Source organism: Streptomyces xingningensis (assembly GCF_054957865.1).
This window is the reverse complement of record NZ_JBDJPF010000011.1, coordinates 1-112881: the sequence shown is the minus strand read 5'-3', so window position 1 is coordinate 112881 and position 112881 is coordinate 1. Positions and strand designations below refer to the sequence as shown.

General features: G+C 70.8%; 102 protein-coding genes, 1 pseudogene and 2 riboswitches (1 of these 105 only partly in view). Of the genes and pseudogenes, 54 read left to right on the top strand and 49 right to left on the bottom strand.

From position 1 onward, the window contains the following. The 3 genes from ABCR83_RS08835 to ABCR83_RS08825 all read left to right on the top strand — a co-directional run. On the top strand, positions 1–1822 hold the 3' portion of the coding sequence (locus ABCR83_RS08835) for a flotillin family protein (protein WP_462694303.1). It extends 215 nt beyond the left edge of the window; 1822 of the gene's 2037 nt are visible here — the last part of the coding sequence; the start codon falls outside the window, past its left edge; the stop codon is at positions 1820–1822. A gap of 241 nt (positions 1823–2063) precedes the next feature. Next, positions 2064–6878: a DNA repair ATPase gene (locus tag ABCR83_RS08830; RefSeq protein ID WP_462694302.1), complete on the top strand. Its 4815-nt coding sequence runs from the start codon at positions 2064–2066 to the stop codon at positions 6876–6878. Between the two features lie 18 nt (positions 6879–6896). After that, positions 6897–9359 carry a sensor histidine kinase gene (locus ABCR83_RS08825; protein WP_462694301.1) on the top strand — a complete coding sequence of 821 codons (2463 nt, stop codon included), beginning with the start codon at positions 6897–6899 and terminating at the stop codon, positions 9357–9359. A gap of 27 nt (positions 9360–9386) precedes the next feature. Here ABCR83_RS08825 and ABCR83_RS08820 read toward each other — a convergent pair whose 3' ends face one another. Further along, positions 9387–11930: a sensor histidine kinase gene (locus ABCR83_RS08820; RefSeq protein WP_462694300.1), complete on the bottom strand. Its 2544-nt coding sequence runs from the start codon at positions 11928–11930 to the stop codon at positions 9387–9389. 207 nt (positions 11931–12137) lie between these two features. Between ABCR83_RS08820 and ABCR83_RS08815 the strand changes: the two genes are divergently transcribed. The 7 genes and pseudogenes from ABCR83_RS08815 (at position 12138) to serC (ending at position 19423) form a co-directional block, all read left to right on the top strand. Continuing rightward, positions 12138–12896, top strand: a complete 759-nt coding sequence (locus ABCR83_RS08815; RefSeq protein ID WP_462694299.1) for a polysaccharide deacetylase family protein — start codon at positions 12138–12140, stop codon at positions 12894–12896. Positions 12897–12956: 60 nt separating this feature from the next. Beyond that, positions 12957–13949: a helix-turn-helix domain-containing protein gene (locus ABCR83_RS08810; RefSeq protein ID WP_462694298.1), complete on the top strand. Its 993-nt coding sequence runs from the start codon at positions 12957–12959 to the stop codon at positions 13947–13949. A 126-nt stretch (positions 13950–14075) separates the two neighbouring features. Continuing rightward, positions 14076–14843: pseudogene (locus ABCR83_RS08805) on the top strand (serine hydrolase); the annotation flags it as partial. A 191-nt stretch (positions 14844–15034) separates the two neighbouring features. After that, on the top strand, positions 15035–16198 hold the full coding sequence (locus ABCR83_RS08800) for an amidohydrolase family protein (protein ID WP_462694297.1): 1164 nt from the start codon (positions 15035–15037) through the stop codon (positions 16196–16198). Continuing rightward, complete coding sequence (locus tag ABCR83_RS08795; RefSeq protein WP_462694296.1) at positions 16198–16845, top strand: O-methyltransferase; 648 nt, start codon at positions 16198–16200, stop codon at positions 16843–16845. Before ABCR83_RS08800 ends, ABCR83_RS08795 begins: the two co-directional genes overlap by 1 nt. Before the next feature lie 84 nt (positions 16846–16929). Further along, positions 16930–18315: a glutamate-cysteine ligase family protein gene (locus ABCR83_RS08790; RefSeq protein WP_462694295.1), complete on the top strand. Its 1386-nt coding sequence runs from the start codon at positions 16930–16932 to the stop codon at positions 18313–18315. Between the two features lies 1 nt (position 18316). Beyond that, complete coding sequence (gene serC / locus ABCR83_RS08785) at positions 18317–19423, top strand: 3-phosphoserine/phosphohydroxythreonine transaminase (protein ID WP_462694294.1); 1107 nt, start codon at positions 18317–18319, stop codon at positions 19421–19423. A gap of 123 nt (positions 19424–19546) precedes the next feature. Here serC and ABCR83_RS08780 read toward each other — a convergent pair whose 3' ends face one another. The 4 genes from ABCR83_RS08780 to ABCR83_RS08765 all read right to left on the bottom strand — a co-directional run bounded on the left by ABCR83_RS08780 (position 19547) and on the right by ABCR83_RS08765 (position 22879). Beyond that, positions 19547–20338 (bottom strand): methyltransferase domain-containing protein, encoded by a 792-nt coding sequence (locus tag ABCR83_RS08780; protein ID WP_462694293.1) that lies wholly within the window; start codon positions 20336–20338, stop codon positions 19547–19549. Beyond that, positions 20335–21783: a class-II fumarase/aspartase family protein gene (locus ABCR83_RS08775; RefSeq protein ID WP_462694292.1), complete on the bottom strand. Its 1449-nt coding sequence runs from the start codon at positions 21781–21783 to the stop codon at positions 20335–20337. The genes ABCR83_RS08780 and ABCR83_RS08775 overlap by 4 nt, the downstream gene beginning before the upstream one ends. 86 nt (positions 21784–21869) lie before the next feature. Beyond that, complete coding sequence (locus ABCR83_RS08770) at positions 21870–22184, bottom strand: AzlD domain-containing protein (RefSeq protein ID WP_462694291.1); 315 nt, start codon at positions 22182–22184, stop codon at positions 21870–21872. Then, positions 22181–22879 carry an AzlC family ABC transporter permease gene (locus ABCR83_RS08765; RefSeq protein ID WP_462694290.1) on the bottom strand — a complete coding sequence of 233 codons (699 nt, stop codon included), beginning with the start codon at positions 22877–22879 and terminating at the stop codon, positions 22181–22183. Before ABCR83_RS08765 ends, ABCR83_RS08770 begins: the two co-directional genes overlap by 4 nt. Before the next feature lie 353 nt (positions 22880–23232). Here ABCR83_RS08765 and ABCR83_RS08760 point away from each other — a divergent pair, with 353 nt between their 5' ends. Continuing rightward, positions 23233–24021, top strand: a complete 789-nt coding sequence (locus ABCR83_RS08760; protein ID WP_462694289.1) for a hypothetical protein — start codon at positions 23233–23235, stop codon at positions 24019–24021. Here ABCR83_RS08760 and ABCR83_RS08755 read toward each other — a convergent pair. Continuing rightward, positions 23963–24316, bottom strand: coding sequence for a helix-turn-helix domain-containing protein (locus ABCR83_RS08755; RefSeq protein ID WP_462694288.1), 354 nt, complete (start codon positions 24314–24316; stop codon positions 23963–23965). The two genes, ABCR83_RS08760 and ABCR83_RS08755, sit on opposite strands and share 59 nt — an antisense overlap. 578 nt (positions 24317–24894) lie before the next feature. Here ABCR83_RS08755 and ABCR83_RS08750 point away from each other — a divergent pair. The 3 genes from ABCR83_RS08750 to ABCR83_RS08740 all read left to right on the top strand — a co-directional run bounded on the left by ABCR83_RS08750 (position 24895) and on the right by ABCR83_RS08740 (position 28666). Then, a complete protein-coding gene (locus tag ABCR83_RS08750; protein ID WP_462694287.1) occupies positions 24895–25548 on the top strand; it encodes a DUF4360 domain-containing protein in 654 nt (217 codons plus the stop codon). A gap of 422 nt (positions 25549–25970) precedes the next feature. Continuing rightward, positions 25971–26408 (top strand): ATP-binding protein, encoded by a 438-nt coding sequence (locus tag ABCR83_RS08745; protein ID WP_462694286.1) that lies wholly within the window; start codon positions 25971–25973, stop codon positions 26406–26408. Positions 26409–26572: 164 nt separating this feature from the next. Next, on the top strand, positions 26573–28666 hold the full coding sequence (locus ABCR83_RS08740; RefSeq protein ID WP_462694285.1) for a SpoIIE family protein phosphatase: 2094 nt from the start codon (positions 26573–26575) through the stop codon (positions 28664–28666). Here the strand turns inward: ABCR83_RS08740 and ABCR83_RS08735 are convergent. The 13 genes from ABCR83_RS08735 to ABCR83_RS08675 all read right to left on the bottom strand — a co-directional run bounded on the left by ABCR83_RS08735 (position 28652) and on the right by ABCR83_RS08675 (position 41740). Beyond that, positions 28652–29086 (bottom strand): helix-turn-helix domain-containing protein, encoded by a 435-nt coding sequence (locus ABCR83_RS08735; RefSeq protein WP_462694284.1) that lies wholly within the window; start codon positions 29084–29086, stop codon positions 28652–28654. The genes ABCR83_RS08740 and ABCR83_RS08735 overlap by 15 nt on opposite strands. Positions 29087–29332: 246 nt before the next feature. After that, the gene (locus tag ABCR83_RS08730; protein ID WP_462694283.1) at positions 29333–30334 is read right to left on the bottom strand and encodes a beta-ketoacyl-ACP synthase III; all 1002 of its coding nucleotides are present in this window, start codon (positions 30332–30334) and stop codon (positions 29333–29335) included. Positions 30335–30407: 73 nt separating this feature from the next. Next, positions 30408–31070 (bottom strand): DUF6875 domain-containing protein, encoded by a 663-nt coding sequence (locus ABCR83_RS08725; protein ID WP_462694282.1) that lies wholly within the window; start codon positions 31068–31070, stop codon positions 30408–30410. Positions 31071–31230: 160 nt separating this feature from the next. Then, positions 31231–31872, bottom strand: a complete 642-nt coding sequence (locus tag ABCR83_RS08720) for a hemerythrin domain-containing protein (protein WP_462694281.1) — start codon at positions 31870–31872, stop codon at positions 31231–31233. Between the two features lie 60 nt (positions 31873–31932). After that, positions 31933–33033 (bottom strand): pyridoxal phosphate-dependent aminotransferase, encoded by a 1101-nt coding sequence (locus ABCR83_RS08715; RefSeq protein ID WP_462694280.1) that lies wholly within the window; start codon positions 33031–33033, stop codon positions 31933–31935. 36 nt (positions 33034–33069) lie between these two features. Then, positions 33070–34716, bottom strand: a complete 1647-nt coding sequence (locus tag ABCR83_RS08710) for an AMP-binding protein (RefSeq protein WP_462694279.1) — start codon at positions 34714–34716, stop codon at positions 33070–33072. A gap of 2 nt (positions 34717–34718) precedes the next feature. Next, positions 34719–35729 carry an acyl-CoA desaturase gene (locus ABCR83_RS08705; protein WP_462694278.1) on the bottom strand — a complete coding sequence of 337 codons (1011 nt, stop codon included), beginning with the start codon at positions 35727–35729 and terminating at the stop codon, positions 34719–34721. A 50-nt stretch (positions 35730–35779) separates the two neighbouring features. Next, the gene (locus tag ABCR83_RS08700) at positions 35780–37252 is read right to left on the bottom strand and encodes an MFS transporter (protein ID WP_462694277.1); all 1473 of its coding nucleotides are present in this window, start codon (positions 37250–37252) and stop codon (positions 35780–35782) included. Between the two features lie 71 nt (positions 37253–37323). Beyond that, positions 37324–38238, bottom strand: coding sequence for an SDR family NAD(P)-dependent oxidoreductase (locus ABCR83_RS08695; RefSeq protein WP_462694276.1), 915 nt, complete (start codon positions 38236–38238; stop codon positions 37324–37326). 21 nt (positions 38239–38259) lie between these two features. After that, positions 38260–39276, bottom strand: a complete 1017-nt coding sequence (locus tag ABCR83_RS08690; protein WP_462694275.1) for an SDR family oxidoreductase — start codon at positions 39274–39276, stop codon at positions 38260–38262. Beyond that, entirely contained in the window at positions 39273–40598 is a 1326-nt protein-coding gene (locus ABCR83_RS08685) for an NAD(P)/FAD-dependent oxidoreductase (RefSeq protein WP_462694274.1), read from the bottom strand. Before ABCR83_RS08685 ends, ABCR83_RS08690 begins: the two co-directional genes overlap by 4 nt. Further along, a complete protein-coding gene (locus tag ABCR83_RS08680) occupies positions 40599–41492 on the bottom strand; it encodes a class I SAM-dependent methyltransferase (RefSeq protein ID WP_462694273.1) in 894 nt (297 codons plus the stop codon). After that, positions 41489–41740, bottom strand: coding sequence for an acyl carrier protein (locus tag ABCR83_RS08675; RefSeq protein ID WP_462694272.1), 252 nt, complete (start codon positions 41738–41740; stop codon positions 41489–41491). The genes ABCR83_RS08680 and ABCR83_RS08675 overlap by 4 nt, the downstream gene beginning before the upstream one ends. Before the next feature lie 192 nt (positions 41741–41932). On the opposite strand from ABCR83_RS08675, the gene ABCR83_RS08670 reads away from it, so the two are divergent. The 5 genes from ABCR83_RS08670 (at position 41933) to ABCR83_RS08650 (ending at position 47541) form a co-directional block, all read left to right on the top strand. Next, positions 41933–43666, top strand: a complete 1734-nt coding sequence (locus ABCR83_RS08670; RefSeq protein WP_462694271.1) for a thiamine pyrophosphate-binding protein — start codon at positions 41933–41935, stop codon at positions 43664–43666. Positions 43667–43997: 331 nt separating this feature from the next. Further along, positions 43998–44669 carry an SRPBCC family protein gene (locus ABCR83_RS08665; RefSeq protein WP_462694270.1) on the top strand — a complete coding sequence of 224 codons (672 nt, stop codon included), beginning with the start codon at positions 43998–44000 and terminating at the stop codon, positions 44667–44669. Then, entirely contained in the window at positions 44666–45691 is a 1026-nt protein-coding gene (locus ABCR83_RS08660; RefSeq protein WP_462694269.1) for a 3-oxoacyl-ACP synthase III family protein, read from the top strand. Before ABCR83_RS08665 ends, ABCR83_RS08660 begins: the two co-directional genes overlap by 4 nt. A gap of 84 nt (positions 45692–45775) precedes the next feature. Next, complete coding sequence (locus ABCR83_RS08655) at positions 45776–46984, top strand: FAD-dependent oxidoreductase (protein ID WP_462694268.1); 1209 nt, start codon at positions 45776–45778, stop codon at positions 46982–46984. Between the two features lie 62 nt (positions 46985–47046). Then, a complete protein-coding gene (locus ABCR83_RS08650) occupies positions 47047–47541 on the top strand; it encodes a hypothetical protein (protein ID WP_462694267.1) in 495 nt (164 codons plus the stop codon). 73 nt (positions 47542–47614) lie between these two features. Here ABCR83_RS08650 and ABCR83_RS08645 read toward each other — a convergent pair whose 3' ends face one another. Beyond that, complete coding sequence (locus ABCR83_RS08645; protein WP_462694266.1) at positions 47615–49984, bottom strand: helix-turn-helix transcriptional regulator; 2370 nt, start codon at positions 49982–49984, stop codon at positions 47615–47617. 63 nt (positions 49985–50047) lie between these two features. Beyond that, positions 50048–50806, bottom strand: a complete 759-nt coding sequence (locus ABCR83_RS08640) for a thioesterase II family protein (protein WP_462694265.1) — start codon at positions 50804–50806, stop codon at positions 50048–50050. 414 nt (positions 50807–51220) lie between these two features. Between ABCR83_RS08640 and ABCR83_RS08635 the strand changes: the two genes are divergently transcribed. The 5 genes from ABCR83_RS08635 (at position 51221) to panD (ending at position 56408) form a co-directional block, all read left to right on the top strand. Continuing rightward, positions 51221–51391 (top strand): hypothetical protein, encoded by a 171-nt coding sequence (locus ABCR83_RS08635; RefSeq protein WP_462694264.1) that lies wholly within the window; start codon positions 51221–51223, stop codon positions 51389–51391. Continuing rightward, a complete protein-coding gene (locus tag ABCR83_RS08630) occupies positions 51388–53679 on the top strand; it encodes a TOMM precursor leader peptide-binding protein (RefSeq protein WP_462694263.1) in 2292 nt (763 codons plus the stop codon). The genes ABCR83_RS08635 and ABCR83_RS08630 overlap by 4 nt, the downstream gene beginning before the upstream one ends. Positions 53680–53993: 314 nt before the next feature. After that, positions 53994–55154 carry a sensor histidine kinase gene (locus ABCR83_RS08625; protein ID WP_462694262.1) on the top strand — a complete coding sequence of 387 codons (1161 nt, stop codon included), beginning with the start codon at positions 53994–53996 and terminating at the stop codon, positions 55152–55154. An 83-nt stretch (positions 55155–55237) separates the two neighbouring features. Beyond that, positions 55238–55843 carry a response regulator gene (locus ABCR83_RS08620; protein WP_462694261.1) on the top strand — a complete coding sequence of 202 codons (606 nt, stop codon included), beginning with the start codon at positions 55238–55240 and terminating at the stop codon, positions 55841–55843. A 148-nt stretch (positions 55844–55991) separates the two neighbouring features. Further along, positions 55992–56408 (top strand): aspartate 1-decarboxylase, encoded by a 417-nt coding sequence (gene panD, locus ABCR83_RS08615; RefSeq protein WP_462694260.1) that lies wholly within the window; start codon positions 55992–55994, stop codon positions 56406–56408. Positions 56409–56477: 69 nt separating this feature from the next. Here panD and ABCR83_RS08610 read toward each other — a convergent pair whose 3' ends face one another. The 3 genes from ABCR83_RS08610 to ABCR83_RS08600 all read right to left on the bottom strand — a co-directional run bounded on the left by ABCR83_RS08610 (position 56478) and on the right by ABCR83_RS08600 (position 59886). Then, positions 56478–57209 (bottom strand): alpha/beta hydrolase family protein, encoded by a 732-nt coding sequence (locus ABCR83_RS08610; protein ID WP_462694259.1) that lies wholly within the window; start codon positions 57207–57209, stop codon positions 56478–56480. Positions 57210–57312: 103 nt separating this feature from the next. Further along, positions 57313–58788, bottom strand: coding sequence for an MFS transporter (locus ABCR83_RS08605; RefSeq protein WP_462694258.1), 1476 nt, complete (start codon positions 58786–58788; stop codon positions 57313–57315). A gap of 117 nt (positions 58789–58905) precedes the next feature. Then, positions 58906–59886 carry an Lrp/AsnC family transcriptional regulator gene (locus ABCR83_RS08600; RefSeq protein WP_462694257.1) on the bottom strand — a complete coding sequence of 327 codons (981 nt, stop codon included), beginning with the start codon at positions 59884–59886 and terminating at the stop codon, positions 58906–58908. A 208-nt stretch (positions 59887–60094) separates the two neighbouring features. Between ABCR83_RS08600 and ABCR83_RS08595 the strand changes: the two genes are divergently transcribed. Next, positions 60095–60970 carry a sigma-70 family RNA polymerase sigma factor gene (locus ABCR83_RS08595; protein WP_462694256.1) on the top strand — a complete coding sequence of 292 codons (876 nt, stop codon included), beginning with the start codon at positions 60095–60097 and terminating at the stop codon, positions 60968–60970. 36 nt (positions 60971–61006) lie between these two features. Next, a complete protein-coding gene (locus ABCR83_RS08590) occupies positions 61007–61180 on the top strand; it encodes a hypothetical protein (protein WP_462694255.1) in 174 nt (57 codons plus the stop codon). A 33-nt stretch (positions 61181–61213) separates the two neighbouring features. Here ABCR83_RS08590 and ABCR83_RS08585 read toward each other — a convergent pair whose 3' ends face one another. After that, on the bottom strand, positions 61214–61453 hold the full coding sequence (locus tag ABCR83_RS08585; protein WP_462694254.1) for a chaplin: 240 nt from the start codon (positions 61451–61453) through the stop codon (positions 61214–61216). Between the two features lie 302 nt (positions 61454–61755). On the opposite strand from ABCR83_RS08585, the gene ABCR83_RS08580 reads away from it, so the two are divergent. Beyond that, on the top strand, positions 61756–63204 hold the full coding sequence (locus tag ABCR83_RS08580) for an SDR family NAD(P)-dependent oxidoreductase (RefSeq protein ID WP_462694253.1): 1449 nt from the start codon (positions 61756–61758) through the stop codon (positions 63202–63204). Here the strand turns inward: ABCR83_RS08580 and tsaD are convergent. Further along, on the bottom strand, positions 63183–64238 hold the full coding sequence (gene tsaD, locus ABCR83_RS08575) for a tRNA (adenosine(37)-N6)-threonylcarbamoyltransferase complex transferase subunit TsaD (RefSeq protein WP_462694308.1): 1056 nt from the start codon (positions 64236–64238) through the stop codon (positions 63183–63185). The genes ABCR83_RS08580 and tsaD overlap by 22 nt on opposite strands. A gap of 153 nt (positions 64239–64391) precedes the next feature. On the opposite strand from tsaD, the gene cbiE reads away from it, so the two are divergent. Then, positions 64392–65627, top strand: coding sequence for a precorrin-6y C5,15-methyltransferase (decarboxylating) subunit CbiE (gene cbiE / locus ABCR83_RS08570; protein ID WP_462694252.1), 1236 nt, complete (start codon positions 64392–64394; stop codon positions 65625–65627). Beyond that, positions 65624–66403, top strand: a complete 780-nt coding sequence (cobM, locus tag ABCR83_RS08565; RefSeq protein ID WP_462694251.1) for a precorrin-4 C(11)-methyltransferase — start codon at positions 65624–65626, stop codon at positions 66401–66403. Before cbiE ends, cobM begins: the two co-directional genes overlap by 4 nt. Here cobM and ABCR83_RS08560 read toward each other — a convergent pair. Then, entirely contained in the window at positions 66372–66635 is a 264-nt protein-coding gene (locus ABCR83_RS08560; protein WP_462694250.1) for a dsRBD fold-containing protein, read from the bottom strand. The genes cobM and ABCR83_RS08560 overlap by 32 nt on opposite strands. Positions 66636–66819: 184 nt before the next feature. Here ABCR83_RS08560 and ABCR83_RS08555 point away from each other — a divergent pair, with 184 nt between their 5' ends. After that, complete coding sequence (locus tag ABCR83_RS08555) at positions 66820–67644, top strand: MerR family transcriptional regulator (protein ID WP_462694249.1); 825 nt, start codon at positions 66820–66822, stop codon at positions 67642–67644. Between the two features lie 53 nt (positions 67645–67697). Here the strand turns inward: ABCR83_RS08555 and ABCR83_RS08550 are convergent, their stop codons facing one another. Next, positions 67698–68372 carry a hypothetical protein gene (locus ABCR83_RS08550; RefSeq protein WP_462694248.1) on the bottom strand — a complete coding sequence of 225 codons (675 nt, stop codon included), beginning with the start codon at positions 68370–68372 and terminating at the stop codon, positions 67698–67700. A gap of 299 nt (positions 68373–68671) precedes the next feature. Here ABCR83_RS08550 and ABCR83_RS08545 point away from each other — a divergent pair, with 299 nt between their 5' ends. Genes ABCR83_RS08545 through ABCR83_RS08535 form a run of 3 tightly spaced genes read left to right on the top strand, consistent with a single transcriptional unit; the run spans position 68672 to position 72016 of the window. Further along, on the top strand, positions 68672–69076 hold the full coding sequence (locus tag ABCR83_RS08545; RefSeq protein ID WP_462694247.1) for a hypothetical protein: 405 nt from the start codon (positions 68672–68674) through the stop codon (positions 69074–69076). Beyond that, positions 69073–71358 carry a hypothetical protein gene (locus ABCR83_RS08540; protein WP_462694246.1) on the top strand — a complete coding sequence of 762 codons (2286 nt, stop codon included), beginning with the start codon at positions 69073–69075 and terminating at the stop codon, positions 71356–71358. The genes ABCR83_RS08545 and ABCR83_RS08540 overlap by 4 nt, the downstream gene beginning before the upstream one ends. After that, complete coding sequence (locus ABCR83_RS08535) at positions 71333–72016, top strand: hypothetical protein (RefSeq protein ID WP_462694245.1); 684 nt, start codon at positions 71333–71335, stop codon at positions 72014–72016. The genes ABCR83_RS08540 and ABCR83_RS08535 overlap by 26 nt, the downstream gene beginning before the upstream one ends. A 9-nt stretch (positions 72017–72025) precedes the next feature. On the opposite strand, the gene ABCR83_RS08530 is transcribed toward ABCR83_RS08535, so the two are convergent. Continuing rightward, on the bottom strand, positions 72026–73168 hold the full coding sequence (locus ABCR83_RS08530) for a cobalt-precorrin-5B (C(1))-methyltransferase (protein WP_462694307.1): 1143 nt from the start codon (positions 73166–73168) through the stop codon (positions 72026–72028). A 26-nt stretch (positions 73169–73194) separates the two neighbouring features. On the opposite strand from ABCR83_RS08530, the gene ABCR83_RS08525 reads away from it, so the two are divergent. From ABCR83_RS08525 to ABCR83_RS08515, 3 genes are read left to right on the top strand one after another with little or no spacing between them, the layout of a single operon-like run. Next, the gene (locus ABCR83_RS08525) at positions 73195–73986 is read left to right on the top strand and encodes a cobalt-precorrin-6A reductase (RefSeq protein ID WP_462694244.1); all 792 of its coding nucleotides are present in this window, start codon (positions 73195–73197) and stop codon (positions 73984–73986) included. A 40-nt stretch (positions 73987–74026) separates the two neighbouring features. Then, positions 74027–74386 carry a hypothetical protein gene (locus ABCR83_RS08520; RefSeq protein ID WP_462694243.1) on the top strand — a complete coding sequence of 120 codons (360 nt, stop codon included), beginning with the start codon at positions 74027–74029 and terminating at the stop codon, positions 74384–74386. Beyond that, positions 74379–74642: a hypothetical protein gene (locus ABCR83_RS08515; protein ID WP_462694242.1), complete on the top strand. Its 264-nt coding sequence runs from the start codon at positions 74379–74381 to the stop codon at positions 74640–74642. The genes ABCR83_RS08520 and ABCR83_RS08515 overlap by 8 nt, the downstream gene beginning before the upstream one ends. Before the next feature lie 15 nt (positions 74643–74657). On the opposite strand, the gene ABCR83_RS08510 is transcribed toward ABCR83_RS08515, so the two are convergent. Next, positions 74658–76022 carry an MFS transporter gene (locus tag ABCR83_RS08510; protein WP_462694240.1) on the bottom strand — a complete coding sequence of 455 codons (1365 nt, stop codon included), beginning with the start codon at positions 76020–76022 and terminating at the stop codon, positions 74658–74660. 96 nt (positions 76023–76118) lie between these two features. Here ABCR83_RS08510 and ABCR83_RS08505 point away from each other — a divergent pair, with 96 nt between their 5' ends. Continuing rightward, entirely contained in the window at positions 76119–77021 is a 903-nt protein-coding gene (locus ABCR83_RS08505) for a LysR family transcriptional regulator (protein WP_462694239.1), read from the top strand. A gap of 15 nt (positions 77022–77036) precedes the next feature. On the opposite strand, the gene ABCR83_RS08500 is transcribed toward ABCR83_RS08505, so the two are convergent. The 3 genes from ABCR83_RS08500 to ABCR83_RS08490 form a co-directional block, all read right to left on the bottom strand. Continuing rightward, positions 77037–77258 (bottom strand): DUF397 domain-containing protein, encoded by a 222-nt coding sequence (locus ABCR83_RS08500; protein WP_462694238.1) that lies wholly within the window; start codon positions 77256–77258, stop codon positions 77037–77039. Between the two features lie 62 nt (positions 77259–77320). Next, entirely contained in the window at positions 77321–77530 is a 210-nt protein-coding gene (locus ABCR83_RS08495; protein ID WP_462694237.1) for a DUF397 domain-containing protein, read from the bottom strand. Beyond that, positions 77527–78357, bottom strand: a complete 831-nt coding sequence (locus ABCR83_RS08490; protein WP_462694236.1) for a helix-turn-helix domain-containing protein — start codon at positions 78355–78357, stop codon at positions 77527–77529. The genes ABCR83_RS08495 and ABCR83_RS08490 overlap by 4 nt, the downstream gene beginning before the upstream one ends. A 162-nt stretch (positions 78358–78519) precedes the next feature. Between ABCR83_RS08490 and ABCR83_RS08485 the strand changes: the two genes are divergently transcribed. From ABCR83_RS08485 to ABCR83_RS08470, 4 genes are all read left to right on the top strand, one after another. Further along, entirely contained in the window at positions 78520–78834 is a 315-nt protein-coding gene (locus ABCR83_RS08485) for a hypothetical protein (RefSeq protein ID WP_462694235.1), read from the top strand. Positions 78835–78987: 153 nt separating this feature from the next. After that, positions 78988–79551 carry a cysteine hydrolase family protein gene (locus tag ABCR83_RS08480; RefSeq protein WP_462694234.1) on the top strand — a complete coding sequence of 188 codons (564 nt, stop codon included), beginning with the start codon at positions 78988–78990 and terminating at the stop codon, positions 79549–79551. Between the two features lie 11 nt (positions 79552–79562). Then, positions 79563–80087, top strand: a complete 525-nt coding sequence (locus ABCR83_RS08475; RefSeq protein ID WP_462694233.1) for an ATP-binding protein — start codon at positions 79563–79565, stop codon at positions 80085–80087. A gap of 174 nt (positions 80088–80261) precedes the next feature. Continuing rightward, positions 80262–81350 (top strand): amidohydrolase family protein, encoded by a 1089-nt coding sequence (locus ABCR83_RS08470; RefSeq protein WP_462694232.1) that lies wholly within the window; start codon positions 80262–80264, stop codon positions 81348–81350. Between the two features lie 26 nt (positions 81351–81376). Here ABCR83_RS08470 and ABCR83_RS08465 read toward each other — a convergent pair whose 3' ends face one another. Beyond that, positions 81377–81868, bottom strand: coding sequence for a MarR family winged helix-turn-helix transcriptional regulator (locus ABCR83_RS08465; protein ID WP_462694231.1), 492 nt, complete (start codon positions 81866–81868; stop codon positions 81377–81379). 94 nt (positions 81869–81962) lie between these two features. Here ABCR83_RS08465 and ABCR83_RS08460 point away from each other — a divergent pair, with 94 nt between their 5' ends. Then, positions 81963–83582, top strand: coding sequence for an MFS transporter (locus tag ABCR83_RS08460; protein WP_462694230.1), 1620 nt, complete (start codon positions 81963–81965; stop codon positions 83580–83582). 268 nt (positions 83583–83850) lie between these two features. Next, the gene (locus tag ABCR83_RS08455) at positions 83851–84834 is read left to right on the top strand and encodes a terpene synthase family protein (protein ID WP_462694229.1); all 984 of its coding nucleotides are present in this window, start codon (positions 83851–83853) and stop codon (positions 84832–84834) included. A gap of 77 nt (positions 84835–84911) precedes the next feature. On the opposite strand, the gene ABCR83_RS08450 is transcribed toward ABCR83_RS08455, so the two are convergent. The 3 genes from ABCR83_RS08450 to ABCR83_RS08440 are packed head-to-tail and all read right to left on the bottom strand — an operon-like array spanning position 84912 to position 88350. After that, positions 84912–86414, bottom strand: a complete 1503-nt coding sequence (locus ABCR83_RS08450) for a precorrin-2 C(20)-methyltransferase (protein ID WP_462694228.1) — start codon at positions 86412–86414, stop codon at positions 84912–84914. Beyond that, positions 86411–87067, bottom strand: coding sequence for a precorrin-8X methylmutase (locus ABCR83_RS08445; protein WP_462694227.1), 657 nt, complete (start codon positions 87065–87067; stop codon positions 86411–86413). Before ABCR83_RS08445 ends, ABCR83_RS08450 begins: the two co-directional genes overlap by 4 nt. Next, positions 87064–88350, bottom strand: a complete 1287-nt coding sequence (locus tag ABCR83_RS08440; protein ID WP_462694226.1) for a cobalamin biosynthesis protein CobG — start codon at positions 88348–88350, stop codon at positions 87064–87066. Before ABCR83_RS08440 ends, ABCR83_RS08445 begins: the two co-directional genes overlap by 4 nt. Positions 88351–88397: 47 nt before the next feature. Continuing rightward, a riboswitch (cobalamin riboswitch) is annotated at positions 88398–88537 on the top strand. A 93-nt stretch (positions 88538–88630) separates the two neighbouring features. Here ABCR83_RS08440 and cobN point away from each other — a divergent pair. The 4 genes from cobN (at position 88631) to ABCR83_RS08420 (ending at position 95255) form a co-directional block, all read left to right on the top strand. Further along, a complete protein-coding gene (cobN, locus tag ABCR83_RS08435) occupies positions 88631–92251 on the top strand; it encodes a cobaltochelatase subunit CobN (RefSeq protein WP_462694225.1) in 3621 nt (1206 codons plus the stop codon). Between the two features lie 146 nt (positions 92252–92397). After that, entirely contained in the window at positions 92398–93174 is a 777-nt protein-coding gene (locus tag ABCR83_RS08430; RefSeq protein ID WP_462694224.1) for a hypothetical protein, read from the top strand. A gap of 93 nt (positions 93175–93267) precedes the next feature. After that, positions 93268–94527, top strand: coding sequence for a VWA domain-containing protein (locus ABCR83_RS08425; RefSeq protein WP_462694223.1), 1260 nt, complete (start codon positions 93268–93270; stop codon positions 94525–94527). After that, entirely contained in the window at positions 94527–95255 is a 729-nt protein-coding gene (locus ABCR83_RS08420; RefSeq protein WP_462694222.1) for a hypothetical protein, read from the top strand. The genes ABCR83_RS08425 and ABCR83_RS08420 overlap by 1 nt, the downstream gene beginning before the upstream one ends. Positions 95256–95307: 52 nt before the next feature. On the opposite strand, the gene ABCR83_RS08415 is transcribed toward ABCR83_RS08420, so the two are convergent. Next, on the bottom strand, positions 95308–96228 hold the full coding sequence (locus ABCR83_RS08415; RefSeq protein ID WP_462694221.1) for a trypsin-like serine peptidase: 921 nt from the start codon (positions 96226–96228) through the stop codon (positions 95308–95310). 290 nt (positions 96229–96518) lie between these two features. Between ABCR83_RS08415 and ABCR83_RS08410 the strand changes: the two genes are divergently transcribed. From ABCR83_RS08410 to ABCR83_RS08395, 4 genes are all read left to right on the top strand, one after another. Then, positions 96519–97004, top strand: coding sequence for a helix-turn-helix domain-containing protein (locus ABCR83_RS08410; protein ID WP_462694220.1), 486 nt, complete (start codon positions 96519–96521; stop codon positions 97002–97004). Further along, a complete protein-coding gene (locus ABCR83_RS08405) occupies positions 97001–97654 on the top strand; it encodes a hypothetical protein (RefSeq protein WP_462694219.1) in 654 nt (217 codons plus the stop codon). The genes ABCR83_RS08410 and ABCR83_RS08405 overlap by 4 nt, the downstream gene beginning before the upstream one ends. Further along, positions 97647–98858 (top strand): MAB_1171c family putative transporter, encoded by a 1212-nt coding sequence (locus ABCR83_RS08400; protein WP_462694218.1) that lies wholly within the window; start codon positions 97647–97649, stop codon positions 98856–98858. Before ABCR83_RS08405 ends, ABCR83_RS08400 begins: the two co-directional genes overlap by 8 nt. A gap of 161 nt (positions 98859–99019) precedes the next feature. Continuing rightward, entirely contained in the window at positions 99020–100225 is a 1206-nt protein-coding gene (locus ABCR83_RS08395) for a cytochrome P450 family protein (protein WP_462694217.1), read from the top strand. A 109-nt stretch (positions 100226–100334) separates the two neighbouring features. Here ABCR83_RS08395 and ABCR83_RS08390 read toward each other — a convergent pair whose 3' ends face one another. Beyond that, positions 100335–100925 carry a YIP1 family protein gene (locus tag ABCR83_RS08390; RefSeq protein ID WP_462694216.1) on the bottom strand — a complete coding sequence of 197 codons (591 nt, stop codon included), beginning with the start codon at positions 100923–100925 and terminating at the stop codon, positions 100335–100337. A gap of 62 nt (positions 100926–100987) precedes the next feature. Continuing rightward, positions 100988–102478: an APC family permease gene (locus tag ABCR83_RS08385; RefSeq protein ID WP_462694215.1), complete on the bottom strand. Its 1491-nt coding sequence runs from the start codon at positions 102476–102478 to the stop codon at positions 100988–100990. 272 nt (positions 102479–102750) lie between these two features. Continuing rightward, positions 102751–102965: riboswitch (cobalamin riboswitch) on the top strand. A gap of 29 nt (positions 102966–102994) precedes the next feature. On the opposite strand from ABCR83_RS08385, the gene nicT reads away from it, so the two are divergent. Beyond that, a complete protein-coding gene (gene nicT / locus ABCR83_RS08380; protein ID WP_462694214.1) occupies positions 102995–104098 on the top strand; it encodes a Nickel transporter NicT in 1104 nt (367 codons plus the stop codon). 84 nt (positions 104099–104182) lie between these two features. Then, on the top strand, positions 104183–105241 hold the full coding sequence (locus ABCR83_RS08375; protein WP_462694213.1) for an NAD-dependent epimerase/dehydratase family protein: 1059 nt from the start codon (positions 104183–104185) through the stop codon (positions 105239–105241). 9 nt (positions 105242–105250) lie between these two features. Here ABCR83_RS08375 and ABCR83_RS08370 read toward each other — a convergent pair whose 3' ends face one another. The 8 genes from ABCR83_RS08370 to ABCR83_RS08335 all read right to left on the bottom strand — a co-directional run bounded on the left by ABCR83_RS08370 (position 105251) and on the right by ABCR83_RS08335 (position 110859). Next, positions 105251–105910: a zinc ribbon domain-containing protein gene (locus ABCR83_RS08370; protein ID WP_462694212.1), complete on the bottom strand. Its 660-nt coding sequence runs from the start codon at positions 105908–105910 to the stop codon at positions 105251–105253. 120 nt (positions 105911–106030) lie between these two features. Then, positions 106031–106960, bottom strand: coding sequence for a sporulation protein (locus tag ABCR83_RS08365; protein ID WP_462694211.1), 930 nt, complete (start codon positions 106958–106960; stop codon positions 106031–106033). 197 nt (positions 106961–107157) lie between these two features. Further along, positions 107158–107592, bottom strand: coding sequence for an NUDIX hydrolase (locus ABCR83_RS08360; protein ID WP_462694210.1), 435 nt, complete (start codon positions 107590–107592; stop codon positions 107158–107160). 24 nt (positions 107593–107616) lie between these two features. Beyond that, positions 107617–108408 (bottom strand): STM4013/SEN3800 family hydrolase, encoded by a 792-nt coding sequence (locus ABCR83_RS08355; protein WP_462694209.1) that lies wholly within the window; start codon positions 108406–108408, stop codon positions 107617–107619. Continuing rightward, positions 108405–108905 (bottom strand): hypothetical protein, encoded by a 501-nt coding sequence (locus ABCR83_RS08350; RefSeq protein ID WP_462694208.1) that lies wholly within the window; start codon positions 108903–108905, stop codon positions 108405–108407. The genes ABCR83_RS08355 and ABCR83_RS08350 overlap by 4 nt, the downstream gene beginning before the upstream one ends. Next, positions 108898–109482, bottom strand: a complete 585-nt coding sequence (locus tag ABCR83_RS08345; RefSeq protein WP_462694207.1) for a dTMP kinase — start codon at positions 109480–109482, stop codon at positions 108898–108900. Before ABCR83_RS08345 ends, ABCR83_RS08350 begins: the two co-directional genes overlap by 8 nt. Before the next feature lie 56 nt (positions 109483–109538). Next, positions 109539–110573 carry a radical SAM protein gene (locus tag ABCR83_RS08340; protein ID WP_462694206.1) on the bottom strand — a complete coding sequence of 345 codons (1035 nt, stop codon included), beginning with the start codon at positions 110571–110573 and terminating at the stop codon, positions 109539–109541. 94 nt (positions 110574–110667) lie between these two features. Then, entirely contained in the window at positions 110668–110859 is a 192-nt protein-coding gene (locus ABCR83_RS08335) for a hypothetical protein (RefSeq protein ID WP_462694205.1), read from the bottom strand. Positions 110860–111062: 203 nt separating this feature from the next. Between ABCR83_RS08335 and ABCR83_RS08330 the strand changes: the two genes are divergently transcribed. Next, entirely contained in the window at positions 111063–111785 is a 723-nt protein-coding gene (locus ABCR83_RS08330) for a GntR family transcriptional regulator (RefSeq protein WP_462694204.1), read from the top strand. A gap of 392 nt (positions 111786–112177) precedes the next feature. Here ABCR83_RS08330 and ABCR83_RS08325 read toward each other — a convergent pair whose 3' ends face one another. Beyond that, positions 112178–112327 carry a hypothetical protein gene (locus ABCR83_RS08325; RefSeq protein ID WP_462694203.1) on the bottom strand — a complete coding sequence of 50 codons (150 nt, stop codon included), beginning with the start codon at positions 112325–112327 and terminating at the stop codon, positions 112178–112180. Positions 112328–112881: the final 554 nt, after the last annotated feature.

The window sequence follows — 112881 nt, the reverse complement described above, 5'->3', positions numbered from 1 at the left end:
CGTCGAGATCCGCCGGACCGGCCGCGAGGGCCTGATCTGCCAGGACAACATCCGGGCCGACATCCACATCAACTTCTTCGTGCGGGTCAACAAGACCGTCGAGGACGTCATCAAGGTCGCCCAGGCGATCGGCACCCAGCGGGCCAGCGACCGGAGCGCGATCCAGGACTTCTTCGCCGCGAAGTTCTCCGAGGCGCTCAAGACCGTCGGCAAGCAGCTGGACTTCGTCGACCTCTACACCAAGCGCGAGGAGTTCCGCGACCGCATCATCGCCGTCATCGGCACCGACCTCAACGGCTACCACCTCGACGACGCGGCCATCGACTTCCTCGAGCAGACGCCGATGAGCCAGCTCGACTCCTCCAACATCCTTGACGCCCAGGGCATCCGGAAGATCACCGAGCTGACCGCGATCGAGCATGTGCGCACCAATGAGTACCAGCGCACCGAGGAGAAGGAGATCACCCGGCAGAACGTCGAGGCCCGGGAGGCCGTCCTGGAGCTGGAGCGGCGGCAGGCCGACGCGGAGATCCGGCAGGCCCGCGAGATCGGGATCGTCCGGGCGCGGGAGGAGGCCGAGACGGCCAAGGTGCAGGCCGAGGAGCGGCTGCGGGCCCAGGCGGCGCACCTGAAGACCGAGGAGGCGCTCGGGATCCAGAACGAGAACCGCGAGCGGGAGGTCGCCGTCGCGCAGAAGAACCGCGAGCGGGTGATCGCCGTCGAGAACGAACGCATCGAGAAGGACCGGCTGCTGGAGGTCATCGCGCGCGACCGGGAGACCCAGCTGCGGCGCATCTCGGCCGACAAGGAGGTCGAGGCCGAGAAGCGGGAGATCGCCGACGTCGTCCGGGAGCGGATCGCGGTCGAGAAGACCGTCGCCGCGCAGGAGGAGGAGATCAAGAAGCTGCGCAAGGTCGAGGAGGCCGAGCGCGAGCGTCAGGCGCTGGTCATCCGGGCCGAGGCGGCGGCCCAGGAGCGCCTGGTCAAGGACATCAAGGCGGCCGAGGCGGCCGAGCAGGCCGCCGCGCACCGGGCCGCGGAGCAGCTCACCCTCGCCGAGGCGCGGCGCAAGGCGGCGGAGCTGGACTCCCAGTCGGCCGTCCGGCTCGCCGAGGGCAGGCGGGCGGACGCCGCGGCGGAGGGCCTGGCCCAGGTCGAGGTCCGGGAGCGGAACGCGGAGGCCATCGCCAAGGTCGGCCGGGCCGAGGCCGAGGTGACCAAGGAGAAGGCCTTCGCGGGAGCGGAGGGCCTCAAGCAGAAGCTCAAGGCGGAGGCCGAGGGCCTGACGGAGAAGGCGGCGGCGATGGCCGCACTGGACGCGTCGAGCCGTGGTCACGAAGAGTTCCGGCTGCGGCTGGAGGCCGAGAAGGACATCCGGCTGGCGGGCATCGACGTGCACCGTCAAGTGGCCGAGGCACAGGCCACGGTGCTGGCCACCGGGCTGGAGAACGCGAAGATCGACATCGTCGGCGGGGACAGCGTCTTCTTCGACCGGCTGATGGGCTCCATAGCGCTGGGCAAGGGCATCGATGCCGTCGTCGACCGGTCCGAGACCGTCCGGACCCTGGCCGGTCCCTGGCTCGACCAGGACGGCTCCACCTTCACCGCGGACCTCACCGCCATGGCCTCGGGCCTGGGGGCGGCCGGGCTGCGCGATCTGACGCTCGCGGGTGCGCTGGGCCGGCTGATCGCCGGGGGCGGGCCGCGGGCCGATGGCCTGCGGAAGGTTCTCGACTCCGTACAGGCCAGTGGGCTCGCGGATGCGAAGCTGGCCGATCTGCTGGGCCCGGGCCAGCAGCAGCTCAACGGCGCACGGAAGTAGGGCGCGCCGGGGGGTTGTGCCCCGGCCCCGCCCTTTCACCGTTTCCTCCGGGGGCTCCGCCCCCGGGCCCCGGTGTGGGGGCTGCGCCCCCTGCACCCCGCTTCAGGGCTCCGCCCCGGACCCCGCAGCACGCTGCGCGCGCCGCGCGGCGGAGCCGCATGGCGGCGCAGCCGCGTTGCGGGGGACCGGGGCGAACGCCCCACCCCGCACGGCGAGATGACGAAGGGAAGCTGAGAAAGACGTGAGCACCGAAGGTGCCGAGCCCACGCTGGAAGCCGGGACGTACGAGATACTGCGCGGCAGACTCGCGGACGCGGCCCGCGAGCTGAGGGGCCGGGCCCACAAGCTCAACACCCGCCGCATCGGGGCCTTCGGCGGCCGCGCCCTGGAGCTGCTGCGCACCGACCGCCTGCAGAGCGAACAGGCCGTCACCGCCCGCGACCTCGCACAGGTCGGCGGGCTGCTGCTGACCGGCCGGCACCCGGCGAGTGCCGAGCCGGGACGGGTCGAGGATGTCTTCGCCCTGTACCGGCCCGCCGACGGCCACTTCGTACCGGTGGGCCCGGACGCCCTGCCCGGGCTGCTCGACGACGACCGCTTCCGGCGGGACTTCACCGAACTCCACCGCTACTACCGGGGCGCCCGCCTGCTCCAACTGCGGTGCACCGAAGAGCTGTTGCTCGCCGTCTTCCAGACCGGCGAGCGGCTCACCGACATCCGCGTACTGCGCTGGCGCATCGCATCCGACGGCAGCCCGGCCTACCTGGACGCCGAGGGCGAGCGGGACCACACCCTGCCGCCCTCCCATGACTTCGACTGGACCGCGGCCACCCGGGACGACCAGGTCCTCGGCCGCTTCCCGCACATCGCCGTCCATGACGGCCTGTACCTCTCGACGGCCGACGGCAGCCTCACGGTCAAGACCGAGAACGACACCGAGACCGGCGAGGGCGTCCACCGGGAGCCCGTCGACGAACCGCTGCAGTCGCTCGCCGACGCGGACGTCCAGCACGCCCGCCTCGGCCCGCTGACCGTGCTGCGCGTCCGCCCGTACAAGGAGAACGCCTGGCGGTACCTGGTCTTCAACACCCGCACCCAGGACGTCCGGCGGCTGGACGGCATCGGGCAGGCGTGCCGCCGGCTCCCCGAGGACCAGGGCCTGATCTTCCCCGGCGGCTACTGCCTCGCCACCGGTGAGGTCAAGACCTTCGACCTCGACACCACCGGCTTCGCGTACGAGCGGGTCGTCCGGTCCCCCAACGGCGAGGACCTGCTGTTCGTCTTCCACGCCCGGGACGGGGGCCGCACCCTGCTGCTGCCCTACAACGTCATCCGCGAGGAGGCCGCCGCCCCGATCGACTCGCACGGCTGGGCGCTCTTCGACGACGGGACCCTGGCCGTCCTGCGGGCCCACCCCGACGGCCCCAGCCGCACCCACCCCGTCCAGGTGTGGAGCACCACCTACCTCTCCGACACCTTCGCGGCCGCCCTGCCCACCGGCACCGGCCCGCTGGCCCGCATTGGCAACGCCGATCTGGTGCGCGGCATTTCCGACTGCCTCTCGGTGGCGCGGATGGCCGACGGGATGACGCCCACCGCCGCGGTCTTCGAGGCGATCACGGCCGCCGCGACCCGCCTGGCCGACCTTCACCACTGGCTCGCCGATGCCGAACTCGAGGCGCTTGCCGAGCCGTTGGAGACCGTACGGGCCACCGCGGCCCAGGTCACCGAGGAGTTCGCCCGGGTCACCGCACTGCGGCGGCAGGCCGCCGAAGCGCTCGGCGAGGCGGCGGTACGGATCACCACACTGGTCCGCCGCACCCGCGGCGAGCAGCCGGACACGGCCGGCGGGTGGGTGCGTCAGCTCACCGAACTACGGCGCGCACAGGGGCACTTGGAGACCCTCCGGGACATCCGGTACATCGACCGGGAGCAGCTGGCCACCCTGGCCGAGGGGCTCACCGACGACCTGACCGCCACCGGCCGCCGGGCCGCCGCCTTCCTGGCCGGCGACGATGCCTTCGCCACCACCCACCGCACGGTGGAACGGCTCACCGAGGAGGCCGCGGCCGTGGCGACCGCGGCCGAAGCCGCGCCGCTCGCGGCCCGGATCGACGAACAGGCCGACGGCCTGCGCGTGGTCACCGACATCATCGGCACCCTCGACCTCGCCGACACCACCGTCCGCACCTCCATCCTCACCCGCACCGGGGAGGTCCTGGCCGCCGTCAACCGCGCCCGCGCCACCCTCGACGCCCGCCGCAGGGAACTCCTCGAGGCCGAGGGCCGCGCCGAGTTCGCCGCCGAGTTCGGCCTGCTGGGCCAGTCGGTGGCGGGTGCCCTGGCGGCCGCCGGCACCCCCGAGGAGTGCGACGAGCAGCTCGGCAGACTGCTGCTCCAGGTGGAGAACCTGGAGGCCCGCTTCGGCTCCTTCGACGACCACCTGGAACGGATCGCCGCCGAGCGCGACACCATTCACGAGGCCTTCGCCACCCGCAAACAGGCCCAGCTCGACGAGCGCGCCCGGCGCGCCCAGCGGCTCGCCGACTCCGCACAGCGCACCCTGGCCACCGTCGTCCGCCGGGCCCACGCCCTGCCGGACGCCGACGCGGTGAGCGCCTTCTTCGCCTCCGACCCCCTGGTCGGCAAGGTCCGCGGCACGGCCGAGGAGCTGCGCGCCCTGGGCGATCCGGTGCGCGCGGGCGAACTCGACGGCCGGCTCAAGGCGGCCCGCCAGGAAGCCGCCCGGGCGCTGCGCGACCGGTCCGAGCTCTATGACACCACCGGCACCATCCGGCTCGGCCGTCACCGCTTCGCCGTCAACACCCAGACCATCGACCTCACCCTGGTCCCGCACCAGGGCGCCTTCGCCTTCGCCATCACCGGCACCGACTACCGCGCCCCCGTGCACGACCGGGAGCTCACCGCCCACCGGGAGCTGTGGGAGCAGCCGCTGGTCTCCGAGTCCCCGGAGGTCTACCGCGCCGAGCACCTGGCGGCCCTGCTGCTGGACCGGGCCGAATCCGGCCTGTCGACGGGGGAGTTGGCCGGGCTCGACCGGGCAGGGCTGCTGGCCGAGGTCCGCCGGGCCGCCACCGCCCGGCATGACGAGGGATACGACCGGGGCGTCCACGACCACGACGCCACGGCGATCCTCGCCGTGCTGCTCCGGCTGCTCCCCGGCGCCGGACCGCTGCGGTTCTCCCCCCAGGCGCGGGCCGCGGCCCAGCTGTTCTGGGCGCATGGCACCGACGAACAGGCGCGCGCCCAATGGGCCACCCGCGCCCGGTCACTGGCCCGGGCACGAGACAGCTTCGGCACCGTACCGGCGATCGAGGACCTGTCCGCCGAACTGGCCGCGGCCGCCGCCGGGTTCCTCGCCCGGTCCGTACCACCCCTCGCGGCGGCCACCGGCGACGGCGGGCCGCTCGGCGGCTACCTCTTCGAGGAACTGGCGGCCGGGACACCGCGCTTCGCCACCAGCAGCACCGCCCGCACTCTGCTCACCGGCTTCCATGCCGCACTGGGGCCCGCCGCCCGGGAGTTCACCGAGGACCTGCGCGCCCTGGGCGACGACCTCGCCGCCCGCCACCAGCTGGTGACCGCCTGGCTCGGCGGCTACGCCCAGGGCACCCACGACACCCGCGACATACCGGAGGCCGGCGCCATCGAACTGTGCGGCACCGCACTCGACCGGCGGGACATCGACGCCCCGGTCACCGCGACCGCCGACGGCCTGCTCGGCGCGCACCCCCGCATCACCGGCGGCTCGCTGACCGTCCGGCTGGATGAATTCCTCGCCCGCACCGGCGAGTTCCGCCGCACCCGGGTGCCCGCCCACCGGGCCTTCACCGCGGCCCGCGGCCGACTGCTGGCCGCCGAACGCGAGCGGCTGCGCCTGGACGCCCACCGGCCCCGGATCATGCCCGCCTTCGTCCGCAACCGGCTCCTGGACGAGGTCTACCTCCCGCTGATCGGCGACAACCTCGCCAAGCAGCTCGGCGCCGCCGGCGACGGCCGGCGCACCGACAACCAGGGGCTGCTGCTCCTGCTCTCCCCGCCCGGCTACGGCAAGACCACGCTCATGGAGTATGTGGCCGCCCGCCTCGGCCTGGTCTTCGTCAAGGTCGACGGCCCCGCCCTCGGGCACCGTACGACCTCCCTCGACCCGGCCGCCGCCCCGGACGCCGCCGCCCGACGCGAGGTGGAGAAGATCAACTTCGCGCTGGAGGCGGGCTCCAATGTCTTCCTCCACCTCGACGACATCCAGCACACCTCACCGGAGCTGCTGCAGAAGTTCATCTCCCTGTGCGACGCCCAGCGCCGCATGGAGGGCGTCCGGGACGGCGAGGCCCGCACCCACGACCTGCGGGGCAAGCGCTTCGCCGTGTGCATGGCCGGCAACCCCTACACCGAGTCCGGGCAGGTCTTCCGCATCCCCGACATGCTCGCCAACCGCGCCGACGTCTGGAACCTCGGCGATGTCCTCGGCGGCCGGGAGGAACTCTTCGCGCTCAGCCACATCGAGAACGCGCTCACCTCCAACCCCGTCCTCGCCCCCCTCGCCACCCGCGGCCGCGCCGACCTGGAACTGCTGGTCAGGCTCGCCCAGGGCGACGATTCGGTACGGGCCGACCAGCTGAGCCACCCCTACTCCCCGGCCGAGTCCGAGCAGATCCGGTCGGTGCTCGGCAAACTGCTGCGGGTCCAGCAGACGGTGCTCGCCGTCAACCGCGCCTATATCGCCTCCGCGGCCCAGACCGATGCCTCCCGCACCGAGCCGCCGTTCCGGCTCCAGGGCTCGTACCGCAACACCAACAAGCTCGCCGAGCGCATCCTCCCCGTGATGAACGACGCCGAGCTCGAGGCGCTCATCGACGACCACTACCGCGGCGAGGCCCAGACCCTCACCAGCGACGCCGAGGCCAACCTCCTCAAGCTCGCCGAACTCCGCCACCGGCTGACCCCGGAGCAGGCGGCCCGCTGGGCGGCGGTGAAGAGGGCGTACGCACGCCGCCCGGAGCACCATGGAGAGGAGACCGCCCGGTCCTCATGAGCCACCCGGAGACCGCCGATGGCAGCACGCGGAAGTCTGCGGATCTACCTGGGAGCCGCACCGGGCGTGGGCAAGACCTACGCCATGCTCCAGGAGGGCCGACGGCTGCGCGCCCAGGGCGCCGACGTGGTGGTCGGCCTCGCCGAGCCGCACGGGCGACGGCCGACGGCGGCGCTGCTCGAGGGCCTGGAGACGATCCCCCGGCGCACCCTGGTCCACCGCGGGGCGGCCTTCACCGAGCTGGACCTGGACGCGGTGCTGGCCCGCCGCCCCCAGGCCGCCCTGGTGGACGAACTCGCCCACAGCAATGTGCCCGGCTGCCGCAACGCCAAGCGCTGGCAGGACGTGGAGGAGCTGCTGGACGCGGGCATCGACGTGATCAGCACCCTCAACGTCCAGCACCTGGAATCCCTCAACGACGTGGTCCGGCAGATCACCGGCGTCACCCAGCGCGAGCGGCTGCCCGACGAGGTGGCCCGGCGCGCCGAGCAGATCGAGCTGGTCGACCTCCCGCCCGAGGTGCTGCGCCGCCGCATGGTGCACGGCGACATCTACCCGGCCGACCGGATCGAGGCCGCCCTGACCCACTACTTCCGGGTCGGCAACCTCACCGCGCTCCGTGAACTGGCGCTGCTGTGGCTGGCCGACCGGGTGGAGGAGGGCCTGCAGCGCTACCGCGCCGAACACGGCATCGCCGCTCCCTGGGAGACCCGTGAACGCATCCTGGTCGGCCTCACCGGAGGCCAGGAGGGCGAGACCCTGATCCGCCGGGCCGCCCGGATCACCGCGCGGACCCCGGGCAGCGAGCTGCTGGCCCTCCATGTGGTGCCGGGCGACGCGCCGGCGGTCGGCACCCCGGCGGCCCTGGACGGCCAGCGCGCCCTGGTGGAGTCACTGGGCGGCAGCTACCACCAGACCACCGGCGACGACATCGTCCAGGCGCTGCTGGAGTTCGCCCGGGCGGAGAACATCACCCAGCTCGTGCTGGGCGCCGCCCGCCGCGGCGGGCTCTCCGCCGCACTGCGGCCGGGCGTGGGCCGGCGGACGATCCGGGCCTCCGGGCCCATCGATGTGCACATCGTCACCCATGAGGCGGCAGCGGGCCCCGCCACTCTGATGCGGCTGCCGCGCCCGGGCCGTGGCATGAGCCGCCGGAGGCAACTGTCGGGGCTGGCGGGCGCGGCGGTGCTGCTGCCCCTGCTGACCCTGGTCCTGACGGCCCTGCGCGGACGGCTCGACCTGGCCGCCGACCTCATCCTCTATCTGCTGGTCGTGGTGGTCGTCGCCCTGCTCGGCGGGCTCTGGCCCGCGCTGGCCGCCGCGGTGGCCGCGGCGCTGCTCGCCGACTACTACTTCACTGCGCCACCGCACTCGTTCGACATCCGGCACGGCACCGACATCGTCGCCCTGGTGGTCTTCGCGGCCGTCGCCCTGCTCGTCGGCACGGCGACGGGCACCGCGGCACGGTCGATGTACCGGGCGGCCCGCGCCACCTCCGAGGCCCGGGCGCTGAGCCGGCTGGCGACGGCGATGATGCACGGGCCGGACCTGCCCGCGCTCATCGAGCAGATCCGGGAGAACTTCGGGCTCGCCGCGGTCAGCCTGCTCGAACGCGACCCCGGGGCGGGCACCCTGCCCCGCTGGTACGTCGTCGCCAGTGCCGGGGAGCGGCCGCCCGAGCGGCCCGGTGAGGCGGATGTGGAGAGCCCCGTCGACGACCGCCTCACCCTGGCCGCGCGCGGTCGCGGACTGAGCATCGACGACCAGCGCGTACTGGCCGCCTGCGCCGCGCAGTTGGGGATCGCCCACGCCCAGGGCAGGCTCGCCCGGCGGGCCGCCGAGACGGACACCCTGGCCGCCGCCGAACGCACCCGCACCTCGCTGCTCGCCACGGCCGGCCGGGACCTGCGGGCCTGCCTGGACACCGCCGCGGACGCGCTCGCCCGGCTGCGCACCCCGGCGGGCCCGTCCCCCGAGGAGGCCCGGCTGCTGGGCGCCGCCCGGACGTCCGTACACCGGGCCCGGCAGCTGGTCACCGACCTCGACGACCTCGGACGGCTGCACGCCGGAGCCCTCGACCTCTACCTCCGCCCCGTCGACCTCGGCGAGGTGCTGACCACCGCCCTGGACGACCTCGGCCCCGGCGGCCACACCATCCTGGTCACCCTGCCCGAGGAACTGCCCGATGTCATCGCCGACGCCGCGCTGCTCTCCCGCGCGCTCACCGGCCTCGCCGCCGACGCGCTGCGCCACAGCCCGCCCGGCACCTCACCGGCCCTGGACGCCGAGGTGCTGCCCGGCAGGCTGGCCGTTCGCCTGACGGACGGCGGGGACGGCCCGGGCCCCGACCGCCTCCGGGGCGACAGCCTGGCCCTGCGGCTCTCCCGGGACCTGCTCGAGGCCATGGGCGGCACCCTGGAGTCCGCGGCAGCCGCCGGGTCCCCCTGCACGGTGACGCTCGGCCTGCCGACCCGGCGGTAGCCGGGGAAAACGCTGAAAGGGCGGGGCTCAACCCCGCACCGGCGCGGGCGCCGCGGCCGGCAGGGACACCACCATGGTCAGCCCCCCTCCCGGCGTGTCCTCGGGCACCAGCGTGCCTCCCATCGCCTCGGTCAGCCCCCTGGAGAGCGCCAGCCCCAGCCCCAGCCCGGTGGTGTTGTCCGTGTCCCCCAGGCGCTGGAACGGCGCGAAGGCCCGCTCCCGATGGGCGGGACTGATCCCCGGCCCACGGTCGATCACCCGGAGCTCGACGGTCGCCGCGAGCACGCTCGCGGCGACCGTGACGGGACGACCGGGCGGTGAATGCCGCACCGCGTTGGCCACCAGATTGGCCAGCACCCGCTCCAGCAGCGGCGGATCGGCCAGCACATCCGGCACCGCCTCCAGATCCTGGGTGGCGACCGGCACCTGTGGCGCCTCCGGCAGGGTGTCCACGGCCGGCGGCAGCACCTCGGCGAGCGCGGTCGGCTGCAGATGCAGGGCGAGGGCGCCCGCCTGGATCCGGCTCATGTCCAGGAGGTTGTCGACCAGCCGGTTGAGCTTGGCCAGCGACTCCTCGGCGGTGGCCAGGAGTTCCTCCCGGTCCTCGGCGGAGAAGTCGACATCGCGGCTGCGCAGCGAGCTGACGGCGGCCCAGCCGCTGGCCAGCGGGGTCCGCAGGTCATGGCTGACGGCGGCGAGCAGGGCGGTACGCATCCGGTCGGCGGCCTTGACCGGTTCGACCTCGGCGACCGCCTCGGCGAGCCGGGCGTGCTCGACGGCGGCCGTCAGATGGGCGGCGAAGGCGGTCAGCACCCGGTGCTCGGTGGCGGGCAGACCCCGGCCGCGGAGCACCAGTTCGCTGTCGGCTCCGATGGGCACCGTGATCTCCGGCGGCGCGGTGGCCACCGCCTCGGGCCGCACCGGCTCCGGGTCGCGCTCCCGCGGCCGCAGTTCGGCGGTCTCCATGCCGAAGGTCTCGCGGGTGCGCTCCAGCAGCAGCGGAACGGCCTGTTCGCCGCGGAGGACGCCACCGGCCAGCGAGGACAGCGTCTCGGCCTCGGCCGTGGCACTCGCGGCCCGCCGGCTCAGCCGCAGCGAGCGGTCCACGATGGCCGCGACGATGACGGCGACCACGGCGAAGACACACAGCGCAAGGATGTTGTTCGCCCCGGTGATGGTGAAGCGGTCGGTCGGCGGGATGAAGTAGTAGTTGAGCAGCAGTGAGGCCGTCACGGAGGCGAGCAGCGCCGAGACCACCCCGCCGATGCAGGCCACCCCGACGACGGTGAGCAGGAACAGCAGGGTCTCGCTGGTCAGGTTGAGGCTGAAGGGGCCGGAGACGGCCCGCAGCAGCACGGTGAGCAGCAGGGGCAGCAGACCCCCCGCCACCGGCCCGCCGATCCGGCGGGCGAACGGCAGACGGTTGCCGGAGTCAGCCAACAGCCGTCCCTGCCCGGCCCGTTCATGGGTGACCATGTGCACATCGATGTCCCCCGAGGACTCGATGATCGCCTCACCCACCCCGCGCGAGTTGACCAGGCGGGCCAGCCACCCCCGGCGGCTGACGCCGACGACCAGCTGAGTGGCGTTCTCGGCGCGGGCGAACTCCAGGAGGGCGGTGGGGACATGGTCGCCCACGATGGTGTGGTGGGTGCCGCCCAGCTTCTCGACGAGCTGCCGCTGCCTGGCCAGCGCCGCGGGCGACGCCCCGGCGAGCCCGTCGCTGCGGGCGATGTGCACGGCGAGCAGATCGCCGCCGGAGGACCGGGCGGCGATCCGGGCGGCCCGGCGGATGAGGGTCTCGCCCTCGGGGCCGCCGGTGATGGCGACCACCACGCGTTCGCGGGTCTCCCAGACGCCCCCTATGCCGTGCTCGGCGCGATAGCGCTGCAACGTCTCGTCCACCCGCTCGGCGACCCACAGCAGGGCCAGCTCGCGCAGGGCGGTGAGGTTGCCGATCCGGAAGTAGCGGGAGAGCGCGGCGTCGATCTTCTCCGGCGGGTGGATGTTGCCATGGGCCATCCGGCGGCGCAGCGCCTCGGGAGGCAGATCGACGAGTTCGATCTGGTCGGCGCGGCGCACCACTTCGTCCGGCACGGTCTCCCGCTGCGGCACCCCCGTGATCTTGACCACGACGTCGTTGAGGGATTCCAGGTGCTGGATGTTGACATTGGTGATGACATCGATGCCGGCCGCGAGCAGGTCCTCGATGTCCTGCCAGCGCTTGGTGTGCCGGGCGCCGGGCACATTGGTGTGCGCCAGCTCGTCGATCAGCGCCACCTCGGGGCGGCGCTCGAGCACCGCGTCCAGATCGAGTTCGGTGTGCGTCATGCCCCGGTAGGTGCGCTGCTGCCGGGGCACGCTCTCCAGGCCCTCGAGCATCGCCTCGGTGTGCGGGCGCCGGTGGCACTCGGCGAAGGCCACCACCACATCGGTGCCGCGCACGGCCCGGCGCCTGCCCTCGTCCAGCATCCGGTAGGTCTTGCCGACGCCGGGTGCCGCGCCGAGGTAGACCTTGAGCCTGCCGGGACGCGGCCCCGGCGCGTCGGTCGGAAGGCTGTCCTGCGCCATCGGCCCGCTCCTTCTGTGTTGCCTGTGCACTGCCCATGGTCACTTTCCCCACCGCGGAATCGCGGTTCGGACCCACGACGTTGACGCGTTCCTGATCCGGCCCGGGGGAGGAGCGACAGCTCCCGGCCGTCCGCGACGGAGTGGGATGACCCCCGGGACCGGGACGATTGGGCCATACTTTCCGTGTTCACCACCTCGGGGAGAGACATGAGGCTCGTTCATGCCCTGTCGGCGGTCGCCCTGCTCGGTATCCTCGGCACGACAAGTCCGCCACCACCGGCGGGCGTTGGTCATGCGGAGGCGGCCGCCGTCGCCTCGCCGGGCCCGGTCGGGCGGCTCTACGGCACCGCGGTCCGCACGTTCCCGACCCGGCAGCGCCAGGTCGCGCTCACCTTCAACGCGGCATGGGACGAGGCGGGCATCCCGGAGGTGCTGCGCGAGCTGCGCCGCCGCGGCACACCGGCCACCTTCTTCTTCACCGGCCAGTTCGCCGAACGCCACCCCGGTGCGGTACGGACGATCGCGCGGCGCCATGGCATCGGCAACCACTCCTACAGCCACCCGTCCTTCACCGGGCTGCCCCCGGACCAGGTCGAACAGGAGGTGCGGGCCACCGACGCGGCCCTGCGGAGGGCGGCCCGCACCGCCCCGCTGCCCTTCTTCCGCTTCCCCTACGGGGACACCACGCCGCAGGGGATCGCCCAGGTCAACTCCCTCGGTTTTGCCGACATCGAGTGGACGACGGACACCAAGGGCTATCTCGGCACCGCGCACGGCATGACCGTGGGGGAGGCCGTCAAACGGGTGGCCGAGGTGCTCGCACCGGGGGCGATCGTGCAGATGCACGTCGGTTCCGCCGATGGCTCCGGGGAGGTCCTGGACGCCCGGGCACTGCCGCGCATCATCGATCTGATCGAGGCCCGGGGGTATGAAGTGGTCGATCTGCGCACGCTTTTGGCCCCGTAGGCCGGGATGCGATTGAACGCCGGGCGGATCGCGCGGACCATGGAGCGGGAGGCCTGACCCGTGGCATTGCGCATTCACTTCGGCAGCGACGACTTCGCGCAGACAAGGCTGGCCCAGGGGCCCGACCCCATGTGGGAGGTACTGCTCAGCCTGCACATGCTGCAGACCGACGACGGGCCGCTGGTGTTCGACCGCTGGCGCCGCGCGGTCCGGGCCGGGCTCGACCCGCGGCTGCGCCGGCTGCTCACCCTGGCCCCACCGCGGGGCTACTCACCGGACTTCCTGACCCCCGCGGCGGCCACCGGAGGCATAGAACTCGGCATCAGCGCGCTGCTGTCCACCCCGCGCGCCCGGCTGTGCCACGACATGACGCAACTGGCCGGTTCGCAACGGCGACTGCCCTACCCGGCGGCCCGGGAACTCGCGGCCGGCGAGCCGGATGCGCTCCGCGAGCTGGGGGAGTCGGTCCGCTCGTACCACCGGTTGGCGCTCGCCCCGTACTGGACGCGGATCCGGGCCGAGGTCGATGCCGACCTGCTGCTGCGCGGCCGGGCCATCCCCCATGGACCGGCGAGCCCGTTCGATCATCTGATGCGGACCCTGCACCCGTGCCTGGAGTGGCAGTCGCCGGTACTGACCATGCATGGTCCGCATGTTCAGGGGGATCTGCGGCTGGAAGGCCGGGGGCTGCTGTTGCTGCCGTCGTTCTTCTGCTGGCGGATGCCCACGGTGCTGCGCAATCACGATCTGCTGCCGGTCGTCGTCTTCCCGGTCGAGCACAGCCCGGTCCAGCTGGTCCCCGACCGGGAGCGCGGAGCGGCGGGGCGCGGGCTGGACGCCCTGCTGGGGCGCACCCGGGCGGCCCTGCTGGAGGCGGTCGCGCAGGGCAGCACCACCTCCGAACTCGCCCGGTCCGCCGCGGTCACGGCCGCGACCGCCAGCCACCATGTGTCCGTGCTCAGGGACGCGGGCCTGGTCGTCACCCGGCGGGTGGGCGGCGCGGCACATCACACCCTCACCCCGCTGGGGGCGGACCTGCTCACCAGCCGCTGATCCGCCACCCCGCACTGACCTCCCGGATTAGACCTGGTTCTAATGCACTGGCCCGGTCGCCCGGGATCGGTCAGGCTGGTCGTGAGGAACGGGAGACCGCGGGGCACGGGGGACCGACGGTGGCCCGTGTCGACAGGGCCCGCATGTCCGACTGGAGTTGAGGTGCCAACGGGGGTGACTGCCGGTGCTGCCGTCTTCGACCGGCGGTCGGGCACCTTTACGGAACGGTTCGGATCGGACATGCGGTTCCGGTCGGCTTCGGTGGTGAAGCTGCTGATCGCGCTGGATGTGCTGGGGGAGCGGGGTACCGGGAGCGATCTCCCGGACGCCGACCGGGTCAGGCTGGGCTCCATGCTGCGCAGCAGCGACGACGACGCGGCGAGCCACTACTGGGAGCGGGACGGGGGCTCCGCCATCGTCACCCGCATGATCCGCCGCCTCGGCCTGCGGGACACCTCCGGGCCGCCGGCGGACCACCCGGGGCACTGGGGCTACTCGGCCCTCACCGCCGCCGACACCGTGCGGGTGTACCGGTATCTGCTGGATTCGGCGCCGGGTCCGGTCCGCGACTTCGTCATGGGCAACCTGAGGGAGTGCACCCGCCTCGGCTCCGACGGCTTCGACCAGCACTTCGGCATCCCGGGCGCGTTCGGCCGGCCCTGGGCGGCGAAACAGGGCTGGTCCGGGTTCGGCGCGGGGGGCGGGCCCGCCCCGGCGGGCGGGGTCGATCTGGCCCGTCCCGCGCTGCACACCACCGGAACCGTCGGTGCCGGCGACCGCTCGATCGTGGCCGTCTTCACCCTCCACCCGGTGGGCACCCCGCAGGGCACGGCATACACCCGGATCACCGAGCTCACCCGCTCCCTCGACGTCCCCGGTGCCAACCGCCCGGCCCACGGCTGACCAGGTCACCGACGAGCGGTGCGCTCACCGCGTGCGCCGGGCGTGCTTCGGTGCCCCTCTTGTGACACCGGCCGGTGCTGTATGACGGTGCGCCATGGGCGGGAACCCCGGCGGCCGGGGCCGTACGGTTCCGCCGATGGTCCGTTATCCGGCAGCAGGTGGAGATCGCGAAGGAGTCGTGCATGACCAGCCACGGCGAATACCCCGTCATCGACGCCGACAGCCACATCGTGCTGCCCGACTCCGACGACTGGTGGCGCGGAAGGCTCCCGGAGAAGTACGCCGCCTGGATGCCCAGGTATCAGGACGGCACACTGACCGCGGAGGGGCGGATCATCGAGCAGCCGTCATCGACCTTCCACGGCCGCCCCATCCAGGCCGCCTGGTTCGGCACCACCCAGGGAGCCACCTACACACCGGGCAGCTGGATGCACGACGACCCGGCCGCGGTGGAGGTGCTCGGCGCCCTCCGCCGCGGCGGCCTGGACCCACGCGACCGGCTCGCCGCCATGGACCGGGAAGGGATCACCCTCGCCCAGATCTTCCCGTCCAAGGTGCTCGGACTGCTCCCGGCCCTGCACAGCTCCGCGTTCGCCCACGAAGTCGTCAAGGCCTACAACGACTGGGTGCTCGCCTACTGCGCCGAGGACCGCGCCCGGCTGTTCCCGGTCGCCGCCCTGCCGCAGCACGACCTGGTGCTGGCCGTGGAGGAGGCGCACCGGATGCTGGACCAGGGCGTCCGCGCGGTCATCCTCCGGCCCAACACGGTGGCCGGGACCAATGTCGACGATCCGGTGTACGAGGCCCTCTGGGCATTCTGCGAACGCCATGCGATGGCGGTGTGCTTCCACGAGGGGTTCGGCGTCGCCCGCATTCCCCGGATCGGCACCGAACGCACCCGCGACACCATGCAGGGCCATCTGGTCAGCCACACCTTCGAGCAGATGACAGCGGTGATGCTGCTCATCACCGGCGGCGTCATGGAGCGGTTCCCGCGGCTGAACTTCGCCTTCATGGAGAGCGGTGCCGGGTGGGCGCCGTTCTGGCTGAACCGGATGGACGACCACACCGAGCAATTCGCCAAGGACCGGCCCCCGTTGCCGGAGAAGCCCAGCAGCTACTTCAAGCGCCAGTGCTACCTCGGGATCGAACCGGAGGATCCGCTGCTTCCCATGCTCGTCCAGCAGGGCCTCGAAGAGAATCTGCTGTTCGCCAGCGACTTCCCCCACTTCGACGCCAAGTTTCCCGGCGCGGTCACCGCGCTGACCGAACGGGGCGACCTGACGGAGCCGGTCAAGCGCAAGCTCCTCAGCGACAACGCCCGCCGCTTCTTCGGGATCACCTGATGCGGTCGGCCCTCCCGGGGTCCGACCCCCGCTTCGCCGCAGTGCTGCGTGAACTGGAGGCGCGCTCCCAACGGGAGCAGACCGAACTCGAGGCGCTGCGCGCGGCCGGCGGCAGCGCCCTGCGCGACCGGGCGGGCTCCTTCATGCTCGACATCGGCCCCGAGGCCGGCCTGCTGCTCAACACCCTGGTGCGGGCGATGGGGGCGCGGACGGTCCTGGAGGTCGGCGGCTCGGTGGGCTACTCCACGCTATGGCTCGCCGAGGCGGTGCGGGCGACCGGCGGCCGCCTCCACTCCATCGAGGTCGATGCCGGGAAACAGGCCGAGCAGCGGGCCAATGTGACGGCGGCGGGCCTCGACGCGGTGGTCGAACTGACCTCGGTCGAGGCACCGGAGCTGCTTCCGGGCCTCCCCGGCCCGGTCGACCTGGTGCTGCTGGACCACTGGAAGGAGCTCTACGTCCGGGACTTCGAGGCCTGCTGGCCGGCCCTGCGCAGGGGCGGCCTGGTGGTGGCCGACAACATCCTGGTGCCCCTGAAGAACGCCGAGGTCATCGCCCGTTACCGGCGGCATGTCAGCCGGCTGCCGGATGCCCGGAGCCAGGTGCTGGCAGTGGGCGATGGCATGGAAGTCACTACAAAGTGTTAATCATCTCCCGGCGTCCGGGTGGTGGCCGGTCCCTGCCTCTAGCGTTGCCTCCGTCATCGCCGCCGCACCCGGGGAGACCGTCCCATGAAGATCGGCATTGAATCGGAACTGCCGGTGGTCGACCGGCTGGGCGAGGCGGCCGGCCGGGAGGCGGTGCAGTCGCTGTTCCGGCGGCTCGCCGGACGGGCGGACTTCACCGCCTACCACGACGCCGGCAGCGGGGCGCTCGTCGGCGCCACCTCGGTGCGGAGCAATGGCACCCTGATGGTGGGCAACGACTACGGCATCTGCACGGTGGAGATGGCCCTGCCGCCGGAGGAGGGCTTCGCCTCCGCCAAGGCGGCCTGGAACCAGGCCCTGGACTCGCTGGTCCTCCCCGCCCTGGCCGCCGAGGGCCTGTCCGCCCTGGCCCATGGCTGCCAGCCGCGGACCGAGACGCTCGGCGGCCCCTTCCTGGCGGACAAGGGTCACTACAGACTGTGGCTGGCCCAGGCCGAGCGGTACCCGGGACACTATGCGGCCGACGCCTGGCCCGGTTTCGCGGCCGTCCAGTTCAACATCGATGTGCCCCTGCCGCAGGTGGTCACCTTCTGCAACACGCTGATCAAGATGACGCCGCTGATCTACGCATGGGGCGCCAACTCCGCGGTGTTCGGCTCCCGGGTACAGCCCTGGTACTCCCTGCGTCTGCAGGGATACCTGGAACTGGCCGGCTCCAACCCGTTCTTCGCCCACCGGCTGCACTTCCCCCGCCGGCTCCCTCACGACCTGGCCGCCTATATGCGCGAGGCCTGGGCGCTGCCCGTCTTCGAGATCGACCGGGCCGGCGTGACCCACAGCCCGGTGGACCCGCACCTGACCACCGCACAATTCGCCGCGGCCGGTGACGCCGAGTTCATCGACCTCAACGGGGCCAAGTGCACCCTGAGTTGCACCCCGGCCGACCTGGCCGCCGGGCTGGTCTTCTACTGGCCGGCGGTGCGGGTGCGGATGCGGCTCGACGAATCGTGCACCGTCCCGGAGATCCTCCGCGCCGTGGCCGCCGGCCGCCCCGAGGAGGTGCTCCGCGACGGCGGGCGCGGCACCTTCGCCGAGGTCCGCCACCTGCCGACGATGGACCGGGCGGAAACCTTCTCCTGGCTGGCGATGCTGCTGGGCTGGCTGGGCGACCTCGAACGGTGCCGGGACCTGTTCGACAGCTGGACGCTCGAGGACGCCCGGGCGGCGGCCGCCAGGGTACAGACCCATGGCTGGGCGACGGACGTGGCGGGAGCCCCACTCACCGAGTGGGGCCGCCGGGCCCTCGACCTCGCGGCCGGCTCGCTGCGCCGGAACCCGGTCGCGCCGGTGGCTGAACTGTCCACGCCGGCCCGGCGCCTGAGGGACCGGACGAGCCCGGCGACCGACGCCGTCAGGTGTCTGCGCAACGAGGGAATCGACGCGCTCGTGGAAAGACTGAGGATGTGCTGAGGTGACACCACGGCCCGTTCCCGCGCAGGCCTACAACTTCTCCGCCGGACCCGCCACCCTGCCCCGCCCGGTGGCCCGGCGGGTACGTGAGGAGTTCGCCGCACATGCCCGGGACGGTGCCTCGATCATCGAGATCAGCCACAAGAGCCCCCGGTTCACCGGGCTGCTCGACACCACGGCCGGCCTGTTCCGTCGGCTGTGCGGAGTTCCGGAGGACCATCACCTGCTCTTTGTGCACGGCGGTGCCCGGATGCAGTGCTCCGCCGTCCCGCTCAATCTGATCGGCCGGTCCCCGACCCGCACCGCCGGCTATGTCGAGACGGGCCTCTTCGCCCGGCAGGCCCGCCGGGAGGGAGCCCGCTACGGCACCGCCACGATCGTCGCCACCAGCGAGGACACCGGCTTCGACCGGATACCCGAGCTGCCGCCGGCAGACCGCCCGGAGCGGTTCGCCTACCTCCATCTGACCGGCAACAACACGGTGTACGGCACCCGTTGGAACGCCTTCCCCGAAGACTTCCCGGCGCCGCTGGTGGTGGACGCCACCAGTGACATCCTCTCCCGGCGGCTGGACCACACGCGGTTCGGCATCGTCTACGCCGGATTCCAGAAGAACCTGGGACCGTCGAGCATGGCCCTGGTGACCGTCCGCGACGACCTGCTGGGCCACGCCCTGCCCCGGACTCCCAAGCTGCTGGACTACTCCGTCTACGCCCGGACGGGGTCGCTGGACAACACCCCCAACACCTTTGCCGTGTTCGTACTGTCCCTGGTCCTGGAGTGGGTCCGGGAGCGGGGCGGGCTCGCCGCGGTCGAGAAGACGAACCTGGCGAAGGCACAACTGCTCTACCGGGAGCTCGACCGTTCGGGCTTCTACCGCCCCACGGCACATCCCGGCCACCGCTCGGTCACCAATGTGGTCTTCCGGCTCGCCGAGGAGTCGCTCACCGGCGAGTTCCTGGCCCGGGCGGAGTCGGAAGGCCTCCTCGGCCTGGCCGGGCACCGCCTGGTGGGCGGCGTACGGGCCTCGCTCTACAACGGGATGCCCGAGGAGGGCGCCCGGGCACTGGCAGGCTTCCTGCACGAGTTCGAACGCCGGCATGGCTGACGCGGCACTGAGCGGCCTTGCCGAAGTCCGGTGCGGCACCTGCGCCCCGCAAGGGGCGCGGGGAACTGCGCGACCAGCCCCCACCGGGCCCGCAGCGACCGCACCGCACTTCCAGCGAAGCGCTTAGCCGGGCCGCACCACGGTGAACGCATACCGCCCCAGGCTGAAGAAGTACCGCCCCGCCGCGGCCAGTTCATGCAGCTCCCGGCGCCAGGCCCGGGTCTGCTCCGGGTCGGCCCGCGGATGGCCGGCCAGGAAGGCCTCGATGAAACCGATCTGCCAGTAGCTGTAGGCGCCTTGGTGGCACTCCCGGTTGAGGAAGGTCAGGGTGGTCAGACTCTCCTCATGGAAGCCGGCCTTCCGCAGCAGCGGGCCCAGCCGCTGCGGCAGCCGGGGGTGGGCCACATGGTCGTCCCACAGCTCCAGGATCCGGCGCATCCGGTGCCGGTCGGCCGAGTGCCACACCAGCGAGTCCCAGTCGGTGTCCAGGATCACCGCACGGCCTCCCGGCCGCAGCACCCGGCCGAGTTCCGCCAACGCCCGCTCGATGTCCTCGACATACTCATAGACCTGCACCGAGACCGCCGCGTCGAAGCTCGCGTCCGGGAACGGGAGCTCCTCGCAGCGCCCGGGCCGCAGACTCACCCGCCCGCCGGCCGCCGCACAGCGCGGCCGCGCCAGTGCCAGCATCGACTCGCTGATGTCGATGCCGCACACCTCGCCGTCCGGGCCGGCCCGCCCGGCGAGCTCCGAGGTCAGATAGCCCGGCCCGCAGCCGACGTCCAGCACCCGGTCCCCGGGGGACACCGCGAGCTGCCGGCGCACATGCTCCCGCTGCATCAGCATCTCCGGGGTGTGCGCCTCCACATCGGCCTCGGTGGCCCGTTCGCCGTCGAAGCGCAGCAGGTCCGTCATGGGGATGCCTCCTTCACCGGCGCCCGGGCGGCCGTCAGCCAGCGCCGGGCCCGTCCCACCGAGCGGTCGGTCAGTTCCGGGGACTCGCCCACATAGCGAGCGGGGTCTAGCAGCTCGTCGAGCTCGGCGGCGGAGATCCGGGAGCCGATCTCCTCGTGGGCCAGCAGGCAGGCGCGCAGCGAACGGCCCTCGCTCTGGGCGTGCTGGCTCACCTCGTACACCAGGGTGTGCGCGCTCTGCCGGCCGATCCGCCCGGCGAGGGCCAGCATCACCGCCTCGGTACAGATGAACTCGGCCGATGCACGGGCGTGCTCGGCCATCCGCTCGTGGTGCACCTCCAGATGGGCGAGGACGTCATTGAGGATGCCCAGCGCGGCCAGCGCACAGTGCGAGACATCGGCGACCGAGACCCACTCCATCCGCAGGCCGCGGGAGTCTCGTTCGTGCTCCTGCACCATGCTCTCGATGCCGAGGGCCGCATGGGACCTGGCCAGCCGGGCCAGCAGCACCACCTGTGCGGAACGCTCCGGATTGCGCTTGTGCGGCATGGTGCTGCTGCCCACCCGGCCGTACTCCCAGCCCTCGGCCACCTCGCCGACCTCCGGCCGGGACAGGACGCGGATCTCGTCGGCGATGCGGGCCAGCGTCCCCGCGAGCATGGCCAGGGTGGTGCCGAACTCCGCGACCCGGTCCCGTGCGACATGCCATCCGACCACGGGTACCCCGAGCCCGAGGCGCTCGGCGAAGGTGTCCAGCAACGCACGCCCCCGCCCCCCGAAGCCGGCCATGGTGCCGACCCCGCCGCACAGCTGGGCGACCAGCACCCGCTCCCGCATCTGCGTCAACCGCTCGCCATGGCGCGTCAGTTCGTCCAGCCAGCTCGCCACCTTCAGCCCAAAGGTGAACGGCAGGGCCGGCTGGCCATGAGTGCGGCCCACCATCAGGCTGTCCCGGTGCTGCTCGGCCAGCTCGGCCAGCCGCTCCACCATGGTGGCCAGTTCGGTGTCCACTTCATCCAGGACGTCCCGCATCTCCAGGGACTGTGCGGTGTCCTGTATGTCCTGGGTGGTGGCTCCCAGGTGCACCATCTCTCCCGCGCCACCGTCACAGGCCGCTTCCAGGCCGCGCAGCAGCGGCACCAGCGAGTGCCCGGTGCGCCGGAACTCGGGGGCGAGCGAGAGAAGATCGATTCGGCCCGGCTCACAGGCCCGGGCGACCCGGGCGGCCGTCCCCGGGACGAGCATTCCGAGTTCCTCCTGGCTGGCGGCCAGCGCGGCTTCGACCCACAGCCAGCGCCGCAGCCGGCACAGGTCGCAGAAGATCCGGCGGCTGGCGGCCGTGGCATAACCCCCGCCATGGAAGAGCGAATCGGCCACCTGGCCCCGCTCATGGCTGCACTGCGCCGCCGGGCGGCCGGGCAGGGTTTTGGTGTGGGGACTCTCCATAGGCCTTATGGTCCATGAGTTTCCCGAGCGTTCCCAGGGGAAGTCCTGCCATTCAACCGAATTGACGGTGGGATTCCGCCCCTTGTTCACCATCGTGGCCATAGGTGGTGCGTGGCCACATAGACCAGGCATCCCACGAGCACACTGAACAGCAGAGGCATGCGGCGCACCGCGGCGAATACCACCGCAAGGGTGCCGAATACCACTGCGGGCGAGGGGAGTTCGAGTTCCGTTCCGGCCACCGAGCTGATTGCCAGGACGAGCAGCACGGCCAGCGGGACCTGCCGCATCCAGGCCGTTCCGGTCAGCCGATGGCTCAGTGCGGTCGTGCCGGCCAGCCGCATCAGGCAGGTGCCGAGCCCGGTGAGGACGATCGACAGCACGACCCCGGTCGTGTTCATGCGGCCTCGGTCATGGCCAGGCTCCAGCGCCGGTCCGCCGCGGCCAGCAGCACGGTCAGCGAGGCCATGGCCGCCAAGGCCGCGAACGGCCCGGTCAGCCGGGCGAGGATGACGAGCCCCAGGCCCGCGACGGTCACCCACCACCGGTGTCGGACGCCGATGGAGCCCAGGGCGTCGACCGCGAGCGCGATGAACAGCGCGGGGAGGGCAAAGGCGGTCCAGCTCCCGGGGATGACCGGCCCCACGGCCGCTCCGCCCACCGTGCCCGCCACCCAGGCCAGCCAGCACGACACATGGATTCCGTAGTAGAAGCCGACCGGGGCGTCGGGACGTTGCAGATCCAGCGCGAAGGCCTCGTCGGTGAGGGTCTGGGCCAGTGCCAGCCGGTCCCTGCGGCCGACCCGGTGGAAGACCGGGGCGATCGCGAGACTCATGGGAACGTGCCGCAGATTGACCACCAGCATCCCCAGGGCGACCAGCAGGGGATGCTGCCCCAGGGCCAGGGCCTGGAGCCCGGCCATTTGCGCGGCCCCCGCATAGATCCATGCCGACATCAGCAGGGAAACCCAGCCGGACATGCCTGCCGAAGCGGCAATGGCGCCGAATGCCGCCGCCACCGGCAGATAACCCATGGCCGCGCCGGCCGAATGGCCAAGACCCCGGACGAAAGGGCTCGCCCGCAGCTGGTACGGCAATGGGCTCACTCCTTGGGCAGGCGGTGAATCGGGCGCGGAAATCCTCAACTCCCCATGATTGCCCATGCCGGTGAGCAGCGTGCCGAGTACCGGAAAGACAAAATCCCTGATATTAAAAGCCGGTGCTACTGGTCGGATTGCAGGGGCCCCATAAAGACCCCATCGGGAGGAGGGAGGCCCGTGGGGCGGGGCAAGGTGCCTGACCTGCCTCGCCGTTGGCGTGATCTTTATGGTCGTCGGCGAAGCTTGGCCGGATCGTTGCAGGCGGTAACGGGCCCAGTGGCAACATCATTTGGTGATGGTGACGGCGCGCTGTGTGACAGCGGGTGAACAGGGGCGACTTGGGGGCCTATGTGGCAGGGGACCAGGCGTCCGTCATTTCGGAGTGGGTGCTTCCGGCCGTCGTCTGCGCGCCCGTGACCTGGGTCTGCCTGGTCTTCCGCTTCCGTGAGGAGGGGCGCCTGCTGGGCTCGTTGCGGTCGGTCGGCCTGGCGGTGGGCGTGGTGCTGTGGACCTCCGGCGTGGCCGCCGTGGCCAGTGGGCTGCTGTTGCCGCATGCGTCCAGCGTGCCCCCGATGGCCGTGGGGGCCGTGGCCGGTTCGGGGGTGATACCGCGCGGCCGGGGCGAGCAGGCCGGTGCGCGGGCGACCATGGCCGTGCTGACGCTCGGCGATTCGCTGCTGCTCCATCAGCTGGCCCTGCGGCTGCGGATCGACCGGGCCGACTGGTGCGACCGGATGGCCGAGGGCTTCCGGGACTGCTGGGACCTCGATGCCTTCGCCGGTGCGCTCAGAAGTCACTTGTTGCTGCGGGTGGATGTGCCCGGGCGTACCGGCCGGACGCGCACCGCCCTGCGGCGGGAGATCGTCGAGCGCCATGCGGAGGTGCGCACGGCGGCCCAGAAGTGGATCACCGTGGAGACCCGCGTCGACAAGGTGTGCCAGCAGCAGCGGCGCCGTCCCACCCGGGAGGAGGCGCGGCTGGTCCGGCGGGCGTTCGGGGAGGCCGAGCAGTACCTCAAGTACCTGCTCGAGCTCGAGCACGCTCATGGCAAGCGCAGTGACGGCGGCAAGATCCTGGAACTCAGGAGACGGCACCTGTCCGGTCGGGACGCCGATGCCGTGCGGTCGCCAGTGCCATAGAGGTGTCCGGCGCCGCATCCGGCTCACCGGCCATCGCGGGGTCGAGGAAGGTGATCTCCACCCGGGCGTTGAGCGAGGCGGCGACCGCGGCCAGCGAGCGCAGCGTCAGATTCTCGTCACCGGAGAGGATCTGGCTCACCCGGCCGGGAGAGACCCCCATCCGGTCGGCCAGATCCTTGCGGGACAGGCCGCGTTCCGCCAGCAGTCCGGCGAGCGACGCCGTGGCCTGCCGGGCCAGCCGGGCCCCGGCGGCATCCGTGGTGCGTCCGCTCTCGGCGGGTTCTCTCCAGGCCATGGCCGGCCCCCCTGGTGCGCTGTGGTGGCGATGTCGTCGGTGCGGTGCGGCCGTTCGCCGACCGTTCCCAGCAGCATGCCACCTTTAGGCGTAGCTAAAAGCAGGGTTTCGGGCAAAGAAGCGGTCAGGTGTCGGGGGGTGCTCCTTGGGGGTTGGATGACCAGCGGATACGAGGAGGGCGGCGGTTTTCGGCCAGATTCCGCGATTCGCCCGGGCGGGCCCGTCCAAGGGGTCCGTACCGATCCGTCAGCCACCCCCTAGCCAACCCCCCTGCCGCTCCCTATCATTCGAACGCTCCCGTCTTCCGGGTCCCGGCCGTTGTCATGACCATGCGGCATTTATGCCGCTGAGCGGACTCCGCGGCCGGCCCGGCATCTCGCATCCTCAACGCTCAGGCCGGCAGGCCGACATGCTGTCGGCCCACCCCTTCCGCTTCAGGGGGACCCCGTGTTGACCGGATCGGCAATCCATCCGGCCCTCGCGCATCGGGGGCGGTCACCGGCCGGCCCGCGGCACAGGGTCGAGCCTTCGTCCCCTCGGGCTGCCCCGGCCGCCCGAAGACAACCGATTGGAGAATCATGCCCGGTGGCCTTGTCACAGCCGGTGCGATCACGGCGTTATTCGCTTCGGGGTTCGCCACGCAGAGCCCGTCGTCGGTCATCACCAACCCGCCGCCCGACAAGATCGTGATCGACGTCGCGACCGTCAATGGATCGGGCTGTCGGCCGGGTACCGCCGCGGTCGCGGTCTCGCCCGACAACACCGCCTTCACCGTCACCTACAGCGAGTACCTCGCCCAGGTCGGCGTGGGCTCGAAGCCGACCGACTTCCGCAAGAACTGCCAGCTCAATCTGATCGTGCACGTACCGCAGGGCTACACCTACGCCATCGCCAGCGCCGACTACCGGGGCTATGCGCACCTGGAGAGGGGGGCGAGAGGCGAGGAGAAGGCCTCGTACTACTTCCAGGGGTCGTCCCAGACGGTGCCGAGCAGCCACTACTACGCGGGCCCGTACGGCGACAACTGGCAGGCGAACGACACCGTTCCGGTGGGCGAGCTGGTCTGGGCGCCCTGTGGTGAGCTGCGGAACTTCAACATCAACACCGAGGTGCGGGTGGACGCGGGCACCTCGGACCCGTCGAGGACCACCAGCTTCATGACCATGGACTCGACCGACGGCAGCATCAACACCATCTACCACCTGGCCTGGAAGGAGTGCCCCAAGAGGTAGGCCCGGCCCGCACCCTCGCAGCAACACCTGCCCGGCGGGCCCGGCCGCGATGGCGGGCCCGTTGGGGCGCGTCCGAGGGCTCTCAGCTGAACTTCACCCGGACTTTATGCTGCCTTCAACCGCCGCTGCCTGCGGACATAGCGCTCCGCACGGTCGCGGTGACCGATAGGGTATAGACCTTTGGCGGAAACCGAGCGAATGTGGGGAAGCCACAGCGAAGCCCGTGGCCCGCAAGGGCCGCACGCCACCGGCGCCCTTCGCGCCCCCCGATCGCACAGAGCCAGATGCCTGCATTCAGCCGCGACACCGTGAGTTCCTCGCATACGGCCGACGCCATCACCGACGCCCCGGATCCGCCGGCCGGATGGCCGGTCCACCCCCGGCGACTCCTCGGACAGTGGGGCCGGGGGGTGCCCGTGTGCATGCACAGCCCGCCCGCCCGCCGGGCGGCCCTGCCCACCGCTCCGCCGTCCCGCGCGGTCTCGCTGCCGCCCTCGCTCCGGTCGGTGGCCGCCGCCCGCCGGTTCGCCGAGCGCTGGCTGGCCGAATGGGGGCTGGACGAGCTGGCGCCGGACGCCGCGCTGCTGCTGTCGGAGCTGGTCACCAACGCCATCGTGCACGTCCCCGACGGCTCGGGGGATGTCGAACTCGCCCTCGCCCGCACCCCCGCCCAGCTGATCGCCCAGGTCACCGACGCCGGCGGCAGCCTGCCGCAGTGCGGCCGGGCCGGTCCGGACAGCGAGAACGGGCGCGGCATGTGGCTCGTGGAGCAGATCGCCGACCAATGGGGACACCATGTGTCCGCCGCCGGGAAGACCGTGTGGTTCGCCCTGCCCCTCCCGGCGGCCCCGGCCCGGTGACCGCCGCGGGCTGCGCGGTGCACGGGTTCGGAGGGACGATGGAAGACGTCGCCGCGGCCTACCGCGTCAGGAGGACGCCGGTACTGCGCTTCCCGGGGCCGTGACACAAGCGGCTCCGCCGCGCGGCCCCCGGATCCCCGGCCCGGGCGCAGGGAGGACCTCGCATGGGCGCCACCGAAGCATTCCGGTCGGATCCCGATCCGTCCGGCGACGCCCCGTACGAGCCCGGCGGCCTGCTCGACGTGCTCAGCGTGGCCGCCGTGGTGCTGGACCAGGACGGCCGCATCGTGCTGTGGAGCCCGCAGGCCGAAGACCTCTTCGGCTGGACCACCGACGACGCCCTGGGCCAGTACGCCGCCCGGCTGCTGGTCGCGGAGGAGAACCTCGGAGTGGTCCTGGACCTCTTCGCCACCGTGATGGGCGAGGGCGAGAGCTGGGCCGGTGTCTTCCCCATCCGGCACAAGGACGGCCACACCCGCCAGGTCGAGCTCCGCAACATGCGCCTCGAGGACCAGCACGGCAAGCTCTACGCCCTCGGCATCGCCACCGACCTGGAGCTCCTGCGCGACATCGAACGGGACCTGGCCCTCTCGCTCCAGCTGGTGGCCAAATCGCCCATCGGACTCGCCGTCCTCGACTCCGAGCTGCGGTACGTCATGGTCAACCCGGCCCTCGAACGGATCCACAACCTGCCCGCGGAGAAGCACCTCGGCCGCCGGGTCCGTGACGTCGTGCCGCTCGCGGACGTGGACACGATCGAGACCGCCATGAACGAGGTGCTGGCCACCGGCGTCCCCCTGCTGGACCAGTTCACCGTCGGCCGCACCGGCGACGAGTCCGAGGAACGGGCCCGCCTGGTCTCCTACTACCGGCTGGAGGACCCCGCCCGGCATGTCCTCGGCCTGGCCGCCTCCGTGGTGGACGTCACCGACCGGTACCGCGCCGACCGCGCCGCCGCCGAGGCCCGCCGCAGGCTGAAGCTGATCGCCGACGCCTCGGTGCTCATCGGCACCACGCTCGACCTGGACCAGACCGCCCGGGAGCTCGCCCAGGTCGTGGTGCCCGGCCTGGCCGACGTCGCCGCCGTCGACATCCTCGACACCGTTCTGGAGGGCAACCACGCGCCCGCTCCGTCCACCGGACAGGCCGCCGTGTTCCGGGCGCTCGCCATGGCCTCGGCGGACACCCCCGGCGCCGGCGAAGCGGCCCGGGCCGCCGACTCACCGGGGCAGATAGCCAAATACGACGACGACCGGCTGATCACCCGGTGCGTGAGCACCGGCCGTCCGGTCCATCTGCCCCACGTCAGTGCCCCCGACCTGCCGCGCATCGCCCGCGACCAGGCCGCCGCCACGGTGCTCGCCCGCGCCGGACTGCGCTCCTATGTCGCCGTGCCCCTGATCGCCAGGGGCGAGGTGCTCGGCGCCCTCGACCTCAAGCGCACCGACAACCCGCGGCCCTTCGGCGAGGACGATGTCGTGCTGGCCGGCGAACTCGCCGCCCGGGCCGCCGTCTGCATCGACAACGCCCGCTCCTACCAGCGCGAACGCGCCACCGCCCTCACCCTCCAGCGCAGCCTGCTGCCCCAGCGGCCGGCCGGCTCGGCCGGTCTGCAGGTCGCCTACCGCTACCAGCCCGCCGGTGCCGCCGGACAGGTCGGCGGCGACTGGTTCGATGTCATCCCGCAGTCCGAGGGCAGAAGCGCCCTGGTCGTCGGCGACGTCATGGGCAGCGGCATCCCGGCCGCCGCCGCCATGGGCCAGCTGCGCACCTCCGCCCGTACCCTCTCCGGCCTCGGCCTCGACCCCGCCCGGGTGCTGCACCACCTCGACCGGGCCGCCATCGGTCTGGGCCAGATGATCGCCACCTGCTTCTACGCCGTCTACGACTCCCGCGACGGCAGCTGCCTGGCCGCGAACGCCGGCCATCTGCCGCCGGTCCGACTGCGCCCCGGACAGCGTCCGCTGCTGCTCGAGCTGCCCACCGGAGCGCCCCTCGGGGTGGGCGGCGTCCCCTTTGAGAGCGTCGCCCTGGAACTGGCCGCCGGTGACCGGCTGGTCCTCTACACCGATGGCCTGGTGGAGACCCGGGACCAGGCCATCGACGAGCGCCTGCGGGCGCTCGTCGACCTCCTCGACCGGCCGCCGCTCGCGCTGGAGGAGACCTGTGATCTGCTGCTGTCGACGCTGCGCGCGGGCAATGACCAGGACGATGTCGCCCTGCTGATCGCGGAGGTCGGGTCGTCACAGATCCCGTAATTCGTGCTGTGCCCGAGTGGCCGATTCCAGGATGTCCCCGAGGAGGCAGGACAGCCGGTCCACACCCGGTGCGGGCGCCCGGTCCGTCCCGGCGCTCGGCCGGCCGGCCCCGGCCGCCAGTTCCGCGTTCACCTGGTTGAAGATCTGCTCGTCGAGGAAGTAGGCGTCCCGGGGGATGTCCAGGCTCTGGCAGACCTTGAGCAGTGTCTCCAGGGTGAGGTTCGAGCCGTCGGCGGACTCGGCGTGGGACAGCGTCCGCTTGGACACCCCGGCCCGCGCGGCCAGGCCGTCCAGGGTGAAGGGGCCGTCCGGATGGTGTTGTCGTATGTACCGCAGCCGTCTGGCGATGTCGGACTTCGCCGTGTGGATCCGCTCGTCCAGGGCCCGGGTGCGCGGCTTCGGCCCTGCCGCCTCACTCATCGGCACTCACCGGCCTTTCCCCCCAAGTCACCGCGCGGCCTTGGGCGCGGTCGTGTTCCGACCGGAGGACTCTAGCTTCTTGATCAATGATTGGGCCAGGTCAGGGTCAAGTTTTGGCGCATTGGATTGCACTGGGGTTGCAGCAAGTTGCAATGTGCCCGTGCCCATGGTTAACGTCCGCGGTGGCGCGGGCGGCGGTCGCTCACGGTTACGGGGGTGCTGTGAGTGCCGCTGTCCGGTCCCGCGTCACGGCAGCGTGGCAACGACCGCCGCATACGAGAGCCCCGCCCCATATCCGAGCAGCAGAGCCGTGTCACCCGAACTCGCCTGGCCCGACGAGAGCATCGCATCCATGGCGAGGGGGATGGAAGCTCCCGATGTGTTGCCGGCCGTGACGATGTCCTTGGCCACCGACACCCTCTCCGGCAGGCCGATCCTCTTCACCATCGCATCGATGATGCGGACATTGGCCTGGTGCGGAATGAAGACATCGAGGTCGGCCGGTGACACGCCCGCGGCATCGAGGGCCCGGGCGGCCACTTTGGACATCTCATAGACGGCCCACCGGAAGACCCGCTGGCCCTCTTGCCGCATCCAGGGGAACTCATGGCCGGGCGTCTCCCTGAGCACATCCCAGGGGGCGGTCTGTTCGATCGCGTCCGCCTGCGAGCCGTCCGCTCCCCAGACCGCCGGGCCGATGGCGGGAGTCGCGGAGGGGCCGATCAGCACGGCACCCGCACCATCCCCGAAGATGAAGGCAGTCGAACGGTCCCGGAGATTCAGCAGATCGGTCATGCGCTCCACTCCGACGACCAGGACATGGCCGCCGCGGCTGCGGACCGTGTCCGCCGCGAGCACCACGCCATGCGCGAATCCCGCACAGCCTGCCGACAGGTCGAAGGCCGCCGCGCCCTTTGCACCGATGCGGTGTGCGATCTCCGTGGCGACGGCCGGAGTCTGTTTGAGGTGGGTGAAGGTCGCGGCGATCACACAGGTGACATCGGCCGGAGTGATGCCCGCCGCCGCGACGGCCTTGGCCGCGGCCTCCTCGGCCATCACGGCCAAGGTCTCCTCGGGCCCGGCCCAGCGCCGGGCCACGATCCCCGTTCGCGAGCGGATCCAGTCGTCCGACGAGTCGATGAGACGGCAGGCCTCCTCGTTGTCGACGACCCGGCGGGGCCGGTACGTTCCCAGGCCCGCTATCCGTGCGAACCGGGCACCCTGTGAGGTGATGAGTTCCGGCTTCATCCCCTTCGCCGCCCCGTCCCATCGGTGCGCGGCTGCCGGCCCGGCCGCGGCGTCCCGGCACCGCCGGCGGTGCTCATGCGCCGCCCCACTTTTCCCGTGCCTCGGCGAAGGTCTCGGCGAACAGGGGGTCGGACACCGAACCCCGCTCGTGCCTGCCCCCGTACCGCTCCTCGTAGGCGGCGAACCACTCCGGGTCCGAGCCGAGGAACAGCACGTCGTGGAAGGCCATCCGGCGCATGGCCAGCATCGGGACCGGTGCGCGCGACACCTGGAACTCCGGGTTGCGCGCGGCCCGTTCGTCGCAGCCCGGGTGGAACTGTGCCAGCATCAGCCCGCGGCCCACCAGTTGGGGCTTCGCCAGCCTGTGCGCCTCGTCGAGCAGGTGGTGGTGCTCCTCGGGGAGCCCCGTCAGGACCAGGACCAGCGTGTGCAGTATGCGGTTGCGGCCCTCCCACCGAATGGTCTCGAAGCGCTGGGCCATCCGGTGCACCAGCTGCACCAGGCCGTCGGCGTCGATACCCGGATCGACCTGCCACTCCTTCAGCAGAAAGCTCTGCGCCTTCATCGACGATTCGACGAACGGGCAGACCGGGCCGTCCCGGTTGATGCTCTGGTGCGGCCGGGTGATGAACTCCTCTATCCACAGCCGCCCCAGGTCAAGGGGCGAGGTGGCCGGGTGGCCCGCCGTGCCCTCGCTCTCCTGTTGCGACGCAACGGCCGGTCCTGACCGACTCATGGGTTCCCTCCGTTTTTGGGACGCACTGAACCGCCCCCCGGACTCGCCCCTCTCGTACGGGAGTCGAGGTGACTCGGCGATTCGGCGGTTCAGCTGGTGGCGGTTTGGTTGTGTCGGTTCGGTGATCGTCGGTTCAGTGCTCGGCGCCGACGCGGTGGAGTCAGTAGTTCTCGCCGAAGGCGGCACGCTGGGTCTTGGCCAGCCAGCCGCTGAACAGCCGCCCGATCGGTGCCGCCGGGACGCCGCCCTGCTCCCCAGGGCCGGCCACGGACAGCAGCCAGGCCGGCATGAAGCGCAACGTCCAGCCGGGGGCCGTCTTGCGCATATGGGCCGCGAAGCCCTTCCAGATCCGGCTGTCCAGGGCCGGGGCGAGCCGGCCGGCCAACTCCCGCTCCTCGTCCCCCGCGTGCACGGCGAGTCGCTCGCGCACCTCCCGGGTGCGCGTGGCCAGTTCGGCCGCGGCCCCGTCGTCCGTGCCGAGCCGCTTGCTCGCCTCGTGCCAGAGGTGCAGCACCTTCGCCAGCTCTTCGTGCTCGGCGGTCATCAGGGCCAGCGCCTCCTGGTCCGCCCCGTGCTCACGCAGCCGCGGCCAGAGGAAGTCGTCCTCGCCCTCGTGGTGGTGCGCGATCACCTGGAAGAGCATGTCCGCGTACTCCCGCAGTGCGGTGGCCCGTTCGGCATCGGATGTCCGGGACAGCTGCTCGGCGGTCCGGGCGGTCCGGTCGAGATCGCGCACCATGGCCCGATGGGCCAGCAGCATCGTCCGGTGCCCCTGGGGCAGTTCGACGGTGGACTCGTCCATGAGTGGCTCCCTACGGAATCGACTGCGAAGTGGCGTGGCAATCCTGCCCGGAGAAGAGTCCTATCGGCACCGCTCGAGCAGTTCCGTGAGGGCCGTGGCCAGACGCTCCACCTCGCCCACGGTCCCCACCGATATCCGCAGATACCCGGGCAGTCCAAGGGCATCGAGATTGCGTACCAAGATGCGGTACTCAGCCGCGAGCCTGGCCGTGAACCGCACGCTGTCGCCCGGTGCCGTCCCCTCGCCCGGCACCTTCACCATCACAAAGTTCGAGGCGGAGGGGGCGTACTCGATGTCCAGTGCGTCCAGCGACTTGCACAGCAGTTCCCGGGCCCTGGCGTTGTCCGCACGTACCCGCTCGATGTGCTCGGGCTGCTCCAGCGCCCGCAGCGCGGCCCGCTGGGCCGGCCGGTTGACGTTGAAGGGCAGCGCGCCCGCGGTGGCGTTGATCCGGTCGATCAGATCCCTGGGGCCGATGGCGCATCCCACACGTACCGAGGCGAGTCCCCACGCCTTGGAGAAGGTACGCATCACCAGCACCCGGCGGCCCTCACGTACCGCCTCGAGTGCGAACTCATGGACCGGGCCCGCGAAATCCATGTACGCCTCGTCGAAAACGAGGACCGTTCCACTGCGCTCGGCGGCGCCGATCAGCCCCATGACGGCTGGGCGGCCGAGCACCGCGCCGGTGGGGTTCAGCGGGTTGCAGACGAAGGCGAGGGCGGCGCCCCGGGCCATCTCGGCCGCGATCCCGTCGACCGGGATCGAAGCGTCGCGCAGCGGAACGGTGCGGGCCCGCGCTCCCACGGCCGCGGCGGACGCCGCATAGCCGGGGAAGGTGGTGGCCGTGGTGACGACGGATGTGCCGGGCTCGCGCAAAAACGTCATCGAGGCGACCAGCACCAGTTCATCGGTGCCATTGCCGACCGCGACCAGGTCGGGTGCGACCCGGAAGTGGGCGGCCAGCCTTGTGCGGAGTTCCCTGCATTCGCTGTCGGGATAGCGATTGAGGTAGCTCGCCGCCTCCGCCCGCACGGCGTCCACGGTGCCGGGCGGCGGACCGTAGGGGTTCTCGTTGAGATGCAGTCGGAGGTGGTCCTCCTTGCCGATGATCTCGGTGTCGGCGAAGAAGCCCGGCGATGGAACCTGGCCCTGGGGCATGGTGAATCCTTTCTCGAACGGTGCCGACCGCGCAGCTCAGCCGAGTTGAACGCGGGCTATGGTCCGCAGCCGGCCGGCCTCCTCGCCGAGCAGCGCGCGGCAGCGGAAGCGCTGGATCTTGCCGCTCGGCGTTCTGGGCAGATGGCCGCGCTCCACGAAGACGCACTCGGCGAGCGCGATGCCGGACTTCTCCCTGGCCACGGTGGCGGCCTGGTCGGCGATGAGCCGGAAGTCGTCGCTCCTGCGCTTGGGTTCGAGGAGCAGGACCAGCTTGGCGGGACCGCTGCCGGTGATGTCGACCAGCGCCGAGCAGCCCTTGCGCACCGGTCCCATCGCCTCGACCGCCGATTCGATCTCGCTGGTGTAGACATTGCGTCCGCCCACGGAGATCAGGTCGTCGGCCCGGCCGACGAAATACACCTCGCCGTCGTGGACGAACCCCAAGTCTCCGGTGTGCAGCGCCCCGTCATGGAAGCGCTCGGCGGTGCGCTCCGGGTCTCCGTAATAGCCGGTGGCCAGGCTGGGCGAGGAGACCCGGAGTTCCGAGACCCGGCCCGGCCGCTGGGTGCGCACCGTGACACCGGGCAGCGGCGGCCCGTTGGAGACCAGCCGGGTGGCGCCCGGCGCGCCCTCGGAGACCTCGACGATCTCGCCGTCGAGCAGGGCCGGCCCGTCGAAGCTGCGGGTGACCGGAGCCGCCGCCAGTGGAGTGCAGGAAACCGCCAGGGTCGCCTCGGCCATCCCGTACGCGGGCATGAACGCCGTGTCGGACAGGCCCGAGGTGCGGAACGCCGCCGCCGTGGCCTCGAGGGTCTCCCCGTCGACCCGCTCCGCTCCGATCACACAGACATTCAGGGCGAGTTGCCGGGGCAGCTGCGTTCTGCCCTGGGCCCGGGCGGCGAGGTGCAGGGCGGTGTTGGTGCCCGCCGTCATGGTGGCGCCGAACTCGGACATGTCGCGGAACCAGGTGCGCGGCGCCATGCCGAAGCGCTCGGGCGACGACAGGACCAAGTCGTGGTCGAACGCCCAGGCGTGGAGCGTGGTGCCGAAGATTCCCATGTCGTGTGAGAGCGGCAGCCAGGAAGCGATCGTCTCGGCGCCCGGCCGCCCGCCCGTCATCTCGTGCAGCATGCGCAGCTGGGTGCCGATGGCCCGGGTGCTGAGTGCACAGCCTTTGGGCAGGCTGGTGCTGCCCGATGAGTACTGGATGAAGGCGGTCTCCTCGGCGCCGGGCGGCGCCGGGTCGACGCTTCCACTGCCGTACAGCGACGTCCAGTTGAGCACCGGGAGCTGCGCGGCGAGTGCCACGGGCACCAGCGGCTCCAGGTTCTCGTCGATCAGCAGCACCGTGGGGTCGAGCTGGTCGGTGAGTACGCTCAGCCGCCTGCTGTATTCCTCGGGGGTCTGGCCGCGGGCCGGCAGCGGGAACGAGGCGACGGCGCCGCCGGCCAGCCAGACGGCGAGGAGTCCGCGCAGGGTGTGCGCCGAGTTGGTCAGCACGGTGGCGACCCGGCTGCCGGGACGCACCCCGGCGGCGCGAAGGGTCGAGGCCATGCCGTGTGCGTCGGCGACGACCTCGCGCCAGGGGACGTGGCCGAAGCCGTCGTCCTGCCAGTGGTGCAGGACTCCATGGGATTCGTTCCGCAGCAGGAGATCCCAGAGCCCGGTGCCGGTGGTTGCCATGGTCACTCCACATCCACGAGGGAGAGGTCGGATCCGCCGTGCGAGCGTTCCGCCATGGGGACGATCCGCTGCTGACTGACCAGGAGTTCCTCCTGGCTGAGCTTGCTGCCGCTGACCCGGCTGACCCCGGCCTCGCGCATCGTCATCCGCTCGGCGTCGATCCGGATGACCTTCCAGGCCAGCCGGGTGCGCTCCAGGCTCCAGATGAAGATCGCGGAGAGGTCGACCTCGTACCACTTCATGCCGTGCCGGGCGGACCGGGGAAAGGCGTGGTGGTTGTTGTGCCAGGCCTCACCGAAGGAGGGCAGGGCCAGCCAGGCGACGTTGCGGGAGTGATCCGTGGTGGCGAAGCGGCGTCGGCCGAAGTAGTGGCCGATCGAGTTCACGGCATAGGTCATGTGGTTGATGAGGAAGATCCGCACAAGTCCCCCCCACAGCATGCCGGTCAGCAGCGCCTGGACCGAGCCACCGGTGATGGCCAAGGCCATCAGGCCCGGCAGCAGGACACCGACGGCGACGACGGCCACGAAGTTCTCACTGAGCCAGCGCAGCGGCTTCTCCCTGACCAGGTCGGGGCAGTAGCGGATGGGGTCGGAACTGAGCCCTTCGTCGAAGAGCCAGCCCAGGTGGGCGTGCCAGATGCCGGCGGCCGCGCCCTTGAAGCCGGGTTCGAAGCCCAGGTGCGGGCTGTGGGGGTCGCCCTCCTTGTCGGCGACGCGGTGGTGCTTGCGATGGTGGGCCGCCCAGATGATCGGCGGGCCCTGCCCGGCGAGCACGCCGGCCGTGGCAAGTGCCACCCGTATCGGCTTGTATGTCTCGAACGAGCGGTGGGTCAGCATCCGGTGATAGCCGGTGGAGATGCCGATTCCCGAAATGACGTACATGACCAGCGTGACCAGCACATCGGTCCAGCCGAAGATGTGGTTCCAGGCCAGCACCATGGCTGCCGCGAGTGCGAACAGTGGCACCAGGGAGGCCGCGAGCATATAGAAGCGGTGTTCCTTGCCGTCCAATCCCCTCTTCCCTTCGTATCGTTGAGTCCCGGTGTCAGCGCCTTTCGGCGTCAGACGCCCGAGGTCGTTTCCGGATCGAATTCGGTGCGCAGTGCGGGGAGCGCCAGCGAGAGGACCGCGGCACATCCGGTGAGCACGGTCCCGACGAGGAACGCCGAGTGGAAGCTCGCCAGCAGGGCGTCCGGCACCGCCGCGCCGGCCGCGGTCTTCTCGCGGAGCCGGCTGCCGGCCAGGGTGGCCAGGACCGCGAGGCCGATGGCGCCACCGATCTGCTGGCCGGTGTTGAGGACTCCGGAGGCGGCCCCCGAGTCGGACTTCGGCACCCCGCTGACGGCCGCCACCACCAGGGGCACCATGGCCAGGCCGTACCCGGCCGCACAGAGCAGCAGGGTGGGCAGGATGTCGGAGACATACGAGGCGCTGACCGGGGACCCGAGCAGCAGCGCGAGTCCGGCGGTGGCCGAGCCCAGCCCGGTCAGGCACAGGACGCGGCTGCCGACCCTGGGCAGCAACTGGATCGCGATCCCGGAGAAGGCCGCCATGGTGACGCCGAACGGCGCCCAGGACACTCCGGCGCGTAACGGGGACCAGTCCTGGAGGTTCTGCATGTACTGGGTCAGGAAGAAGAAGATCCCATACAGCCCCGAGGCGGCGAGCAGCATGATTGCGTTGGCCGTGGAGATCTGCCGGCTGGCGAAGATGCCCAGGCGGATCAGCGGCTCCGGAGCACGGTGCTCCCGGAGGGTGAAGGCCGCCAGCAGCGCACCGGAACCCAGCAGACCGGCCACGGTGGCGGCGGATCCCCAGGGGCGGTGGTTGGTGCTGATCACCGTGTAGACGAGCAGCAGCAGTGCACCGGTGATGAGTACCGCTCCGGTGCCGTCCGTCGCGGGCCGCCTGCCCGGGCCGTCCCCGCGGTCGGCGAGCACGGGCCGCAGCGCAAGGACGAACAGCAGCACGCCGACCGGGATGTTGACGAAGAACACCCAGCGCCAGGAGACGAGATCGGTGATGACCCCGCCGAGCAGCACACCGGAGACCCCCGAGATCCCGGTGAGCCCGCCCCAGATGCCCAGGGCTTTGCGCCGTTCCTTCGCCTCGGTGAACACGGTGATCAGGATGGAGAGCGCGGCCGGGCTGAGCAGTGCCGCGCCGAATCCCTGGGCGCCGCGTGCCACGATCAGCACTTCGGGCGATCCGGCCAGGCCACAGGCGAGCGAGGCCGCCGTGAAGACCCCGAGGCCGGTGAGGAACATCCGCCGCCTGCCGAACAGGTCCGCGCAGCGGCCCCCGAGCACCAGGAAGCCGCCGAACAGCAGCATGTAGGCATCGACGACCCAGGCCAGCGAGGCCCGGTCGAAGCCGAGGGTGGTGCGGATCGTCGGCAGCGCCATGGACACCACCGTGTCGTCGATGATGACCATGAACTGCGCGCCGCAGGTCACCGCCAGCGCGAGCCCTGCCGCCTTGGATGCCGCGCCGGATACGGGTTCAGCGGCGGACCAGGTGGTTCCCCTGCCCATATTCCTTCTCCTGTCTCCTGTTCGCCGTGCTGTGCGGGGCTGCCGACTCGGGTGGTGCCGCACCTGTTGGATCAGACGGTTCCGGCCTGGCCGACGACCCGGTTCAGCCGGTCCATGCGGGTGGCAAGGCTCATCCGGCCCTCCAGGCGGAAGGCGGGCAGCCGCCGTCCGTCGATGTCGCCAAAGCCGTACTCGTCGGCCAGATCACCGGTGCGCAGGATCCGGCCCGAGCGGCTCAGCACCTCGGGATCCGCGGCGAGATGGGTGATCGCACGGCCGACGTACTCGGGCGAGTGGACGACCGCGGCCGGCCCGTCACCCAGCGCCTCCCAGGCCGCCTCGACCCGCTCGGTGCGGACGAAGCCGGGATGCAGGGAGAGGGCGGTGATCTTCTTCTTGCGCAGATCCGCCGCGAACGCCTTGCTGAGCCGATCACCGGCGGACTTGAAAACGTCGTACGCCGCCTGGCCGAGATAGGTGTCGCCGTCGGTGAAACCTATGCCGACGATCAATCCGCTCCTCCGCTGGATCATCAGCGGGGTGAGCAGCCGGGTGACGTCGTACTGGGCGCGCAGCGAACCCTCGCACAGCTCGTAACGCCACATCGGCTGGTCCCAGTAGGGGGCGTCGAACCGTATCTCGCCGGAACGCTCGTAGCCGGCCCAGGCGTTGTTCACCAGCAGGTCGAGCCTGCCGTGCTCGGACCGGACCCGGTCGGCCAGCGCCTGGTTGTCGTCCGTCGACCGGTGGTCGCAGCACATCGCGACTCCGGTGCCGCCGCGGGCGGTGACCTCGTCCGCGGTGTCCTCGATCGTGCCGGGCAGGCCCTCGGTGCGGCCCCCGGTACGGCTGCTTCGCCCGGTGACGTACACCGTTGCGCCCGCGCTGCCCAGGGCGAGGGCGATTCCGCGCCCCACGCCCCGGCTGGCGCCGGTGACCACGGCGACGGTCCCGTCGAGCCGCGGGGGCTTCCACTCCTCGTTCACGCGCGTGTCCTTTCCGGATTTCTAGCCGAGGTGGGCGGAGGCGTACTCAAGAGTCCGCCGGTAGGCGTCCGTGTCCTGGACGTGGGGGACCGCATAGCGTTCGCGCAGTTCCGGCATGGAGGTGGGCAGTACCCCGCCGCTGCACCGGGTCACTTCGCTGACATCGCGCAATACGGACAGATAGGAGCGGGCCGGCGGAGGCAGCCGGCGCAGTTCCTCGGGGTCGAGGTCGTCGGGTTCGACGACCTTCGGCGGGGTGAAGGTCCGGCCGAGGCCGGCCGCGTGCTTGACGCACACCTCGATGGCGGCCTCCATGTCCATGGCCGCACCGCCGTACGTCACCCAGAACTCACCGGATTCTTCGCCGAGTTCCACGGCGCGGAGCACCGCCTTGGCCAGCAGGTCCTGCGGCACGATGTCGATCCGGTTGCCCTGGTGCACCGGGATGAAGGGTGCCCGGCCCCGGCAGATCCAGTCGGACATGAGCTGCACTATCTGGCCCCGGGAGGTCCAGCCGGTCGCCGAGTCGCCGATCAGGTTCGTCGGCCGGAACACCGTGTGCGGCAGCCCGCTGTCGCGCAACAGCTGTTCGGAACGGAGCTTGGAGCGCACATAGTTGGTGGTGACATTGGTGTCGCTGAGCCGGTGCGGGGCGCTCGCCGCGAGGGCTGCCACAAAGGCGGTGCTGATGAAGTGGACGGAGGCGCCGGAGAGTTCGGCGAACTCGATCACCCGGCGGGTGCCGTCGACGTTCACCGGTTTGTAGCGCTCGTCCGGCAGTCCCCACTCGGTCAGTCCGGCCGAGTGGATGACGGTGTCGACATCGCGGGCCAGCGCCAGGTAGCTCTCCTCGTCGAGACCGAAGCGCGGCTCGGCCAGGTCGGCGTCGAGCACCTGCCCGGCATCGGCGGGGAGAGTGGCGCCGCCCTGCCGGGCCATCGGGACCAGCCGGACCGGCCGGCCCGGCGCCTCCCGCAGGATGGCCCGGCCCACCACGCCGGAGGCGCCGGTCAGCAGTACGGTGCGTCGCTCGCTCATCGCCGGGACTCCTTCCACTCCATCAGACGGGTCGTGATGCGAGCGCCGGTGTACAGCAGTGGTTCCGGCGGGAAGTCCCGCTGCTTGCGGTGCTCGTCGTCCACATACAGCAGCCGCGAGTACTCGGAGTCCTTGCCGAGGACGAGGTCGCGCAGCACCTTGCCGCCGGTGTGGGTGGCCGCGATGCCGTTGCCGTTGAAGCCGTAGCCGTAGAAGACATTGCCACCGGGCAGTGACCCGAAGTGCGGGGCGTAGTCGCGGGTGACGTCCACCGTACCGCCGTAGGCGTAAGTGAACCTGAGGTCCCTCCACATCGGGAAGAACCGCCCGAACTCCTTGTGCAGTTCCCGATAGGCCCGCTGGTCGTTCATGCGGCGGCGGCGCATGTCCCGCCCGTAGAAGTACAGGGCGGGGCCGCCGGCCCACAACAGCCGGTTGTCCGCGGTGAACCGGGCACAGGTGAGGAAGGTCTTCGCCTCGACGAGTCCTTCGCGGCCCGCCCAGGCGATCCGGCCCAGCTGCTCGTCGGAGAGCGGTTCGCTCACCATCGCGTAACTCCAGATGGGCACGGTCTTGTTGCGGAACGGCTCAAAGGTGAACTGGTGCGCGTTGGCGGCGATGACCACCTTGTCGGCGGTGATCCGCCCTCCGGGGGTGACGACCTTCGGCCGGACGCCCGGATCGACGCGCAGGACCGGGGTGTTGTCATAGACGGTCACCCCCCGCTCCTTGACGACCCGGGCCACGCCCCGGGCCAGCTTGAACGGGTTGACCAGCGCACCGCCGGTGCGCATGGCGCCCAGGATTGCGGGTGAGCCGATCAGTTCCCGGGCCTGACCGCCCGACAGCAGCTCGGGCTGCTCCCGGCCGGCGATCGTCGTGGCGAGCTCCCGGTCCGCGCGCAACCGGCGCAGCTGGGCCCGGTCGGTGGCCACCATCAGGTAGTCGTTGGCCTCGTACTCGGCGTCGATCTTGTTGCGGCGGGTGAAGCGGCCGATCTCCAGGATGGATCGCCCCACCGCCTGCGAGGCCTCCCGAGTGCGACGGGTGCCGAACTCCTCGACCAGGGCCTGGATGTCCTTGCCGATGGTCGGCGTGATGAAACCGTCCGCCCGGCCCGACGCACCGTAGCCCGAGTGCTTCGCCTCGACGATGCGGATGTCGAGCGCGGGTTCGGCCTCCTTGAGGAAGTACGCCGTCCAGAGTCCGGTGTATCCGCCTCCGACTATGGCCACATCGCAGTCCACGTCTTCCCGCAAAGAGGGTTCGTCCGTGCTGGATTCCGTCTCGTGCCAGTAGACGACGTGCTTTCGCGTGCTCACTCAGCGCCCCTTTTCGAGAATGATTCTCGACAGCCCCAGGTGGCGATTCTTGAAGTGCCTGACGCTCGCACCCAGATAGTTCTCGTAGTTGCGGACGTTCTCCTCGCCGGAGATGCGTACTGCCGCTTCCCGGTTCTTCTGCAGCCGCCGCAGCCATTCCGCGCAGGTCCGGCTGTAGTGGTCCGGGTCGTTGCGCAGCGACACGATGTCGAAGAGTCTCTCGCTCGATTCGACCACCTCGGAGAGCGCCGGTATCTCGGACTCCGGGAAGATGGTCTCGATGATGAACATGAGTTCACGCACCGTGGCCTTGTCCATGACCGTGTTGTTGCCCTTGACGTTGGTCTGCAGGGCAACACGGCCGTGTGCGGGCAGCCATTCACAGCAGCGCTCGAAGAACTGCCGGTAGGCCGCGATCCGTTCGGCCCTGGACAGTCCGGTCCTGGCGAAGTGCTCGAACGCGCCGATCGAGATGATCGCGTCGTATCCCTTGTCCGGCTCGTGATCGAGCCAGTTCTCCACCCGGACCTCGGTGCGCGGCAGCCTGGCCGCCCTGACCAGCTCGGCCTGGCTGTCGCTGAGCGTGAGACCCACCGCGTGCCGCACGCCGTGCTGCCCGGTCAGCCGCTTCAGCAGGCTTCCCCAGCCGCAGCCCACATCGAGGACGCGCCCGGCACCGCCCGCCCTGGCCCCCTCGATGAGGTGGTCCAGCTTTCGGGTCTGTGCGGCCTCCAAACCATCCTGGACTCCGGCCGGTTCGGCATCCGAACCCTCCCACAGAGCACAGGTGTAGGTGAGCGAGTCGTCCAGCCACAGGCGGTAGAAGTCATTGGAGAGGTCGTAGTGATGCCTGATCGCCTCGGCCGTGGCGCCCCGGTAGGTGGTGACGCTCATGCCGCGGCACTGGCGGACCGGGTGGCCTCGACCAGCTTGACCAGGTCGCCGACGGTCTTCACATTCGCGGCCTGGCTCGGGTCGAGTTCAATGTCCGCTTCGTCCTCGACCGTATAGACGATGTCGGCGATCTGCAGGCTCGAAAGGCCCACCGAGTCGAAAGCCGTATCGGCGTGGAGCGTCAGGCCGGCGGCCTTGTTGCCGAGCTTCTTCTGTATGAGGGCGCACACGGTGTCAACGGTGATCACGATGGTTCTTCCTTCCGGTAGGGCGATGTCCGGGGAATGTAACTCCGGTGGCCGGAACGGCACATGACAGGGCGGCCTGGCATCTTCCTGCCATGGCCGGGGCGGCCCCGGGTGACATGGATGTGCCACTTGTCCGGTGCGGGCGGAAAGGCTGCAATGGCTGGCACCACCGCCTGAGCAGAGGGACGGTCAATGAGAAGCCAATTCCGCGTGGTCGACTTCATTGTCGATTTTCTGTGCCGGCAGCGGATCGGTCATGTCTTCGGGGTTGGTGGCGCCAATATCGAAGACCTCTACGATGCCATCCAGCAGGTGGCGGCCGGCCCGCTCGGCGTCGTCGCCAAACACGAGTTCTCCGCCGCCGCCATGGCGGACGGATATCATCGCGCCTCGCAGCGCATACCGGTGATCGCGGCGACTTCGGGCGCCGGGGCCATGAACCTGGTCCCCGGAATCGCCGAACTCAGGGCCTCGTATGTACCGGCCCTGGTGCTGATCGGGCAGCCGCCCACCTTCCTGGACGGGCACGGCTCGTTCCAGGAGACCAGCGGCCAGGTCGGCTCGATCGACGCCGAGCGGCTGTTCGGCGAGATCGCCGTGCACTGCGTACGCGTCGAGGACCCGGAATCCATCACGGAGTCGCTGCCGCGCGCCCTCGCGGCGGCGCTGGATCCCGGGGCTCCCGGCCCCTCCGTACTGTTGCTTCCCAAAGATGTGCAGCAGACCGTGATCCCCCCCTGGGACCCGCCCGGGCCGCTCGCGCTCACCGTCCCGGCGCTGTCCTCCGCTGCCGAACGCGAGCGGGCGGCGGGCCTGCTGGCCACCGCCGGGGAGCGGCAGGGCGTGGTGGTGATCGCGGGCGAAGCGGTGGCAAGGGCCGACGCGCGTCCCCAACTGGCCGGGCTCGCCCAGGCCTTGGGTGCCAAGGTCGCGGTGGCGCCGGATGCCAAGGATGTCTTCGACGAAAGAGATCCGCACTATCTGGGCGTGGCCGGAGTCATCGGGCGCCCAGATGTGCAGGAGGCTCTGGAGCAGGCGTCCGCCGTGCTCCTCGCCGGTACCCGGCTGCCCCAGATGGCGGGGGCCGGACTGCACGACCACCTCAAAGGCGTGCCGGTGATCTGCATCGACCCCCGTCCGCCGTTCCTGGAACCGCGCGAGGACCTGGTTCGCCTCACCGGGCCGGTGCCGACGGAAATGACGCTGTTGGCACAGGAGTTGACCGCCAGGCAGCCAAGAGCTGGGGAACGGACGTCGCAGTCGCCATCGTACGGCGCACCGCCGCCCAGTGTCCCCGCGCCGGCGGATCCACTCGACATGCGCACCGCCGCACTGGTCATCGGCGCCGCACTGCCCGAACGGTCCACGGTGGTCAGTGACGCGGGCAACACCGGCGCCGTCGCGGTCCACCATGTCGGTGTGCCCGCCGGCGGCCGGTTCATCGTCGCCATGGGCATGGGCGGCATGGGGCACAGCTTCGGCGCCGGAATCGGCGCCGCGTTCGCGACCGGCAGGCGCAGTTGCGTACTCGCCGGCGACGGGGCGTTCTTTATGCACGGCATGGAGGTGCACACCGCGATCGAGCACCGGCTTCCGGTGACCTTCGTCATCTTCAACAACAACGCGCACGGCATGTGCCGCACCCGGGAGCAGCTGTTCTACTCGGGCGACTACTCCTACAACCTGTTCCGCCCGGCCCGGATCGGCGACGGCGCCGCCGCCCTGTTCCCCGGCCTGGACGCGGTGACCGCCCGGACCGCGGATGAGCTGCGGGCCGCCCTGGACCGAGCCGGTGCCACCCGGTCGCCCTCGCTGATCTGTATCGAGGTCGACCCCGCCGAACTCCCCCCGTTCCGCCCCTTCCAACAGCACGCCGTGGCCGTCGGAAGGAATCGATTCATCAGCCAAGGAGTAGTCCCAGGTTGACTTCTCCCCCAGCTGAAGCAGGGGGGATTCTTCCCTCACGGGTCGAGCTTTCTGTTTCGCAGCCCATTGCCGCCTGGGGTTACCAGCGAAGGGACGGTGTACCGCCCACGGTCTTACCCAGGCTCCACAGACCTGACATCCCGCCGGCCCGGCGGTAGGCCCCGGGCGGACTTGGCTGTCGCCCGCCCGAAGCGAGCCGATCCTACAACAGTCCGTAGACGGGTAGTTATGGCGATCCGCCCTGGCGGCGAATCACCGCTCCCTGCCCCGCTACGCGGAAAGCCTTTTTCCTCCCCCGGCTGAAACCGGGGGTATCCACAAAGGAGAACTGATGACCACCGCCATGACGAACCCGAACCCGGCCGCGGACTATGTCGCTCCGGACCCGGTCCCCGCCGACCTCAAGGACGTACCCGGGCTGCTGCGCTGGGAGACCACGCCGCGCGAGGAGGCGCTGGTGCTGGCCGGCCAGATGACCAAGGAGTCGTTCACCTATGACGAGGTGTACGGGAAATTCGTGACCGTGCATCAGTACATCGACGCGCCGCCTCGGACCGTCTACGACTACCTCACCGACGAGCGCAACCTCAACGAATACACCTACAGCACCCGTGACTTCGCACCCACCGCCACCCCCGGTCTCTACCAGGGCCGCGACACCCTCCTCGATGACGAGACCAAGATATTCCTGCGGATCGAGGGCAACCCCGACGCACTCACCGTGGACATGAAGTGTGCCTGGGACCAGGGCGAGGAACTGTGGATGGTCTACATCCACCGGATCATCTCGGCGGAGACCGTACTGGGCAAACCCGGCTCGGTCGTCATCTGGACCAACTGCCGCCACCCGTACTACGACAACAACCCCCACCCCGAGCTGGCCTCCAGCCCGGAGCGCCCATGGGTCGGTGACATGTGGCCCCTCTTCTACGCCGGCCACCAGGTGGAGATCGACAACCTGAAGAAGATCCTCGAACTCCGGCACGGAAGCGCCAACGCATGAGAGCTGTAAGCCTGCTCGAACTCGCTTCCTACCTCCCCGGAGAGCCGGTGGGTACCGAGTACTTCCTCGAACATCAGGAAAAGTCCGGGGAGTTGGCCGGTCACGCCATGTTCAAGGCACCGCGCCACCGGCACCATGTGTCCAGGGACGAGACGCCCGCGGACATGATGGAGAAGGCGGGGCTCACCCTGCGGGACCGCATCGGCGGAGACGCGGTCCGCGGCGTCGATGTGGTGATCACCAACTCGCTGCTCCCCGAAGTGCCGTTCACCGGGCCGGGGGCCGAAGTCGCCCACCGGCTCGGCATCAAGGCCGACTGGGTGCTCGACGCCCACAACGGAGGCTGTGCCTCCTTCATCCATATGCTCCGGCTGGCCCGGGTGCTGATCGGTACGGGCCAGGCCGGGTCCGCGCTGTTGTTCAACGTCCAGAACTGCGCGGGCCCGGTCATGACCCAGCCCGATGTCCGCAGGCTTCCCGAGGCGGTCATCCCCGGTGACGGCTGCGGGGCCGCCTATGTGGCGGCGTCCGGCGAATCCCCGGTGCTCGGCATCGAGGTCGCCAACCACGGCGAGTACACCCGGGACTGCGGTCTCGCCCTCCACGACGGGCGCAAGTACTGGGAGGCGGGGACCAGCCAGATGCACGTCGGATTCACCCCCGGCAGGGTCTCGGACATCGCCGAGCGCGGCAACCGGCTGGTGCCCGAGGTGGTCAACCGGGTCTGCGAGCGGCTGGACCTCAAGTCCGACGACCTGGATCTGCTGATCACCAACCAGCCCAACCGGATGTTCCTGAAGCAGTGGCAGGAGCGGCTCTCCATCGGACCGGACCGCCACCTGGACACCTTCGACCGGTTCGGAAACCTCTTCGGCGCGGCCGTCCCCATCACGCTCGACCATGGGATCCGGGAGGGCCGGGTCAAGGACGGCAGTCTGCTCATGCTGGCGGGATTCGCCCACGCCGGAGACCTCGCGGGAGCCGCGGCCGTGCACTGGCGGGCACGAGGCACACCCGGGTGACCGGCCGGCCGGCGGGCGGTCCGGCCCGGTTCCGCCCGCCGGCCCAGGTGTCAGGGCAGTCGACCCCGCTCACAAGGAGAGGCCATGTCCCGTCCCCAAGCCGTCGTCATAGGCGCCGGTGTCGGTGGCCTGACCGCCGCGCTGGCCTTATACAGACGTGGCTGGCACATCACCGTCCTGGAGCGTGCCCCCACCCTGGCTCCGCGCGGTGCCGCCCTGGTCCTGGCCCCCAACGCACAGCATGCGCTGGGCGCCCTCGGCCTCGGCGACGCGGTCACCGCCCTGGCGACGTGGCGCGGCGACGGCTCGATGCGCGATCCGCGGGGCCGTCCGCTGGCCCGCACCGGGAGCAGGTCCGTCCTCGTCGCCCGGTTCGGCGTACCTCTGGCCGTCCTGCGCCACCGCGACCTGGTCGACCTGATCGTCGACCGGCTGCCCGCGGACGCCGTACGCACCGGGCAGGCGGCGTTTCTCACCAGCAGCGGCTCGGCGGAGCACAAGGCCCGGGTCGCCACCCCGCAGGGGATGCGCGAGGCGGATCTCGTGGTCGCCGCCGACGGCATCAACTCGGCCTCGCGCGACATCCTCTTCCCCCGCCACCCCGTCCCCAAGTACGGCGGCTGGACCGCCTGGTGCATCCGGGCCCCCGCGCCGGGCCCCGATGTCCTGCCGCACCGGTCCTGGGGCAGCGGCCAGGTGTGGGGCACCCTGATCCAGGACCGGGACAGCGTGTTCAGCTACGCCTGTGCCGCCACCGAGGAAGGCGGGCGTTCCCCCGACGGGGAGAAGGCGGAACTGCTCAGGAGGTTCGGGCACTGGCACGACCCGGTGCCCACCTTGATCGAGTCGGTCGGCGAGGACGAGATCCTGCGCCATGACGTCTACCACCTGGCCGTGCCGCTCACCTCGTTCCACCGGGGCCGCACCACGCTCTTGGGGGACGCGGCGCACGCCATGGCCCCGATCCTGTGCCAGGGCGTCGGCCTGGCGATCGAGGACGGCGTGGTCCTCGCCCATCACGCCGTGCCGGGAAGGGATCTCCGCACCGCGCTCGCCGCCTACGACCGCGATCGCAGGCCTCGTACGACCGCCATGGCGCGCCGCGCGGAGCGGATCCTCAAACTGACCTCTCTGCACTCCCGAGCAGCCGTCGCCACCCGGGACGCGATGGTGAGAGCCGCTTCCACGGCCGTCCCGGGACTGCTGCTGCGCGGCTTCTGCGGATTCACCGACTGGTATCCGCCGACCGCGGACGATTCCCGGGGCATGGCCGCCGGCCGTGCCCCCTCATGACTCGAGCGGCCGACCGAGCCGCTCGTTCTCCTCAGCCGACCACTCACCCAAGGGAATTGAGTATGCGTCATATAGCCAAAGCTGCCACCGTCGCCACGGGCGCCCTGCTGCTCGGCGGTGTCGCCCTGGCCACTCCGTCCGCCGCGGCCCCGGCCGCCGGCCAGATCGTGACGGCGAGGTACGACTGCGGCAGCTACGGTGTCACCGACCTGACGATCGAGGCCTCGGCCGCGAACGGCGTCGGCTCCGTCAAGGTTTCCACCAGCGGGGGCCTGGCCCCGGCGGACATCCCCGCCGACTCCATCACCGCCACGCTGCGCCTGGCGCGCGACAGCGGCGGCACGGTGGCCTTCACCGGCACCGCCAACCAGGCCGCGGCCGCCGGACAGCCCGTGACCATCGGCCCGCTGAACGCCCCGGTGTCCGCGGGCGACAGTCTCGACTCCTACATCCCGGCAGCGGGTTCCACCGACGCCTCACTGGCCCTCCGGATTCTGGGCACCGACAACACCTGCAAGGCCGTGTCGAAGCAGACGCCCGGCCCGATCGTCTTCTGACGGCGGCGACGACCGGACGCTGAACGCCACGCCGGGGTCCGGCTGTGCGCACAGCCGGACCCCGACGCGGCACTCACCGCCCGGCCTGCTGCAGGGTACGCACCACAAGCACCCGTGAGCCGCACTCCAACTTCTGCATCACCACCCGCAGATGGTTGGTCACGGTCCACTCCGAGATGCCCAGCCGGCTGCCGATCTGACGGTTGGTCATCCCCTCGGCGACCAGCTGGGCGATCTCGTACTGCCGCGGCGTGAGTCCATGCGGGGCGCCGGCCGGTTTGGCCGGCTCCGCCCGGGGCACCGGCGCGAACAGTCCCGCGATCAGGGCGTCGTGCAAGGAGATCTGCCGGGCCCCGAACCGCAGCCGGTGCAGCACGGCAGGACCGAGGCTGCTGTGCAGCCGGTCGGCCACCGTCCGCAGCGCCACACTCTCGTCGGAGACCAGACCGTGCTGTTGGCGAATGCCCTCGGCGTGGACCAGCATCCGGGCCACCGCCTGCTGTTGCGCCTCGTCCCCCGGCCCCGCGGAGATCACCACCATGGTCTCCAGGGCCTCGGCCACCTCGGTGGGGGCGCTGGTGGCCATGAGCCGCTGGATCGACTCACGGACGTTCCGGTAGGCCTCCGGAGTCCGGCCGAGCAGCAGCCGAACCCGCGCGAGCGCGTTGAGCACGGAGGCCCGGACCACGGCCGGTGGCCAGGGGTCGCGCCAGAAGTCGTCCGCCCCGGCCGGCCCCGCGAGCGGCTCGGCAGGCCCCGGGGGCAACTCGGCCAGGGCCCGCAGCAGCGGCCCCTCCGCGTCCGGGTGGCCGTGCTGCGCCCGCAGCAGCGACTGCGATCTGCGGGCCGCGGCCGCGCCGTAGACATCCCCGACGATGTCGAGTTCCCGGAGAGCGGATTCGAGCAGCGCGGCGGCAGCGGTCGTCTCGCCCCTGCGGCGCAGCAGTTCGCCGGTGAGTGCGGACACCCTCGCGCGTACGCCCGGGAGTTCGGCGGCGACGGCCGCCCGGCCGAGTGCCGCCTCCGCACGCGGGTGCTCCCCCCGGTCCAGCGCCCAGCGGGCGACGGCCATCAGTGCCCCGGCGACCAGTGCGCCGTCGGCCCGCGGGGGACACGCGACGGCGGACTGCTCCATGATGTCGACCACGTCCACCGCGAGTCCGTTGCCGAGCAGGGGACCTTCCAGCGCGGTCAGCAGGCGCAGCACCTCCGCATGGTCGCCGCGCGAGCACAGATGGCGGATGGCCTTGCGCAGATCGGGCAGCCGGGCCTCGACGGCCGACAGCAGCTGTCCCGTGTCACGCCCGGAGCGCAGCCCGTCCGCGATGTCGGCGGCGAAGGCGGCGCAGTGGCCGGCGTGCCGGTCGAGCGCCCTGACCAGCCTGGCGGGGTCTCCCGCGAGCTCTTGGTGATAGCAGGCGCGCGCCATCCGCGGCAGCCTGAACTCCGGCTCTCCACCGTGGCCGGATCCACTGAGCAACAGGCTCTGGCGGACGAGGGACTCGATCCCGGCCACCGCGTCCGCCCGGCCGGTACCGGCCGCCCGTTGCGCCTCCGCCAGCCCGACCGGTGCCTCGAACAGGGCGAGATCGCAGAGGAGTTCCCGGTCCGCGGCACTCGGCCCCGGTGCGGCCCAGCCCAGCGCGCCGGCGATGCTGTGGTGCCGGGCGGGCACGTCCCGCAGCCTGCGCCGGCCGATGCGTTCACCCCTGCGCAGCCTCTCCAGTACGGCGTGCGGGCCCGCGGTGCCGACGGCCTCCGCGGCCATCTCGATGGCCAGCGGAATCCCGTCGAGCTCCCGGCAGAGGTCGGTCACCGCGCACTGCCCCTGGCTGCTGTCCAGTCCGGCACGGTAGTGGGGACTCACCCGATCGGTGAAGAGCTCCTCGGCCGGTGACCCGGCGCCGGTGGGCAGCGGCTCCACCAACAGGACGCGTTCGGCGCGGATGTCCAGCGCCACCCGGCTGGTGACCAGGATCTTCAGTCGTGGACAGGCTCCGAGCAGGACGGCGAGGTCCAGGGCGACGCCCGCGGCCACCGGGTCGCCGTTGTCCAGCACGAGCAGCAGCTGCTGTGATCCGATCAGCTCCGCGGCCCCGCTCGCGGTATCGGCGCCGACGCTCGACCAGATGGCCCCGCCGTCGGCGGAGTCGGCGAGATCCGTCCACCGGAGGGGGGTGGTGCCGCGCCGGGCCGGCCCGGTCAGTGCCGCATGGGCCAGATGGCTCTTGCCCACCCCGGCGAACCCGGTCAGCGTGATCAGTCGCTCTTGGGGATCGGCCAACACCTTGGTGAGCAGGGCGAGTTCATCCCGTCGGCCGTGGAGCCTGCCGAACCCGGCCGCCATCGGGCGGCCGCCTGCCGGTTCCGGTGCCGGGAACATGCTGCCGCCCTCCGGTGCGGCCGGGGTCGCAACGCCGAACTCCTGCTCTGACGCAAACATTTCAGCCCTCCAGATGGTGTGCTCGAAACGTCCCCAACCGGCTCGTACGCGCCGTGGCCCGTCCTACCCGGCGCCGTACCGGACCAGCACCGCGGCCAGCCCGCGCAACAAGGCGCTCTCCTCGGAGCGGACGAAGAAGTGGCCCCCGGGCATGGTGCGCAACTCGGCCCCCCGGGTGCCGTGTTCCGCCCAGGCGGCCATCGCGGGCACGGGCACCAGCCGGTCCCGGTCACCCACGAACAGATGCAGCGGCACCTGCAGTGGCTCGATCTCGTCCCGCTTGACCGCCCCTGAGCAGAGCCGGAGGTCGTCCCGGACCAGCGGCACGAACCGCGAACGGAATCCGCGCCGGGCGGCCAGCTCCCGGGGAATTCCGCCCAGTTCGGCCAGGCTCCGGGCCAGCACCTCGTCGTCGGCCGCCGGGTCCAGGATCCGGTTGGGCGGTATGTGCGGGGCACGGTGGGAGCTGAGGATGAGCGCCCGGGGCAGCGTCGCACCACGCCGCTGCCTGCGCAGGGTCAGGGCATGGGAGATGAACGCCCCCATGCTGTGTCCGTAGAGGAGATATGGCTGGGAGAACGCGTGGTCGAGCTGCTCGTCCAGCTCCGCGGCCAGCGCGTCGAGATCGGTGAACCGTGGCTCGTGGAGGCGTCCTTCACGACCGGGCAGCTGCACCGGCCGTACTCGCACCACGGCCCCGTACCCATCGAGCTCCCGCTGCCACCGCGCGAAGGCGGATGCGCCGCCGCCCGCACACGGCAGACAGAAGAGACTGGGTCCCGCTGCGGCGGGGCCGGCCGGCTGTGGCAGATACGGCGTCATCGTGCGCCCCTCCGGCCCGCTCAGTACGGCTGGCCTCTCCTCAGGTTCCCGGGCGGCCGATTCGGCTCCGCCATGAACCCCGAAGATCTCATTCGAGCCAGGGCCGGAAACAGTGGGTGGGTCCCGGCGCAGGGGATGGATTTCTCTGCACCCGGACATGACGGCCTCACACCCCGGAAGGGCGCCCGGCACAGACCCCGGACCGGGGCCGGGCGTTCCAAATCCGGGCGTGCGGCCGGTGGGTGACGGTGGATGGGCCGAGGCGGGGCGGGCCAGGAAGTGAGGGGTGAAGGTGAAGGACGGGAAAGCCTCACCCCCCGCCGATGATTCCATCACTTTCTGTGGATGCTTCCTCCATATGACGATCCTGGCATACGGAGAACCACAGCCCGAGACCGCAAAGGAACGTGCCAGATGAACGAGTTCATCGCCGACACACTCGCGCTTCCCGCCGCGCCGGATGCGCTTCCCGCCGCGCGCCCACGGCTCGTCGTGGACCATCTCGACTCAAGCCCTGACGACTTGGCCGCCCTGTTCACCTTCTGCGACGGCCCAGCTCCGCTCGACGAGTCCGCTCACGCATGACGAACCCGGGGGGCGAGACCGCATTTGTCGGCTTTGTCGGCTTCAAGAGCCATCTGCGCTGCATGGTCGTGCCCGGAGAGGCGGCCTATCTGTTATCGCACGCCGGCATCACGGCCCTTCGCGGCGGGCCGGCGGAGATCCTGGCCCCCCTGCTCGACGGGACTCGCACACCGGCCGCCATCGTCCGCGACGCGGCCCCGTCCCTCGCCTCCGAGGAGGCCGAAGACGCGCTGGGAGTCCTCGCCGAGGCCGGGTTGCTCCGTTTTCGGCGGCGATCCGGCCACCCGCCGGCCGACCGGGCCGCCGAGGCCTACTGGGATCTCGCGGGTCTGGACGGAGCCCGGGCCGCCGAAAAGGCGGCCCGGGCGGCCGTGCGGATCGTGACACTGCCCGGCGTCGCCGCGGACACCGTCCCCGAGGCATGCCTGGCCTCCGGGCTGCGGCTCACGGACTCGGTGCGGGAGGCAGCTCTCAGCCTCGTCCTGTGCGACGACTATCTCTCGCCCGAACTGCGGGACATCGACGCCGAGCACCGCACCCTGGGGCACCCCTGGCTGCTGGTGCGCCCGGGCGGCCCCGACCCCTGGTTCGGCCCGGTCTTCCGCCCTGACCACGGCCCCTGCTGGAACTGTCTGGCGACCCGGCTGCGAGACCACCGCACAAGCGAACTGCCCTTGCGGCGCGCACTGGGCCACGACGGTCCGATGGCCAGGCCGGAGGCCGCCCTGCCGGCCGGGCGCGCCCTGGCCGTACAGGCCGCGGTGCTGGAGGCGGTCAAATGGGCGAGCGGGTTCCGGAGCCCGGAGCAGGGTGCCGTACGCACCCTGAACACCCTTGCCCTGAAGACCACCGCCCATCCGGTGCCCCGGCTGCCGCAGTGCCCGGCCTGCGGTAACCCCCGGCTGCTCAGCGAGCGGGGCTGGCGCCCTCCCACGCTGCGGAGCCGGCCGAAGTCCGCTGACGGCACGGGCAACGGCCACCGCGCGCTCAGCACCGAGCGCATGCTGGAGCGCTATGGCCATCTGGTCGACCCCGTCACCGGCGTGGTGAAGGGGATCCACCGGGCCGTCGGCACACCCGACTTCGCCCATGCCCAGGTTTCGGGCCGGAACCTCGCCATGCGGGCCGGCACCCTGTCGGGGTTACGGGCCGGACTGCGTTCGCTCAGCGGCGGCAAGGGCCTCACCGCCGACGAGGCCCGGGCAAGTGCCCTGGGCGAGGCGGTCGAGCGGTACAGCGGCACCAGGCGCGGTGACGAGGCCGTGGTGCGCGACACCTTCCGCGGGCTGGGCGACGTGGCCCTGCATCCCAACTCCTGCCAGCTGTACCACGACCGGCAGTTCCGCGACCGGTCCCGCTGGAACGCGGCCCGCTCGCCCTTCACTTCCGTACCGGAGCGCTTCGACGAGAACCGCCCGGTCGACTGGACCCCCTTGTGGTCGCCGGCCTCGGGTACGCACCGGCTGTTGCCGACCAGCATGCTGTACTTCTCCGCCGACGCGGCGTCCCCTCCCGAACCATGCGCCGACTCCAACGGCAACGCGGCGGGCAGCAGCTTGGAAGACGCCGTGCTCCAAGGCTTTCTGGAGCTGGTCGAACGCGATGCGGTGGCCCTGTGGTGGTACAACCGCACCCGCCAGCCGGCCGTCGACCTGGACTCCTTCGACGAGCCGTACATCGACAGGCTGCGGTGCGGCTACCGGAAGCTGAACCGCGAGATCTGGGCGCTCGACCTCACCGCCGACCTCGGCATCCCCGCCATGGCGGCCGTCTCCCGGCGCACCGACAAGCCGTGCGAGGACATCATCTTCGGCTTCGGCGCCCATTTCGATCCCCGGCTGGCGCTGCGCCGGGCACTGACCGAAATGGGCCAGCTGCTGCCGGCCGTGTCGGGGGCGCGCCCGGACGGGTCGGGGTACCGCGTCGATCACCCCGAGGCCAGGAACTGGTGGCTGCGGGAGACCGTCGCGCGTCAGCCGTATCTGGCCCCCGCACCCGCGACGACCCCCAGAGCACCCCACTCCTGGGACTACATTCCCAGGGACGACCTGCTGGACGACCTCTCGGCGGCAACTGGTCTGCTTGCGGCGCACGGCATGGATCTGCTGGTGCTCGACCAGACTCGTCCCGACACCGGCCTCCCGGTGGTCAAGGTCGTGGTTCCCGGACTCAGGCACTTCTGGGCGAGGTACGCACCCGGGCGCCTCTATGACACTCCGGTTGCCCTGGGACGAGTTGAGAAGCCGACGTCTTACGAGGAGCTCAACCCGGTCCCGCTGTTCGTCTGACACACTCCAAGCGGTCTTGGGGAAGTGGGGCACGCCCCAACGACCAACCGGCCGTGGCCGGATGACGAGGTCTCAGTGAAATGCTGGAAAGGGCTGATGCTATTCAGCCACCCCATGTAAAATCTGCCGAACGAGCGTTCGGGCTACAGGTCGGCCACGATAGGCCCTGCGTTCGAGAGCGCCCGGGGACGCCGCGCTCTGGAATGTTCTCCTGGCGGCAGAGGAGCACTTCGAGGATGCAGAGCGATGCCCAGCACGCCCCTGATGTGTCGTTTGCCAGATGGAGCACCAGGCCCGCTCCCCGACTGGCCTCCATGATCCTTCTCGCGGCACTGGCCTGCTACTTCGGCATCACCGCGATCAACCTCATGAGCAGTCGGCCGTCCCCGCCCGAACTCATCACCGGACTCGTCGCGCTCTTGGCCGTCTTTGCCCTGCAACTGGCGCATTCCAGGCGAGGGGCCGAGCGTGCCTCGCCACGGTCGAAGGCCGCGACGCTCGGTGCCCAGGCCGTGCTGACCTATCTGCCGCTGGTCTGCTTCGGAGTCCTGTGGGGAGCCATGGCGGGCTTCCTCGGTGGATCACTGTTACTCCTGCTGCCGCCCCGGGCCGCCTGGTCGCTGTACGGACTGAACGGTCTGAGTCTGCTGATCCCGGGAGTGCTCAAGGCGATGCCCGTGATCGACCTCGTCTACATGTGCCAGAGCACCCTGCTCACCGGCCTGGTGGTCTACGGGCTCACCCGGATGTCGTCCCTGGTCGACGAGGTGTTCGCGGCCCGGGTCGAGATGGCCAGTATGGCGGTGGCCAGTGAGCGGCTGCGCCTCGCGCGCGACTTGCACGATCTGCTCGGCTACAGCCTCTCCGCGATCGTGCTCAAGAGCGAGCTGCTCCAACGGCTCATCCGGGCGCAGCACGACCGGGCCGACCAAGAGGTGGAGGAAGTCCTCGCCATCTCCCGGCAGGCGCTCAGCGATGTCCGCAGGGTGGCGCGCAGCTACCGCGATATGTCACTCGGCTCCGAAGTGTCCTCGGCCCGGTCGGTGCTCGACGCCGCGGAGGTCGAGGTCGAGGTGGTTCTCGACGCCTCCGTCGAGGAGATCAGTTCGCAGGCCGGCACGGTGCTCGCGACGGTGCTGCGCGAGGGCGTCACCAATCTGCTGCGGCACAGCAAGGCGACCCGCTGCTGTATCACCGCCGTGGTCGACGATGGAACGGCACGCCTCACCATCATCAACGACGGTGTGGTGGCCGACTATTGCGATCCCTCGCCGCACGGCGGCAATGGCCTCGGCAACCTGGAACAGCGCCTGCGGGAGACCGGGGGCCGGCTGATCACGGAGCGGGAGGAAGCCGTGCCACCGGCCCCCGGTGGCTGGTTCCGTCTGGTCGCCGAGGTGCCCGCCCAAGCCGCCCGCCCGGAGCGGCCCGGCTCAACGGCCATGGAGTCGGATGAGCCCATGGGACCGGCCTGACCCCGGCTGATAGCGTGACGCCGCGAGAACCGTGGGGGACCTCACACATACGCAACACATACGCAAAATCACGGGGGGCTTCGATGATCCGTGTATTGCTCGCTGAAGACATGCACATGGTGCGGGGCGCGCTGGTCGCCCTTTTGAACCTCGAGCACGATCTGGACGTCGTGGCAAGCGTGGAACGCGGCGATCAGATTCTTCCGACGGCCCGCGAACTCCGGCCGGATGTCGCCATTATCGATATCGACCTGCCTGGTCTCGACGGGCTGAGCGCCGCGGAACAGCTCCATGAACGGCTGCCTTCGTGCCGGACGCTGATTCTCACCAACCTCGGCCGCCCCGGCACGCTGCGCCGGGCCATGTCCGCTAATGTCTCCGGATACCTGCTGAAAGACGCCCCACCACAGGAACTCGCCCAGGCGGTACGGAAAGTGGCGGCGGGACAGCGAGCGATCGACTCCGAACTGGCGCTTGCCGCCTGGGGCGGCGCGGAGAGTCCACTCACCTACCGGGAGACCGAGGTGCTCAGGCTGGCGTCCCAGGGCTCGGATGCCAGTGAGATCGCGAAGCGGCTGCGGCTGTCCGCCGGTACCGTACGGAACTATCTGACCGCTGTGGTGACCAAACTCAACGCGCGCAACAGGGTCGATGCGATCCGCATCGCCCATGAATTCGGCTGGCTGTGAGGCCATGACGGCGTTCAAGGGGCCGGTATGAGTCCTGAACTGCGGAACACTGCGGAACACTGCCCGGACAGATGACTCGTTGTAGAGTGTGGAACTGCCTTTGACCTGCAAGAACGCAGGCAGGGAGCCTAGTTCAGGGAGTATTTCGATGTATCGCACCATGATGAAGTCCAAGATCCATCGCGCCACCGTGACGCAGGCCGACCTGCATTACGTGGGTTCGCTGACCGTGGACGCCGGCCTCATGACGGCCGCCGATCTGCTGCCCGGCGAGAAGGTCGACATCGTCGACATCAACAATGGTGCCAGGCTGTCGACCTATGTCATCGAGGGACCGCGCGGCTCCGGCGTGATCGGCGTCAATGGTGCCGCGGCCCGGCTGATCAGCCCGGGCGACCTCGTCATCGTCATCGCCTATGCCGCCATGGACGATGCCGAGGCCAAGACCTTCGAACCGCGTGTCGTCTTCGTCGACGAGCGCAATGCGGTGGTGGACCTCGGCGGCGATCCGGCCGCGGTGCCGGAGGGTTCCGGGCTCTCGCGCGGGGACCGCGTGGCGGGATGACGGACGACCCTCCTGGAGTCCGTCAGGGCGTGTGCCGACCCCTGGGTGCGTAGGACCGTAGGACGTGTCCTACACCCCGGCCGCCTCGGCGACCACCCGGGCCACCGATTCCCCGGCGGCCCGGACCCGCTGGTCCCCGGTGGCCCGGCAGCGCTGCAGCCGGGGATCGTACTCCGTCATGATCACCCCTGCGTGGTCGGCCGGCACCTCGTCCAGCCGCACCGGCCAGCCGTGGCCGGTGAGCGCGGCCAGCAGGGTCCGGGAATGCCCGGGGTCGATCTGGGTGTCCTCGGTGCCGTGCACGAGCCGCACCGGCACCGGCCCGGCCGTCGGCTCGCCGGCCAGGTCGTCCAGTGGCGGAACTCCCGTGGTCCGTGCCGGGCGGTCGTAGCGCGAGGCGATCCCCACCACCGCCATGGGCCGCCAGCCACCGGCGACCTCGGGGTGGAGCGCGACGCCCAGCGCGGCCGGGGCGCCCGCCGACCAGCCCACCAGGACGATCCGGTCCGGGTCGCCGCCGTGCGCGGCGGCCCGTGCGCGGCAGTGGGCCAGCGAGTCCAGGAGATGGGCGCGGCCGCCGTCCGGGGCGTCGGAACGCCAGTCGGGCACCATCACCAGGACGCCCGACTCGGCGACCGCCCGCGCGAAGGGCCCCAGGACATCGCGTTCATCGGGGCCTATGCCGTGCCAGAGCAGGGCCGTTGGCAGTGCCGTGGCGGCCCTGCCGGGCCGGTGGAGGTCAATGGACTTGCCATTGGGGGCGGTGACGAGCTGCTGCTGCACCGCGCTGCGGGTCGGCATGGCAGGGCCTTTCGGTCGTACGACGTTTCCCCGGGAAGCTATCAGCCGAGTCTCCCGGGGCCTGCGGGAGTTGAGGGGCGAGTGCCGTCCCCGTGGGCAGGGATCAGCGGGCCTCGGCCGGTTCCCGCTCGGGGGTGGGAGCGGGAGCGGGCGCCGGCCTGCGGACCAGGGCGACGGCGAGGACCGCCGCCGACAGGGCGAGCGCCGCCGAGACGAGGTACACCGCGCTCAGCCCATCCGCACCCGCGTCCTGGAGGACCCGGACGCTGGTCTTCCGGCCGCTGCTCAGGGCGTTGACCGCCGCGTCGGCATCGGCGACCCGGCCGGTGAGGGAGGAGCGGAGGGTGTGGGTGAACAGCAGGCCGAGGACGGCGACCCCGAGGGCCTGGCCGAGCTGGCGGAAGGTCGCCATCGTGCCGGAGGCCATCCCCACCCGCTCGACGGGGACGGAGGCCAGCACCGCGGAGCCGGTGGCGGGCATGCCCACGCCGACGCCCGCGCCGGTCAGCACCAGCCCGGGCAACAGCGCCGCCCAGCCGGAATCGCCGTCCACCAGCAGGCCGTTGAGGACGCAGCCGATGCCGATGAGTGCAAAGGCGGTGGCGATGGCCAGGCGGGGGGAGACCCGGTGCAGTCGCTTGCCCGACACCATGGACGTGACGAAGGTGGTGGCCGCCAGCGGGATCATCGCCAGGCCCGTCTTGAGGGGGCTGAGCCCGGCCACGGACTGCAGCCACAGGGAGGCGTAGATGAGGCAGGCGAAGCCCCAGGCCGTGGCGATGGTGCCGAACATCACTGCCAGGAAGGACGCATCGCGGAAGAGCGCCAGGTCCAGCATGGGGTGCGGCGCGCGGAGCTCGGCCGCGACAAAGGCGATCAGCGCGAGCGCGGCCAGGGCGAGCAGGCCCAGGGTGGTGGAGGCGGTCCAGCCGTCGTCGCCCGCCTTGATCAGCGCGAAGGTCAGGGCGCCGGAGCCGATGCCGAAGGCCAGCATGCCGGGCAGGTCGACCGTGGCTCGTTCGGGCTGCTTGGACTCCTTGACGTACCGCAGGGTCAGCACGAGCGTCACCGCCGCCAGCGGGACATTGACGGCGAAGATGGCCTGCCACCCCAGCGACTGGGTCAGCAGTCCGCCGAGGAGGGGCCCGGTCGCGCCGGCGGCGCCGCCCACCGCCGACCACACGCCGATCGCACCGGCCCGGGCCCGGCCTTCGTAGCTGCCACCGACGATGGCCATGCCGGTGACGAACATGGCCGAGCCGCCGATGCCCTGTACCCCTCGGGCGGCGATCAGCAGGCCCGGGTCCGGTGCCAGCGCGCAGACCAGGGAGGCGCCGCCGAACAGGGCCAGCGCGATCACATAGACCCTGCGGCGCCCGAAGAGATCGCCGAACGACCCCGTGCTCAGGGTCAGGGCCGCCAGCACCAGGGTGTAGATGTTCATCACCCACTGCAGCCCGGACAGCGAGGCGCCCAGGTCCTCCGCCATGTCCGGCAGTGCCACGGTCACCACGGTGGTGTCCGTGATCAGCATGAACGACCCCAGGCACACCGCCACGAGAGGCCACCACTTGCGCATGAGAAGTCCTTTCGTCGAAGACTTCCCACAGCCTCGGGACGGGCGGCGGACACGACCAGCCAGGCGGCACCGGACGCCGGATTCCCGCACCGGAGCAGGTGCAGCAACGGAAATCCGTCATCCCCCGAAGTCGTTCGGCAGCACCGTGCCCGCCCGCTTGACCGTGCGGTCCACCGTCGCGGTCTCCACCTGGTGCACGGCGTCCAGCGCCGCGACGCTTTCGGTCAGATAGCGGTACAGGTCACCGGTGTCCCGGCAGATCACCGAGGCCATCAGATTGGTGGGCCCGGTGGTGACGGCCGCGAAGGAGACCTCGGGATGTCCGGCGAGGGCGGTGCCCACCTCCACCAGCGCGGAGGGCTTCACCGACATCCACAGCCGGGCCTCCGCGTGCCGGCCGAGCGCCGACACCGGCAGGTCGACCTGGTAGGAGAGGACGCCTGCGTGACGCAGCTGCGCCATCCGCCGCTTGACCGTCGACTCCGACAGGCCGGTGCCCGCCGCCAGTTCGGCATAGCCGGTGCGTCCGTCCCGCGAGAGGAGCTGCAGCAGCTCGTGGTCCCCGTCGTCGAGGGCGACCCGGTCACCGCTCGGCTCCGCGGGCTCGGGGCGCAGCCGCCCGGCCTGTTCCTCGTCGAGCTGTGCCAGCCCCGTCCAGCTCCTGGGTTCGGTGAAGGACCGCAGGATGGCATGGGCCGTCACGGAGTTCACCCGGCTGGTGCGGGAGAGCTTCTGGAGCAGCAGGGTGTCGCCCTCGCCCGGTCTGCGGGTCTGGGTGCTGCAGGAGATCTCGGTGCCGCCGGAGAGCAGGTGCACCCAGAAGGTGTCGGCCCGGCGGGCGAGCGCGGCCGAGATGGCGCCCGAGACATCCGGTGTGCAGCGCAGCCGGATGGTCCAGGGGACGTATCCGAGCGGGCCGCGGTTGACGGCGGCGACCACCCTCAGCACCCCTGCCGTGCGCAGCCGCCGGTAGCGGCGCGCGACGGTGCTCTCGGAGACCCCCAGCACCTCGGCGATCTTGTTGAACGGTGCCCTGCCGTCGATCTGGAGGGCATGTGCCAGCCCCCGGTCGAGCTCGTCGAGCGTGACGGTTTCCATCACACGATCGTAGGCCGCGCCGGAAACGTCCACGGACGGCTGTTCCCGGGGCAGTTGGCCGAGCACCGGCCGGGCCGGCCGGGCCCAAGGCCGGCCGTGAGCGTCACTCTGAGTGTTCGAGTGACCGCCACGAGTCGCGGGAGCGTCCGGCCGGGGGCATGCTGAGACGGCCGTGAGGTGACGTCCGAGCGAGGGGAGAACTGTGGCCATGACCGAGACAGCGCTCCGCCGGCGGACGCGTACCGCGCATTCCCGGGGGGCAACCCCCGCACCCCCGGCCGGAACCACCGGCCGCCGGTGTCTTCCGGACCGCTGCCGGGAGGGGACCGCCGGTGAACAGTCCGGCATCAGCGCCCTCTTCGACCGGATCGCCAGGCTCCCCCAGGGACCCGAACGTGCCCGGCTGCGCCAGGAGGTGATCGCCGCCTGGCTGCCCATGGCCGAGCGCATCAGTCTGCGCTACCGCTCGAGCGGGGAGAGCCCGGCGGATCTGCGTCAGGTGGCCGCCCTGGCTCTGGTACGGGCCGTGGACCGGTTCGATCCGGACCTCGGTTTCGCGTTTGAGTCCTTTGCCGTCCCCACCATCAACGGGGAACTCAAGCGCCATGTCCGCGATCATGTGTGGTCCCTGCACATCCCGCGCCGGGACCAGGAGTTGCGCGCCGCCGTGCGCTCGGCGCGCACGCGGCTGGAGCAGCAGGGTGCCGGTGCGCCCGTCACCACGGCGGCCCTGGCCGAGGAGACCGGTCTGACCGAGGCGGAAGTGCGGCGCGGCATCGACGCCGACGGGGTGCACCACACGCTGTCCCTGGACCATCCGGTCGACGCCGCGGGGGAGCTGGTGCTGGCCGACACCCTGGGGCGGGTCGACCGCGCGCTGGACCTGGTCGTGGACCGGCAGTCCCTCAGGCCGCTCCTGGACGCCCTGCCCGAGCGGGAGAAGTCGGTCCTGTACTGGCACTTCTTCGGCAACCTCACCCAGCAGCAGATCGGCGCCCGGCTGGGCGTCTCCCAGATGCAGATCTCCCGCATCCTCAGCCGCACCTGTGCGCAACTGCGCCGCAAGCTCCTCGCCCCGGCCTGAGGCCGGGCTTCGCACCACGAGACCAGGACGGTCGCCATGACGTCGGACCACACCCGGCTGACTCCCGATCTGCCGCCGATCGTCGAGATCCCCGATCTCCCCGGTGCCGTCGGTGCGGGCGAGCGGCCGCCCGCGCCCGAACAAGGAAGTGGCGCCCATCAGGAACCTGATGGGCGCCACGAGTGCGCGGTCGACGGATCCGGCGGCTGACTGTGACCCGCCCCGCGCGCGTGGGGGCGACTGTCAGCCGTTGACGCAGGTATTGCCGAATGTGGGGTTCAGCAGACCGACGATGTCGATCGCGTTGCCGCACAGGTTGATCGGCAGGTGGATCGGAATCTGAATGGTGTCACCGGAGAGGACACCGGGGGAGCCGACGGCCGCGGCCCCTGCTCCGGCGTCGGCGGAAGCGACGCCCGCGGTGCCGGCGATGACGGCGCCGGCGGCGGCGGTCAGGAGGGCTGCCTTGGCGATACGCGACATGGATGGACCTTTCTAGGGGGTGTTGAGCGCCAATTGTGACCGTCAGTCCCAGAGGGGATGCACCAAAATGGGCCTTGTGGGCAGGAATTAACCCGTAAAGGGCAATAAGTCAGATGTGATGAAAGGAGTTTGGAGAGAAGAAGGTGACCTGGGACGCGTCGGATGTGTCAAGGTGTCGGGCTGTCGATCACCTGGAGGTCGGGCCCGCTCGGGTGCGGGTTTGGCGTGGCCGCCCCTGGCTACGTACAGTTTCGGAGAAGCTTCAATCGAACGAACGTATGGACTGGGAAACGACGGCGCCGATGACGGTCACTGAAGAGATGGGTATCGATCCGGAGCGCATGGCGATCTGCCTCAGCGTGCTCAAGGAGCTCGACGAGCTTCCGGTCGACCACCCCGACGCGATCGCCGTGCGGCGCGCCACCGCCGGCATCTACCGGACGGTCAAGCAGCGCCGCCGCCAGGAGCGCCGGGCGGCCAAGACCGCCCACGACAAGACGGTCACGGAGGCCACCGCCACCGGTGCCGCCGACCGCATCGACGACGAGACGCGCGGCATCCCGCTCGCCGCGACCGCCGCCACCGCGATCGTCGGAATCCTGGAGCGGCCCCGGTCCTGCTACATCTGCAAGGGCCGTTTCACCGAGGTCGACGCCTTCTACCACCAGCTGTGCCGGCCGTGCGCGGCCGAGAACCGCGCCCGCCGGGACGCCCGTACCGACCTGACCGGGCGGCGTGCGCTGCTCACCGGTGGCCGGGCGAAGATCGGCATGTATATCGCCCTGCGGCTGCTGCGGGACGGGGCGCACACCACCATCACCACGCGCTTCCCCAACGACGCCATCCGCCGGTTCAAGGCCATGGAGGACAGCGCCGACTGGCTGCACCGGCTCAAGATCGTGGGCATTGACCTGCGTGACCCCGCACAGGTCGTCGCCCTGGCCGACTCCGTCGGCGCCGAGGGCCCGCTGGACATCCTGATCAACAACGCGGCCCAGACCGTCCGCCGCTCCCGCTCGGCGTACCGCGAACTGATTTCCGCCGAGTCCGCGCCGCTGCCCGCGGGCGAGCTGCCCGCCTCGGAGGTCTTCGGCGCCTTCGGCAGCGGCGCGCAGCCCGAACTGCCCGCGCAGGCGGGCGGCCGCCATGACGAGCTGACCCCCCAGGCCCTCACCGAGCTCGCGCTCACCAGCGGCTCCGCCTCGCTCGCCCGGGTCGAGGCGGGTACCGCGATCGACGCGGGTGGCCTGGTGCCGGACCTGGACGCCACCAACAGCTGGATCCAGACGGTGAGCGAGGTCGACCCGGTCGAGCTGCTCGAAGTCCAGCTCTGCAATGTGACCGCGCCGTTCGTCCTGGTCAGCCGGTTGCGCCCGGCGATGGCCGCCTCGGCCGCGCGCCGCAAGTACGTGGTGAACGTATCCGCCATGGAGGGCGTCTTCAGCCGGGGCTACAAGGGCGCGGGGCACCCGCACACCAATATGGCCAAGGCCGCGCTCAACATGCTCACCCGCACCAGCGCACAGGAGCTGCTGGAAGCCGACGGCATCCTGATGACCAGCGTCGACACCGGCTGGATCACCGACGAGCGCCCGCACCCGGACAAGGTCCGGATGGCCGCCGAGGGCTTCCATGCGCCGCTCGACCTGGTGGACGGGGCGGCCCGGGTCTACGACCCGATCGTGCGCGGCGAGCAGGGCGAGGACCTGTACGGCTGCTTCCTGAAGGACTACCGGCCCGCCGACTGGTGACCGCGGGGGTGCAGGGCCGCATACTCCAGCGGCGCCGATGGATCGATCGACACCTCCAGCGGCGCCGCCGGAGCCCCTGACCGGACCAGCAGATCACCGACCGCCGCGATCATCGCGCCATTGTCCGTGCACAACCGCAGCGGTGGCACCCGCAGTTGGACCCCGGCCGCCGCACAGCGCTCCTCGGCCAGCGCCCGGACCCGGGAGTTCGCGGCCACGCCACCGACCACCACCAGGGTGCCCACCCCGTGCTCGACGCAGGCGGCCACCGCCTTGCGGGTGAGGACATCGGCCACCGCCTCCTGGAGCGAGGCGGCGCCGTCCGCGACCGGCAACGGCCGCCCGGCCGCCCGATGCTGCTCCGCCCAGCGCGCGGCGGCCGTCTTCAGCCCCGAGAAGGAGAAGGTGTACGGGTCGTCGCGCGGCCCGGTGAGCGGGCGCGGGAAGGCCACCGCGCGCGGATCGCCCCGGCGTGCCGCCCGGTCCACGGCGGGCCCGCCCGGATAGGGCAGGCCGAAGACCCGGGCGACCTTGTCGAAGCACTCCCCGGCCGCGTCGTCCAGCGTGTCGCCGAGGTGCGCGATCGGATCACGGGCCAGGTCCCGTACGAGCAGCAGCGAGGTGTGGCCGCCGGAGACGATCAGCACCACACAGGGGTTGGGCAGCGGACCGTGCTCCAGGGTGTCCGCCGCCACATGCCCGGCGAGGTGGTGCACCCCGTACAGCGGCACCCCCAGCGAGTACGCCAGGCCCTTCGCCGCCGCCACCCCGACCTGCAGCGCGCCGGACAGCCCGGGGCCGGTGGTCACCGCGACCGCGCCGATGTCGCCCATCGCCAGGCCCGCGTCGGCCAGCGCCGCCCGGACGACCGGGGCGGCCGCGTGCACATGGGCGCGCGCCGCGATCTCCGGGACGACACCGCCGAAGCGGGCGTGCTCGTCCATGCTGGAGGCCACCGCGTGGCCCAGCAGCCTCCCGTCCCGCACCAGGCCGGCGCCGGTCTCGTCACAGGACGACTCGATACCCAGCACCACTGGTGAACGCCCCACGGCCACAGTCTCCTGCCTGGTCTTTGTAATTACACAGCCTTGTAGTTGCACATCATATGCAACAAGCTCCCGGGTGTGGGCGCGTCACCGCAGGTCAGTAGAGTTCCCGGGCAGCCAGTCCACCGACGAACCCCCGAGGTGCGCCCCGTGAGCCATGCCCCCGTCACCGTCGTAGGCATCGGCGCCGACGGCTGGCCCGGTCTCGCCCCCGGCTCCCGGGACGCGCTGCGCCACGCCGAGGCGATCATCGGCGGCCGCCGCCAGCTCGACCTGCTGCCCGCCGACTGCCCGGGCGAACGCATCCCCTGGCCCTCGCCGCTGCGGCCCGCCGTGCCCGGGCTGCTCGCCGGACAGGACGGCCGCCGCCTGTGCGTACTGGCCAGCGGCGACCCCATGTTCTTCGGCATCGGCCGCACCCTCGCCGGGCTGCTCGGCGCCGGACGGCTGCGGGTGCTGCCCCACCCGTCCTCCGTCTCCTACGCCGGTGCCCGCCTCGGCTGGCCGCTGGAGGACACCGAGGTGATCAGCCTCGTCGGGCGCCCGCTCGCCGCGCTCGGCGCCGCCCTGTACCCGGGCCGCCGGCTGCTGCTGCTCAGCGCCGGGGCCGGTACGCCCGCCGAGGTCGCCGCACTGCTGCGGGAACGGGGCTTCGGGCCGAGCCGGATGACCGTCCTCGAGCAGCTCGGCGGCGAGCGCGAACACCGCACCGAGGGCACGGCCGAGGACTGGCCCCACCCGCCGGGCGACCCGTTGAACGTCATCGCCGTCGACTGCCGCCGCACCAGTGGCACCCCCAGGCTCTCGCTCACCCCCGGACTTCCGGACCAAGCCTTCGAGCACGACGGGCAGTTGACGAAACGTCATATCCGGGCCGCGACGCTCGCCGCCCTCGCCCCCGGCCCCGGCGAGCTGTTGTGGGACATCGGCGGCGGCTCCGGATCCATCGGCATCGAGTGGCTGCGCGCCCACCGCTCCTGCCGCGCCGTCACCGTCGAGCGTGACCCGGTGCGCGCCGGGCGCATCACCCGCAACGCCCACACCCTCGGCGTGCCCGCGCTGCGCGTCATCACCGGCGCCGCACCCGGCGCGCTCGCCGAACTGCCGGTACCCGACGCCGTGTTCATCGGCGGCGGCCTCACCGCCCCCGGAGTGCTCGAGGCCTGTTGGCGCGCCCTGCCCGAGGGCGGGCGGCTGGTCGCCAACACCGTCACCCTGGAATCCGAGGCCCTGCTCACCGACTGGTACCGGCGCCACGGCGGCGAGCTCACCCGCCTCGCCGTCGCCCACGCCGCCCCGGTCGGCGGCTTCACCGGCTGGCGGCAGGCCATGCCGGTCACCCAGTGGTCCGTCACCAAGGAAGGCGAACAGCCATGACCGTGTACTTCATCGGCGCCGGACCCGGCGCCGCCGACCTCATCACGGTACGCGGCGCGCGGACCCTCGCCCGCTGTGGCGTCTGCCTCTACGCGGGCAGTCTGGTCCCCCGCGAACTCCTCGCCGAGTGCCCGCCCGGGGCCCGGCTCGTCGACACGGCGCGGCTCAACCTCGATGAGATCACCGCCGAGTTCGTACAGGCCCATCAAGCGGGCCGGGACGTGGCCCGGCTGCACTCCGGCGACCCCTCCGTCTTCAGCGCCGTCGCCGAACAGATGCGCCGCCTGGACGCCGTCGGCATCCCTTATGAGATCGTTCCCGGCGTCCCCGCCTTCGCCGCTGCCGCCGCGGCCCTCGGCCGCGAGCTGACCGTGCCCACCGTCGGCCAGACCGTCATCCTCACCCGCATCGCCCAGCAGGCCACGCCCATGCCCCCCGGCGAGGACCTCGCCACCCTGGGCCGCAGCGGCGCCCTCCTCGTCCTCCACCTCGCCGCCCGCTACGCGGACCGCGTCGTCGCCGAGCTCCTGCCGCACTACGGCCCCGACTGCCCCGCGGCGGTCGTGGCGATGGCCAGCCGCCCGGAGGAACTGGTCCTGCGCGGCACGCTGGCCGGCATCGCGGACCAGGTGAAGGCGGCGGGTGTGGTACGCACGGCCGTGATCATCGTGGGGCGGGCGCTGGGCGCCGAGCAGTTTCCGGACAGCCACCTGTATTCGGCCGAGCGGGACCGGCGGATATGCCCTACCGGGCCGCCGCCGCCCGCAGCTCGGTGATCTCCCGGCCGCCCTTGGCCCTCAGCTGTTCCGCCAGGTCCTCCAGCGCCCGGGCTCCCGCGACCTCCTCGCCGATCCGCATCTCGCTCGGATCGTCCGGGTGCCGGGTCGCATGGGCGCGAGCCCTCAGCTCCGTGCCATCCCGCAGCCGGAGCATGGCGACCGCCCAGACACGGCGGTCCTCCTTGTCCTCTTCGAACTCGATCTCCACATGCCAACCGGCTACCAGCATGGCCACCACCTCCGAAACCCCCGGCCAAGCGGCCGGGCCCGGACGCGATCCAGGGCCGATGCCCGCCCTGGTGCCCCGGGCATCTCCTGCTGCCAGGCTACGTCCGGCCCCGGCGTGCCGCATGCGCGGCGATCCCCGGGGCGTTTGACCCTCACACCGTGTCAGCCGGTTCACTGAAGGCGTCATGTTCACCATCGGAGACTTCGCCCGGCACGGCCGTGTATCGGTCCGCATGCTGCGGCACTACGACGCCATCGGACTGCTGACCCCGGCCCGGGTGGACCCGGTCAGCGGCTACCGCTCCTATGCGGCGGGCCAACTCGCCCGCCTCAACCGCATCATCGCCCTCAAGGACCTGGGCTTCACCCTTCAGCAGGTCCGGGCGATCGTGGCGGACGAGATCGGCCTGGCGGAGCTGCACGGCATGCTACGGCTGCGCCGGGCCGAGCTCGAGGCGGTGCGGGAGGCGACCGAGGCACGGCTGGCCCAGGTCGGGGCGAGGCTCCGCAGCATCGAGAGCGAGGGAACCATGAGCACCCAGGACGTGGTGATCAAGCGCATTCCGGCGGTACGCGTGGCAGAGCTGAGCGCCACCGCCGACAGCTATGAACCCCAGGACATCGGCCCCGTCATCACCCCGCTCTTCACCGAGCTGTTCCGGCTGCTCGGTGAGGCGGGCGTGACCCCGTCGGGCCCGCCCATCGCCTACTACGAGGACGCGCCCGGCGGATCCGGCGCCATGGTCGTCCACGCGGCGGCACCGGTGGCGACGGAACCCGGCGGCGAGCACCGCTTCCAGGTGGTGGAGCTCCCGGCCGTCGAATCCGCCGCCACCATCGTCCACCGCGGCTCCATGGCCGAGGTCATGCCGACGGCCCAGACACTGGCCCGCTGGATCGACGCCAACGGCCACCGGTCGGCGGGGTACGCACGGGAGCTCTACCTCGAGTGCCCGCAGGATCAGGCGCTTTGGGTGACGGAGCTACAGGAGCCGGTCACTCGCGCATGAGCCGGTCCGTGCGCCGGGCCCGTGAGTTGAGCGCGGTCCGGCGCACGGCGGCATCACCGCTGGGCGTCGAGCTTGGCCAGCGCCTTGACGAGATGGGTGTCGACGAGCCCGGGGGCGCCGCTGAGCATAAGGGTGATATTGCCCCTGCGGACGGCGACTTCCTTTATCACCGTGGTCTTCTCGCCCCCGATCATCGTGAGGATGTTGCCGTACTGCTCGTCGCCGAGTTTCGGCAGGGTGACCTTGGCGGTGGTGACCTGGATCGGTGAACTGCCCGAGGTCACGGTGAAAGAGGGGCAGGCGGCATAGGCCGCGAAGACGTCCCGCAGGGTGCCGGACAGCTTGGCGGGGGAGTCGCTGTCGAGCGTCTCGCCCAGTTCCGAGCCGGAGTCGAGGGTGTAGTCGTATGAGACCTCTGCCTCGGCGGCGAACTTCTTGGTGTCCCCGTCGGCTTCGAGCTTGTCGAGGGCCGGGCAGCCGGACATCCCGACGTCATCGCGCTTCTTGCCGTTGGAATCCGCGGGCTGTGCCCGGTAGTCGGGACCCAGATCGGCGGTGTTGAGCAGCATGGCCCGGAGTTGAGCGGCGCTCACCGGCTTTCCGTCCGCGGCCTTCCCGGCGGCGGCCGGTGAACCGGCCCTGCCCGCGGGCCGAGTGGCCTGCTGCCCGCCGGACGAAGCACCGGCGGCCGGTTCGGCCGAATGATCCGTACCGCCGCAGCCGGCCACGGCAATGAGCAGGGTACCGACGAGCGCTGGAGCACCCCAAGTGCTGGATATCCGGCTTCGGCGCATGGCCCGCGCCCCACTTCTGATCACCCGGCGACCCTACCGTGTGGGTTGTGAACGCATCGTCATCAGGGCCCCGTGAAACAGGTCACCGGCTGCCCTTGGCGAGCACGGCACCGCGCCGCGCAACGCCTTGCGTCCAGCTCCCGATCATGTCGAAGCCATCTGGAGTTTCCCTTCGGCATCTAGATTCCGCCACCTCGGGGATCTCTTTATCGGGGACAAGGGGTGGGTAAGTGATGTACGGGGAAAAGTGGGCGAAATTCCTGGATGCCGGTGATCCACCGGCCGCCGCACAGATGAGGCTCGATCACGCCGGGGGTGGCGAAGGCGGCGATGCGGGCAAGCTCAAGGTGACCCCGGCCGTCCTGAGGAAACGGGCGGGCAATACCGAAACCGTGCGCGGCCAGTTCCTCAAGGCGGACGACCAGGTGATGCACGACACCGGCGCGGTGCCCGGCACCCTCCACGGCTTCGCGACCGATGGCGCCCTCAAGACCTTCCAGACGCGCTGGCAGGACCAGGTGGCCTATGTGCGCGACGAGTTCACCCGGACCGCCAAGGCCCTGCGCACCGCCGCGAACGACTTCCACGCCGAGGACCTGCGGCAGGCGCAGTCCCTGGGAGGCGGGAAGCACCGATGAGCGGGCAGCTCGGCTACCGGGAGGTCAAGAACGCCAACCTGGGGCCGCTCGGCGAAGCCGTCGCGAAATGGAGGCTGGCACCGGGGAACTTCCAGCAAATACAGCTCAATCTCTACAACGAGGTCACCAGGGGGCTGGACTCCGAGCACTGGAGAGGCGAGGCGGCGCAGGCCGCCCTGGGGAAATTCCAGTGGATCCAAAAGCAGTTGGCGGCCGCGCTGGAGGAGGCCCTCCATGTCTACAACGTCATGCATGAGGGTCTCCAGCAGTTCACCTCGGCGAAGAAGGCACTGGAGGCCATCGAAACGGAACTCGAAGGCCATAAGTACCTGAGGCTGAACAAGGCAGATGGTTCCGTCTATCTCCACCTGACGGCCGAGGAGGAGCACAACCGTGCCGCGCTGACCAAGGCGTACCAGGACACCTTCCACGAGTACCGGACGCGCACCAGCAGGGCGATCGAGCAGGCCGCCCAGGCGGACACCGCGCTGGCCGAGGCCCTGACCACGGACGCCAACGGCGAGGACCGCGGCTTCAACGCGAAGGCGTACGACAGCCTGGACGAGGCCCGCAGAGGCACCGAGAAGGACCTCGAGCAGGCACTGGACCTCGCCTCCATCGGCAATGGCAAGATGACCTCGGACCAACTGGCGAAGCTCTCGGCCCTGATGGCCCGGCACAGTGAAGTCCCGGACTTCGCCGAGAAGTTCGCGACCGGACTGGGGCCGGAGAAGACCCTCCAGCTGTGGTTCAACGCCACCCACCCGAGGAACGCGAATCGCCCGGGCACGGCCATCGACGAAAAGGTGTGGTGGAAGTCCGCGGAGCGCCTCCAGAAGAGCCTTGGCACAACCCTGGCCACCGCGTCCCACTCGGACAGCCCCGCCATGAAGGCATGGCAGGACGAGATGATCCGCCGGGGCCCGGAACGACTGGACAGCGGGGGCACCACCCACCCCTATGGCTTCCAGATCATGAGCAACCTCATGCGTACGGGCACGTACGACAAGAGCTTCCTCAACTCCTACGGCGACAAGCTCATCGACTGGGACCGGAAGAACAACACCAAGAAGGGCCTGCCCTATTGGTCCAACACCGCCGACGCCGACATGCTCAATCTGATCGGCGGACGGAACGACCACGGTCACGACCCGGTGACCGGCTTTCTGGAGGGCCTGGGCCACAGCCCGGCGGCCGCCACCGAATTCTTCAAAAAGCCGGGCGGGGGTGCGGCGCTCAATGACCACCTCAGTTACCTGGCCGAGCACCGCAATTGGACCTTCGACGGGCTCCCCGGGGGCGCACCTCGGAACCTGCCGGGGCATCAGGCGCTGGGACACGCCCTGACGGCGGCGACCACGGGCTACGCCTGGGATGCCCCGGAACTCACCGGCGAGAACCCCGAACTCTTCGCCCATGGCGGCGACCGGCGCACGGCGGCGACCGCGCATGTGATGGAGCAGGTCGTCCGGCTGTACGGCGGCGATCACGGCCCCCGGCTCCTCCATGACCAGCCGGGCATGGCCGACAGCCTGGGCAGGATGGGCGGTGCGTATGTCGATGACCTCAACTGGAGCATGTCCGGACTCGGCGACAACACGAAGCTGAGGAACGGCGTGGCGTTCCCCGGGGTGCTCGGGGAACACGACCGGGCCGGCTTCGGAAGAGGAGGGTCCATCAACTTCCTGAGCGTGCTGGGACAGAACGAGGACTCCCACGCCCTGATGAACCAGGCCGAACACCTCTACACCATGGACCGGTTCGCCCAGAACCCCCTGGCCGGCGGGAAGCATCATGTTGAAAACGCCGTCCAGGCGATAGTCACCGAGGCCGAGGTCCGTGGCATCCTCGATCACTCCCGAGCCGCCCAGATCGAGGCGACCTACCGGCACGATGTGGCCTCCGCCCAAGAGGCGTACAGGGACTCCACGAGCTGGACCCGAGTGGGCATGAGCGGCGGCATGCCGGCAGTGGGCCAGGGCATCGTCCAGATCGTGGGCAAGTCGGGCCCCTGGGGGCTGCTGGTACCGGTGGCCATGGGCGGAACCACTGAATTCCTCAAGCAGTTTCACGACGACGTCCTGTTCTCCGGCCCGCACCTGCCGCCGCCGGTCGACTCGGGACAGTTCTTCCAAAGGGGAGAGGATGAGCTGGGCAATACTGCGGCGCAGCACGACCTACAGCGGTACGAAGGGGCTATCACTGAGCGGCTCAAGAACGCGTACTACGGAAGTGGCGCGACAACCGATACCTACCGTGGCCACAAACCGTACACACCCTGAGCGCCGCCGGGCGCTGACGGCCCTTGCGCTGGCCGCCCTGCTGGGCGTCGCCTCCTGCACCACGGAGGAGAAGAAGGAGGACGGCACACCCGCGGCGCGGCTCTGCGAATCCTCCCTCGACGCCGGTGCCGTACGGGCCTTGGAGGCACTGAGCCGGGACCAGCTCTTCCGCGGCGAGCAGGGCCCCTCGTTCCATACCGCGGTCGGCCGGCTGCGCCAGTACGCGGACGTCAGCGGATCGCGGTCCTCGGTCTGCCGCGTCCATGCGGCCCGGGACAAAGGCGACACCCCCCTGTTCGACATCGAGTTCGTGCGTCCCGCGGCGGAGGCAAAATGGCCGGAGAAACTGGAGCCGAAGCAATCCCTTTACCACGTGGGTCTGTTCGGCGACGCCGACGAGAACAACGCGTTCCTCGCCTTCCGCTGTGCCCGGGGGCTCGGCCGGAACGGCCCGTCCACGGTGGCCGGATCCCTGGATCTGTCTCCCAAGAAGGACGCCTACCGGTTGGAGGGCGCGGAACGCAGCCGGGCGCTGATGACCGTGCTCCACTCCGCGGCCCGGATGCTGGCCCGGCAACTGGGCTGTGGGGACGAGGCCCAGCTCCCGGTCACCCTCCCCGAGCCGTCCGATCCCGCCGAGTACCGGAAGCCGCAGTGAGCCCGGTGCTCACTGCCCGCCCGGACCCCGTGGTTCCGCCCGCCCCACGATCGTCCCCGCCCGGTCGATGCAGATCACATCCACCGTGACCGGCGCACCGCGCAGCACCGCCAGTGCCTCGCCCCGGGCCTTCGCCGCGACCAGATCGCCCAGCGGCACGGCCCGGGCCGCGCAGCGCTGCAGCGCGTCCAGGCCCGTGTTGGCGGCGGCGACCGCCGCCGCCAACTCCTCGTCGGCGCCGCCGCCGAGGGCGAGTTGGGCGAGGAAACCCTTGTCCACCTGGGAGCGCGACGAGTGCAGATCGAGGTGCCCGGCGGCGAGCTTGGAGAGCTTGGCGAAGCCACCCGCGATGGTGAGCCGGTCGACCGGGTGCCGGCGGAGATACTTCAGCACCGCACCCGCGAAGTCGCCCATGTCCAGCAGCGCGTCCTCGGGCAGCCCATGCACCGCGACCGCGACCTTCTCCGAGGTCGAGCCCGTACAGCCCGCCACATGCGTACGCCCCGCCGCACGCGCCACGTCAACTCCGCGCCGGATGCTGTCGATCCACGCGGAACAGGAGTAAGGGACCACTATCCCGGTGGTGCCCAGAATGGAGATCCCGCCCAGGATGCCCAGCCGGGGATTCCAGGTGGAACGGGCGATCTCCTCCCCATGATCGACCGAGATCTCGACCTCCACATCGCCCGTGCCGCCGTGCCGGGCGGCCACCTCGGCCACATGCTCGCGCATCATCTGCCGCGGCACCGGATTGACCGCGGGCTCCCCGACGGGCAGCGGCAGCCCCGGCCGGGTGACCGTGCCCACACCCGGCCCGGCCCGGAACACCACCCCCGAGCCCGGCGGCAGCACGCGTACGGTCGCCCGGATCAGCGCACCATGGGTGACGTCCGGATCGTCCCCGGCGTCCTTGACGATGCCCGCCATCGCCCTGCCGTCCCCCAACTCCTCGGCCGCGAGCGCAAAGGCGGGCGTCTGCCCCTTGGGCAGGGTGATCGCCACCGGGTCCGGGAACTCCCCGGTGAGCAGCGCGGTGTACGCGGCCGTGGTGGCGGCCGTCGCACAGGCCCCGGTGGTCCAGCCGGGCCGCAGCCCGGTGTGCGCGAGTTGCGCGCTGCGCCCACCCGGTGTTTTCGTCTCAGCCACGGAGATCACCGACGAATGCGAAAGGGCACAGCGTGACCGCCGAGCGCCACATCCTGATCCTGGGCGGCACCACCGAGGCCCGGCACCTCGCGGCCGAGCTGTCCGCCGACCCGGCGCTGCGCGTCACCAGCTCCCTCGCGGGCCGCGTCGCCGCGCCCCGGCTGCCCGCCGGGCGGGTACGCATCGGTGGGTTCGGGGGATCCGAAGGCCTGGCCCGCTGGCTGCGCGAACAGCAGGTGGACGCGCTCATCGACGCCACGCATCCTTTCGCCGAGAAGATCAGTTTCAACGCGGCAAGGGCTGCCGCCGAGGTCCATGTTCCCCTGCTGGCCCTGCGCCGCCCCGGCTGGGTCGCGGGCCCGGGCGACGACTGGCGCCCGGTGGACTCCCTGGCCGAGGCCGCACAGGCGCTGTCCGCGCTGGGCTCGCGGGTGTTCCTGACCACCGGCCGGATGGGCCTCGGCGCCTTCGCCCACCTCGACGGCCTCTGGTTCCTCGTGCGGTCGGTGGACGCCCCCGAGCCCCCGATGCCGCCCCGGCTGGCCGTGCTGCTGGACCGCGGCCCGTTCACGGTGACGGGCGAGCGCGAGCTGCTGCGCCGCCATGCGATCGACGTACTGGTGACCAAGGACAGCGGTGCGGCGGCCACCGCCGCGAAGCTGACCGCCGCCCGGGAGGCGGGGGTTCCGGTGGTGGTGGTACGGCGCCCGCCGGTGCCGGAGGGCGTGCCGGTGGCGGGGGACGTGGCGGGGGCGGCGGGGTGGGTGCGGGGGGTGCTGGGGTATGAAGGCGACTGGCTGTTCCGTCCCGGCGCCGGGGGATGAGCCGGTACGGTTCGGAGTGCGCCGGACGGACGGAGGACCCATGACGGCACAACACGCTGAAGACCCCCCCGAGCTCATCCCACGTCCTGAGATGACGTTCCCCGCGTTGCGAACCGCTCTCGCCCACGTCGCCCCCTCCCGCCTCGCGGAGTTCCAAGCGGATCGCGATTCGGCGTTTACCGCAGCCACCCAGCACGCCTCGTTCAACCCGATCCGTATCTTCCAGATCAAGTGGGCGACCGAGGTTGAAATCGAACGTCGCCCTGGCCTGGCTGCGCGATACCGGGCTTCCCTGGAAGCTGCCAACACCCTCGACCGTGACGACCCACAATGGCGTGAGGCCATGGACGAGTGCATGGCAGTCCGTGATGAGGCCCGGGCTGCGGTGACCGGTGGCTGACGGCTGGGCGTGGGAATACGACCCCAACCCCGAATATGTGATCGGCGGTCTGGACAACCTCGCCTTCATCGCGAAGGTTGAAGAACGGGCCGATGAACTGGTCCGTGCTGCCGCGGCTCTCTATCTCGACGGCGCGAAGTACACGGGTGCCTCACCGCGTATGCAGGAAGAGACCATTGACGTGTCGGGGATGTTTGTGTATCAGGTCATCCCACGCCACCAACGGGTCTACATCCGCCAAGTCACCTTCCTTTGACCATCCCCGCCGCCGTCAACGGCGCGCCCCGGTGCTGAAGATGAGGGCCACCGCCGCCAGTCCCACGACGATCAGCACCACTCCCGCTGTCGACAGCGTGCCCAGGGTGCCCAGTACCGCGACGCCGAGCGCCGCGCCCGCCTGGCGGACGCCGTTGACCGCGCCCTGGCTGGTGGCGGCGAGCTCGGGCGGTGCGGAGGCGGCCATCTCGGCGGCGGCGCTGGGGATGGAGAGGGTGGCCGTGGCGGCGAGCGCGAGCTCGGCCGCGATGATCAGGGCGAGCGGGGGGTGCTGGCCGGAGACGAAGACCAGCAGCACACCGGCCACCACCGATGCGGACATTCCGGTCAGCATCACCGGGCGGGCTCCGCGCCGGGCCACCAGCCGGCCGGTGAAGAAGGGCATCACACACACCGGGAAGGTGAGCGGCAGGGAGGCCAGCCCGGCGTTGAACGGGGAGAGGTGATAGGTGTGCTGCAGCCACAGGCCGAGCAGATACATCGCCCCGAAGAAGGCGAAGCAGGACACCGCCGCGGCCACCAGGGCGGCCCGTACCCGCGACAGGGCGAGCAGCGCCGGCGGCAGCACGGGCGCGGCGGCCCGGCGCTCCACCAAGGTCAGTGCCGCGAAGGCGAGCAGCGCGGCGGCGAGCGGGACCAGGGCGTATGCCGAGGCCCAGCCCTCGATGCCCGCCTCCACCAGGCCGAAGGTGAGCGCGCCGAGCGCGGCGGTGGACAGCAGCAGCCCGGAGCGGTCCAACGCGTGGGCGGCCCGGGTGGGCGGGGCCGGGAGACGGCGGCCGAGCAGCAGGGCCAACAGCGCGACGGGCGGGGCGACCAGGAACACCAGCCGCCAGCCGTCGAGTTCGACCAGCCCGCCGCCCAGCACGGGACCGGCCGCGGCGCCGAGCCCGCTCAGCGCGGTCCAGGCGCCGATGGCCCGGGTGCGGCGGGCAGGGTCCGGGTTGAGGGCGATCAGCAGAGCGAGCGAGGCGGGCACCATCCCGGCGCCGGCGGCCCCGAGCAGGGCACGTCCGACGATGAGCGTACCGACGTCGGGCGCGGCCGCGCAGAGCGCGGACAGCACGGCGAAGGCGGCCAGCGACCAGGTGTAGACCCGGCGGGCACCCCACCGGTCGGCGAACACGCCCCCGGCGAGCAGCAGCCCGGCGAAGACCACGGTATAGGCGTCGACCGCCCAGGGCAGCGCGGCGGCCGAGGGGTGCAGGGAGTGCTGGACGTCCGGCACGGCGACATTGAGGATGGTGGTGTCAAGGAGAACGAGCAGGTTCCCGGCCGCGATACCGGCGAAGGCGAGACGGGAACGTGCTGGTGAGGGCGGGGGCAGGTGCGTGGGGCGCACGACGCTGTCGGCGGTCATGGGAGGAGGGTCGCCCAGCGGCCCTCCGGCGGGCGACGCCGCAATTCCGATGCCCCCATCGGAATATCCGATGAGCCCCGCTGTGTTGTCGGCGGTATGGACACCCGCTACCTGCGCGCCTTTGTCGCTGTCGCCGACCACGGTGGCATATCCGCCGCCGCCCAGCAGCTGGGCTACGCCCAGTCAAGCGTAAGCGCCCAGCTCAAGCGCCTGGAAGCGGACTTGGGCACCACGGTTTTGCGGCGCGCGGGTACCGGCGCGACGCTCACCGAGGCCGGGCAACGGCTGCTGCCGCATGCGCGCGAGGCCCTGGAACTGGACGAGCGGATGCGCCGGGCCGCCCTCGGCGACCGGCCCCGGCTGCGCATCGGCGCCCAGGAGTCGCTGGCGCACGCCTGGATGCCGGATGTGCTGGCCGCCCTGGAGTACGGCGCGGGCGGCCCCGGCTCGAGCGCCGACCTCGAGCTCACGGTCGGAACCCGGGGCCAGATGGTCAGGGCCTTCGGCGCCGGGGAGGTGGACCTGGTGTTCCAGTACGACAACGGGATGCGGGCACTGGGCCCGCACGCGGTGGTGGGCCGCGACCGAACGGTGCTGGTGGCGGCACCCACCCATCCGCTGGCCCGGCAGGAGTCGGTGACGCCGGAGCAACTGCTCGCCTTTGAATTCCTGGTCGCCGAGCCCGGCTGCGTCTCGGAAATGCTGGTGGACCGCTTCGGACGGGACCTGCTCGCCGGGGCCCACCTCTCGGTGGTCACCGGCTCGCTGTCCGCCCTGCTGCGGCTGACCGGACACGGGCGCGGCGTCTCGCTGCTCCCGGAACTGGCGGTCGCAAAGGAGCTGGAGGACGGCGAACTGGTCGAGCTCCGGCTCCCCGAACCCCTCCGCCCGGTCAGCATCGTCGCCCAGTGGCACCCCCGCCTGGGCCTCGCCGAGCACCCCCTGCGGGCACTGCTGGACCTGGCCCGGCGCGCCGATCCGCTGCGGGCGGTGTCCTGAGCGCGCTGTCGGCGGTCAAGGGCGGAGTGATTCCTCACGGAGCGCGGTGAGGAAGTCCGTCCAGGAGGGGGTGGGGAAGAGGAGGGCGGTGCGGTGTGGGTGCTTGCTGTCACGGACGGGGACGAGGCCTGTGTTGGTGGCGGCAAAGTTTCGGGCGAACTCGACGCACTGCCCCTCGTTGCCCCCGCTGTAGCTGGACTTGATCCACTCTGCACGGCATATACCGGATGTGCTCATGGAGACCACTCCTCAATCACGTGGCGCATCGGGCTCGGCGAAGCCTCATGGACCAGCGCTGGTCAGAGGAGGGATTTCTTGCGGAGTGCGGTGAGGAAGTCCGTCCAGGAAGAGGCGGCGAAGAACAGAGTGCCGCAATGAGGCTTCTTGCTGTCGCGGACAGGGACCAGGCCAGTGGTGAGGTTCCAGGCGAGCTCGACGCACTCGCCTTCATTGCCGCCGCTGTAGCTGGACTTGATCCATTCTGTACCGGATATATCGGCATTGCTCATGACGCGTGTTCCTCCATTGCCTTGCCAATCAAGCTCAGGGACTCCTCTGGCGAGAGTGCGTCGGCGCGCAGCCGATCGTAGGTCACGTTCGCGCGAGCGACGGTGTCGGGAAAGTCGATCACTTGGCCCGAGATCGGGTTCTCCACGTAGAGGGCGTCCGGTTCTTCTTCACCGAACTTCAGCACAATGAAAGCCATGTGGGACGCCGGGGCTCCCGACCTGTACGGGAGTACCTGGAGGGTGACGTGCGGCGACTCGCCCGTCTTGAGCAAGTGTGCCATCTGTGCACGCATGACCTCTGGACCGCCGACCAGGCGGTGTAGGCATGACTCGTCGAGAACGATCCACAAAAGTGGTGGTGTTGAGCCCTCCAGCACCTGGCGTCGCCTGAGCCGTCGCGCAACCTTCTCGGCGGTTACTTCCAAGTCGTCCCGTGGATTGGCCTTGCGGAAGACCGCATGCGCGTACTCCTCGGTCTGCAGAATGCCCATGATGAGGTTTGAGCTGTAGTTCAGGATCGTCGTAGCCCGCTGCTCCATCCTCAGATAAGGCTCGAACCAGTTCGGATACCCGCGCTCCGCGGCCCGCTTGCGCAGCCGCGCGAATGTACCGGGTGTGCCGAAGACCCTGTCGCAGGCCGTGACGAACTGCGTGCTCGCCAACCGCTCTCCGGCCTCCACCTTCGCCACGTACTGCTGCTGGTAGTTCGCCTCCTCCGCCAGTTCCCGCTGGCTCATGCCCCGTTCCGTGCGCCACGCCCGTACCTCGGTCCCGAGGTAGGTCGCGCCGTCCGGTGGTTCGGCCGTTTCGTTTGAGTCGTCCCGCATGGTCCGTTCACCCCAGATGCTTTGGCGTGGCCGTAGACCTTCTCGACGCTACGTGCGGAGCGCGACGCCAGGGACACCAACGGTGAACATCGCTCGCATGAGTGACAAGGAAACTGGAGTTCTGACGCCATGGCCCATACCCTCCAACAGCCAGGCGAAGCCTTGACAGTTGCGGCCCAGGAGTCGTCGTACGCACCCGCCGTCGGCGAGCTCGTCTGGGACACCGCAGCGAAGCGCCTTGGCCAGGTCATGGACAACAAGTGGTCGCGCTATCAACTCCGCCCGCCCGGCGGCGGGATCGAGTGGAACGCGGCACCGTCGGACGTCCACCCCATCGGCCAAGCGCCACGTCGTCCCTCGTGCACCGAGTGCAAACGCATCAAGGACCAGCGCGCCAAGGCCGCACAGGCCGGTGACCGTGAGCTCGCCGAGTCATGGGCCATGGCCTTCGGCCGCCACCATCGGCACGCGCACTGAGGGTCCGCCGCCTCCGGACCGGCGTACCGCATCCGCTACGGGCACGGCCCGGCTGGGCGCCATACCACCACCGCACCCGAGGCCACGTAGGATCCGAAGATCAGAACCCGGCCCGTTTCTCAACGCCGAGCCGACTTCGTTCCTGGAGATGACATGAGCAGCAGCGCCCTTCTCGTGATGGACGTCCAACAGGCCATCGTGGACATCGCCGACGACGGCTCCGGATACCTGCCACGCGTGCGCAGGGCGATCGATGGGGCCCGGGCGGCGAACATCCCCGTGATCTATGTGGTCATTGCGCTACGTCCCGGCTTCCCGGAAGTCGGCACGCGCAACAGGGCTCTCGCCGCCATCGCACAGGCCGGCCTCTATGTCGAGGGCGCCCCAGGTACCGAGATCCACCCCGAGGTCGCGCCCCGGCCGGGCGACGTGGTGGTCACCAAGAGACGGGCGAGCGCGTTCTCGGGCAGCGATCTCGACGTGGTGTTGAGGGCGCGCGGCATCGACAGCCTCGTGCTCACCGGCATCGCCACCAGCGCTGTGGTGCTGTCCACCCTGTGCCAGGCGAACGACCTGGACTTCGGCCTCACCGTCCTCTCCGACGCCTGTCTGGACACCGACCCGGAGGTGCACCGGGTCCTCATCGAGCGGCTGTTCCCGCAGTGGGCGGAGGTCGTCACCGTCGACGAGTGGGTCAAGGCGATCGCACGGCGTTAGCCTTGGGCCCCATGATCGTATGGCTCAATGGCACCCATGGCGCAGGCAAGACGACGACCAGTCCACTCGTGCAGCAGCTGATCCCGGATTCGCGGGTGTTCGACGCCGAGAAGGTCGGCGAGACTCTCATGGACATCACACCGGGGCTGCCCGTGACGGACAACTTCCAGCACTGGCCGCCGTGGCGGCCGCTCGTGGTCGAGACCGCGCGCCGCGTACTCGACTACACCGGCGGCACTCTGGTGATACCCATGACTGTCCTGGTCGAGCAGTACTGGCGCGAGATCAGCACGGGCCTCGCCCACCACGCCATTCCGGTACGGCACTTCGTCCTGCACGCCGATCAGGACACCCTCCGCGGGCGCATCGCGGGGGACACTGTTCTTGGCCCCAACTCCCCGTTCCGTCTCAAATACCTCGAGCCCTACGCCGAGGCGGCCCGCACGTGGCTGCACGGCGAGGCAGAGGTCATCGACACCACGCATCTCACGCCCGCGCAGGCTGCCCGGCACATCGCAGACGCTGTCAAGAGTTGAGGTCTGCCCGCCACACGTGTCGAACAAACTTTTCCCCGCCGCCCGGCGCTTGTGGCAGGGCTGCACGGCCCGTTCCCCGGGCACACTCCCAAGGCCCGTGCGGCCGCACCGGAGTGGCCGCCGTTGTTCCAGGGTCGCGACGGACGACCGTGTCAACCGGAGGTCATCATCGGTATGTTACGAATCAGCAGGCGCCTCGGCGTAGCCGGGGCGGTACTGACGGCGGTGGCCGTCGTCGCCTCCCCGGCGGGAGCGGGTTCGGCGGTGGCGGGGACGGGGTGTTTCGACCGGGCGAGAGAGCCCTACACCTCGCAGGTCGACAGCCATCTGCACTTCCGCCCGTTCGGCGGGCAGGCGATTCCGTTCGAGGAACTCACGGGGTATCTGCACAAGAGCGGTGTCCGGCACGCGAGCATGTATGGCATCGGGCAGATGCTGCCGGTGGGCTCCAACTGCACGTACTACCTGGACTGTCCGGGCACTCCCGTGGTGCCGAGCATGAAGAACGACTTCGCCAACGCCGAGAATTATGTGGGGACGAAGCCCAAGGACCCCGAGCTCGCGGTCTCCATGACCTTTATGGACCTGAACCACCCGGAGACCATCCCGCCCGGAATCGCCCTCTACGACAAGGAGTTCCCGGGGGTGTTCCGGTGGGCGGGGGAGGTGAACCTCGTCAAGCAGGCGCTGTTCCCCAACCACCACACTCCTGCGACGAGCGAGAACATCAAGAACTGGGCGCCGTTTATGAAGGTGTTGCGGAACCGCGGGATTCCGATCACCATCCACTCGGATCTCGGGAGCGATGCGGAGCAGACGAAGTATCTCCACCTGATGGAGGAGACCCTTCGGCGGTATCCGCGGAACAAGATCGTGTGGGCGCACATGGGCCTCTCCAAGGAGCTCACCACCATGGATCCCGACCGGCACATCGGGATCATGAAGAGGCTCCTGGACGAGCACCCCAATCTCACGCTGGACCTCAGCTGGCGGGTGCTGGAGGACAGCTACTTCAGCAAGCCGGGGGTCAGGCAGAAGTACGCCGCGTTCCTCGACCGGTATCCGACCAGGGCCCTTCCCGGGACCGACTTCGTGGCCTCGCGAAACAAGGACTACCACGTCTATGAGCAAGAGCTCGAGGTCACCAGCCGGATCAACAAGGCATTGGACGACCGGGCCTTCCGTGACATCGCCCTCGGGGAGAACTACTACCGGCTGCTCGGTCTGAAGGAGAGCGCGCCGCAGGTGTGCCGGGCGGGGTGACGCCGGTGATGCAGCCGGAACTGCCGTCAGGCATCCGGGCCTTGCTCGGCAAGCCGGTCGTCCAGGGTCGTGCGCAGCTGGGTCAGGAGGGTCTCGAATTGCTGAAGCAGCTCGGGCGGATATTGGGCCAGGACGGCGTTGTGGCGTTCATTGACGGATGTGAAGAACTCGTCGGCGAGCTGCTTGACGTGCGCGCTGCTGCGCAGGGTGACGATCCGCCGGTCGGTGTGTTCCCGGGTACGGGAGATGTATCCGGCCCGTTCGAGGCGGTTCAGCAGCGCGGTCATCGCCCCTGAGGACAGGGAGATGCGTCTGCCGAGGAGGGCCGGGGACAGGGGGGTGCCCCCCTCCTCGGCGGAGGCGATCTCCAAGAGGGCGAAGGCGTCGGTGGAGTGCACGCCCAGCAGGACGGCGAAGCGGCGGCCCAGTTCGGTGAAGCTCGCGCCGTAGGTCCTCAGCTCCTCCGTCAGCCGTTCACGCTGCGCGGCGATGCCGCCGTCCCGCATCGGTTCCTCCATGGGCCCTCCTCGTACCAAGAACACGCTTTGACAACTTACCGCCCTCAAAGATAACTTCACGGTGGAGTTACTTCACCGTGGAGGTAGTGACGTAATGTGTGCGCGGTCTTCTTCCCCTCGCCCATGGCTTGGCCTGATCTTCATCGCCCTGGGGGTGGCCCTGATCGTGGTGGACTCCACGATCGTCAATGTGATCGTCCCTTCGGTCATTGAGGACCTGGGTGTCAACTCCGCCCAGGCGCAGTGGGTTCAGGAGTCCTACGCCATTGTCATCGCGGCGCTGCTCTTGCCGGCGGGGCGTTTCGCGGACATCCTCGGCGCCCGGCGGATCTTCATCGCGGGTACTGTGATCTTCGGCGTCACCAGCATGCTGGCCGGGCTCGCGCCCACCGGAGGCTTGCTGGTGCTGGCCCGATTCCTGCAGGGTGCGGGTGCGGCGCTGATCATGCCGACCTCACTGTCCCTGCTCAACGCGACCTTCACCGGCAAGGCGCGTGGCCAGGCGTTCGCCGTCTGGGGCTCCACCATCGGCGCCGCCTCGGCGCTCGGCCCGCTGCTGGGCGGCTGGCTCGCCGAACACGCCTCCTGGCGCTGGGCGTTCGGCATCAATGTTCCCCTTGCCGCGCTGATCTGTGTCGGGGTGGTGAGGTGCCTCGTACCCTCGCCCCGGACCAGCGGGCGCATCGACGTGGCCGGCGCAGTGCTGTCCGTCCTCGGTCTCGGCCTGCTCGCCTTTGGGCTCGTCGAGGGACGCACCCGAGGGTGGCTCACCACCGTCCGGCCGCTCGACATCCTCGGCTTCTCCTGGACCGGCGGGCCTTCCCCCGTGCTGGTCGCGCTGGTGCTGTCCGTCGTGGCACTGATCGCGTTCATCCGTCGACAGGTGGCCATCAGTCGAGGCGGTGATGACGAGCGGGCGCTGATGGACGTCCGTCTTTTTTCCATCGCCTCCTTCCGCAACGGCAACATCGTCACCTTGATCATCGGCCTTGGTGAGTTCGGCATCGTCGCCGTGCTCCCTTTGTGGCTCCAGTTCACCCTCGGCTACAGCGCCCTCCAGGCCGGACTCGCCCTGGTCCCCCTGGCCTTGGGCAGCCTTGTCGCCAGTGGGGCCGCCTTCGGGATGGCCGCCAGGATCACCTCTCTCGGCCAGGTCCGCATCGGTCTGGCCCTGGAGGCCGCGGGCCTGGCATTGCTGGGACTGATCGCCTCAATGGACAGCCCATGGTGGTCCATCGCGCTGGTTCTGTTCCTCTACGGCATCGGCGTGGGGTTCGCCACGGCGCAGGTCACCAGCGTGGTGCTCGCCGACGTTCCCGTCCGCAGCGCCGGGCAGGGGTCCGGCATCCAGAGCGCCTTCCGCCAACTGGGCTCCGCCCTGGGCATCGCCGTGCTCACCACGATGTTCTTCACCGCTCTGAGCACCCGGCTGCATGACCGTCTCGCCGCGACCGGCCTGCCCGCGGCGCAGTCCGCCAGGCTCACCCGTACCGTAACCGACAGCGCCGGAGCCGCGATCGAACCCCTGGCGGCCCACCCGCAGACCGCCTCGGTGGCCGGTGCGGCACATTCGGCGATGACCGAGGGCATCGCCCTCGGCAGTTACGCCGCTGCGGGCTTCGTCCTCCTCGGGCTCATCGCCACTGCCCTCGTCCCCGCACCGGACCGCGGCGGGGTCAGCCACGGCGCGCCGGCGGCCGGGGCCGGCTTCTGATCTCGTAAGTCCGGCCGTAGGTCTGTCACTTCAGTGGCGGCTTGAGATCAAGAACGTCCGCCCGCACCCGCGCCCCTGCCTCGGTGCATGGCGCCACGCCGGACACCGCCTACCAGACCCGTTACCGGTGCGGGCCGGACCGCTGACCTGACATAGAAGCCTTCATGTCGCCCCAACTGCCCCATCAGCCCCATAAGTTGACGGCGCCACGCCGCGCCACACTGCGGGCGGGGCTGCGACAGACAGGCGAAGAGAAAGCAGTCGGGCCATGCCTCAAGGCGTTCCACAGCACATCCCCTTCCCCAGCCGAATAAGCCGGGATGCCGAGCGTGCCCGCCGCTGCCATCTCGCATGGCCTCGTTCTTTAGGTCTGCTCCCCACCGAGGAATCCGAAGTCCGCCATCTCCAGGGCGACTACGCCGGTCTGGCCGCACGGTTCCACCCCTCGGCAACGGGCGCCGACCTCGACCTGGGAGTCGACCAGCAATCCTGGTACTTCATCTTCGACGACCAATTCGATGGCCCCATAGGACAGGACCCGGCACTTGCCGAACAGCTCACCGACTCGGTCGCCGCGGTACTGGATTCGCCTCAGTGCATTCCGCCGCGGAATGCGGCTCCCGTCGTTGCCGCCTTCGCCGATCTCTGGGCCCGCTGCTGCGAAGGCATGTCGGAGAGCTGGCGCGACCGTGCGGCCCGCCATTGGCGTGACTACCTGACCGGCAATGTCGCTGAAGCCACCCATCGGATGGAGGGCGGCACTCTTCGCCTGAACGATCAACTGGCCCTGCGCAACCACACCATAGGAGCCCGGGGTGTCCTCGATATCGCGGAACGACTGGGCCACTTCGAGGTACCCGACTCGGCCTACCACACCCCCCTGATGGCCGAGATGCGACGCATTGTCGCAGAGGTGGTCATCTTCGAGAACGACATCGTCTCGGTGGAGAAGGAAGAGGCATGCGGAGACCACAACCTCGTCCATCTCGTCGAGCGCGAGAACCGGTGCTCCCGCACTCGGAGCATCGAAATCATCTGCGAGCTGCTCAGCCGGCGAACGGAACGATTCCTCGCCCTGGAGAGCGAACTGCCACAGCTGTACGACAGCCTTCGCCTTGACGACAACCAGCGGTCCGCCATCGAGCGATACCGCACGGACGCCTTGCGCTCCGTGATGCGCGGAGTCTATGACTGGGACCAGGTGTCGGGCCGCTACGCCGAGACGGTGGACAACATCTTCGCACGCGCGTAAGAGCGTAGGAGCGTCTGCCGGAGTCGAAGTCCTGGGATTCCTCCGCGGGCACGGCGGGTGCCGATGCCCGCGGCCGGTCAACCCTCCGGATACCGCCTCGGCGTCCAGACGATCTCCTCGCTGCCACCCTCCCCGCGCCGTACGACCTGCGTCTGTGTCGACCCCACGATCAGGATGGTGCGCATGTCCACCTGCTCCGGGTCGAGTTCGCCGAGCCGGACGATCCGTACGCTCTCCTGCGGCCCGCCCACATCGCGGCCCAGCACCACCGGAGTATCCGGCGAACGATGCTCCAGCAGCAGGTCGCGGGCCTTGCCCAGCTGCCAACTACGGCTGTGGGAGCCGGGGTTGTAGAGGGCGAGCACCAAGTCGGCCCCGGCGGCGGCGCGCAGGCGGGAGGCGATGACCTCCCAGGGCTTGAGCCGGTCGGAGAGGGAGACGACCGCATAGTCGTGGCCCAGCGGGGCTCCCGCGCGGGAGGCCGCCGCGTGGGCGGCCGTCATGCCGGGGACGACGCGCACCGGAACCTCGTGGTAGGGGGCCTGGGAAGCGACCTCCAACACGGCCGTCGCCATGGCGAATACGCCCGGATCGCCGGAGGAGACCACGGCCACCCGGCGGCCCTGCCGGGCGAGGTCGAGGGCGAACTCGGCGCGCTCCGACTCCACCTTGTTGTCGGAGGGGTGGCGGCGCTGGCCGGGGCGGGCGGGCACCCGGTCCACATAGGTGCGGTAGCCGACGACGTCCTGTGCGGCGGCGAGTTCGCCGCGTGCCTCCGGAGTCAGCCACAGCGGGCCCGCCGGACCGAGGCCGACGACCACCACCTCGCCCCGGTCCACCACCGGATCCGAGCCGACGCGGCTCGGCAGCACCGCCACCGAGAAGTACGGCACCGACTCCGGGTCCATCTCCGCCAGCCGCCCGGTGCGCTCGCCGCTCATCGTGGCGCGCTCGACATAACGGGCCTCTGCCAGCCGGCCCGAGCGCTCCAACGCGCCCCGCACGGCGGGGAAGGTGCGGCCGAGCTTCATCACCACCGCGGAGTCGGTGGACGCCAGCCGCGCCGCCAGCTCCTCCTCGGGCAGCGTGCCCGGCAGGATTGTCAGCACCTCCTCGCCCTCGACGAGCGGTTCACCCAGCCGGGCCGCGGCCGCGCTGACGGAGGTGACACCGGGGATCACCTCCGTCGGGTAGCGGTGGGCCAGCCGCTTGTGCATATGCATATACGAGCTGTAGAAGAGCGGATCGCCTTCCGCGAGCACCGCGACCGTGCGCCCCGCGTCCAGATGCGCGGCCAGCCGGGCCGCGGCCTGCTCGTAGAACTCCTCCAGCGCGCCCCGGTAGCCGCCGGGGTGGTCGGTGGTCTCCGTGGTGACGGGGTAGACCAGCGGCTCCTCGAGGTGGCCTGCGCGGAGGTGCCGTTCGGCGATGGAACGGGCAATGCTCCGCCCATGCCGGGCGCTGTGGTATGCGACGACATCGGCCGAGGCGATGACCTCGACCGCCCGTATGGTCATCAGGGACGGGTCGCCCGGGCCGAGCCCGACCCCGTACAGCCGTCCAAGCCGGTGCTCGCTCACTCGTCCTCGCTCGCTATCGCGTTGATCGCGGCCGCGGCCATGGCGCTGCCGCCGCGCCGGCCCCGTACCACCAGGTACTCCAGCCCCAAGGGGCTGTCCGCCAGGGCTTCCTTGGACTCGGCGGCGCCGATGAACCCGACCGGGATGCCCAGCACCGCGGCCGGGCGCGGCGCGCCCTCCGCGACCATCTCCAGCAGCCGGAAGAGCGCGGTGGGGGCGTTGCCGACGGCCACCACCGCGCCATCGAGCCGGTCGCGCCACAGCTCCAGTGCGGCGGCGCTGCGGGTGGTGCCCAGGCGCCGGGCCAGTTCGGGCACGGAGGGGTCGGCGAGGGTGCACAGCACCTCGTTGTCGGCGGGCAGCCGCTTGCGGGTGACACCGCTGGCGACCATGCCGGCGTCGCAGAGGATGGGCGCGCCCGCGCACAGGGCCTCCCGGGCGCGGGCCACCACCTGCGGGGAGTAGGCGAGGTCCGGTACCAGGTCGGTCATCCCACAGGCGTGGATCATGCGCACCGCCACCCGGCTGACGTCCGGCGGCAGTTGGCCGAGGTCGGCCTCGGCGCGGATGGTGGCGAAGGACTGGCGGTAGATGGATGCGCCGTCCTTGTCGTAGTCGAACACTGTGTGCCTCGTCGTGCAGTCGTTGTTCATGGTGTCGTGGTCCGTGCCGTGGCCACCGCGTCGGCCAGGTCTGTCGCTGTCACGGTGCGCGCGGCCCGCCCCGGTGCGCCGACCCGGTAACCCTCGCCGGTCGCCAGCACATCGACCCAGTCGCCGCCCGGGTGGCCGCAGCGCCGTTCGCACCCGGACCAGTACACCGGCAGCGTGCCCGCCCCACCGGTGCGCATGACGGTGAGGCAGGCGGCCGCGTCGGCCCGTACGTCCGCCCGGGACTTGGCGCAGCCGGGCCGTCCGGCGCAGGCGCCCGCACCGTGCCACGGGGAGGCGGGGGAGGTGATGAGTCCGGCGGCCGCGAGGTCCGCCAGCCGGTCCGGCGCGGTGCCGGGGAGGACGATGCCGCGCCAGGGGGTCACCCTGAGCTCGCCGAGCGCGGCGGCACCGGCCACGGTCCGCCACTGCGCGGTGGTCAGGCGGCCGAGCGGCGCGGCCACGGACACGGCGTGGGCGACGACGCCCGGTGCGGGCGGGGGGCAGGACGGTATGCCGACGCGGGGGAGCGGGGCGGACGGGATGCCCGCCGCCGCGAGTCGGGCCGCCAACCGGTCGGTGCGCGGCCGCTGTTCCGCGGGCAGCTCCCGCACCCGCCAGGCCGTGCTGCCGTGCTCGCGCAGTGCCGCGAGGAACTCGCGCGCGGCCAGGGCGGCGGCGCGGGGTGCGTCCCCGGCGGCGATCCGCAGGGCGGGGGCCGCCGTGGCGAAGCGCAGGACGGCCGCGCCGTCAGGGCTTGCGATCAATGTCACATCGGGGGCGAGTGCCGCGATGTCGCCCCGCCCGTCGTCCAGGCCGAAGAGGAAACGGCCGGACAGGTCGGATAGTTCGCTCTTGTCGGTACAGAGGAGTGTATCCAGGGCGCGTGCCCAGTCCTGTACATCCACCATGGCCGGTCCGTCCAGGCCGCACAACGGGGAAGCCAGGACGTTCCGGACGCGGTCATGCCGGTCCGAGGGCAGCAGCCCGGCGGCACGCAGCCGCGCGCCGAGCTCCGTGCCGCAGCCGTCCCGGAGGCCGCGCAGCTGGACGTTGCCGCGCGAGGTGAGGTCGAGATGCCCGTCGCCCAACTCGTCGCCGGCGTCCGCCAGTACCGTTGCCTGACGGGCCGTCAGCAATCCGCCGGGCAGCCGGACACGGGCCAGCGCCCCGTCGTCCGCGGCATGCAGCCGCAGCGCGCCGGGGCACGCGTCGCCGCGCTCGCGCACGACGGGTTTCCCCCGGTCCGAGGGGGGCAGGGGGGTGACGGACATGGCGGCGAGCATACCTATCCCCTCGCGAGAGGCCTTTCCCCGCAATCCGTACCCGCGCCGGAGATCGCTACTATGACGCTCACCGCCCAAGACGGCGCCAGGGGAGGAAGCCGGTGAGATTCCGGCACGGTCCCGCCACTGTGAGCCCGGCAGCGATGCCGGGCGAGTCAGGAACTCCCGCCGTCTTCCCACCGCCCGGGGCGCGGACCCCGAGGAAGGCCTGCCGCAGCATGCGCATGTTCCGGTCCCGCGCACGGACGACCCTCGAAGCACTCGCACTCGGGAGCGCCGCGTGATCCTTCTCCTGTCGACCTCCGACACCGACCTGCTCAGCGCCCGCGCAGCCGGGGGCCCGGTGCCCTACCGGCTCGCCAACCCCGCCCGGCTCCCGCTCGACAGCCTGCCCGCCCTCCTCGAGGGCGCCCAACTCGTCGTGGTACGGCTGCTCGGCGGCGTCCGCGCCTGGCAGGAAGGGCTCGACCTGCTGCTCGCCGGGGACCTCCCGGTCGTCGTCCTCACCGGCGAACAGGCCCCCGACGCCCAGCTGATGGAGCACTCCACCGTTCCCATCGGCATCGCCGCCGAGGCCCACGCCTACCTCGCCCACGGCGGCCCCGCCAACCTCGAGCAGCTCGCCCGCTTCCTCTCCGACACCGCGCTGCTCACCGGTCATGGCTTCGAACCCCCCGCCGCCGCCCCGGCGTGGGGCGCGCTGCAGCGCGCCCCCAAGCCGGGGGCGAGCGGCCCGGCGGTGGCCGTGCTCTACTACCGCGCCCACCACATGAGCGGCAACACCGCCTTCGTGGACACCCTCTGCGGAGCGATCGAGGACGCCGGAGGCCGGGCGCTGCCGCTGTATGTCGCCTCGCTCCGGGCCCCCGAGCCCGAGCTGATCGAGACCCTGCGCGCCGCCGACGCCGTCGTCACCACCGTGCTCGCCGCCGGCGGCACCCGGCCCGCCGAGGCCTCCGCCGGAGGCGACGACGAATCCTGGGACGCGGGCGCGCTCGCCGCCCTGGACGTCCCCATCCTGCAGGCCCTGTGCCTGACCGGACCGCGCAGCACATGGGAGGAGAACGACGAGGGGCTCTCCCCGCTCGACGCCGCGACCCAGGTCGCCGTGCCCGAGTTCGACGGGCGCCTCATCACGGTGCCGTTCTCCTTCAAGGAGGTCGACGAGGACGGCCTGCCCGCCTATGTCGCCGACGCCGAACGCGCCGCCCGCGTCGCCGGGATCGCCGTCCGGCATGCGCGGCTGCGCCACATCCCGGCCGCGGAGAAGCGGCTCGCGCTCGTCCTCTCCGCCTACCCCACCAAGCACTCCCGCATCGGCAACGCCGTCGGCCTGGACACCCCGGCCAGCGCCGTCGCCCTGCTGCGCCGGCTGCGCGCGGAGGGCTATGACTTCGGCACCGAGGAGGTGCCCGGCCTGGAGTCCGGCGACGGCGACGAGCTGATCTACGCGCTCATCGAGGCCGGCGGCCACGACCAGGACTGGCTCACCGAGGAGCAGCTCGCCCGCAACCCGGTCCGCATCCCGGCCGCCGACTACCGGCGCTGGTACGCCGAGCTGCCCGCCGGGCTGCGCGAGTCCGTCGAGGAGCACTGGGGCCCCGCGCCCGGCGAGATGTTCCTCGACCGCAGCCGCAACCCCGAAGGGGACATCGTGCTGGCCGCGCTGCGCCGCGGCAACCTGCTGATCCTCATCCAGCCGCCGCGCGGCTTCGGCGAGAACCCCATCGCCATCTACCACGACCCCGATCTGCCGCCCTCGCACCACTACTTGGCCGCCTACCGCTGGATCGCGGCCGCCCGCCAGGACGGCGGCTTCGGCGCCGACGCCATGGTCCACCTCGGCAAGCACGGCAACCTGGAGTGGCTGCCCGGCAAGAACGCCGGCCTGTCCGCCGCCTGCGGCCCCGACGCCGCCCTGGGCGACCTCCCGTTGGTCTACCCCTTCCTGGTCAACGACCCCGGCGAGGGCACCCAGGCCAAGCGCCGCACCCACGCCACGCTGGTCGACCACCTGGTGCCGCCGATGGCCCGCGCCGAGTCGTACGGCGACATCACGCGGCTGGAGCAGCTCCTCGACGAGTACGCGCAGATCTCCGCCATGGACCCGGCGAAGCTCCCGGCGATCCGCGCCCAGATCTGGACCCTGATCCAGGCCGCCAAGCTCGACCACGACCTCGGCCTCGAGGACCGCCCGGAGGACGACGGCTTCGACGACTTCCTGCTGCACGTCGACGGCTGGCTGTGCGAGGTCAAGGACGCCCAGATCCGCGACGGCCTGCATGTCCTGGGCGGCGCGCCCACCGGCCCCGAGCGCGTCAACCTCGTCCTGTCCATCCTGCGCGCCCGGCAGATCTGGGGCGGCACGGCCGCCCTGCCCGGCCTGCGCGAGGCCCTGGGCCTGGACGAGTCCGCCGCCACCCGCACCACCGCCGACGAGGCCGAGGCGCGGGCCCGCGCGCTCGTCGAGGCGATGGAGGAGGCGGGCTGGGAGCCGTCCGCGGTCGCCCGGGTGGCCGAGGGGCAGTCGCAACAGGTCGCCGACATCCTGGACTTCGCCGCCCGCGAGGTGGTACCCCGGCTGGCCGCCACCACCGACGAGCTCGACCACGCCGTGCACGCCCTGGCCGGCGGCTTCGTCCCGGCGGGCCCCTCCGGCTCCCCGCTGCGCGGTCTGGTCAACGTGCTGCCGACCGGCCGCAACTTCTACTCCGTCGACCCGAAGGCCGTCCCCAGCCGTCTCGCCTGGGAGACCGGCCAGGCCCTCGCCGACTCCCTGCTGGAGCGCTACCGCACCGACGAGGGCAGCTGGCCCGAGTCGGTGGGCCTGTCCCTGTGGGGCACCAGCGCCATGCGCACCGCCGGCGACGACATCGCCGAGGCCCTCGCCCTGCTGGGCATCCGCCCGGTGTGGGACGACGCCTCACGCCGGGTCACCGGCCTGGAGCCCATCCCGCTCGCCGAACTGGGCCGCCCGCGCATCGATGTCACCCTGCGCATCAGCGGGTTCTTCCGCGATGCCTTCCCGCATGTGATCGGCCTGCTGGACGACGCGGTGCGGCTGGCCGCCGCCCTGGACGAGGGCGCCGCGGACAACTTCGTCCGGGCCCACGCCCGGGCCGACCTCGCCGCCCACGGCGATGAACGCCGCGCCACCACCAGGATCTTCGGCTCCCGCCCGGGCACCTATGGCGCCGGCCTGCTGCAGCTCATCGACAGCCGGGACTGGCGCACCGACGCCGACCTCGCCGAGGTCTATACGGTCTGGGGCGGCTACGCCTACGGCCGCGGGCTGGAGGGCCGCCCGGCCCGTGCGGAGATGGAGACGGCGTACCGGCGCATCGCAGTCGCCGCCAAGAACACCGACACCCGCGAACACGACATCGCCGACTCGGACGACTACTTCCAGTACCACGGCGGCATGGTGGCGACCGTACGCGCGCTCAAGGGCACCGCCCCGGCCGCCTACATCGGCGACTCGACCCGCCCCGAGACGGTTCGCACCCGCACCCTGGTCGAGGAGACCTCCCGGGTCTTCCGGGCCCGGGTGGTCAACCCCCGCTGGATCGAGGCCATGCGGCGGCACGGCTACAAGGGCGCCTTCGAACTCGCCGCCACCGTGGACTACTTGTTCGGCTATGACGCCACCACCGGCGTGGTGCCCGACTGGATGTACGACAAGCTCACCCAGACCTATGTCCTCGACCCCGAGAACCGCGCGTTCCTCCAGGACGCCAACCCCTGGGCGCTGCACGGCATCGCCGAGCGGCTGCTGGAGGCCGAGAGCCGCGGCATGTGGGCCAAGCCGGACGCGCAGACGCTGGCGGAGCTGCGGCAGGTGTTCTTGGAAACAGAGGGAGACCTGGAGACGGAGGGGGAGCGGGAGGCCGAGGAGGGCTGAGCCCGCGGTGCCGCGGTGGCCGACAGTGGTGGGGCCGGTGGTCCCGCTGTCGGTGGCAGCCCGTATGGTGGGAAGAAAGTAAAATCGACGGGGAACAGTGGAACGCGGTTTTGAACAGTGGAACGGGGTCTTGCGTAATGGCACGGATGCACAGCGTTGTGGTGGCGGCCGCCTGCGTGGCAGCGGTGGTCGGTCTCTCGGCGTGCAGCAAGAGCGACGACAAGAAGTCCGACAGCAAGGACGACGCCGCCTCCGCGAGCAGCAGCCCCCAGCAGGAGAAGCCGCGCAATGAGCTGGCGAACCTCTCGGCCAAGGAGATATCCGACAAGGCCAAGCACGAACTGCTGTCGGCCACGTCCGTGCGCATGAAGATGGACCAGCCCACCGGGCCGCAGGCCATGAAGCTCGACCTGGCGCTGGACAGCAAGGGCGACTGCGCGGGCACGATCTCCGCCACCGAGGGCAGCGCGGAGATCATCAAGCTGGGCGACAAGGTCTGGATGAAGCCGGACGAGAAGTTCATGAAGGCGCAGGGCAACCCGGCCGCGGCTGAGCTGTTCAAGGGGCGCTACATCCACGGCAGCACCAAGGACGAGATGCTCAAGGGCATGGCCGAGATGTGCAATCTCAAGGGGTTCCAGCAGCAGATCGGCAAGGACTCGGGTGACGACGACAAGGGTCTCACCAAGGGCGAAACGGCCACGGTCAATGGCCAGCAGGTCGTCACGCTGATCGAGAAGGGCGGGGAGCAGACCCTCACGATCGCCGCCACCGGCAAGCCCTACCCGGTCACCCTCACCAAGAAGGGCAAGGAGGCCGGCACGATGACCTTCTCCGACTGGGGCAAGCCGGTGCCGAGCAAGACGCCCGCCCCCTCCGAGGTCATCGACGTCGACAAGCTGAAGAAGAGCATGGGCAGCTGAACCCGCAGGGCATCGGGGCACTCCCCGATGCCCTCCCGGCCGGGTCAACTCCCGTTTTGAACCGGCCGCCTGATGGTCACTAAGATCGCTCCAATGATCATCACAAGACGGCTCGCGGCGGGCACCTTCGCCCTGCTCGCCGCGCTGGCCGGGGGCGTCGCACCGGCAAGCGCCGCCGACGGACCCGCGAAGGACTCCCCGAAGGTCGAGCTGGTGCTGGACGTCAGCGGCTCGATGCGCACCCGGGACGTGGACGGCCAGTCCCGCATGGCGGCCGCCCAGCAGGCGTTCAACGAGGTCATCGACGCGGTGCCGGACGGAGTGCGGCTCGGCATCCGCACCCTCGGCGCCAACTACCCCGGCGATGACAAGACCGTCGGCTGCAAGGACACCAAGCAGCTCTACCCCGTCGGCCGAGTCGACCGCACCGAGGCCAAGGCCGCCGTCGCCACCCTGCGCCCCACCGGATGGACACCCATCGGAAACGCCCTGCGCGGCGCGGACCAGGACCTGGGCAGAGACGGCGGCACCCGCCGGGTGGTGCTCATCACCGACGGCGAGGACTCCTGCGGACAGCCCGACCCCTGCGACGTGGCACGTGAACTGGCCGCCAACGGCACCCACTTGACGGTCGACACGCTCGGCCTGGCCCACGACGACAAGACCCGCGAGCAGCTCACCTGCATCGCCGAGGCCACCGGCGGCACCTATACCACCGTGCGGCACACCAATGAACTCTCCGGCCGCATCAAGCAGTTGGTGCGCCGCGCCGACACACCGGTGGAGACCCCCAAGCCCGCCCAGGGCGGCAACGCCTGCCCGACCGCGCCCGAGCTCGGCGCCGGGCTGTTCACCGACCGCGAGAAGTTCGGCGAGCACCGCTGGTACCGGGTCAAGGTCAAGCCGGGCCAGGAGCTGCGCGCCGCGGCGAGCGTCGCTGCCGACCGCCAAGTGGACCGCGACTACGGGGTGTTGGTGCGCGCCGTGGGCGAGAGCGGCCAGGAGCTGGTGCGCGGCTCGGACGCGGGCAGCGGCCGCACCGATGTGCTGGCATCGGGGCTGAGATACCCCGTGGGGAAGGGCAAGAAGGGCGGCGGCCGGGAAGCGTCGGTCGTCTGCCTCGAGGTCTCCCACTCCTTCTCCGCGCCCGCGGGCGTCAAGCGTGACCCCGGCCTGCCCGTGGAGCTGGCCGTCGACCTGGTGAAGTCCCCCGACAAGCCCTCCGACCTGGCCGCCTTCGGCCTGGGCCGGGGCTGGATCCTGCTGGCCGTACTGGGCGGCACCGGGCTGATCGCCGGACTGCTCGGGGGCTGGCTGGCCCGCTGGCGCGTCGCGGTGTGGAGGGAGAACTGATGCGTATCAGACGGGTGTTGACCGGTGTGCTGCTCACGGCCGCGGCGCTGATCGCCGCCTCCGTCCCCGCCGGGGCCCAGGGCGAGGACGGCACGCCGACCGAGGCGGGTACCACCTTCCGTACCGCGACCGCGATCAAGCAGGGCCGGCCGGCGACCGCCGCTGCCTCCGCCGGTGACTACCTCTACTGGCAGTTCCCGGCCGGGGCCGGACAACGGGCCACCGCGAAGGCCACCGTGACCCTGCCGGAGGCCGCCGCGCGGCACGGCGCGGCCACCTGGCAGCTGGATGTCTTCGACGGGCTGCGCCGCCGGCAGGCGTGCGCCTCCGGCGAGCCGACGAGGAAGGCGTCCCCACAGGACTCCTCGGTGACCCTGACCTGCACCCTGCGGACGGTCCGGCCCTGGTCCGAGCGCTGGGCCAACGACCCGCTGCCCGGCGCGTACTACCTCCGCCTCACCATCACCGACGGCCCCGACCAGGACCTGGGCCTGCCGGTGCGGGCACAGGTCGAGGCGAGTGCCGAGGACGCCGGCGGGGCGCGGGCCGAGGGCGGCGGGCTGGGTGCACCCCTGCACGCCGGGGCCGTCGCCGAGCCCAAGGGCGGCTGGAACGGCGGCTGGTGGTCGGACCGCTGGCTGTGGACCGTGGGCGGCGCGCTGCTGGGCGCGCTCGCGGCCATCGGCGGCTACACCCTGACCCGGCACCCGCACCGCCCCCGGCGGTAGCGCGTCGGCGGAGGCCCCTCGAATTCACCGACAAGGGGCCTCCGCCGTTCGCTCAGTAGCCCGCGGGTTTGTCGCCGTGGACGGCGCTCAGATACAGCGTCAGCAGGTCCTCGCCGAAGTACGAGCTGTAGGAGATGTCCGGGGTGTCACCCCCCGTGTGATAGCCCCCGATGACGCCGATGAGCGCATACCCGTCCAGATCGCGGACCAGGAACGGGCCACCGGAGGTGCCGCCGATGTAACCGGCACAGGCGATCTCCAGGAAGTCGCCGGGCGCCTTGGGGTCGGTGCTGGTGTAGCGGTGGGTGGAGGAGGAGCAGTCCAGCGGCTTGGGATACTTGGCGTCGCTGCTGCCCGGGTAGCCGATCAGCCGTACGCTGCGGTGCCGGTACCCCGGGTCGAAGGCCAGGTCGAAACCGCCGACGGCGCGCTCCACCAGGGTCCCGTCGGCCCGCGGGCCGAGCCGGACGACCGTGTAGTCCCAGCGGGCGCCGCCGTCCGTACCCAGGTCGTAGTAGCGCTGGTCGATATAGATGAGATCGACCGGGAAGATGCCGTGCGGCTTGCGGCCGTCGTGGTATTGGGGCACGAAGGACAACTGCTTCTTGGGGTCCGGCCGGCGCAGACAGTGGGCCGCGCTGACCACCAGATCGCGGTACGGGCTGTTGACCACGGTGCCGCCGCAGAACCGGCCCTGATTCTGCCCGTCGGTCCAGAAGAAGGTGCCCACCTGGGGCAGTCCGTCGAACGGATGGCTGGGAGGCGCCTGTTCGGCCTTCGCGGGGCCCGCCGACCGTTGCTCGTCCTCGGCCGGAAGGGCGGCCGCCATGCGCTCGGGTGTCCAGTAGGCGTCGGCCGCCAGGGCCGCCGCGGGCGACCCGCCCGTGGCATGGGCCGCGGGTCCGGACAGGTTCATGGCCATCAGGCCCAGTATCAGGACGATCAGGCCGCGTGCGGCCGAGGGTCTGCTCATGAGCGAGTTCCTCCCTGAAGCGCCGGGGCGTACGGGGTGAGCGTGTCATCGTCCTACGGGCGCGAGGCGCGTGGCGAGAGCCGGACGCGACAGGATTCACCAGTACGCCGGAACACCGGCACGCCCCCGCACCGGACGGGGCATCAACTCGCGGTTAAGCCCGTCACCTGCTCGTAACCCAAGATGGACTAGTACCGGGCGACCGCCCGTGACAGGATGCCCATCGCGGTCGTATCCGGCTTAACCGGCCGTGAGGCAGCGGCGGAACATCACACAAGGCGGGGGCGCAGATGGCGATCGGGAGGGACAAGCCGACCGGGGACCCGGGCAGCCCGCTCGCACAGCGGCTCAACTACCTGTTCGCCAACATGCATCCGCGCGGCGCCCCGTACACCAACGCCCATGTCGCGGAGGAGATCAGCCGGGGCACCGAGGAGTACGGCGGCGTCACGCTCACCGAGCAGTACCTGTCGATGCTGCGCAACGGCAGGCGCGCCAACCCCAGCCCTGATGTGCTGCGCGCGCTGGCCAAGTTCTTCGCCGTGCCCGTCGGCTATCTCCTGGGTGATTTGTCGGCCTCGCAGGCCGCGCGCGTGGAGGAGGAGGTCACCTTCCTCGTCGCCATGCGCGACCAGCGGGTACGGGCGATCGCCCTGCGCTCGGTCGGCCTGCCGCCCGAGGTCCAGGACAGCCTCGGCACGATCATTTCTCAGTTCCGGCAGCAGATGAACCTCCCGTCCGACCCACCCGGCCCCCACGGTGAGGAACGCCCGTGACCGCCGTGGCGGACGACCGGCTCTTCACTTACTGGCGGCGTACCGAGGCCGAGGACGGAGCGGGCATGCGGGTGGGGCGAATACGCCGTCGGTGCAAGCAGCTCATCGCCGGACTCGCACTGCCGGAGACCACCGATCTGCCGGGCCTGTGCATTGTGGTGGCCGGGCGGGTGGGCCGCCCCATCCACCTGGTGCCGATGAGCCTGGACGGCGTGGTCTCCGGCATGACGGCCACCACCGACGACGCCTACTGGATCGTCCATGAGCTCAAGACCTCGCCCTGGCACCAGGTCCACATCGTGCTGCACGAGCTCGGGCACCTGCTGCTCGGCCACGACCAGGACCCGGCCGTCACGGAGAACGCGCTCAAGGTATGGACCCCCTCGGTCGACGTGGCCACGGCCATGCGCCGGCTGGGCCTGACCATGGGCCTGGCCCGGCACCACTGCTACGACGACCTCACCGAGCGCGAGACCGAGATCCTCGGCACCCTCCTGATGGCGAAGGTGGTGCCCCCGCCCCCCGGCCAGGACCTGCCGACGGAAGGGCAGGCGGCCGAGCTCGCCGCATCCCTCGGCCCGGCGCTCCAGCACGTACGCCGGGAAATGCGGCGGCACGGCTCCAACGGGGAGGGCACCGGCGGTGTTTGACGCCCTCTACCTCACCTTCAGCGCCATCACCTGGATCATCGTCGGCTACAAGGCCACCGCCTGGTTCCGCGACCGGCGCAACCTCGACCTGGGCCTGACGGCCCTGATGACCTCGGGCGTCCCGGTCGTCTTCCTGTTCTCCGCGCCCAGCGTCTACCGGGGCTTCGACCGGCTCACCGGGGTGGCCAACCTGGCCATGGTCTTCCTCTATTCGGCCGTGGTGCTGTTCGCCTCGGGCGCCACCGTGCTGCTGCTGCGCTGGACCAGCCGCGGCGACCGGGCGGCACACGACCGCGCCGTCCTGCGGTCCCGGATCGCGGTGGCCGCCGTGCTGGTGACCTGGACCACCGCCATCGTCTGCTTCGCCGTCGGACGCCCCGACGCCGTGGAACACCCCCGCGACTTCAGCACCGCCTACGCCAACGCCCCCGGTGTGCTCGCCTTTCTGATGCTGTATCTGGCCATTTTCGGCACCAGCCTCGCCGGGCTCGGCCTCCTGTGCCCGCGCTACGCCGCCACCCTCGGCCCGTCCTGGCTGTCCAAGGGGCTGCGGACGCTCGCCGCGGGCTGCTGGCTGGGCCTGCTCTACTGCGTCTGCAAGCTGGCGGGCTTCGCGCTCACCCGGGCTGGACACGATGTGTACTGGCTCTCCAACGGCGTGGCCCCGATGAGCGCTTCGGTGGCCGCCCTGCTGGTCCTCCTCGGCTTCTCACTGCCCGCCATCGGCCCCCGGGCCGCGGCCTGGCGCCGGCTGCGCCGGCTGGAGCCGCTGTGGCGGGAGGTCACCGCGCAGGTCCCCGAGGTCACCATCGCCGAGTCCCGCTGGACCGGCCGCTGGCCCTTCGCCGATCTGGAGTGGCGGGCGAACCGGCGGATGGCCGAGATCCGCGACATCCAGCGCGGCGTCAGGCGCCATGTCGAGCCCGCCGCCCTGGAGATCGCCCGCCGCAGGGCGCACACGGCCGCGCTCGACGAGCGCACCCTGGCCGCCGTGGTGGAGGCGGCGGTGCTGCGCCGGGGCCTCGCCAACCAGGCCACCGGACATGTGCCCGTCCCGCACGCGGACAGCGTGGTGGTGACCGTCAGCGCCGACCCGGGCGAGGAGCACGAGCATCTGGCGCGGGTCGCGGATGTCTTCCACGACGGGCTGGTCGATGCGGTGCTCACCGAGCTGCGGGAGCTCGGCGCGGCACGCCGTCCCTAGACGAGGCGGCCCTGGACGGGGGTCACGGCCGCCTGCGACACGGGCCGGCGCCGGGATCCGTACCCCACGTACGGATCCCGGTGCCGCCCGTGCAACCTAACCGATCCGGCGCTTCGGGCCACCGGCGCCCCGTACTGCTCCCTGTCCTACAGTCGGGTCCCATGCAGCCGCAAACACACCCGGACCCCATCGACGTCGCGCCGCTCATCGCCGACCCGCACTCCGCCTACGCCAAGCTCCGGGAAACCGCCCCGGTACACCGCATCACCGGCCCCGACGGCAGGCCCGCCTGGCTGGTGACCCGTTACGAGGACGTCCGCCGGGCACTGGCCGACCCCCGCCTCTCGCTGGACAAGCGCAATGCCCGGCCCGGCAACTACGCCGGATTCGCGCTGCCCCCGGTGCTGGACGCCAACCTCCTGAACATGGATCCGCCGGACCACACCCGGGTGCGCCGCCTGGTGGTCAAGGCGTTCACCCCCGGCCGGGTGGCCAGGCTGCGCGAACCGATCCGCCGGGTCGCCGACCGCCTGCTGGACGCGGTGGCGGCGGACGGCCGGGCGGATCTGATCGCCGACTACGCCGGGCCGCTGCCGGTCATCGTGATCTGCGAACTGCTGGGCGTGCCGGAGGAGCACCGGGTCGACTTCCGGGCCTGGACGGATGCGCTGATCACCCCGGACCGCAGCAGGCCGCACCTGATGAAGGAGGCGGTGGGGCAACTGATGCGGTACTTCACCGAACTGATCGCCCTCAAGCGCGACGAGCCGGGGGACGATCTGCTCTCCGACCTGATCGCGGTGCGCGACGGGGGCGAGGGCGAGGACCGGCTGTCCGAGGACGAACTGACCTCGCTGGCCTTCCTGATCCTCTTCGGCGGCTACGAGAACATCGTCCACCTCATCGGCAACACGGTCCTGGCCCTGCTGGACCACCCGGAACTGCTCCGGGAGTTGCGAATGAATCCGGACGGTCTCGCGGCGGCCATCGAGGAGGTCAACCGGTGGGACGGGCCGGTTCCGCTGGCCATCCGCCGGTTCCCGGTGGAGGACATCGAAATCGGCGGGGTGACCATACCGTCGGGGGAGACCGTGCTGCTCTCGCTGGCCTCGGCCAATCGCGACCCCGCCCGGTTCCCCGATGCCGACCGGCTTGACCTGCGGCGCGATACCTCCGGGCAGCTGGCGCTCGGGCATGGCATCCACTACTGCCTGGGGGCCTCGCTGGGCCGGGCGGAGGCCGAGGCGGCGCTCACCGCGCTGCTGGAGCGCTTCCCGCAGCTGGAACTCGCGGTGCCGCGCGAGGAGCTGAGGTGGCGTCCGACGATCCGTGCGCGTGGCTTGATTTCGCTGCCTGTTCGCTGGTAACCGACAAGGCGAACAGGTTTTTGATGCATAACCCATCCTTGATGAGGTAGAACTGTCTTCGAGCCCGCCCGGTGTGCATCCCCCGTCGCACCGGGCGGGCCTTCGCATCTCACCAGCTGCCGGGCGGGAACTTGAGCAGGGCCACCGCCGCCAGCATCTGGATGCTCACGGCCGCCACGGCCTTGTGGGTGGGCAGGTGGTGCTGACCCCGTATCAGCAAGGTGGCCAGCGCATAGCCGAAGGCCGCCGTGATGCAGGCGGCCGCCCGTACCGGGACGGACGACGCGGACAGCCAGGTGTCCAGGGCGAGGCGGGGCAGGTCGGTCGTCCAGAAGACGAGGACGAACAGGCTGGCGGTGGGCCCGAATCTGCCGTTGCCGCCCAGGCGGCGCGCGATGGCCTGGGTGACCACCCCGAGCAGCAGGCTGGCCAGCAGCATGGCGCCCGATCCGATGGCCATGGCCTCAAGCGCCAGCAGCCGGCTCACCTGCCACTGGGCCCAGAAGGAGTCCTTGGCCAGCGTCCCCAGCGCTCCGCACAGCAGGGACAGGAAGGTGGCCGCCCCCCAGACGCTCCGGTCCCGGGCCTCGTCGAGCATCTCCACGGGCCGGTACCAGAGCCCGAATATCAGCCGGTGCCAGAGCAGTCGGCGCCGCTTGGCGGCGGGGGCGCGGGGGGTGGATGCGGTGGTCAATGGCATGGATGTCGTTTTATCACCGTTCGGCCCGGGCGCGGGCGGCCGGGCCGAACGGTGCCGCGGCGTCAGACCGGCGCGGGCTGCACCGGGCCGGGGTCGGCGTCCGGGTCCGTGTCCGGGGTGACGGTGCGCAGATGCTCCTCGTCGATATCACGGGGCCCGAACGGCCAGGTCTTCTCGTGGCGCGCCCACAGCACAAACGCCAGGAGCCCGGCCCCCACCCAGGCGAGCGACCATTCGATGGGGTGCCTGCCCGGCGAGCTTTTGTCCGCGTAGCCGTAGATGACCAGCCAGCCCACGAGCGCCACCACGCTGGGCAGCGGATAGAGCCACATGCGGTAGGGGCGTCGCAGGGTGGGCTGGCGGCGGCGCAGTACGGTCGCGGCCGCGACCTGGGCGAAGCCCTGCACCAGCACCATCACGGTGATCAGCAGCTGGATGAGGGTCTGCAGATCGGTGTAACGGCCGATGAGGAAGCCCACCGCGCTCATCACTCCCATGGCCAGCAGCCCCAGCACGGGGAAGCGGTGACGCGGGTGCAGAACCGCGAACTGGCGGAAGAACACCCGCTCCCGGGCGGCGTCGAAGGGGATCCGCGAGCCGCCCAGCAGACCGGTGAACATCGAGGCGAAGGCCGTGATCAGGATCAGTACGGTCGCGACGTCCGCGGCGCCCTTGCCCCAGGTCTTCTCCAGCACCACGGAGGCGACCGAGGAGGAGGCCGGGTTGTCCTTGTCGAGCATGTCCTTCCAGTCGACGACGCCCAGGGTGCCGATCTGCAGCAGCAGGTACATGACCATGATGCCGAGGATGGAATAGATGATGGTGCGCGGCAGGACGCGCCCCGGGTCCTTGATCTCGGCGCCCATGTAGGAAGTGGTGTTGTAGCCCCCATAGTCGTAGAAGCCGATGGTGAGCCCCGCGGCGAAGCCGATCCAGAAGCCGCTGGTGGTCAGGTCGAAGGCGTGCGCGGGGTAGTGGAACGCCTGGTGGGCGCTGAAGTGGGTGAAGGAGGCGACGACGACCAGGGCGACCGCCGCGACCATCACGCACCACATGACGACGGTGATCCGCGCGAGATTCTCCACCCGCCCCCACAGCAGGGCGATCACCAGCACCAGGACGCCGAGCCCGGTGAGATCTCCCTGAATCTGTGTCATATCCGGCCAGAGATAGCCGAGATACTGCACAAAGGCGACGACCCCGGTGGACATGGCGAGCGGGAAGTAGAGCATCGCCGACCAGACGAACAGAAACGGCATCAGCTTGCCGGTGCGGTACTGGAACGCCTGCCGCAGATAGACGTAACTGCCGCCCGCACGGGGCAGCGAGGCGCCCAGCTCGGCCCAGATCAGCCCGTCGGCCAAGGCCAGAACGGCACCGGCGATAAAGCCGATGACGGCATGCGGCCCGCCGAAGGCGACCACCATGGCCGGGATGGTGACAAAGGGTCCTATGCCGCACATCTGGCTCATGTTGATGGCGACGCCCTGGAAGAGACCGATGCGGCGGACGAATCCGACTTGCCGCTCGGGCTCGTTGTCCGGATCTGCCATGGCGGTCAACCTCTCCTCGTCGTCTGCTGCACTCGCACTCGTAGCACCGGCTTGCCTGACGCGTCCATCACATGGACGGGGTTGAGCAGCGCGAATGTCCGGTCACCGCCCGAACAGCGCACTGGAGTTCGCCTGTGGGGTGCCGGTGACTCTGGCCGCGTGGCCGGGCGGGCGTCAAGATCTATGCGTCAACTGTGTGCCGGTTGCCCGAACCCTCCTTAAGCGGAACATGACAATCGCCACGTTTCAGCCACGCCTCCGTGATCGAAACGCTAAAGTGGCCCGGCCGTGGTGTTCGGGAAGACCGGTGCAGGCCCTCGCGGGTCCGAGTCCGGAGCGGCCCTCGCCACTGTGATCGGGGAGTCACCGTCCCGTTCCACGCGCCCGGGGCGCATGGAGCCACTGGCCGCAGCCGGCTGCCGGGAAGGCAGGGACGAGTGCGAAGGAACCCGTAAGCCAGGAGACCGGCCACGGCATCTCGAATCGATCCACGAGGTGCTGGAGCGTGATCCGCAGATGACCCTGTCCACCGATACCCCCGGCAGTACGGCCCCCGCCTTCCACTGGCGCCGCGAGGACACCGTACGAACCGCCGGCCTGCTGGCCGTCATAGCCGCCCTGCATGTCCTCGCCTTCGGCGTGCTCTTCCTGCTCATCGTCCCCAACCACTACAAGGTGGGTTCCGATGTCTACGGCATCGGACTCGGCGTCACCGCCTACACCCTCGGCATGCGGCACGCCTTCGACGCCGACCACATAGCCGCCATCGACAACACCACCCGCAAGCTGATGGCCGACGGCAAACGCCCGGTCTCGGTCGGCTTCTGGTTCGCGCTCGGCCACTCCAGCGTCGTCATCGCCATGGCCGCCCTGGTCGTCGGCGGAACCCAGCTGGCCGGGAAGCTGATGGACGAGAACTCCACCACCCACCAGACCCTCGGGGTGGTCGGCACCTCCGTCTCCGGCGGCTTCCTCTACCTCATCGCCGCACTCAACCTCATCGCCCTCGCCGGCATCCTGCGCATCTTCCGCGCCATGCGCGAGGGCCGCTACAACGAGGCCGAGCTTGAACAGCAGCTGGATTCACGGGGCTTCATGAACCGCATCCTCGGCCGCTTCACCCGCTCCATCACCCGCCCCGGCCAGATGTACCCGCTGGGCTTCCTCTTCGGCCTCGGCTTCGACACCGCCACCGAGGTCACCCTGATGGTGATGGCCGGCAGCGGCGCCGCCGCCGGACTGCCCTGGTACGCGATCCTGTGCCTGCCCCTGCTGTTCGCCGCCGGGATGAGCCTGTTCGACACCCTCGACGGCACCTTTATGAACTTCGCCTACCAGTGGGCGTTCTCCAACCCCGTCCGCAAGGTCTACTACAACCTCACCATCACCGGCCTGTCGATCGCCGTCGCCTTCCTCATCGGCACCATCGAACTCGTCGGCGTCCTGCACGAGAAGCTCGACCTGACGGACCCGGTCACCGGCTGGATCTCCTCGCTCGACCTGGACAACGTCGGCTTTGTCATCGTCGGCCTGTTCGTGGTGGTGTGGGCCCTCGCCCTCGCCTACTGGCGCTTCGCCAAGGTCGAACAACGCTGGGCGGCCCGCGCCGCCGAGAGCTGACGGGAAGCCGACGGGTCTTACGGACCGGTGACATGACCCCGCGCGACCCACCACACCGGCGGCCCGGCCCCTAACGTCGGCCCCATGCGCGTACTCGTCACCGGAGGCGCGGGCTTCATCGGCTCGCACATCACCGACACCCTCACCGCACAAGGGCAGGAGCCCGTCGTCCTCGACGCGCTCCTGCCCACCGCCCACCCACAGGCACCACCCCGCCCCCAGGGCGTCGAGTGGATCGACGCCGACCTCCGCGACCAGGCGGCCCTCACCCGCGCCCTGCGCGGCATCGACGCCGTCTGCCACCAGGCCGCCATGGTCGGCCTCGGCAAGGACTTCGCCGACGCGCCCGCCTATGTGGGCTGCAATGACCTCGGCACGGCCGTCCTGCTCGCCGCCATGGCCGAGACGGGCGTACGCTCCCTCGTCCTGGCCGGCTCGATGGTCATCTACGGCGAGGGCCACTACCAGTGCCCCGCCCACGGCCCGGTACGCCCCGGCCCGCGCACCGCCACCGACCTGTCGGCGGGCCGCTTCGAACCACTCTGCCCGCACTGCGCCAGGGAGTTGGCCCCCGGCCTGGTCGACGAGGACGCACCGGCCGACCCCCGCAATGTCTACGCCGCCACCAAGCTGGCCCAGGAACACCTGGTCGCCGCCTGGGCCCGCGCCACCGGCGGCCGCGCCGTGTCGCTGCGCTACCACAATGTCTACGGCCCCGGAATGCCCCGCGACACCCCCTACGCGGGCGTCGCCTCCTTCTTCCGCTCCTCCCTCGCGCGCGGCGAGGCCCCGCGCGTCTTCGAAGACGGCGGCCAGCGCCGGGACTTCATCCAGGTACGCGACGTGGCCACCGCGAACGCGCTCGCCCTGGAGGCGCTCCCCGACCGCGCACCGGGCACCCTGCGCCCGTACAACTGCGGCAGCGGCGACCCGCACACCATCGCCGAGATGGCCACCGCCCTGGCCACCGCCCACGGCGGACCCGCACCCGTGGTGACGGGGGAGTACCGCCTCGGCGACGTCCGCCACATCACCGCCGACTCAGGGCGGCTGCGCCGGGAACTGGGCTGGCGCCCCGAGACCGAATTCAGCACGGGCATGGCCGAGTTCGCGCACACGCCACAACGTGGCCGTCCGGCGTAGGCCCGCGGGCTACTGCCGCTGCCCGCAGCCGGAGCAGAAGGCCGCCCCGTCCAGCAGCGGCGCCCGGCACCCGGCGCACACCGCCTGCTGCGCCAACTGGTGGCCACAGCCCGGACAGAACCGCCCGCCATGCGTCTCGGCACGGCACCGAGGGCAGACCAACTGCCGGGGAGTCAGCGCATCCTGCTCCTCCCCCCGCCGCTGCCCCTCGTCATAGGCGCGCCGCGCCACCTGGTCGTTGAGCCCCTGCTGCCGGGCCGCCATCATCTCGCCCGCGGTATCGGGGGCGCAGTGCAGACAGAGCCCCTGCCCGGAGTTCCAGCAGCGGCCGCAGACATACGAGGCGCAGCGCGCACAGCGGTTGAAGTGTCCCTCGGCCGCGCCGATGGCTCGCTGGAAGGCGGCGTCGCGGGCACTGCCCCACGCGGACCCGGCCAGCCCGTCGGCGGCGGTGGACACCTCGCTCACCACCTTTCCCAGCAGCCCGGACGCCGCCCCGATGCCCTTGCCGAGCCAGCCGGCCAGCCGACCGCCCCGGTAGGGCTCGAAGGGGGAGCGCCAAGTGTCATGACAGCGCGAGCAGTAGAACTCGAACTGGAACCCCGCTGCGGTGCCGTGCTGTTGGCACAGGTCCCGGTAGTTGCCGGCGAAGTAGATCTCATTGCTCACCACATGCCCCCCGTGGATCGGACTTCGCTCTCCAGCTCTCTCCGCTGGATGGACGCCGCTCACCGGGCGGCCGGTTCTGCGCGCAGCGTCTCCTTGTCTCGCTCCGGTGATGGGCACTCATCATGGCGTGGGGGATGTGCAGTTGAGGTCCTTGCGGGTCCGGTGGATGAACTCGCGGACAGTCGGCTCGCGCCGCCAGGGGGCAAGGGCGGCGTTGAACTCGCGCACGTAATCCAGCGCGCGGGCCGACTTCACACGGGCGAGGATGTCGACGGAGCGGTTGCCCAGCTCCAGGCCGTGGTCGAGGTCGCGGGCCTGGAGATGGGCGGTCCCCACGATCGCCAGCCGCATCCCGACGGAGCGGGTGAAGACCCCGGGCTGCATGGTGACGGCCTGCTGGTTCCAGGCGAGGGCGGCCTGGGGGTTCTTCAGGTCCCGGAAGACCTCGGCGGCATCGGCGGACAGTCGCGCGTGGTGATAGAAGTCGATCCATCCCGGCTCGTCGCCGCTGTCCTCGCGGGTCCGCTCAAGGAGGTTTTCGGAGGCGGCCAGGGCCCGGGAGGCGGTCCGCTCGTCTCCGGTCCGCGCGTGAGCGCGGGCTTCGATGAGCTTGGTGAAGGCCAGCACCCGTGGCACCGCGTCGTGCTTGGCGCGTTCGAAGGCGCCCTGGGCCATGTCGATGGCTTCCTCGGCGAACCCGCGCATAAGGGCCTGCATGGCCATGGTCGTCAGCACATAGCAGCCGAGCTGGACGTCCCCGCCCGCGCGGGCGAGGCGGAGGGCCTGGATGAAGTGCCGCTGGGCCACCTCATGTTGCCCGACGTCGAAGGCCGTCCAGCCGGCCAGCCGGGAAAGTTCGGAGGTGACGGAGAACAACTCACGGCCGACCTCGTCGGAGAACGAGCCCTGCAACAGCGGGACGGCCTGCTGTTCCAGGCAGGTGGTGACGGAGCTGGCCCGCCAGTTCCCGCCCCCGTATTTGGAGTCCCAGCGGCGGGCCTCGCCGGCAGCGTTCCGCAGCTCGTCCAGGTCCAGGCGGCCGACCCGCATCCCACCCCGGTGATGGGCGGTGTCGTCGGCGGGGGTGACGAGCCAGCGGGTGACGGGGGTGGTGAACGCGGAGAGCGCGAAGCTGATCCGGTCAGGAAGTCGCGGCGGTTCACACTGCTCCAGAACGAAGTGGCGACGCGGACGGCATCGGCGGGTTCCCTGGGGAAATCCAACCCCAGGTCCGCTCCGCGGTCCGGTCACTGGTTGGCGAGCAGAAGAGCGAGAGGACCCGCAGGGAGAAGGAACCGACCCTGGGCTGCTGCATCGATGGCGTCTGCCATGGGCCACCACGACAGCTTGAAGTCCTCTTCGGTGGGTGTGAGTTGCTGGGGGCCGAGCGTCAGGTCGCGTGCTTCGTACAGGTGCACCCGGGCAGTGGACTCCAGCGTGATGGCGTAGGCTCCCAGAGGCCGCCACCGGGTCGCGGTGATTCCGGCTTCTTCCATCAGCTCGCGCCGGGCGCATTCCTCGGGTGTCTCGCCGTCTTCGCGGCGTCCGCCGGGCAGGAACAGGTACTCGCCACCGTGGCGGGGGAAGCCGGCGGTCAGAATGGCGACGAGGCCCTGGTCGTCGCGGGCCACCACCACGGCGGCGTCACGGGCCGGGCCTCGTCCTTGAACCTCATCGCTCATGCCGAGCGAGCCTAGCGACGGCCCTCAGAGCACCGTGGCCGCATACGGAACATTCATCACGACAGGGTGGGCGATGCCCCGGCCCTGGTACCCGTCGTCTCCGTAGGCGTCGCCGTGGTCGGCGCACATGATGACCAGCCACGGAGCCTTCGCCGTCAGAGTGGTGGCCAGGCGGCCGAGGTGTTCGTCGGCGTAAGCCAGCGCGGCCCGCTGCGACTTCACGGTGTCGGCGCTCTGGCCGGTGTAGTGGCCGTGGGGGACGTGGGTGGCGGAGACGTTGAGGAACAGGAACAGCGGCCGGTCCGAGTGTTTGTCGGTGACCTCGAGGGCGTGGTCCACCTGATAGCGGGTGGAGTCGATCTCGGGTGAGCAGAACTCCGGCCGCCAGTAGTCCTCGTCGAACAGCTCGGGCAGCACGCTGCCCAGCGGCGTCTCACGGGAGAAATATGTGACGCCGCCGATGCACACCGTGCGGTAGCCGTGCTGCCCGAGCCCGGCCAGGAGGTTGGGGGCGTCGAACATGAACGTCTCGGGTGGCACCGTCTTGAACGCGGGCGGTCGGCACTCCCACAGGCGGGGCGGCTGTTCGGGCCTCGGGAACTTGGGCAGGAACCCGGAGAAAAACGCCATGTGCGCAGGGAGCGTGAACGATCCGGGGGTGTGCCGTCGCTCCCATCCGCCACGAGGCAGGAGCGCGGCCAGGTGCGGAGTGCGGCCCATGTCGTAGGCGGTACGGGCGACGTCGTACCGCAGGGAGTCAAGGGTGACGAACAGGATGTTCGTGCCGGTGGTGATGATCTCGGCGGCGTTGATCACTGGCTGGCTCTTTCCGGCAGTACGTAGTCCTCGACGTGGCCTCGGGCCTGGTCGTTGACGGGGATGGGCACGTGATCGTCGGCGATCATCTGGCGGATGCGGGCCAAGCCCGCATCCTCGCCGAGCAGTTCGCCATGGCGGTCGTAGACGGCGATGCGAACGGTCTCGGCGCCTCCGTCGGGCGTGGCGGTGATGAGGGCGCCGGGCACTCCGCCCAGCTCCTTCATGGCGGCCGTCAGGTCGTGCTCGTCGGCGACGTGCAGGTCCATGACGGTGCACGCGTAGTGCTGCGCGTTCATCGCGCCCCGGCACAGGCGACGATGGAACAAAGCACTGGTGGCGTGGCCGTCGTGGGCGACCGCGATGCGGGTCGCGTGGGTGACGACGGCGAGGCAGGCACCGACCCACCAGCCGACGCCTTCGTGGATCTCGCCCGGGTACTGGCCGCAGGCGGCACCGTCGCGGATGACCTTCTCGGTGTCGATCGGGTTAAGCATGACGGGCCCTCATGCGTTCGGTGATCCAGTCGGCGAGCTCGTCGGGGTTCTTGCCGTCTGTGTCCAGGACAATGGCGGTGGGGTCCGCTTCGGCGACCGCGTCGAAGTTGGCCACGAGCCGCGTGAGGCGACCGGGGACGGTGAACAGCTCGGAGTCGTCGGCGGTGAGCTTGCCTTGCCTCTCCTTGGCCGCGAGGCGCCGCCGCAGCTCCTCCTCGCAACAGCGCAAGTAGAAGGTCTGGTCCGGGGTCTCCAGGTAGGGCCGGTAGGGCTCCAGGAGCCGTGTGACCTCGTCCAGGGGGATGCCGTGGACGGCGGCGTGACAGGCGGCCACGGAGGAGACGTATCGGTCGGCGACGACGGGGCCGTGCCGGCGGTACTTGCGGATCGTGTCGGAGGCGTGCAGGAGCCCGGAGAGGTAGAACGCGAACTGGGGCAGGGGCCGCAGCTGTTTGTTGATCAGCGGGGCCCAGTCGGAGTGCGGGAACGGGAGGGTGTGCAGGCTCCCGGCGGCCTGCCGGGTGGCGATGGCCTCGCTGATGGTGGTCTTCCCGACGCCGGACAGACCCTCGAACACGGTGAAGGCCCCTCGCGCGCGATCGGACGGGACGGGCGCGTATGTGGGCGGCAGGCTCATAGCGTCCCCTCGGTGAAGGCGGCGATGTGGCCGGCTACGGCGGCGGCCAGTTGGTCCGGGACGGCCAAGTGGTCCTTGAGGTCCATGCGGAGGTCCTGGCGGAGCAGGCAGGGCTGGAGGCCGCCGTCGTGGTCGACGCGCAGGGCCCAGAACCCCTCGACGCACTTGGGCCGCAGGGGGCAGGTGCCGCACTGGCCGACGTGGTAGCGGCCCAGATCGCGGTGGATCACGTCGATCTCGATGCCATCGACCCGGAAGACGCGCCGTCCTTGGCCGACCCCGGCTACCTCGATGTGCTCCTGGGCGGCCAGGGTCCGTAAGTAGGCCACGATGCCGTCGGCCGATACAGCGGAATCCGCGTGGCCTTCGTTGAAGTCGGTGCCGACCAGCTCGATGAACTGCACGGGCATCCGCCGGTTCAGGGCAAAGTCCAGGATCGAGCGGATCTCGTGCGCGTTGTCCCTGAGCAGCAGGCAGTTGAGCTCCACCCGGTCGAAGATCTCGCGGGCGGCGTCGATGCCGTCGAGCACGGACGCGATGCCCTGGCGAGTCCGGGCGATGGACCGGAAGGTCTCGTCGGAGAAGTAGTGCAGCGAGACCTTCACCTTGTCCAGGGGCGTGTCGGCCAGCCATTTCTGGTTGGCGCGAACGCGGGTGCCGTTGGTGATCAGCGTGTACGAGGCGTCCGGGGCCGGGTCTGGGAGCTGTTGCAGGACCGGCTTGGCCAGGGACGAGGCGAGCGGTTCGCCACCGGTGAAGTAGACCCGCTTGAGCCCGGCCTTCATGAGCGCGGTGATGACCGTGACGTAGTGCTCGGCGCACAGCGAACGGGGCCGCTGCTGCAAGGATGCGTCGCGCCGGGCCAGCTCCGGCGGGACGTCGCCCTCGTTGTGGCAGAAGAAGCAGCCGATGTTGCACTTCGGCCCGAACGAGACGCGGACCTGCCCGCGCAGGGCCGCGTAAACGCGCAGGGCCGTCCAGTCGGTGTCGCCCCGGGGGGCGAGCGGAGCGAAGGTGAGCGGTACTTCCATGGCTTCCTCCAAGGCAGCGGGCGTGCCGCCGCCACGACAGGTGGTGTGAAGTACGTGCGCCGGCCAGGTGCTCGTGGTCACCTCGCCGCGGGTGTTACTCCTGCATGAAGTCCGGGAGCGAGATCCCGGACGGCAGGTGCGGGGGTTCGTGCGCGTGTTGCTGGTGCACCGCCAGGCCGAGACACCCGACGGTGCCGATGCCGTAGGCCCAGGCCGTGACGGTTTCGACGAGATCAACGGGCTTGCGGGGGTGTCGACGGGTGCGGGAGTGTGCGTGGTGGCTCACAGGCGTGAGTCCTTCCAGGCATGCGTGATCAGCCCAACACTTAATGTGTGGCCTAGGTCGTAAGGATGCTCGACCTAGGCTACTTAATGCAAGACTAGAGAGTGGCCTAGTACAGTCAACTGACCTAGGCCACACCGCACTTGGGAGCCGCCGTCGTGAACACTGTTTCGGAAACCGCAGACCTGACTGAGGGCCACCCGTACATGCGCCTCGCGACCGAGTTCCGCCGCCGCATCCTCGACGGCGAACTCCCCGAGGGCACCAAGCTCCCCAACCACCGCACCCTGGCCGCCGAATACGGAGTCGCCGTCGCCACTCTGCAAAAAGCACTCGGGCAGCTCCAGGTCGAGGGCTACATCCGCACCAGCCAGCGCGGTACCTACATTGCCAACGCGCCCAAGGCTGGATCTTCCGGCTACGACCGCATCACCCGTGTCCTGCGGACCGGCAGCGTCCTCGGCGACGGCGAGTCCGTCATCGTCACCGAAGCCCAGCTCGTCGTCCCGCCGCTGTACGTCGCCGACATCTTCGACCTTGACGAAGGCGACCAGGTCGTACGACGTCAGTGGCACACCGGTCGGAGCCAGCAGCGGCTCATGCTCGCGGTCACCTGGTATCCGGCCGAGTTCGCCGTCTCTGTCCCCGACCTGCTCTCCACCTCCGCCGGCAAGGCCCCGCGTCTGCTGTCCCGCATCATCGAGGTCACTGGCCGCCAACCCGTCGAAGGCCGCGACGACATGCACGCGCGGGACGCCGACGCCCGCGAAGCTGACTTCCTCGGCCTGAAGACCGGCACCCCGATACTCGCCGGAGCCCACCGTCTGTGGGACAACCAGGGAATCATCGAGTACGGCGAATGGTGCCTGCCGTACCGGCACGTCATCGGCTACGAGTACCGCTTCGACGCCGCCCCCGGCCAGCCGTAGCCTCCGTGCCCAAGGTGATCGGCGACACGGGCGTCGGCGAAGTGACGTCGAGTACCTGTCCGTGGGTGTCCTGCCGGTTCAGTACGGGGCGGGGCTGCTGCCGGACACGTCGGCGGGTGGGGGCAATGCGCACTGAACGCTGCGGCGCCGCCCGCAAGAAGTCTCGTACAGCACTAGGTTCACATGTTGTGTCGAGCGCCGTTGATCGAGACCACTGATCCGCTCCGTGATCTGATGTGTTCGCGCAGGCCCGGTGGCCGACTGATCGCGGTCAGCGCAGCACCCTTTTCTCCGACGACTTCCATGCCCTTTCGACCAAAATCGGCTTCCAGTTCTTCGTCGTTGAGGTACTGTCGTCGGCTGCGGGCTCGGACGAGTAGCCAATCGGCGGATCATGAGCGGAGCCAGAGCCGGAGCTGGATCGAGGCGACGGCGACGTGGAAGATGTGGGCGCGTTTGTCGAACCTCATAGCCACTGCCCGGAAGTTCTTCAGGGCGTTGATGATCCACTCCACTTCGTTCCTGCGCTGCCGAGCGGACATGGAACCCCGAGCTGTGAGGCGCATCCCGGGAACACGGTTCTCTCGGGCAACTCGAGGGGCCGTGTTGCTATTTTCCTGCAAGCGTCTGCCGGAGCAGACTTGACGGTTGAGGAGTGATAGCCCGGCACCCGAGGCCCGAAGCTCGAGTCGCTCAATCGCCAACCCTCCTTCGTTCGTGACCTGGAGACCTTCCGACGCCCGCGCATTCGGGACTTGAGCGTCGGGATTCGGGCGTCAAGATTCGAGCCGCTTTCCAAGGAATGGCCGGTAGGCCAATCCCTCCCTCCCACCCAAGTCCCTTCCGCACACGGACGGATGACATTTTGTGATCGAGTCGCGACCACGCGTCGTCGGCGTGTAGCGTGCGCCACAAGCACGACAAAGCAAACGACCCCCGCCGGTGCACTCAACACACGGCGAGGGTCTGACCACCAAGATCGCAGATCGGAACGATCTCATGGCTGCCGCCAACCTTACCGCCGACGCACGCCCCTACGCTCCCCCCATGGCCGCCCCCGGCTACGGCAAGCGCTCCGCGCCCGACCAGGAGCCCC

Coding starts and splice junctions, on each gene's coding strand:
- ABCR83_RS08825 (WP_462694301.1), top strand. CDS start 6,897: ATGGCAGCACGCGGAAGTCTGCGGATCTACCTGGGAGCCGCACCGGGC.
- ABCR83_RS08820 (WP_462694300.1), bottom strand. CDS start 11,930: ATGGCGCAGGACAGCCTTCCGACCGACGCGCCGGGGCCGCGTCCCGGC.
- ABCR83_RS08815 (WP_462694299.1), top strand. CDS start 12,138: ATGAGGCTCGTTCATGCCCTGTCGGCGGTCGCCCTGCTCGGTATCCTC.
- ABCR83_RS08800 (WP_462694297.1), top strand. CDS start 15,035: ATGACCAGCCACGGCGAATACCCCGTCATCGACGCCGACAGCCACATC.
- ABCR83_RS08795 (WP_462694296.1), top strand. CDS start 16,198: ATGCGGTCGGCCCTCCCGGGGTCCGACCCCCGCTTCGCCGCAGTGCTG.
- ABCR83_RS08790 (WP_462694295.1), top strand. CDS start 16,930: ATGAAGATCGGCATTGAATCGGAACTGCCGGTGGTCGACCGGCTGGGC.
- ABCR83_RS08780 (WP_462694293.1), bottom strand. CDS start 20,338: ATGACGGACCTGCTGCGCTTCGACGGCGAACGGGCCACCGAGGCCGAT.
- ABCR83_RS08775 (WP_462694292.1), bottom strand. CDS start 21,783: ATGGAGAGTCCCCACACCAAAACCCTGCCCGGCCGCCCGGCGGCGCAG.
- ABCR83_RS08770 (WP_462694291.1), bottom strand. CDS start 22,184: ATGAACACGACCGGGGTCGTGCTGTCGATCGTCCTCACCGGGCTCGGC.
- ABCR83_RS08755 (WP_462694288.1), bottom strand. CDS start 24,316: ATGGCCTGGAGAGAACCCGCCGAGAGCGGACGCACCACGGATGCCGCC.
- ABCR83_RS08750 (WP_462694287.1), top strand. CDS start 24,895: ATGCCCGGTGGCCTTGTCACAGCCGGTGCGATCACGGCGTTATTCGCT.
- ABCR83_RS08745 (WP_462694286.1), top strand. CDS start 25,971: ATGCACAGCCCGCCCGCCCGCCGGGCGGCCCTGCCCACCGCTCCGCCG.
- ABCR83_RS08740 (WP_462694285.1), top strand. CDS start 26,573: ATGGGCGCCACCGAAGCATTCCGGTCGGATCCCGATCCGTCCGGCGAC.
- ABCR83_RS08735 (WP_462694284.1), bottom strand. CDS start 29,086: ATGAGTGAGGCGGCAGGGCCGAAGCCGCGCACCCGGGCCCTGGACGAG.
- ABCR83_RS08730 (WP_462694283.1), bottom strand. CDS start 30,334: ATGAAGCCGGAACTCATCACCTCACAGGGTGCCCGGTTCGCACGGATA.
- ABCR83_RS08725 (WP_462694282.1), bottom strand. CDS start 31,070: ATGAGTCGGTCAGGACCGGCCGTTGCGTCGCAACAGGAGAGCGAGGGC.
- ABCR83_RS08720 (WP_462694281.1), bottom strand. CDS start 31,872: ATGGACGAGTCCACCGTCGAACTGCCCCAGGGGCACCGGACGATGCTG.
- ABCR83_RS08715 (WP_462694280.1), bottom strand. CDS start 33,033: ATGCCCCAGGGCCAGGTTCCATCGCCGGGCTTCTTCGCCGACACCGAG.
- ABCR83_RS08710 (WP_462694279.1), bottom strand. CDS start 34,716: ATGGCAACCACCGGCACCGGGCTCTGGGATCTCCTGCTGCGGAACGAA.
- ABCR83_RS08700 (WP_462694277.1), bottom strand. CDS start 37,252: ATGGGCAGGGGAACCACCTGGTCCGCCGCTGAACCCGTATCCGGCGCG.
- ABCR83_RS08690 (WP_462694275.1), bottom strand. CDS start 39,276: ATGAGCGAGCGACGCACCGTACTGCTGACCGGCGCCTCCGGCGTGGTG.
- ABCR83_RS08680 (WP_462694273.1), bottom strand. CDS start 41,492: ATGAGCGTCACCACCTACCGGGGCGCCACGGCCGAGGCGATCAGGCAT.
- ABCR83_RS08670 (WP_462694271.1), top strand. CDS start 41,933: ATGAGAAGCCAATTCCGCGTGGTCGACTTCATTGTCGATTTTCTGTGC.
- ABCR83_RS08665 (WP_462694270.1), top strand. CDS start 43,998: ATGACCACCGCCATGACGAACCCGAACCCGGCCGCGGACTATGTCGCT.
- ABCR83_RS08660 (WP_462694269.1), top strand. CDS start 44,666: ATGAGAGCTGTAAGCCTGCTCGAACTCGCTTCCTACCTCCCCGGAGAG.
- ABCR83_RS08655 (WP_462694268.1), top strand. CDS start 45,776: ATGTCCCGTCCCCAAGCCGTCGTCATAGGCGCCGGTGTCGGTGGCCTG.
- ABCR83_RS08650 (WP_462694267.1), top strand. CDS start 47,047: ATGCGTCATATAGCCAAAGCTGCCACCGTCGCCACGGGCGCCCTGCTG.
- ABCR83_RS08645 (WP_462694266.1), bottom strand. CDS start 49,984: ATGTTTGCGTCAGAGCAGGAGTTCGGCGTTGCGACCCCGGCCGCACCG.
- ABCR83_RS08640 (WP_462694265.1), bottom strand. CDS start 50,806: ATGACGCCGTATCTGCCACAGCCGGCCGGCCCCGCCGCAGCGGGACCC.
- ABCR83_RS08635 (WP_462694264.1), top strand. CDS start 51,221: ATGAACGAGTTCATCGCCGACACACTCGCGCTTCCCGCCGCGCCGGAT.
- ABCR83_RS08630 (WP_462694263.1), top strand. CDS start 51,388: ATGACGAACCCGGGGGGCGAGACCGCATTTGTCGGCTTTGTCGGCTTC.
- ABCR83_RS08625 (WP_462694262.1), top strand. CDS start 53,994: ATGATCCTTCTCGCGGCACTGGCCTGCTACTTCGGCATCACCGCGATC.
- ABCR83_RS08620 (WP_462694261.1), top strand. CDS start 55,238: ATGATCCGTGTATTGCTCGCTGAAGACATGCACATGGTGCGGGGCGCG.
- panD (WP_462694260.1), top strand. CDS start 55,992: ATGTATCGCACCATGATGAAGTCCAAGATCCATCGCGCCACCGTGACG.
- ABCR83_RS08610 (WP_462694259.1), bottom strand. CDS start 57,209: ATGCCGACCCGCAGCGCGGTGCAGCAGCAGCTCGTCACCGCCCCCAAT.
- ABCR83_RS08605 (WP_462694258.1), bottom strand. CDS start 58,788: ATGCGCAAGTGGTGGCCTCTCGTGGCGGTGTGCCTGGGGTCGTTCATG.
- ABCR83_RS08600 (WP_462694257.1), bottom strand. CDS start 59,886: ATGGAAACCGTCACGCTCGACGAGCTCGACCGGGGGCTGGCACATGCC.
- ABCR83_RS08595 (WP_462694256.1), top strand. CDS start 60,095: ATGACCGAGACAGCGCTCCGCCGGCGGACGCGTACCGCGCATTCCCGG.
- ABCR83_RS08590 (WP_462694255.1), top strand. CDS start 61,007: ATGACGTCGGACCACACCCGGCTGACTCCCGATCTGCCGCCGATCGTC.
- ABCR83_RS08585 (WP_462694254.1), bottom strand. CDS start 61,453: ATGTCGCGTATCGCCAAGGCAGCCCTCCTGACCGCCGCCGCCGGCGCC.
- ABCR83_RS08580 (WP_462694253.1), top strand. CDS start 61,756: ATGACGGTCACTGAAGAGATGGGTATCGATCCGGAGCGCATGGCGATC.
- cobM (WP_462694251.1), top strand. CDS start 65,624: ATGACCGTGTACTTCATCGGCGCCGGACCCGGCGCCGCCGACCTCATC.
- ABCR83_RS08560 (WP_462694250.1), bottom strand. CDS start 66,635: ATGCTGGTAGCCGGTTGGCATGTGGAGATCGAGTTCGAAGAGGACAAG.
- ABCR83_RS08555 (WP_462694249.1), top strand. CDS start 66,820: ATGTTCACCATCGGAGACTTCGCCCGGCACGGCCGTGTATCGGTCCGC.
- ABCR83_RS08545 (WP_462694247.1), top strand. CDS start 68,672: ATGTACGGGGAAAAGTGGGCGAAATTCCTGGATGCCGGTGATCCACCG.
- ABCR83_RS08540 (WP_462694246.1), top strand. CDS start 69,073: ATGAGCGGGCAGCTCGGCTACCGGGAGGTCAAGAACGCCAACCTGGGG.
- ABCR83_RS08520 (WP_462694243.1), top strand. CDS start 74,027: ATGACGGCACAACACGCTGAAGACCCCCCCGAGCTCATCCCACGTCCT.
- ABCR83_RS08510 (WP_462694240.1), bottom strand. CDS start 76,022: ATGACCGCCGACAGCGTCGTGCGCCCCACGCACCTGCCCCCGCCCTCA.
- ABCR83_RS08505 (WP_462694239.1), top strand. CDS start 76,119: ATGGACACCCGCTACCTGCGCGCCTTTGTCGCTGTCGCCGACCACGGT.
- ABCR83_RS08500 (WP_462694238.1), bottom strand. CDS start 77,258: ATGAGCACATCCGGTATATGCCGTGCAGAGTGGATCAAGTCCAGCTAC.
- ABCR83_RS08495 (WP_462694237.1), bottom strand. CDS start 77,530: ATGAGCAATGCCGATATATCCGGTACAGAATGGATCAAGTCCAGCTAC.
- ABCR83_RS08490 (WP_462694236.1), bottom strand. CDS start 78,357: ATGCGGGACGACTCAAACGAAACGGCCGAACCACCGGACGGCGCGACC.
- ABCR83_RS08480 (WP_462694234.1), top strand. CDS start 78,988: ATGAGCAGCAGCGCCCTTCTCGTGATGGACGTCCAACAGGCCATCGTG.
- ABCR83_RS08475 (WP_462694233.1), top strand. CDS start 79,563: ATGATCGTATGGCTCAATGGCACCCATGGCGCAGGCAAGACGACGACC.
- ABCR83_RS08470 (WP_462694232.1), top strand. CDS start 80,262: ATGTTACGAATCAGCAGGCGCCTCGGCGTAGCCGGGGCGGTACTGACG.
- ABCR83_RS08465 (WP_462694231.1), bottom strand. CDS start 81,868: ATGGAGGAACCGATGCGGGACGGCGGCATCGCCGCGCAGCGTGAACGG.
- ABCR83_RS08460 (WP_462694230.1), top strand. CDS start 81,963: ATGTGTGCGCGGTCTTCTTCCCCTCGCCCATGGCTTGGCCTGATCTTC.
- ABCR83_RS08455 (WP_462694229.1), top strand. CDS start 83,851: ATGCCTCAAGGCGTTCCACAGCACATCCCCTTCCCCAGCCGAATAAGC.
- ABCR83_RS08445 (WP_462694227.1), bottom strand. CDS start 87,067: ATGAACAACGACTGCACGACGAGGCACACAGTGTTCGACTACGACAAG.
- ABCR83_RS08440 (WP_462694226.1), bottom strand. CDS start 88,350: ATGCTCGCCGCCATGTCCGTCACCCCCCTGCCCCCCTCGGACCGGGGG.
- ABCR83_RS08430 (WP_462694224.1), top strand. CDS start 92,398: ATGCACAGCGTTGTGGTGGCGGCCGCCTGCGTGGCAGCGGTGGTCGGT.
- ABCR83_RS08425 (WP_462694223.1), top strand. CDS start 93,268: ATGATCATCACAAGACGGCTCGCGGCGGGCACCTTCGCCCTGCTCGCC.
- ABCR83_RS08420 (WP_462694222.1), top strand. CDS start 94,527: ATGCGTATCAGACGGGTGTTGACCGGTGTGCTGCTCACGGCCGCGGCG.
- ABCR83_RS08415 (WP_462694221.1), bottom strand. CDS start 96,228: ATGAGCAGACCCTCGGCCGCACGCGGCCTGATCGTCCTGATACTGGGC.
- ABCR83_RS08410 (WP_462694220.1), top strand. CDS start 96,519: ATGGCGATCGGGAGGGACAAGCCGACCGGGGACCCGGGCAGCCCGCTC.
- ABCR83_RS08395 (WP_462694217.1), top strand. CDS start 99,020: ATGCAGCCGCAAACACACCCGGACCCCATCGACGTCGCGCCGCTCATC.
- ABCR83_RS08390 (WP_462694216.1), bottom strand. CDS start 100,925: ATGCCATTGACCACCGCATCCACCCCCCGCGCCCCCGCCGCCAAGCGG.
- ABCR83_RS08385 (WP_462694215.1), bottom strand. CDS start 102,478: ATGGCAGATCCGGACAACGAGCCCGAGCGGCAAGTCGGATTCGTCCGC.
- nicT (WP_462694214.1), top strand. CDS start 102,995: ATGACCCTGTCCACCGATACCCCCGGCAGTACGGCCCCCGCCTTCCAC.
- ABCR83_RS08375 (WP_462694213.1), top strand. CDS start 104,183: ATGCGCGTACTCGTCACCGGAGGCGCGGGCTTCATCGGCTCGCACATC.
- ABCR83_RS08365 (WP_462694211.1), bottom strand. CDS start 106,960: ATGCGGGTCGGCCGCCTGGACCTGGACGAGCTGCGGAACGCTGCCGGC.
- ABCR83_RS08360 (WP_462694210.1), bottom strand. CDS start 107,592: ATGAGCGATGAGGTTCAAGGACGAGGCCCGGCCCGTGACGCCGCCGTG.
- ABCR83_RS08350 (WP_462694208.1), bottom strand. CDS start 108,905: ATGCTTAACCCGATCGACACCGAGAAGGTCATCCGCGACGGTGCCGCC.
- ABCR83_RS08340 (WP_462694206.1), bottom strand. CDS start 110,573: ATGGAAGTACCGCTCACCTTCGCTCCGCTCGCCCCCCGGGGCGACACC.
- ABCR83_RS08330 (WP_462694204.1), top strand. CDS start 111,063: ATGCGCCTCGCGACCGAGTTCCGCCGCCGCATCCTCGACGGCGAACTC.
- ABCR83_RS08325 (WP_462694203.1), bottom strand. CDS start 112,327: ATGTCCGCTCGGCAGCGCAGGAACGAAGTGGAGTGGATCATCAACGCC.